The organism is Limnomicrobium aquaticum (assembly GCF_040545545.1).
Lineage (GTDB): Bacteria > Pseudomonadota > Alphaproteobacteria > Rhizobiales > Rhizobiaceae > Ensifer_A > Ensifer_A aquaticum.
This window is the reverse complement of sequence record NZ_JBEPMB010000001.1, coordinates 56,441-169,457: the sequence shown is the minus strand read 5'-3', so window position 1 is coordinate 169,457 and position 113,017 is coordinate 56,441. Positions and strand designations below refer to the sequence as shown.

Genomic DNA, 113,017 nt, shown 5'->3' with positions numbered 1-113,017 from the left:
CGCCTGCCGGCAACCATGACGACCGAATGAACGTCCAGGGAGGGGCGCGGTCGTCGCCATCGAATTCGATTGAGGAGAATCGTCATGGACTTGAGTTTTTCGCCCGAAGACCTCGCCTTTCAGGCCGAAGTCCGCGACTTCCTCAAGGCAGAGCTGTCACCGCAGCTCGCCGACAAGGTGCGCCACAACAAGACGCTGACCAAGGAAGACATGGTCGGCTGGCACGCGACGCTCAATAGGCGTGGCTGGCTGGCTCAGGACTGGCCGAAACAGTATGGCGGGGCCGACTGGACGCCGGTCCAGCAGCAGATATTCGATGACGAGGCGTCTGCCGCCTGTGCGCCGCGCATCATCCCCTTCGGCCTCAAGATGCTTGCCCCCGTGCTGATGAAATTCGGCTCGGACGCGCAGAAGGCGCATTACCTGCCGCGCATTCTCGACGGCACCGACTGGTGGTGCCAGGGATACTCCGAACCCGGCGCCGGCTCCGACCTTGCCTCGCTCAAGACCCGCGCCGTGCGCGACGGCGACCATTATGTCCTCAACGGCCAGAAGACCTGGACGACGCTCGCGCAATATGCCGACATGATCTTCTGCCTTGTCCGCACCGGAACGGAAGGCAAGCCGCAGGAAGGCATTTCCTTCATTCTGGTCGATATGAAGAGCCCCGGCATCACGGTGCGCCCGATCATCCTTCTGGAAGGCACGCATGAGGTCAACGAAGTCTTCTTCGACAATGTCCGCGTGCCGGCCGAAAACCTGATCGGCGAGGAGAACAAGGGCTGGACCTATGCCAAGTATCTCCTCACCCACGAGCGGACCAACATTGCAGGCATCGGCCCCTCCAAGGCCGCACTTGCCGAGGTGAAACGCATAGCGAAGGCCGAGACGGTGCGTGGCGTGCCGCTCTCCGACGACCCCTATTTCGCCGCCCGCGTCGCGCAGGTGGAAATGGAACTCGACGCGCTCTCCACCACGAACCTGCGCGTCCTCTCCTCTCCGGATGCCGCCGCCTCCGCCGGTTCGATCTCCTCCATGCTGAAGATCAAGGGCACGGAAATCCGCCAGGCGATCAACGACCTCGCCCGCCGCGCCATCGGGCCTTATGCCATGCCCTTTGTCTCCGAAGCGCTGGAGGAAGGCTATAACGGCGAGCCCATCGGCCCCGATTATGCCCTCGGCGTCGCGCCGGATTACTTCAACAACCGCAAGATCAGCATCTTCGGCGGCTCGAACGAAATCCAGCGCGGCATCATCTCGAAAACGGTCATGGGACTGTAAGGGGAGCAAGGCAAATGAACTTCACCCACACGGAAGAACGCCAGCTCTTCAAGGACAGCGTCGCGCGCCTCATCGCCGACACCCACACGCTGGACGCCCGCAACAAGGCAGCCCGGACCGATCTCGGCTTCAGCGCGGAGAAATGGGCGCAATTTGCTGAACTCGGCGCCATTGGCGCACTCTTCTCCGAAGACGACGGCGGCTTTGGCGGCGCGGCCTTCGACGTCACGGTTCTCTTCGAGGAACTCGGGCGCGGCCTCGTCAACGAACCCTTCCTCGCCACCGCCATCCTCGGCGGCGGGCTGATTGCCGAACTCGGCAATGCGGACCAGAAGGCCGTCATCGAAGAGGTTATTGCCGGCACGAAGCAGCTCGCATTCGCCCATGGCGAACCCAAAAGCCGCTACGACGCCAGCCATGTCGAAACCACCGCCAAGAAATCGGGCGACGGCTATGTGCTCAACGGCGCAAAGGCCGTGGTGCTGAATGGTGGTGCAGCCGATCTGCTCGTCGTCTCTGCCCGCTCCTCGGGTGCTGCCTGGGACGAAGACGGCCTCTCGCTCTTCCTCGTGCCCGGCGATGCCGCCGGCCTCTCCCGGACGTCCTACCCTTCCATCGACGGCCTCCACGCCGCCGAAATCCGTCTCGACAATGTGACGGTGGGCGCGGATGCCCTTCTGGGCGGCGAAGCCAAGGCTTGGCCGGCCATCGAGAAGGTTATCGCCCGCGCCAATCTCGCACTTGCCTCCGAGGCCATCGGCGCTATGGAAGTCGCCCGCGACATGACCATCGAATACTTGAAGACCCGCAAGCAGTTCGGCGTCGTCATCGGCAAGTTCCAGGCGCTGCAACACCGCATGGCAACCGTGCTCCTGGAAATCGAACAGGCCCGCTCGTCCGTCATCAACGCCGCCGGCCGCTTCGATGGCTCCCGCGTCGAACGCGAAATGGCCGTCTCCGCCGCCAAGACGCTTGCCGGAAAAATCGGCCGGCTGGTGGCCGAAGAAGCCATCCAGATGCATGGCGGCATCGCCATGACCTGGGAATATGCCGTCGGTCATTTCGCCAAACGGCTGGTGATGATAGACCACATGTTCGGCGACGTGGACTACCACATCGCCCGGTATGTGGCTCTGTCGAAGGAAGCAGCTTAGTGCAGGCGTTGGTACTGGAAGAAAAGGGCCGATTGAGCCTCCGGGATTATCCCGTCAGCCTCGAGTTGGGCCCGCATGACGTTCGCATCGCGATCCACACGGTCGGCATCTGCGGCTCGGACGTGCATTACTACACCCACGGCAAGATCGGCCCCTTCGTTGTGAAGGAGCCGATGATCCTGGGCCACGAGGCGGCAGGCACCGTGACCGCCGTCGGCACGGAAGTCACGCATCTCAAGATTGGCGACCGGGTCTGCATGGAGCCGGGCATTCCGGATCTGAATTCCAAGGCCATGCGGCTCGGCATGTACAATGTCGATCCCGCCGTCCGCTTCTGGGCAACGCCGCCGGTCAACGGTTGCCTGACGCCCGAAGTCGTCCATCCCGCCGCCTTCACCTTCAAGCTGCCGGACAATGTCAGCTTTGCCGAAGGCGCGATGGTCGAGCCTCTTGCCGTGGGCATTCAGGCCGCACTCAAGGCCGGCATCAAGCCGGGCGACACCGCCGTCGTCATGGGCGCCGGTCCCATCGGCATGATCACCGCGCTCTCCGCACTCGCCGGCGGCTGCTCGCGCGTCATCGTCTCCGATGTCGCCCAGCCGAAGCTCGACATCATCGGGAAATATCCGGGCGTCGAGACGGTCAATGTCCGCAACACGAAGCTTCTCGACTACGTCCGCGCGACTACGGAAGGCTGGGGCGCGGATATCGTCTTCGAAGCCTCGGGCGCGGCCCCCGCCGTCCTCGATGTCGCCAATGTCGTGGCGCCGGGCGGCACCTGCATCATGGTCGGCATGCCGGTCGATCCGGTCCCGGTCGACATCGTCGGGTTGCAGGCAAAGGAAGCAACGCTGAGGACAATCTTCCGCTACGCCAATGTCTATGACCGGGCGATTGCGCTGATCGCGTCGGGCAAGATCGATTTGAAGCCGCTGATCACGGAGACCTTCGCGTTCAGGGATTCGGTCGCCGCATTCGATCGCGCCGTGGAGGCGAGGCCGACGGACGTGAAATTGCAGATCGTGTTGTGAAACACGGATAGGAGGGAGCCAGAAGCCCCCTCACCCCGCCTCCGCTTCGCTCGGCGACCCTCTCCCCAAGGGGAGAGGCGGACCCGCGACGCTGCGGCAGTCTCCCCCTTCTCCCCAGCGGGGAGAAGATGTCCGAAGGACAGATGAGGGGCGGCCCGCAGGGCCGAACCTCACGCCCGTCCGAGCGTGACTTCGACACTCGCACCCTTCTGCCGATCCGACTCTTCCGCCGCATCCAGCAGGAACTGCAAGGCCGCACCCCGCTCGAAATCCGGGATCATCGGCCCGTTGCCGTTGATGGCATCGATGAAGACCTCATAGACCCTCTTCACCGCCGGCGTCTCGATTTCCCGCCATGTCTGCGTCGCCATGTCCTGCGAGCCGAGGCAGGCGAGGAGCTTGCTCTCATTCTGGATGTAGCGCACTTCCAGCCCGCCCCCATCGCCGTAGATGGAAAGCTTCAGGTCGTTGTGATGGCCCGAGGCAAAGCGTGTGGCGGTGATCGTGCCCATCGCGCCGTTGGCCAGCTCCAGATGGCAGACGAAACTGTCGTTCACGTCCAGATCGTACTCGCCGATCCGGTTGCCTTCCGCCTTCTCGAAAGTCTTGAGACGGCCGGAAATCGAAGTCGGGAAGCTGCCCGCGATGTAGGTCGCATAGTCGAGAATATGAATGCCGACATCGCCAAGCACGCCCTTCGAGCCATGCTTCGAGGAGAGCCGCCACAGCCATTGCGGCTCGGTGCGCCAGTCGCCCCAGGCCGCCTGCGTCAGCCAGCTTTGCAGATACTGCGCCTCGAAATGGCGGACGGGACCGATCATGCCCTTCGCCACCATCTCGGCGGCGCGCTGAAGGGCTGCCCCGTTGCGGTAGGAGAGGTTGACCATGTTGACGACGCCCGCAGCCTTCGCCGCATCCGCCATGTCTTTCGCCTTGGCATAATCGGTCGAGAGCGGCTTTTCGCACAAGACATGCTTGCCGGCCTTGAGCAGCGCCAGCGTGGTCGCGTAATGCGCCGAATCCGGCGTCACGTTGGTGGCGGCATCGAATTCGCCCCAGGCGATGGCTTCATCGAGCGTGGCGAAACGGTGCTCGATCTGGTGCTTGTCGCAGAAGGCCTCAAGCTGCACCGGCCGCGTATCGACGCCGCCAACGATTTCCACACCGTCAATTGCCTTGAAGGCCTCGGCGTGATTGTTGGCCATGCCCCCGGTGCCGAGAATGAGAAGTCTGATCGTCATGTCCGGCACTCCTTACCGCAGGCCCTGCTGGCCGGCCATGTGCAGCTTCGGGCCGCGCTCCTCGATCTTTTCCGGCGCCCTGTCGACCGGCACGTTCGGCGCATCGGTCGGCTTGGCGACACGCGCCATCGGGTTATAGGCCCACTTCACCGCATTGCGGATGACGGTCTGGACGTTCGCATCGTGATAGGTCGGATAGGTCTCGTGGCCGGGGCGGAAGTAGAAGACATTGCCCGCACCGCGCTTGTAGGTGAGGCCTGAGCGGAACACCTCCCCGCCCTGGAACCAGCTGACGAACACCGTCTCCAGCGGCTCCGGCACGCCGAAGGGCTCGCCATACATTTCCTCGTTCTCAAGCTCGAAATGATCCGGCAGACCCGCCGTGATCGGATGGTTGCGCGAGGTCACCCACAGCCGCTCGCGCTCGCCCGCCTCCCGCCAGGTGAGATTGCACGGCGCACCCATCAGCCGCTTGAACGGCTTCGAAAAATGTGCCGAATGCAGGAAGATCATGCCCATGCCAGACCAGACAGCCTCGCAGACACGCTCGACAATGGCATCGTCCACCTGCCCATGCGCCGCATGGCCCCACCAGACGAGCACATCGGTCTCCGCCAGCCGCTCCGCCGTCATGCCATGCTCGGCATCCTGCAGAACAACGGAAGAGGCTTGAATTCCCTCGTTCTTGTTCAACGCAGACGCGATGCAATTATGCATGCCGTCCGGATAGATGCCCCGGACAACTTCGCTCTTCTGCTCGTGGACGTTCTCGCCCCATACGGTGACGCGGATGGTCATGACTTCCTCCCTGAATTTGATTTGCTGGACTGTGCCAAGAGAAACGACGCGGCACAAGGAAAAATCCAAAGCGCTTTGGAACTGACGAGATCACAGTTTGTTTCAGGCAAAATTATGAGTGCCGGAAGGATTTTATCGCCGCCGCTCGGCCCGGATCAGGATTGCCCCGCCCAGCAGTGACAGCGCCGCCATGGCAAACCAGGTGAGCGCGTAGGAGAGATGAGAATTCGGGAAGCGGATGATGGTCAACCCGCCGACCGGTAGGCCGCCGGGGTTGGGCGTATCGTCTGCGTCGATGAAGAAGGGAGCGACATGGGTCAGACCCGCCGTCTTACCCATCGCCTCGACATCCCGCGAATACCAGCGCCCGCTTGACGGATCGTTGGAGCGCAGCAGCGTACCGCCGGGTTCGGTGATCCGCAACAGGCCCGTCACCTGAACCGGCCCCGTGGGATCGCCCTCGGCTCGGCTCGCAGCATCCTTGCGGTCGGTCGGCACCCAGCCGCGATTGATATAGAGGATTGCACCGCTCTCAAGCTGCAGGGGGGTCAGGACCCAATAGCCGGGACCGCGTTCGGTCGCGGCATAGACCAGTGCGCTTTTGTCATGAAGGAAGCGGCCAGACGCCGTCGCATGGCGGTATTCGTCATTGGCTGCATTCACGGCCGGCCATGCCGCCTCATCGGCAACCGGGCTCGCATCCGCATGGATGCGCGCATCGACGCGCGCAATGAGGTCAAGCTTCCAGGAACGACGTTCGACCTGCCAGACCCCAAGGCCGATGAAAGTCGCGAAAAAGAAAAGCGTGAGAAATCCGATGCCGATCAGGCGCGATATGCGAGGGGCTTTCGGAGCCGTGCTTTCGGAGATGGGCATATCGTTCATGACTTCGAACCTCCCCTCCCCGCAATGAAAATGGCAAAGGGCGGCCCGCCGATCGAGCGGGCCGCCTTCTTCAAATCAGGGAAGCTGCTTGGCGGCTTCCGGCGTCATCGTCAACGGCATCATGTAGGTGTTCAGGTTATGCATCACCCAGAGCGAGCCGGACAGCGTGATCAGCACGAGGACGACCGTGAAGAGCAGCGCCATCATGTTCCAGCCGCCTTCGGACTTGGTGTCCATGTGCAGGAAGAAGATCATGTGGACGATGATCTGCACGAGGCCGAGACCCATGACGAGAACGGCGGTGACGGTCTTGTCGTCAAGGACATTGCCCATGACCAGCCAGAACGGTATCGCCGTCAGGATGACCGAGAGCACGAAGCCGGTCATGTAGGAGCCGAAGGTGCCGTGGCTCGCGTGGTCGCCATGGTGGTGGTCGTGATGACCGTGATCGCCGTGTGCGTGGCTGTCAGCGTGAGAAGCCATATCAGAGCACTCCCATGAGATAGACGAAGGAGAAGACGCCGATCCAGATGACGTCGAGGAAGTGCCAGAACATGCTGAGCGTCATCATGCGGCGCTTGTTGGCGGCGTTGATGCCGTACCTGTTCATCTGCACCATGAGAACCGCCATCCAAACGAGACCGCAGGTGACGTGCAGACCGTGCGTGCCGACCAGAGTGAAGAAGGCCGACAGGAAGGCGCTGCGCCAGGGGCCGGCGCCTTCGCCGATCAGGTGGTGAAACTCATAAAGTTCGATACCGAGGAAGCAGGCGCCAAAGAAGAAGGTGACCATCATCCAGCTGATCATCAGCCCCTTGTTGCCCTTTTCCATCTCCAGCATGGCAAAGCCATAGGTGATGGAGGAGAAGAGCAGCATGGCGGTGTTGATCGCCACGAGCTTCAGGTCGAACAGTTCCTTGGCGTCCGGGCCACCCGCAAACGAGTGGCCGAGGACGGCGTAGGTGGCAAACAGGATCGCGAAGATGAGGCAGTCGCTCATCAGGTAGATCCAGAAGCCGAGCATGGTGCTCTGCTCGGGATGGTGCTCTTCCCTCATGTAGAAGGTGAGCTCACCGGCGGGTTGCGCATGATGCGAGGTGTTGGCGCTCATCGGTTCACTCCGCAGGAAGCATTTGGGAACGGCGGGCTTCCACAGCAGACACCTCTTCGGCCGGGATGTAGAAGTCGCGGTTGTAGTTGAAGGTGTGGGCAATGGTCACCACGGCGATCGCGACAAAAGACGCGATGGCCAGCCACCAGATATGCCAGACCATGGCAAAGCCGAAGACGATGCTCAGGCCGCCGATGATTGCACCCGTGCCGGTGTTGCGCGGCATGTGGATCGGGATGAAGCCCGAGAGCGGACGGCGGTAGCCATTGTTCTTCATAAACCACCACTGGTCGATCTCGTGAACGACCGGCGTGAACGCGAAGTTGTAGGCCGGCGGCGGCGACGAGGTCGACCATTCCAGTGTACGGCCGTTCCACGGATCGCCCGTTTCGTCACGCAGCTCGTCACGCTTCCAGATCGAATAGGCGATCTGGATGATGAACGAACCGATGCCGAGCAGGATCAGGAAGGCGCCGAAGGCGGCAATGACGAACCAGATCTGCAGGCTCGGATCCTCGAACTGGCTCATGCGGCGGGTCACGCCCATCAGGCCGAGCACGTAGAGCGGCATGAAGGCGAAGTAGAAGCCGATGAACCAGAACCAGAAGGACATCTTGCCCCAGAAGGCATTGAGCTTGAAGCCGAAGGCCTTCGGGAACCAGAAGTTGATGCCGGCAAAGACACCGAAGACCACGCCGCCGATGATCACGTTATGGAAGTGCGCGATCAGGAACAGCGAGTTATGGAGCACGAAGTCGGCCGGCGGAACGGCAAGCAGGACGCCCGTCATACCGCCGATGACGAAGGTCACCATGAAGCCGACGGTCCACAGCATCGGGACCTCATACTTGATGCGGCCATGATACATCGTGAACAGCCAGTTGAACATCTTCGCCCCTGTGGGGATCGAGATGATCATCGTGGTGATACCGAAGAAGGAGTTCACGCTCGCGCCCGAACCCATCGTGAAGAAGTGGTGCAGCCACACGATGTAGGAGAGGATGGTGATGACGCAGGTGGCGTAGACCATCGACGTGTAGCCGAAGAGGCGCTTGGCCGAGAAGGTCGAAACGACTTCCGAGAAGATGCCGAAGACCGGCAGGACCAGGATGTAAACTTCCGGGTGGCCCCAGATCCAGATCAGGTTCACGTAGAGCATGGCGCTGCCGCCATCCGTGTTCGTGAAGAAATGCGTGCCGACATAGCGGTCGAGCGTGAGCAGCGCGAGCACGGCCGTCAGAACCGGGAAGGAAGCGACGATCAGGATGTTGGTGCAGAAGGCGGTCCAGGTGAAGACCGGCATCTTCATCATCGACATGCCAGGGGCGCGCATCTTGAGGATGGTCGCGATCAGGTTCACACCCGAAAGCAATGTCCCGATACCGGCGATCTGCAGGCCCCAGATGTAATAATCCACCCCGACGTCAGGACTGTAGGCGATGTCGGAGAGCGGCGGATAGGCAAGCCAGCCGGTCTTGGCAAACTCGCCGACGAAGAGCGAGATCATGATGATGATACCGCCGGCAACCGTCATCCAGAAGGAGAAGTTGTTGAGGAAGGGGAAGGACACGTCGCGGGCGCCGATCTGCAGCGGTACCACGAAGTTCATGAGGCCCGTGACGAACGGCATCGCCACGAAGAAGATCATGATCACGCCGTGTGCCGTGAAGATCTGGTCGTAGTGATGCGGCGGGAAATATCCCTCATGCCCGTTGAAAGCAATCGCCTGCTGGAAGCGCATCATGAGCGCGTCGGCAAAGCCGCGCAGCAGCATTATGATGGCAAAGACGATATACATGATACCGATCTTCTTGTGGTCGATCGAGGTGAACCACTCGTTCCAGAGATAGCCCCAGAGACGGAAATAGGTGAGCGCGCCCAATACGGCCAGCCCGCCGATCGCAACCCCGATAAAGGTCACGACCAGAATGGGCTCGTGATAGGGAATGGCTTCGAGAGTGAGCTTCCCGAACAGCAATGATGTCCAATCCGCAGTCATCGGATTACCTCAACTTTGTTCTTGCAAATGAAACGGTTTTCAACCGGCCGCTGAAAGCGTGAGAACGCGGAGTGAAGCGGCCGGGATCATATCGTAGTGTACGGATCAGGTGGCCGGGCGGATGGCCTTTTCCTCGCGGGCGGCTGTCGTCGGCTCGGGGATGCGGCAGATCAGACCCTTGTCCATGGCCATCATCTCGCTCATGCACATCTTGCCGGGCTCGACGCACATGTCGACGATGGCGCTGTAGAGTGACGTGTCGGTCGTGGCATAGTGACGGACCGGCTCCTTGATGCTCGGCTTTTCAAGCTGCATGTAGGTCGCCTTGTCGAGCGGCTGACCGCTCCCCTTCACCTCGGCAACCCATTTGTCGAAGCCGGCCTGATCGAGGCCATGGAACTTGAAGCGCATGTGGGAGAAGCCAGCGCCGGAATAGTTGGCCGAGAAGCCTTCATATTCGCCGGGCTTGTTGATGACGGCGTGAAGCTTCGTCTCCATGCCGGCCATGGCGTAGATCTGCCCGGCAAGAGCCGGAATGTAGAAGGAGTTCATCACCGAAGCAGAGGTGATCTTGAAGCGAATCGGCGTATTGACCGGTGCGGCAAGCTCGTTGACCGAGGCAATGCCGAGTTCGGGATAGATGAAGAGCCACTTCCAGTCGAGCGCGACCACTTCGACCGTCAACGGCTTGTGATCGGCGGAAAGCGGCTGTTCTGCGGAGATGCGGTCCAGCGGACGATAGGGGTCAAGCGTATGGGTGCTGATCCAGGTGATCGAGCCCAGCGCGATGATGATGGCAAGCGGCGCCGACCAGATCACGACCTCGAGGCGGGTTGAATGATGCCATTCCGGATCATATTTGGCAGTCTTGTTCGACTGACGGTAACGCCAGGCAAAGAACAGCGTCAGGAAGATGACGGGAACCACGATGAGCAGCATCAGGATGGTCGAGACCACGATCAGGTCGCGTTGCTGCGTCGCAATATCGCCCGAAGGCGACATGACTACCATGTTGCAGGAAGCAAGAGGCAAGGCGAGTGCCGCAATGAGCCCCGCCTTTGATAACATCTTTGTTTCAGGTCGCATTTTCCGATTCCAGCTTCGTCCTCTCCCTCCCGAAACGGGCAGGTAAATGATCTGGATCAAGAAGGCCATAGGCCGATTTGCCGCAACGCAAGAAAAATTGTGGCGATTTTCGGTCTTTTGCGTTCGCGAAGACTTTAAAATACTGAATTCAAAGTACAATCACGATTTCTGTTGCAATTGCTCATGAGGCCATTTGACGCAGCAATTTTGCAGGCGCATAGTGGTGTTCAGGGCGCTGTTTCGAGCTCGAACCGATTTGGGAGAATTTGGTTCGAACAAAATCCTCGGAGCCGCGTTTTCTGCAGGAGGAGCAGCCTATGAATTCATACAGTGCATCACTAGACCAGCCTCGTTCGCACTCGCCCAGCTCGTCATCCAGCGAGCGCGATGCGCGGCGTATCAATGCGGACAGCAAGACCGATCCCGGCAGCATCGCGCTCGGCGTCATCATAGGCCGTTCGTCCGAATTTTTCGACTTTTTTGTTTACGGGATCGCCTCGGTCCTCGTTTTCCCGCAATTCTTCTTCCCCTTCACGGACCGCCTGACAGGCACCCTCCTGTCGTTCGCGGTCTTCTCTCTCGCCTTCCTCGCCCGTCCGGTGGGCACGGTGGTGTTTACTGCGATTGACCGCGCCTATGGCCGCGGCACGAAGCTGGTCGCCGCCCTCCTGATCCTCGGCGGTTCCACCGCCTCCATGGCCTTCCTGCCGGGATACAAGGACATCGGCAACTGGGCGATCGCCCTTCTCATCGTCTTCCGGCTCGGCCAGGGCTTCGCGCTCGGCGGCGCATGGGATGGTCTGGCCTCGCTTCTGGCGCTCAACGCACCGCAGAACCGCCGCGGCTGGTACGCGATGATGCCGCAGCTCGGTGCGCCGATCGGCTTCATCTTTGCCGCCGGTCTCTTCGCCTACTTCCATTCGGCCATCAGCCAGGCCGACTTCCTGGAATGGGGCTGGCGCTTCCCGTTCTTCGTGGCCTTCGCCATCAACGTCGTGGCGCTCTTTGCCCGTCTTCGGCTCGTCGCCACCACGGAATTCGGCGCGCTTCTCGACCGCGCTGAACTTGCCCCCGTCCGCACCGTCGATCTCGTGAAGAACCACGGCGTCGATCTGCTGATCGGGACGTTTACGCCGCTTGCCAGCTTTGCCATGTTCCACCTCGTCACGATCTTCTCGCTGAGCTGGGTGACGCTGACCACGGATCATGACATTTCGAGCTTCCTGCTGGTCGAACTTGTCGGCGCGATCGTCGGCACGGGCACGATCATTCTTTCCGGCGTGATCGCCGACAGGATCGGTCGTCGCGGCCTGCTCGCCGTGGCCGCCGTGCTGATCGCAATTTTCAGCATCGTGGCACCGGTTCTGCTCTCCTATGGTTCGCGCGGCCTCGATGCCTTCGTGATCATCGGCTTTGCGCTGCTCGGCCTGTCCTTCGGCCAGGCAGCCGGGGCGGTCGCCTCGCGCTTCGGCAAGGTCTACCGCTACTCGGGTGCTGCCCTGACGTCGAACATGGCATGGCTGATCGGTGCAGGCTTTGCGCCCCTCGTGGCGCTTGGCCTCGCGACCTCCTTCGGCGTCGCCTATGTCGGCATGTATCTGCTCTCGGGCGCCGTCTGCACACTCGGCGCCATCGCCTTCAGCCGCAAGCTGGAAACGATGGACGACTGAAGCATGTCTCGTGTTTCGCGATCTTGTGATCGCGATGTGCGACAAACAAAGCTATTCCCGACCCTCCAGTCCGGACATACAGGAACGGCGCCCCACGGGGCGCCGTTTCGCGTTTCAGGAGACTTCGAACTTCGCTGCCAGCGACGCCGACAATTGTGCCGCGAAACGCGCCGCTGCCACCGGCAGCGTTCGTCCCTTCAACTGCCCCATATAGAGCACACCAGCCGGCACGTCGCGGCGGTCAATCGGCCGCGAAATCAGCTCTCCCGTGCTCGTCTGCTGCGAAAGCCCGATGGGGATCTGGAAGCTCAGGATATTTTCCGCGACCGCGTGATTGCGCAGGAACTCAAAACTGTCCGACTCGATCACCGGCTCCACACGCGCTGAGGCCGTCTGCATCGCCATGTCAATAAGATGCCGCACGCCATAGGGCGCAGTCGGCAACGCAATCGGATAGGAGAGGCAATCGCTGAGGCGAAGTACCTCCTTTGCCGCCAGCGGATGGCCCTGCCCCATGACGGCATGAACCGGCTGGAACACGCGCATCAGCGTCATGAAATCAGCGAGCCGCACAGGCTCGAAGACGATCGCGATATCGGCGGTGTGATCCACCAGCGCCCGCTCCGCCGCCTCGCGGTCGCGCACATGCACGCCGAAGGTGACGTTCGGATGCTCACCCCGGTAAAGCGAGATCTCGGTCGGGAGGAAGAAGGGCAGCAATGCCTGGCTGCAGGCGATCGAGACATGACCGCGCCGGACGCCGGACAGGTCGGCGATCTGCGAGCGCACCCGCTCCATGTCCGACATCTGGTTGCGGATGTGGTGGATGAGAAGCTCGCCGGCGCTGGAGAGCCGCACCCCATGCGGCAGCCGCTCGAAGATCGGAACGCCCAGCTCCTCCTCGATCGCCAGAATGCGCCGGTTGAGCGCTGTCGACGTGATCGCCAGACTTTCCGCCGCGCCCCGAATGGAGCCGGCTTTCACCACGGCGTCGATATAGCGGAAGGTCGTCAGGTGGCGCATCGTCTTCGTTCCCTGCTGCTGCATTTTTTGCAGCGGCCTGGCCAAAACATAGCACAAGACATTTGCGGGTCCATACGAATAACGTGTCCTTGCAATTCGGCGCGACGGTCTTCCCAAGGATCAGGGCGCGCGAGAGACAAGACATTTTGAAAATTTTCGAACCGCACCGGGGAGCATTGCAATGACGAAAATCTGGACACCCAATCGCCGCCAGTTCCTGAAAAACACGGCAGGCGTCGCTGGCCTTGCTGCCGCCTCCAGCCTTCTGCCGGGCGGCGTCGCCCGCGCGGCGGGTCTCACCGTCGGCTTCATCTATGTCGGCCCGAAGGACGACTATGGCTATAACCAGTCGCATGCCGAAGGCGCTGCCGTCGTCAAGAAGATCCCCGGCGTGAAGGTCGTCGAGGAAGAGCGCGTACCGGAAACCGTCGATGTCCAGAAGACGATGGAATCGATGATCAATTTCGATGGTGCGACACTGCTCTTCCCGACCTCCTTCGGCTATTTCGACCCCCACATCCTGGCGCTCGCGCCGAAATACAAGGACGTCCGCTTCGAACATTGCGGCGGCCTCTGGACCGAGAAGAACCCGAAGAATGTCGGCTCCTATTTCGGCTATATCGGCATGGGGCAGTATCTGAACGGCATTGCCGCCGGCCACGCCACCAAGACGAAGAAGATCGGCTTTGTTGCCGCCAAGCCGATCCCGCAGGTTCTCTTGAACATCAACTCCTTCCTGCTCGGCGCGCGCTCGGTTGACCCGACCATCACCTGCCAGGTGATCTTCACCGGCGAATGGTCGCTGGCCGTGAAGGAAGCAGAAGCGACGAACGCGCTGGCCGACCAGGGCGTCGATGTCATCACCTGCCATGTCGACGGTCCGAAGGTTGTCATGGAAACCGGCGCCGGCCGCGGCATGTATCTCTGCGGCTACCACGCCAACCAGTCGAAGCTTGCACCGGAAAAGTACCTCACCGGCGCCGAATGGAACTGGGGCAAGGTCTATACCGACATGGTCAACGCCACGCTCAAGGGCGAGACGATCCCGAACTTCGTGCGCGGCGGCCTCTCGGAAGGCTTCATCAAGATGAGCCCGCTCGGCCCCGCCGTCAGCGAAGCGGCACGCAAACAGTTCGAATCGACGCAGGCAACCATCCTCAAGGGCGGCTTCTCGGTCATCAAGGGGCCGCTGAAGGACAACAAGGGCAATGTTGTCGCCAAGGACGGCGAGGCCTTTGCCGAAACCGACGTCAAGCTCGAGAGCATGAACTACCTCGTTGAAGGCGTCATCGGGTCGACTTCATGAGCGGGTTTTCGAATTCTGTCATGACTGGCTTGAAGCGTAGGAACCCGACCAGCGGCTTCATATCCTGGTCCTTCCAGGCCCCGCTATCCTTTGACGCCGCCGAGGGCTTCGGGCCCGAAGAAGGCGCAACGGAGAACACAGAGGCGCCGCTCGTCTGCCTCGACGGCTACTTCCTCAAGCTTCAGGAAGCAAAAGGCGATCAGGTGATCTGGGTGGCGAACATCTCTGATGACCGGACCTCTCCAGACAAGCCCGCGTGAACAGACCGGACCTGGCTGCGCGCTCACCGGCGCGCGGCTCCTCCCATGATCCGAAGGAACAACAGGCCATGACCACGGAAGCAGGAATTGCGAGCCCCACGACCGGGGCCATCAATGCCGAAACGGCCGAAACGCTGGGCCGGAAACTGGACGCGATCTTGCTGCCGCTCGCAGCGCTCCTCGTCGGCATGCTCATCTTCTCGATCTTCCTTCTCTTTCTCGGCAAGTCGCCGATCGAGTTTTTCCAGATCGTCTACAAGGCCGGCTTCGGCACCGGCTTTTCCTGGACGAACACACTCGCCCGCGCCGCCCCTCTCCTTCTTGCCGCCCTTTGCGTGGCGCTCCCCGCCCGCCTCGGCCTCGTCATCATCGGCGGTGAAGGCGCAATCGTTCTGGGTGGTGTGGCCGCCGGTGCGGTCGCCATGCTCGCCCCCGGCCTCCCCGGTTTTCTCGGTATCATCCTGATGGGCCTCGCCGCTGCCCTCGCCGGTGGCGCGTGGATCGGCGGTATCGGTGCACTACGGCACCTGCGCGGCGTCAACGAAACCATCTCCTCGCTGCTCATGGCCTATATCGCCATCGCGCTGATGAACCATCTCGTCGAAGGCCCGCTCCGCGATCCGGCGAGCCTCAACAAGCCCTCGACTGCACCCCTGCCCGAAGCCTGGCGCATCGGCGAGATCCCCGGCGCCGGCGTTCACTGGGGCCTCGCCGTCGGCATCGTCGGCTGCATTCTCTGCTGGCTGCTCATCGAGCGCACGACCTGGGGCTTCGCCGCCCGCATCGTTGGCGGCAATGTGAAAGCGGCGCAAATTCAGGGCCTTCCGGCAGGTCTCCTCATGATCGGCTTTACCGCGCTCGGCGGTGCGTTCGCAGGGCTCGCCGGCATGTTCGAGGTGGCCGCCGTCCATGGTTCGGCCAATGCCTCGCTCGCCGCCGGATACGGCTACACTGGCATCCTCATCGCCTTCCTCGCCCGCCACAATGGTCTCGCCATCATCCCCGCCGCCATCGTCTTTGCCGGCTTTGAAGCCTCCAGCGGCCTCATCCAGCGCCGACTCGACCTGCCGGATGCCACCATTCTCGTGCTCGAAGGCATCGTCTTCATCACCATCCTTCTGTCCGATGCGCTGCAGGACAAGGTCAGCATCGTCAAGCTCATGAAGGGAGACCGCACATGACGACCGATATCGGCCTCTGGGGCGTGCCCCTTGCCATTCTCGGCGGCGCAATCCGCGTCTCCACACCCTTCATCTTCGTCTCGGTCGGCGAAGCGCTGACGGAACGCTCCGGGCGCGTCAATCTCGGCCTCGAAGGAACCCTCGTCTTCGGCGCCATGAGCGGTTACGCCTTGGCCTATCAAACGAATTCCGCCTGGCTCGGCCTGCTCGCAGCCGCCTTCTTCGGCATGCTCTTCGGCCTCTTCCATGGCTGGATCTGCAAACTGCCCAAGGTCAACGACATTGCGCTCGGCATTGCGCTTATGATCTTCGGCTCCGGCCTCGCCTTCTTCTTCGGCAAACCCTATATCCAGCCCGTCGCCCCGCATCTGCCGGCCTTTTCGCTCGGCTGGTGGTCTGATGTGCCGCAGGTGCAGGCAGCACTGCGCGTCAACGTTCTCTTCATCGCCGGCATAGCACTGGCCATCGCCGCCTCCTGGATGCTGAAGAACACGAAAGTCGGCCTCACCATCCGCGTCGCCGGCGACAGTGCCGACGCGGCCCGTGCGCTGGGCATCGACGTCAATCGCGTCCGCCTCTGGTCGACCGCCGCCGGCGGGGCGCTGGCCGGCATCGGCGGGGCCTATCTCTCGCTCTACTATCCCGGCAGCTGGAACGAAGGCATCTCGTCAGGTCAGGGCCTGATGGCCGTCGCACTCGTCATCTTCGCCCGCTGGAGCCCGATCAACTGCGCCTATGCTTCGCTCCTCTTCGGCGGCGCGGGTGCGCTGGGACCAGCCCTCCAATCGGTCGGCGTCACGCAAGGCTACTACCTCTTCTACGCCGCACCTTACGTGCTGACCCTCGGCCTTCTCATTGCCACCAGTTCGACCACGCGGGCGATGACGTCTGCCCCCGGCGAACTCAGCATCACCAAATAACGACTGGAGACCGCAACGATGACCACCGTAAAGGCAGACCCCTATCTCTGGCCCTATAACGGCGACCTGCGCCCTGAAAACACCGCGCTGATCATCATCGACATGCAGACCGATTTCTGCGGGAAAGGCGGCTATGTCGACAAGATGGGCTATGACCTCTCGCTGACCCGCGCGCCCATCGAGCCGATCAAGAAGGTCCTCACCGCCATGCGCGAAAAGGGCTACCACATCATCCACACCCGCGAAGGCCACCGCCCGGATCTCTCCGACCTGCCGCCTAACAAGCGCTGGCGCTCGCAGCAGATCGGCGCGGGCATCGGCGATCTCGGGCCCTGCGGCCGCATCCTCGTGCGCGGCGAACCCGGCTGGGACATCATCGATGAACTCTACCCGATTGCCGGCGAGATCATCATCGACAAGCCCGGCAAAGGCTCCTTCTGCGCCACCGATCTCGAACTCATCCTGCGCACCAAGGGCATCGAAAACATCATTCTGACCGGCATCACCACCGATGTCTGCGTGTCTACCACCATGCGCGAGGCCAACGACCGCGGCTTCGAATGCCTGATCCTGGAAGACTGCTGCGGCGCGACCGATCCCGGCAACCATGCTGCCGCGATCAAGATGGTCAAGATGCAGGGCGGCGTCTTCGGCTCGGTTTCCGATGCTGAAAAACTGGTGAGCGCACTGCCATGAACCACGTTCTCGAACGCACTCCTCACCCGCCGGCACGCGCACTCTCGCTCGAAACGCTCGGCATGACCATGCGCTTCGGCAATTTCACCGCGCTGCGCGATGTCTCGATCAAGGTGCCCGCTGGCTCCTTCCATGTTCTGCTGGGGGAGAACGGCGCCGGTAAGTCGACGCTCGTCAAATGCATCATGGGCTTCAACCGGCCGACCGCTGGCCAGCTGACCATCGACGGACGCGAGGTGGAGGTTCCCAACCCCCGCGCCGCCCACGATCTCGGGCTCGGCATGGTCTACCAGCATTTCACGCTTGTGCCCTCGCTCACCGCCGCCGAAAACCTCGTCATCAGCCGCGCCGACGTGCCGGCGAAGATCAACTGGGGACAAGAGCGCGAGGCGCTGTCTGCCTTCATGGCGACAATGCCCTTCCAGGTGCCGCTCGATGTCCCGGTCGGCCGGCTGGCCGCCGGGGAGAAGCAGAAGCTCGAACTGCTGAAACAGCTCTATCTCGGACGCAAGTTCCTCATCCTCGACGAGCCCACCTCGGTACTGACGCCATCGGAGGCCGACGAACTGCTTGGTATGGTGCGCGGGCTCACCACGGCGGGCGATCTCACCTGCCTGATGATCAGCCACAAGTTCCGCGAAGTCACCGCCTTCGCCGATGAAGTCTCGGTGCTCCGCCGTGGCGAATATGCCGGCGGCGGCAAGGTCTCCGATCTCTCGACCGCCGACATGGCCGCCATGATGATCGGCGAAAAGGAACTCGTCCGCTCCGCAAAGCGCGTCGAAACCAGCGGCAATGTCATCCTTGAGGTGAAGGGCGCGAAGGCGCCCGACCGCTCCGGCTTCAAGACCATCGAGATCGGCGATCTCAAGGTCAAGGCCGGCGAAATCGTCGGGATCGCCGGCATTTCCGGCAACGGCCAGATGGAACTCATGCAGATGCTCGCCGGCCAGCGCCCGCTGGACGAAGGCGAAATCCGCGTCAAGGACACGCCATACAAGGCGAGCCGGACCGAGGCCCGCAAGTTCAACGTCCGCTACCTGCCGGAAGAGCCGCTGAAGAACGCCTGCGCGCCGAAGATGACGGTCGCCGAAAACATCTTCTTCCGCGATTTCGACGCCAAGGGCGGCAAGAACCAGTTCTGGCTCGACGGCCGCCGCATGATGGCCGAAGCAGCCCGTCTGGTCGGCGACTATAAGGTCAAGACCGCCTCGCTCGCCTCGCCCATTGCCTCGCTCTCCGGCGGCAATGTGCAGCGCGCGGTGCTCGCCCGCGAACTGACCGGCGAGGTCGATCTGCTCGTCATCGCCAATCCCTGCTTCGGCCTCGATTTTTCCGCCGTGGCCGAAATCCGCGCCCGCATCATGGCCGCCCGCAATGCCGGCACCGCCGTGCTGCTGATCAGCGAAGACCTCGACGAGATCCTTGAGCTGTCGGACCGAATCCTGGTCATGTCGGAAGGACACATCGCCTACGAGACCCCGGCGGCGAGCGCCGAAATCGGCGAGATCGGCAAATACATGGCAGGGCATCACTGATGGCGACGATCAAGGCACGACCCTTCGACTTCAACCTTGAGCCCGAGAAGACGGCACTTATCGTCATCGACATGCAGCGCGATTTCGTCGAGCCCGGCGGCTTTGGTGAAACGCTGGGTAACGACGTGACCCGCCTGCAGGCCATCATCCCGGCGACCGCCGCGCTGATTACCGGCTTCCGCAAGGCCGGGCTGACCATCGTACACACCCGCGAATGCCACCGGCCGGATCTCGCCGACTGCCCGCCCGCAAAGAAGGATCGCGGCAATCCGAAGCTGCGCATCGGCGATCCGGGCCCCATGGGCCGCATCCTCGTCTCCGGCGAGCCGGGTGCGGATATCGTGCCCGAACTCTATCCGGTTGAAGGCGAGATCGTCATCGACAAGCCCGGCAAGGGCGCATTCTACGCCACCCCTCTCGGCGACATGCTGAAGGAACGCGGCATCACCCAGCTCGTCTTTGCCGGCGTGACGACGGAAGTCTGCGTGCAGACCACCATGCGCGAGGCCAACGACCGGGGCTACGAGTGCCTGCTCGCCGAGGACGCGACCGAAAGCTATTTCCCCGAATTCAAGAAGGCCGCCATCGACATGATGACCGCGCAGGGCGCGATTGTCGGCTGGGTGGCCCCCGTTTCCAGCATCGTGGAGGCCCTGTCATGACAACTGCGATCAACATGCCCGAATTCCTTCAGGGCGGCTGGCGCGAATGCCAGTTCGAATATTTTCGCGACGGCGTGGATATTTGCCGCCTGGTGCGCGGCGAGCCGGAAATCGCGCTGCTCCGATACCAGCCCGGCGCGGAAGTACCGCAGCATCTCCACGAGGGGCTGGAAACGATCCTTGTGCTCGAAGGTTCGCAAAGCGACGAAAACGGGCTTTACGAGACCGGCACGCTGGTCACCAACCCGCAAGGAACCGTGCATTCCGTCCAGTCGCAGGAAGGCTGCGTCGTGCTGATCCAATGGGCCAAGCCCGTGAAAATCCTCGAGTGAAGCGAGAATACCCCGTGAATATCGAAAGCCTGCCCTTCACCCTCTCCTCGCTCCGTAGCGCCTACGCCGCCGGCCTCAAGCCCGAAACCGTCATCGCTGAAGTCTACCGCCGGATCCGCCTCGCCGACGATCCGGGCATCTTCATCCATCTTCCGGAAGAGGCTGAAACGGTCGCTGCCGCCGCAGCGCTCGGCCCTCATGATCCGGCCAAGCCGCTCTGGGGCGTCCCCTTCGCGGTCAAGGACAATATCGACGTCGCCGGCATGCCAACCACCTGCGCCTGCCCGGACTTTGCCTATGACGCCAAGACCGACGCCTTCGTGGTGGCACGGCTGAGGGAAGCTGGCGCCATCGTCATCGGCAAGACCAATCTTGACCAGTTCGCCACCGGCCTTGTCGGCGTGCGGACCCCCTATCCCGTACCGAAGAATTCGCTCGATCCGGAGATCGTTCCCGGCGGGTCGAGCGGCGGGTCCGGCGTCGTGGTCGCGCGGGGCATCGTCACCTTCTCGCTCGGCACGGACACGGCCGGTTCCGGCCGCGTGCCGGCAGCGCTCAATAACATTGTGGGCCTCAAGCCTTCGCTCGGGAGCCTCTCGGCCACGGGCATGGTTCCGGCCTGCCGCACGCTCGACACGATCTCGGTCTTCGCACTGACGGTCGATGACGCCTTCGCGGCCTATGCGGCGGCCAGCGTTTACGACCAAGCGGACGCCTATTCGAAACGCTTCGCGCCGATGAAGCTTGCCACGCCCGCCAAAGGTCTCAAGATCGGCGTGCCGGACGAAAAGACGCGCCTGTTCTTCGGCGACGAGGTCCAGGCCACCTCCTTCGCCGCCGCCTGCGAAACGCTGAAAACACTCGGCCACGAGATTGTCGAACTCGACTTCACGCCGCTCTATCAGGTCGCTGCCATGCTCTACGAGGGCGCATGGGTGGCGGAGCGCTATGCAGCGACTGAAAACATCATGAAGGAGCGGCCGGAGATCATGCATCCGGTCACCCGGCAGATCATCAGCGGTGCGGAAAAACTCTCAGCCGCTGATGCCTTCAAAGGCATCTACCGCCTGGCGGACCTCAAGCGGAAGGCGGAGCCGATGCTTGAGTCGGTGGATTGCCTTTGCGTTCCGACCATCCCCTGCTTCTTCACCGTAAAGGATTTGGAAGCGGACCCCATCGGCCCCAATTCCAAATTCGGGACTTACACCAATTTCGTCAACCTGCTCGACATGTCCGGCATCGCCGTTCCCGTGGCGGCCCGCAAGGACGGTCGCCCCGGAAGTGTCACGCTTCTGGGCAAGAGCGGCGCGGATGGTACCCTCGCAGGTATCGCACGCATGCTGCATGAGGGCGCCGGCGTCACACTCGGAGCGACGGGCTGGGCGCTGCCGACGGATGGCGCCGCGATTTCCGCTCCCGCTCCCGGCGCGGACGAGATGGCGATCGCGCTTGTCGGCGCGCACATGAGCGGCCTTCCACTCAACCACGAGATCGCCGGGCGCGGTGGACGCTTCCTCTTCGCCGGCCGCACCGCCCCGCAATATCGCCTTTACGCGCTGGCCGGGGGCCCGCCGAAACGGCCAGGACTGGTGCGCTCGGAAAACGGCGCCTCCATCGCGCTTGAAGTCTGGTCGGTCCCGCTTTCCCGCTTCGGTGAATTCATGCAGGGCATACCCTCCCCGCTCGGCATCGGCACGATCCGGCTGGAAGACGGGACGAGCGTCAAGGGCTTCCTCTGCGAGACCGCAGGCACCGATGGCGCCGAGGACATCACCCATCTCGGCGGCTGGCGCGCCTATCTCGATCGCCATTGATCCAGAGCAAAAAGGAGCCCGACCATGCAGGGAAGCAAGGCCGGGCAAGACTGTGACTGGAGATGCGTAGGCTGGACGTCGCCCGGCAAAGCCGGGCGACGGATCGTGTCAGGCACTCTTCCGGCGAATGCGGGAATAAACGATGTTCCGGTTCTCACCGTAGAAAACTTCCGTCTCGACCTTGTTGCGGTCGACCGCGGCATTCACGATGCCCCGCATATCCTCATCCGACCGAAGGATCAGCGGCCAGTCCATGAAAGTCTCCATGTAGCCGTCGGTGCGGATTTCGTCGCTGTAGTTGGCGAAAAGATAGGCTCCGCCAGGCTTCAGCATGTCGACGAGGCGCTGGGTCAGACGAACGGCCACCGCATAGGGCAGGTAATCGTAAAGCCCGGACGCATAGACCAGATCGAACGAGCCGAGATCGTAGTTGCGGCGCATCAGCCCGCTGACATTGCCGACCATGGGAACGATGGCCGTGCCGGGATTGGCAGCAGCAACGACATCGACACTCGACTCGTCCTGATCAAGTGCCACCCAGCGGCCAAGCTTCCCGTCTCTGAAAGACTGCGAAAGCTCCGACTCACGCAGATACCCGCAGGCAACCGCAAGAACCTCAGCCTTGTCACTGATAGCCGCAGCCGCATCCACCTCGCGAGCCAGAATTTCGCGGCGTTCGCGGGCGGCAACCGACGTGGTCGCCTGGACGGTATAGGCGAAAATCTCGGCCCCGAGTTCCGAGGCCGCACCGACGACTTCGCTCGCCGCCGGATGCTGATAGATGATGTCCAGCAGGCCTGCATCACCCGAATAACCACGGGGCTTCTCAAAAGACCATTTGGTGAATGGGTCCTGAAGAAGGAACTCCCTGACCGGATGCGCCTGCGCAATCGGGATCAGATGTTTCCAGACGGCCGACCCGGCCGAGATCCGGAGATCGTGAAGGTCGGCGGCCAGACGGGCCACTGTTTCGCTGGTATTTTCGCCGCGCTCAAAACGCTGGCGGGTCAGTTCGAGAACCAGCGCCAGCTGGGCTCTCTTCTCACGCAGCTTCACCTCATCGAGGATTTCCGCTGCACCCCGTCCGAACCGCGCGACCAGCGCTGGGGTAATCATGCTCTGTTCATCGATATGCGATTTTGTCGACTGCATACACGCAACTCCTCAATCGACCGCCCTGACTTCCACGTCCGGAAGAGTAGCGCGTTTTGGAAATTGCGAAAGTTTTTAATTAAAATTTGGTTAATTTGCGCATTTTGCGTTAGGCTGATCGCAACCGTTTGCAAGAAACGTACTTGCCGCGTTTACCTTGGATTAGCAGAAATAGCATTAAAAGGGACAGTGACAGGTATAACCGTGTCAATTCGTCCAAAAGGTGAATTATTTTCGCCTACAAGGGAAAATGGTGCCTATGGAGTTGACTGACGAAGTCGCGCGGCGCGCCGTCGCTGCCCTGCACCGGCCATGGTGGAAACCAGCCGATCCCTTTCTGTTGTCCTTATTGATGCAGAAGAACGCGGACCAGAACATCCGCACCGTGCGTCTTGGCATCCTCGCCGCAGCCTTCGTTAACGGACTCTTTTGCTTCCTCGACAGTTTGTTGCTCCCCGACGTTGCCGGCACACTGATCATGGTGCGCATCGGGGTCGGCATCCTGTTCGTGGCCCTCGTTGAGCTTGCCGCCAGAACCACACGCTCGCTGACATTCATTCATCTTGCAGCAGCAACCGGAATCATGGTTGCTGCAATCGGCTGGCTGATTCCCGCCTTACACTCGTCCGAACAGGTTACACTTTCGCAATTCATGGTTTTCGGAACCATATTCGTTCTCGGAGCCAATCTGTTCTTCAATTTCCGGTTCTGGCTTTCGGCTCTCGCATCGGCAACTGTCACGATAGCTTTCGTCTATGGACTGATGGTGTCGCTGGACATCAACCAGGTCGCACGGAGCCTGCTGTCTCTCTACTTTATCTCGATCCTCCTCCTGTCTCTCTACTTTTCCTGGCAGCTGAGCCTCGAGCGATACACGTCCTTCCTTCATTCGCTGCAGGCGCAGATCCAGGAAAAGGTCGCTATCGAAAAAGGTCAGCAGCTCGAAAAGATTGCTGAAACGGACCCGCTGACCGGGCTTCGCAATCGCCGCGCCATTAGCCAGCACTTTCTGAACATGACGCGCAACGGGCTTGCGGAGAATGAGCAGATCGGCCTGATTCTGGTCGACGTCGATTATTTCAAGCGCTTCAATGACAGCCTTGGCCATCATGCGGGTGATGAGTGCCTGATCGAACTCGCCCGCGTCTTCGCGCAGACCGCAGACGAATTCGGCGCGATTGCCGGTCGCCATGGCGGCGAGGAATTCGTCATCCTGTCCAAGGTCAATTCGCAGACAGGACTTCGCGAGCTGACAGAAATCTTCTGCAAGCGCGTCGAAGCACTGGCCATTCCCCATCCCGACCGTGGCGACGACCGGAACATTGTGACGATCAGTGCCGGCGCAACAATGACCCGCAACGATGGCAGCCTCGAATTGACGGTCCTGCTTCAGCAGGCCGACCGCGCTCTCTACTCCTCGAAGTTTGCCGGACGCGCGACATTCACGATCTACGATCCCGCGGAAACCTCGCGCGACGCATCGGGCGAAAATCTTGCCGAACTGCTCAAGCTGGCGATCGCACGCGAGCTTGTCTCCGTGGTCTACCAGCCGTTTATCGATACCCGGACCAACGAGCTGATCGGTTACGAGACGTTGATGCGTCTGCGCGACTTCGACGGCAGCCTGATCAGCCCTGCCGTCTTCATTCCAGTCGCCGAACAGACCGGCGCGATCCACCAGTTGGGGCGCTGGGCCATCGAGCAGGCCTGCCGCGACATCGCAAGGCACGGCATGGGCGACGTCGTTTCCGTCAACGTTTCCGCCATGCAGCTTAAGACACCCGGCTTCCCGCTGCAGGTCACCGAGATCATCGGGCAATTCGGCATTTCGCCGAAGAAGCTCGCGCTGGAAGTGACCGAAGGCATCGACATTGCGCTTGAAACCCAGGCGCAGAAAAACATCGAGCAGCTGCGTGCCTTCGGCGTTCAGGTCTGGCTCGACGATTTCGGCACGGGGTTCGCCGGCCTCGCCTGGCTGCGCCGATTCGATTTCGACGTGGTGAAGATCGACCGTGCCTTCCTGCATGATTGCGAGTCGGCCCGTGGCTCAAGCATGCTGCAGGACATCGTCCGGCTGCTGCGCAATCGCGGCGTTCATGTTCTTGTCGAAGGCGTGGAGACCAAGCAGCAGGTCGAACTGCTGAAACGTCTGGGCGTCAACACGATGCAGGGTTTTTATCTCGGAAGACCCCAGCCTCTCGAGGCCGTGCTTGCACATGGTTCCGCCAACAATTGCGCCTGAGCCGGATTACGGGGGCGACGGTTTTCGCCTTTCGCGCCGGCACCGATCGGAGCAGTAGCGCACCGCTTCCCAATCACGTTCCCATTTGCGGCGCCATGTGAACGGGCGTCCGCATGCCGCGCAATCTTTCTGCGGCAGATCAGCTTTGTTTGTTCGCTTCGCAACTCTCATGCCGGGACATACGCGCCGTCCAGAAAGCCGGATTAAGGCTTAAATCCGGCCCCGTCCTTTTTGCGTAATCTCAGATGTGAAGAGGAGGCCACCAGATGTATCTGGACACAAACGGACATGGGCCGGGCGACAGACCCGAGAAGGACCGCAACCCGCGACCAGAGCTGACGCTGAACCAGCAAAAGACCCTCTTCTGGATCGCAGGCCTGAACCTCGTCCTGCTTCTCGTCGCGCCGATCGGCGGCGCGACGTTGTTCGACATTGTGATCGATCTGCTTAGATAGGCTCATGCAGAGCCCCCGAAAAACGCGGCGCAGAGCGCCTTATTCCGAGACGAACCGATTCGCCGCAGACACGATCGCTTCCAGCGACGACGTCACAATATTCGTGTTGATGCCCGCGCCAAAAAGCTTCTTGCCCTTGGCCGAAACCTCCACATAGGAGATCGCAGACGCATTCGAGCCATGCTGGAGCGAGTGCTCGGAATAATCGTTCACCGTCATGTCGAAACCGAGATAGGTCGAGAGCGCGTTGACGAAGCCGTCGATCGGCCCGGTGCCCCTGCCCTCGATCCGCTTCTTCTCTCCCTTGTCGGTGATTTCGGCGGCAACGATGCGCAGGCCCGGATGGGCCGGATCGACATAGGAATGATGATCGACGAACTTGAGACGTGCGCCGGGCTGTGACACGTAGCGCTCGATAAAGTGCTCGTAGATGCGCTTCGGCTGAACTTCCACGCCCTCTTCGTCAGTGATCCGCTGGATCTCGTCGCGGTACTCGACCTGCAGGTTGCGCGGCAGGTTGATGCCGTAGTCTTCCTGCATGATATAGGCGATGCCGCCCTTGCCCGACTGCGAGTTGATGCGGATGATCGCCTCGTAGGAGCGCCCGACGTCCTGCGGGTCGATCGGCAGGTAAGGCACTTCCCATTGCGGCTTGTTGGCGACCTTGATCGCCTTCATGCCCTTGTTGATCGCATCCTGATGCGAGCCGGAGAAAGCCGTATAGACCAGCTCGCCGACATAAGGGTGGCGTTCCGGGATCTTCAGCTCATTGGAATATTCGTAGACGGCCTTGATGCGCTCGATATCCGAGCAGTCGAGCTTGGGATCGACCCCTTGCGTGAACATGTTCAGAGCCAGCGTCACGATATCGACATTGCCGGTGCGCTCGCCATTGCCGAACAGCGTGCCTTCGACGCGGTCCGCGCCGGCCATCAGGCCGAGTTCGGTCGCGGCGATCCCCGTGCCACGGTCATTATGCGGATGCAGCGAGACGATGACATTGCCGCGATCGTGAATGTTGCGGCACATCCATTCGATCTGGTCGGCATAGATGTTCGGCGTCGCCATCTCGACGGTTGCCGGCAGGTTCAGGATCAGCTTGTTGTCCGGCGTCGGCTGCATGACCTCGATGACGGCATTGGAGATTTCCAGCGCCACTTCGAGTTCAGTGCCCGTGAAGCTTTCCGGCGAATATTCGAAGCGGAAGCCGCCGCCGGCCTTCTCTGCCATGTCGCGGATCATCTTGGCCGCATCGACGGCAATCTGCTTGATGCCGGCGACATCCTTGCCGAACACCACGCGGCGCTGCAGCTCGGAGGTCGAATTATAGAAATGCACGATCGGCTTGGTGGCACCTTGCAGCGCCTCGAAAGTCCGCGTGATCAACTCGGGCCGGCACTGGACCAGCACCTGCAACGACACATCCTCCGGCACACCGCCCTCTTCCACGCACCAGCGGGCGAAGTCGAAATCGGTCTGCGAGGCGGAGGGGAAACCGATCTCGATTTCCTTGAAGCCCATGTCGAGCAGCAGCTGGAACATCCGCGCCTTGCGATCATGGCCCATTGGGTTGATGAGCGCCTGATTACCGTCGCGCAGGTCCACCGAGCACCAGATCGGCGGCGTCACGATGGTCTTGGACGGCCATGTACGGTCGGTCAGGGCGATCTGCGGATAGGGCTGATACTTCACGGCCGCATTGGGCATGCCGTCCTGGGGATGGTAGGTCTGCTTGATCATCGCTTCTTCTCGAAACTTCCAGTCGCGATCGCTCTTAGACCATGAGGCCCGCTTTGGCGATACACGAATGCGGGCGAATCGGCCCGAAATTCAGTTCATGGGGTGATTGCGAAGAAGCGATTTGAGAGCCCGAGGCGGTTTTCGGCCGCCGGGCGCTTCTTCAGAGGACCCGGCAACCGCGCGTAAGGCCGAGAAGAAGAAGCGATTTGACGGCAGCCGAACGGCTCCGCATGGCGCGATGGCCGCGGGCGATTTCGTTCGAAAATTTCTTCAAGCTGTTCGTCATGAGGCTGCGTATACGCGCTGCCCGCGAAATTGGCAAGAGGTTGATCAAATTTTCCGCTTGATGCCCTTTCCGAGGGCATAAACCGCGATCCCGGCCAGCAATCCCCAGAAGGCGCCGGAGACTCCCGCAAAGCTTTGACCCGAGGCTGTGACCATGAACGTGACGGCCGCAGCCTCGCGTGTGTCGGGGTCCTTGAAGGCTGCACTGGCCGAGGCCGAGAAGGCTCCGAAGAGCGCAAGCCCCGCCACCGCCTCGATCAGAATCGGCTGCGCCTGCGCCACGAACCATGTGATGAAACCGGTGAACAGCCCGAAGAGAACGTAGAAAATGCCGGCCATGATCGCCGACCAGTAGCGCCGGCGCGGCTCCGGATGCGCATCCGGTCCGGCGCACATGGAGGCGGTAATCGCCGCAAGACAGACGCCGTGCCCGCCAAAGGGTGCAGCAAGGATCGACAGCACACCCGTTCCCGCCAAGAGCGGCCCCGCCGGCGGCTCGAACCCGTTGACCTTGAGCACGGTGATGCCCGGTATGTTCTGCGAGGCCATGGTCACGAAGAAGAGCGGCACGGTAATCGAGATCATCGACTGCCAGCTGAAGCCCGGCGTCACCCATTCAAACGGCAGGCTCGCCGTCGGCAGCGTCGCAAAAGCGCCCGCCGGGAAGTGATAAACCGTCAGCGCCGCAAAGGCGAGAAGGGCCGCCGGCACCGCCATCAGCCGGTTCCACGCACCCGCAACCGCCCAGGCCGCGAAGATGATGAGCCCCGCCGCCGGAAACGCCGCTACAGCCTTGACCGGCGCAAAGCACAGTTCCATCAGCACGCCCGCCAGCATGGCGCTTGCCACCGCCTGCGGGATCTTCGTCACCGCATTGCCAACCGGCCGCACCAGCCCGGCCAGCACGACCAGCACATTCGCGGCCAGAAACGCCCCGACCGCCACGCCGAACCCGCCGGCAATCGCCCCGGTCCCGGCCAGCAACGCCGCCCCCGGCGTCGACCACGCGACCGACACCGGCATCCGCGTCCACACCGACAGGATGATGCCGAGAACGCCCATCGCCACAGAAAGCGCCGCCAGCCCCGAAGCCGCCTGCCCCGCCGTCGCCCCAACGGCCGTCAGCCCGTGCAGGATGACGGCAAACGAACTGGCAAAGCCGACGAACGCGGCAAGTAGCCCCATGGTGAAGGCTTGCGGGGAGAAGTCTTTGAGCATGATGCGGCCGGGTGTTGGTCTATACGAGCAGGGAGACAGACCAGAGTGGAAGGGGCTTGGCAAGGTTGAGGGGGTCGCAAACCGTTGATCGGCGGTGGAAAAAAATGCACGCCTTCGCTTGCAGAGGTGGTTGTCGCTTCCCCCTCTGGCTGCCGCCATCTCCCCCTCAAGGGGGGAGACGGAAAGGCGCGCCGTCGCCACCAATCTCGACCTCAGCAGCTGCCGAACACGACTTCCGTCGCTAACGGCACAACGGTTCAGAGACGGGAAACCGGCACGACAGTGTCTCCCTCCCCCTTGTGGGGAGGGTGGGGAGGGGTCTTCTTTTCAAGAACTCCGAAAAGTGACGGCGCAACCGCCCCTCACTCCACCCCAAGCGCCTCAGCCGTAATCCAGAAAACCGAATCCGGCGCATTCTCCGTCTCGATCCACAGGAACTCCAGATGCGGAAACTCCGCCTCGAGAATGTCTCGCCCCGAGCCGATTTCGCAGAGCAGCCCGCCACCGGGGTTCAGGTGCTTCGGCGCTTCAGCCAGGATGACGCGCACGAGATCAAGCCCGTCTTCGCCGCCCGTATGGGCCATTTCCGGCTCGGCCTGATATTCCGGCGGATAGGCCGCGAAGGTCTCGGCGTCGACGTAAGGCGGGTTGGTGATGATGAGGTCGTAGGTGCGGCCAGCCAGCGGCTCAAAGAGATCGCCGTGATGGAGCGTCACCTGATCCTCGACATCGTGCTCGTCGATATTGATCTTAGCGACTTCCAGCGCGTCTTCCGAAAGATCGACCGCGTCGACGGAAGCGAAGGGGAAGAACTTGGCGGCAAGCACCGCCAGGCAGCCAGAGCCCGTGCAGATATCGACCGCGCTTTCGACCAGCGCCGGGTCCGGCAGGAAGGACGAGCCCTCTTCGCTGCCATATTCGGTGAAGAGGATTTCGCCGATATGCGAGCGCGGCACGATCACGCGCTCATCGACATGGAAGCGTACGCCCTGAATATAAGAGCGCCCGGTGAGATAGGCGGACGGCTTGCGGCTCGTCACGCGCTCCTCGATCCGCTCGGCAAGCAGCCGGCGCTCGTCGGGCAGCAGCCGGGCATCGAGAAACGGATCGAGCACGTCGATCGGCAGATCGAGCGAGTCCAGCAGCAGGAATGCCGCATCGTCCCCTGCCGTCGTCGTGCCGTGGCCGTAGCTCAGGTCGGCGGCGTTGAACCGCGAGATCGCGTAGCGCCAATAGTCGCGCAGCGTGACAAGCTCGCGGGTGATGTCATCGAAATTCTGCATGGTCTTTGATCCAGCCGGCTTGGCGATAAGGTGTTTCAGGCTTTATGTGAGCGTGTCAAACGGGTCAACCGTGGCATAATTTTGTGAAGGACGTAATGCGAAAGCCAGCCGACAGAAAGCCGCCTACCCCACGCCGCACGCCTGAGCCTCGCGAGAGCAGCAAGCGCGTCACCGTAGCCCGCGCTCTCTCCAAGCTCGGCTTCTGTTCGCGTACGCAGGCCGAAGCGCTGGTTCTGGCCGGCCGCGTGAGCGTCGACGGCAAGAAGACGACGGATCTGGAAACCTGGGTGGACCTCGCAACATCCAGGATCGCGGTAGACGGCAAGCCGGTCGCTGCCGAGGCCTTCGTCTATTACATGCTGAACAAGCCGCGCGGGCTCGTCACCACCCGCCACGATCCGCAAGGCCGCCCAACCGTCTACGATTGCCTGAAACATCTCGATCACGCCCATCTCTCGCCCGTGGGACGGCTCGACAAGGCGAGCGAAGGCCTGCTTCTCTTCACCAACGACACGGAATTCGCGCAAGGCCTGCTCGATCCGCAAACGCATGTGCCGAAGACCTATCACGTCCGGATCGACCGCCTGGTTTCCCCTGAAAAGCTCGCCGCCTTCATCACCGGCGTCGAGCATGACGGAGATGTTCTTCAGGCACGTCGCGCGGACATCCTGCGTGAAGGCGACAAGAATGCCTGGCTTGAGATTGAACTGGACGAAGGCAAGAACCGCCAGATCCGCCGCATGCTGGAAACACTCGATATCGAGGTGCTGCGGCTTGTCCGCGTCGCCATTGGCGATCTTCCGCTTGGCGAACTGCCCAAGGGCGAGAGCCGCGCACTGACCGCTGATGAGCTTCAGAAATTGCGCGACGCCGTCGCCGCGAAACGAAAAAGGCCCCGCGCCGGTTAAAGCGCGAGGCCTTTGATCCTTCAGATCAACCCGATCAGCCGATTTCGGACTGGCTGGTGATGATCTTCGAAACCAGACCGTAACTCTGGGCGTCTTCAGCCGAAAGCCAGTAGTCGCGGTCGGTATCCTTGGCGATCTTTTCGACCGGCTGGCCCGTGGCAGCGGAGAAGATCTTGTTCAGGCGCTCGTTCATCTTGATGATTTCGCGTGCCTGGATTTCGATATCCGACGCCATGCCGCGCGTGCCGCCCGACGGTTGGTGCAGCAGGAAGCGCGTATTCGGCAGGCAAAGCCGCTGTTCCTTCGGCACGGAAACGTAGATCAGAGCGCCGGCCGAGGCGACCCAGCCCGTGCCGATGATCCAGACCTTCGGCTTGATGAACTTGATCATGTCGTGGATGGAGTCACCCGATTCGACATGGCCGCCCGGCGAATTGACGAAAATCTTGATGTCTTCGTCGCTGGCTGCGGCAAGAGCCACGAGCTGCGCGCAAACGCGCTGCGCGAGTTCCTGCGTAATGCCGCCATAGATGAAAATGGACCGCGACTTGAATAGATTCGCCTCCGCGTCCTTGCCAAGCGGCTTTTCTGTCTTCTTGTCGTCGTCATCTTCTTCAAGGCGCATGCGCGGATACTCCAGAATCTTTCTTCATCGATAGCCTCTGAGATAAGGCGTTCGCGGCAAGAAAACAATGCAACAATTAAAAGGCCTTTAAGACGGCCCCCCTTGTCCCCATCGGGAAAGGAAGAAACCGCCGGCATTGTTACGCAATTGTAATCGGGCTGACCTCGAAAGGCCGCGATTGCGATCCTATGTCTTGCTCCGACCCCTCATGCCCGCAAAGGACCCGACCCATGTCGCCCGAAGAACGTCAGCTTCTCAACGAACTTTTCGCCCGCGTGGGCCAGGCCGCCTCGACGCCGCGTGACCCGGACGCCGAGACGATGATCCGTGACGAACTCGCCCGCCATCCTTACGCCGCCTATTACCTTGCCCAGGCCGTGATCCTGCAGGAAAAGGGGCTGGAAGCCTCCGCCGCCCGTATCGGCCAGCTGGAGCAGCAGGTGAAGGATCTCCAGCAGGGCGCGACCGCGCAGCAGGGGCAACAGGGCCAGCAGGGCGGTTTCCTCTCCGGTCTTTCCTCGCTCTTTGGCGGCAATGGACAGGGCCAGGGTGCACAGCAACCTCAACCTGGCCCTTGGGGCCGTTCCGGTCCGCAGGCTCCGGCCTATGATGGCGGCTATACGCGCGGCGCACCGCAGCCGGGCCCGTGGTCGCAACCGGCCCAGCCGCCCTATGCCGCCCCCCAACAGCCCTCGCGCGGCGGCGGCTTTCTTGCCGGGGCGATGACCACGGCGGCCGGCGTTGCGGGCGGCATGCTCATGGCCGACGCCGTGCGCTCTCTCTTCGCGCCGCATTTCGGCAATGGCGGCCTGTTTGGCGCCGGCGGTGTCGCAGGCGCCCCGGTGGTCGAGGAAACTGTCGTCAACAATTTCTTCGGCAACGGCAATCAGACCGATCCGTCGAATAATTGGCAGAACGGCAACGACAGCGAACAGTCGGCGCTGGCCGACATGAGCAACGCCACGCAGAACACCGATGGTGGCAATGACGACGACTACGATACGTCGAGCTACGACGACGGCGGTTTCGACGACAGCAACTATGCCTGATCGCTGGAACAGCTCCGAGCCGAAAGTGGAAACCGGCTTCGCGTCCGGAATTGCGTAAAAGCAAAAAGATAATGAGGGCGGTCAATCCGCCCTCACCTCAACCTCGTCCGCGATAGGTCGGCACGCCCTGGTCCGGCAGCCAGACACCCTTCGGCGGCTCACCCGTCTGCCAGAACACATCGATCGGAATCCCGCCGCGCGGATACCAGTAGGCACCGATGCGCAGCCATTCCGGATCGAGAAGGTCGATGATGCGTCGGGCGATATAGACCGAGCAATCCTCGTGAAATGCCCCGTGATTGCGGAAAGCGAAGAGGAAGAGCTTCAGCGACTTCGATTCCACAAGCCATTTGCCCGGAACGTAATCGATCACGATATGCGCGAAATCCGGCTGGCCCGTCATCGGGCAGAGCGAGGTGAACTCGGGCGCGGTAAACCGCACCACATATTTCGTTCCCTCGTTGCCGTTCGGCACACGCTCCAGAACCGCCGTTTCCGGCGTGGTCGGCGCGTCGACATGCGCGCCCAGCTGCGTCAGGCCCGAAACGTCAGTCTTGCTCATCATCTTGTCCTTTTCTGTCACGCCCGCTTTTTGAGCGACCTGTGCGCGGCGATATTCACGCGCACGCCATGCGGCGTCTCGCCCTCGGGCTCCACATGAATAGCAATGCTCGCGCCGGAAATCACCTCATGCAGCGCATTCTCGATCCGGTCGCAGATATCATGCGCCTCGCCCACCGGCATGCTCTCCGGCACGACAAGATGAAAGTCGATGAAGACAGCAGGTCCGGCACGGCGGTTGCGCAGATCGTGCACGCCGAGCGACCCGGCCGCATTCTCCGCAATCGCCTTCTTGATCGCCGCATCCTCTTCCTCTGTCACGGCACGGTCGAGCAAGCCATTGACCGATTGAGATATGACCTTCCAGCCTTCGAAGAGAATGTTGATCGCCACACCGATCGCCATCAGCGGATCGAGGATCGTATAGCCAGTGAGCGTTGCCGCAATCAGGCCAACGATGACCCCGCCCGAGGTCACCACGTCGGAGAGCACATGCCGCCCGTCCGCCTTCAGCGCCGGCGAATGATGCTGCGTGCCGACCTTGATCAGCAACCATGCCCAGACCGCGTTGATGATCGCCGCCACGCCGTTGATGACGAGGCCGAGGATCGGCGCGTCCATCGGTTCTGGCTTCGTAAGATGCCCCGCCGCTTCCCAGACGATCAGGATCGCAGCAACGATGATCAGCATGCCCTCGGCGACGGCCGAGAGATATTCCGCCTTGTGATGGCCGAACTGATGGTCTTCGTCGGCAGGCTTCTGCGCATAGCTGATGACGCCATAGGCAAGGCCTGCCGCAATGACGTTCACGGTCGATTCCAGGGCGTCGGACAAGAGCGCCACCGAGCCCGTCACATACCAGGCAAGCGCCTTCAGCCCCATGACAAAAAGGGAGAGCGGAATGCCCCAGAACGCGATGCGGCGGATCAACTTGGATGTTTCGGCATCCATGGCTTCGCCCTTTCAATGATGTGTTGAGTTGACGGCGACATATCTGGCGAAGCTCGAAAGAGCAAGGACTAAAATGCCGCAATACAGAAATTACCCTTTATTCTCTGTGACTTAGCATAGGCTATACTTTCACAGCACAAGCTATACTTGAGTGCTGTGACATTGATTTGATACATGTCAACGAGCCTGCAATTCCGCCGGGTAGACTGCCCGCCAAGCGATGAAACCGAAGCCGGGAGTACGCCGATGGCCGAGCTGGACACGATCCGCAAGGAACTTGAAACGCTGCTGAAAGAGGTAAAGCACCTGCAGACGAAGGCGGCGAAACCCGCCGTCGAAAAGCCGGCTGCCGCAGCGGAGGCCGCGCCTGGGGACGCCGAAACCGAGGAGACGCCCGACGCCATCGCCGAACTGCAGACTTATCTCGCGACCAAGGCCGGCGAGGCCGAGGAAGCGCTTGAAGAACACCCCCTCGTCGTGGCCGCCGCGGCCTTCGTTCTGGGCCTCGTGGCCGGCGCCATTGCCTTCAGATAGGATTTCCCATCATGCGTATAGACAATCTCATCCAGTCGCTGAAAGTGTTGATCCGCGTCGATTCCGTCATTGCGGATCTGACGTTTAGGGCGCGCATGTCGCAGATCGCCTTTCTCACCGTCGCCCTCGTCGTCGGCGCCTTCGGCCTCATCATGCTGGGCGTTGCCGGCTATGAATTCCTGAAGGTTCTGTGGGGGCCAGTTCTCGCAGCGCTCGCCATCGCCGGCGCCAGCTTCGTGCTGACCCTTTTGCTCGTGCTGATCGCCAACACGCGCAAGCCGGGGAAGGAATTGCAGCTTGCCCAGGAACTCCACGCCACGGCACTCGACGCGCTCATCACCGAAGCGAAATCGGCCACCGGCGACATCACGCTCGCCGGCAATCTCCTGCGCGGCCGCTTCGACACGTCACTCATCGGCCTCATCGGCCCGCTCGCCACGCTTCTGCTGCGCGCCCTGAAGCGCAAGAACGACAAGGCGGCGGGAACCTGATGAGGCTCCCGCTCTCCACTTCTTGCCTCAGCTCGGATTTTCCAGGCTGAAATGCCGGGCGTGACCGTCATAGCTGAACAGTTCGGCATAACGGCCCCAGGAGATGACGGCCCCCATGGTTTCCTTGGCCATGTCCTCCGACAGATAGTCCTCCAGCTCCTCGCAGAAGCGCGTGTAAGGCGCCATATGTGTCGGCCGCTCATCCAGCACGCGCTTGATGAGCGCTGCCAGCGGCACGTAGCTCACCAGATGTTCGGCGAAGAGCCGCTTGCGCGTATCGACATCGCTGTGAACGAAGTGCTTTCCGACCTCGGTCAAGCGCACGTCCCCGGCTTCAAGCTCCGCAAAGCGGAGCAATTGCAGCGTTTCGGCGATGGGGAAAAGCTCGTCCACCTCCATCTGCAACTCACCAGCAATATCCGGCAGATCGGCCTCGCCGTTATACGGTTCCGCCATCAGCGCTTCCATCAGACCGGACAGAAGGTTGGTCGAAATGCGCGGCAGCGCCATGCCGATCCCCGTGCCGGGGAAGCCTTCGGCCACGCGCCTTTCGACCTTCCCGACCGGCTCCCGCTGCGTCATACGCGCATAGATGTCATCGACCAGCGCCCGGAATTCCGGGTCCAGACGATTGCGCGGATGCATCAGCTCGACCTTGATCTCGGCGGCCACCCGGCCCGGATTGGACGAGAAGATCATGATGCGGTCGCACATCAGAACCGCTTCTTCGATATTATGCGTCACCATCAGGATCGACTTGGCCGGAAGCCGGCCCTCGATCCAGAGGTCGATGATATCGGTGCGCAGCGTTTCAGCCGTGAGTACATCCAGCGCCGAAAAGGGCTCATCCATCAGCATGAGGCGCGGATGCACGACCAGCGCACGGGCAAAGCCGACGCGCTGGCGCATGCCGCCGGACAGTTCCTTCGGATAGGCATTCTCGAACCCGTCGAGGCCGATCAAGTCGATGGCCTGCAGCGCACGCTGCCGGCGCTCTGCCGCTGCCACACCCTGCGCCTCCAGCCCGATTTCCACATTCTCAAGAACGGTCAGCCAGGGAAACAGCGCGAAGCTCTGAAACACCATGGAGAGACCCTCGCACGGCCCCTTAACTGGCTTCCCGCACCACTGCACCTTGCCGGCGGACGCCTGCAGCAGGCCCGAAATGATGCGCAGAAGCGTCGACTTGCCCGAGCCGGAGCGGCCGAGCAGGCCCACGATCTCACCCTCGCGAATCTGCACGGAAACATCGTCGAGAACGACGAGATCCGGATTGTCGCCCTTGTGATAGACCTGACGCATGCCCTGGACATCGACGAGGACAGGGTGTTCAGCGAGATTGAATTCAACGTTGGACATAGCGCCCTCCTTTTTAGTTCATACGGAGCCGGCTACCCGCGAATGCATAGAGCGGGCGCCAGAGCAGGCGGTTGAAGAGAATGACATAGGCCGACATCACGGCGATGCCGAGCACGATGCGAGGATAGTCAGCGGCGGTCGTCGCATTGGCGATGTAGGAGCCGAGCCCCACCGCCGTCAGCTTCGTGTCGCCCCAGTTGGCAACCTCGGCCACGATGGACGCGTTCCAGGAGCCGCCGCTCGCGGTAATCGCCCCCGTGACGTAATAGGGGAAGATGCCGGGCAGGATGACCTTCCGCCACCAGCTCCAGCCACGAATGTGGAAGATGGAGCTCGCCTCGCGCATGTCGTTCGGAAACGCGCTGGCGCCTGCAATCACGTTGAACAGAATGTACCATTGCGTACCGAAGACCATGAGCGGCGACAGCCAGATATTGGCGTTCAGCTTGAAGTGTACGATCAGGACAACCGCGAAGGGGAAGACGATATTGGCCGGAAACGCCGCCAGAAACTGCGCCAGCGGCTGCACCCGCTCCGCCACCTTCGGCCGAAGTCCGATCCACACCCCGATCGGCACCCAGACCACGGTCGCCAGCGCCATCAGCACGACGACGCGGATCATGGTGAGGAAACCGAGCCAGACAACATTCAGCATCTCCGGCCCCGTCAGCTCCGTCGCCACGAAGGACCAGATCAGCCAGAGCGCATAGAGCGCGGCTGCCGCAACGGCGACCACCCAGAGCCTGTCAACCCAGACGCTCCGCCAGACCGTCATGGCCGCGCGGGGTGCCGCCACCGGAAAAGCCATCCGCTGCCGCGGAAGCGCCGAAACGAAACGCGTGATCGGCAGGAAAATCCGCCGGAACATGCGCGCGCGGCGCACCATGTCGAGCAGCCAGGAGCGCGGCGCATCGCCGCCTGCCGAAAGCTCGACGCGGAACTTGTCGCTCCAGGCCACCAGCGGCCGGAACAGCAGCTGATCGTAGACCAGGATGATCGCCAGCATGACGCCGACTGCCCAGCCGATCGCGGCAAAGTTCTTGTCCTGAATGGCGAGCGCCGTGTAGGAGCCGATGCCCGGCAGCGTGATCGTCGTGTTGCCGACCGAGATGGCTTCCGAGGCCACCACGAAGAACCAGCCGCCCGACATGGACATCATCGTGTTCCACACCAGTCCCGGCATGGAGAACGGAACTTCGAGCCGCCAGAATTTCTGCCAGCCCGTGAGCCGGAACGAACGCGAGGCCTCCTCCAGGTCGGCCGGGACCGTCTGCAGCGACTGGTAGAAGCTGAAGGTCATGTTCCAGGCCTGGCTGGTGAAGATCGCGAAGATCGAGGCCAGTTCGACACCGATCACCTGCCCCGGAAACAGTGCCATGAAGCCGACGACAGTGAAGGACAGAAAGCCCAGCACCGGCACGGATTGCAGGATATCGAGAACGGGGATCAGCACGAGCCCGGCCCGCCGGCTCTTGGCCGCCAGCGTCCCGTAGATGAAGGTGAAGACCAGCGAGGCGACAATGGCCGCCAGCATGCGCAGCACGGTGCGCAGCGCATATTCGGGCAGATTCGCCGTGTCGAGCGAGATCGGCGTCGACGACAGCGCGTCAATCGGCGCGAAGGTCTCGTGACCGCCGCGAATGAAGAGAACGAAGGTTGCAAACAGCAGGCCGAAGGCGGCGGCATCCCAGACATTGGGTATGCGCGACGTCTTGCGACCGGCCTCGAGAGCCGGATGATGCAAGGTCATGGTCAATGATCCGAATATTGATGCGACGTCACAGGATCCCGGAGGATCCCGGCGATAAGGACCCGCGCGCTGCGGGTCAGCGACTTATTCGGTCGACAGACTCTTCATGGTATCTGGCGGGCTGAAGGATGCGGAAAACAAGCGTCATGGCGCTCACCCTTGCCTTGAGGCCGCTGCGTCTGCGCAGGCTGCCTGGTCGCGGATATGTCTTGGCTATTCAAAACGATGAGGCGCTCCGGCGTTGCCCGCCTTGGCAGGCCGGAAGCAGGGCTATATTGCGCCGCACTTCGTCATAGTCAACCCATTCAATAGATGAACGAATTAATTTTTCGTAATGCGACAACTTTATGAAATTGCTTGGTTTTTGTACTTCCGGTGAGATAAACGGAGCGAGAATGACAATTGCCGGAGCGTAAGCGGGCAACAACGGTCCCGTTCTCAGGAGGGGCGGTCGCCTTTCAGGCAATCCCCCAGGAAGGCAGTGACCGCCTCGATGGCCGGCTGCCCTCTCTGATCTTCATGCCAGCCGAGCCAGACATGGCGGTCGAAGAAGAGCTTTTCGGGATGCGCGTCGACAAGGCCAAAGCGGCGCCCCAGGATTTCCGGCGCCGCCACCACACCTGCGCCCGCCGCCACCGCGGCGAGCTGAATGGCGAGATCGTTGCTGCGCAGGGCAATGGCAAACGACGGCCCCGCAAGAGATTTCATCCAGGCCTCGTGTGGAAGCAATTCATCGCCATGGTCGAAGAGAACATAGCGATAGGCCGCAAATCCAATCTCCGACACATAGTCCGGGCTCGCAAGGCAGCGATAGCGCAAGGTGCCGACCTGACGGCGGATCAAGGTCGGATCGGTCGGCGCCGAGAGCCTGACCGAGATGTCCGCTTCTCGCCTCGTGATAGAAACCGTCTGTACATCGCCCCTGAGCGTGATTTCAAGCGCGGGGTGGGCCTTGAGAAAATCTCCAAGGCGGGGCGCAATCAGTTCGGCAGCAATCAGCGCCGGCGCGCTGATGGAGAGCGGCCCGGCAATGTCGGGCCTGACGCTCGATGCCGTGCGCTCCAGCGCGTAGACCTCCTCCTGCATACGCCGGGCATGTGCCGCGATACGAAGTCCGGCCTGAGTCAGCAGCGTACGCTTTTGACGGCGGTCGACAAGCTTGGCGCCCAACGCCTCCTCCAGCGAGGCAATTCGCCGTGCGACCGTGACATGATCGACGCCCAGCCGCTTGGCGGCCGCAGCCAGCGATCCCCTCTCCTCCAGGAGGAGAAGAAACTTCAGGTCATCCCAGTTCAGCATGTTCAATTATTCACATTGAAAGAGAGAATAATGGGAATTTCGCACATTAGGGCCCGGAGGTACAGTGTGCCTGTCATTCAAACCAACCCCGGAGACACACAATGCATACTGCAGTTTCCAAGCACGGCCGCATCAGAAAGCTGCCGCACCATGCAACCCACATCGTTTCGCCGATGATCCTCTCCCTCATGATGTCGGGACTTGTGTCGGCCGCAGCGACCTACAGCGCCGTCGGCTTTGCGCCGGATCTTGGTGCCCGCACCCTCGGCGCATGGATGATCACCTATCCGATCGCTTTCCCGGCGGCCATCGTTGCCGTACCGATCGTCCGCCGCATCGTCTCGCTGATCGTCGAGGCCCCGCCGTCGAATCGGTAAAACCGAACGCAAAATGGCGACGCCTGTGCGGGCGCCGCCATTGCAATTGAAAAGCACCAACTGTTGCGGATCAGGCCGCCTTCACCTTCGCCCGCTTGGCCAGATGCGCCACGACATTCTCGATCATCCGCATCCCGGCATCCTGCCCCAGCGTCATGATCGATTCCGGATGGAACTGCACCGCAGCGACCGGCTCCTTGGCATGCTCGATACCCATGATCGTGCCGTCCTCGCTCTCGGCCGTGATGATGAAATCACGATCGAGCGTGGCGGGGTCGGCGAAGATCGAGTGGTAGCGGCCGACGGTCACTTCCTTGGCAAGGCCGGAGAAGACCGTGCCGGCTTCCAGCACACGCACACGCGAGGGCTTGCCATGCATGGGGATCGCCAGCTGCCGCAGCTCCCCGCCATAGGCTTGCGCCAGTGCCTGAAGACCGAGGCAGACGCCGAAGATCGGGAGCTTGCGCGCACGCGCCTTCTTGATGGTCGTCTCGCAGTCGAAATCCTTCGGGCTACCCGGTCCGGGCGACAGCACCAGCAGGTCCGGATTGACAGAGTCGAACACCTCATCCGCAACCGGCGAACGCACGGTGGTCACCGTCGCCCCCGTCTGGCGGAAATAGTTGGCCAGCGTGTGGACGAAGCTATCTTCGTGATCGACCAGCAGGATCTTCACGCCGACGCCCACCTTGGCGACGTCGCGGCCGGCCTTGCCGGTATTGCCGGCCTTTGCATCGCGAATGGCTGCAATCATGGCGGATGCCTTCAGTTCGGTTTCGGCTTCTTCCTCTTCCGGATTGGAATCGTTCAGCAGCGTCGCCCCTGCCCTCACTTCCGCAATCCCGTCCTTGATCCGCACTGTGCGCAGCGTCAGACCGGTATTCATGTCGCCATTGAAGCCAACCATGCCGATCGCGCCGCCATACCAGGCACGCGGGCTCTTCTCATGCGCCTCGATGAAGCGCATCGCCCAGAGCTTCGGCGCACCGGTCACCGTCACGGCCCAGGCGTGCGAGAGGAAGCCGTCAAAGGCGTCCATATCTTCGCGCAGACGTCCCTCAATGTGATCCACCGTGTGGATGAGGCGCGAATACATCTCGATCTGCCGGCGACCGATGACCTTCACCGAACCCGGCTCGCAGACGCGGCTCTTGTCGTTGCGGTCCACGTCCGAGCACATGGTGAGTTCGGACTCGTCCTTTTTAGAATTCAAGAGCTTCAGGATCTGCTCAGAGTCGGCAATCGCATCCTCGCCGCGCTTGATCGTGCCCGAGATCGGGCAGGTCTCGATGCGCCGGCCCGTCACGCGCACGAACATTTCCGGCGATGCCCCGACAAGATATTCCTGGTTTCCGAGATTGATGAAGAAGGAATAGGGCGACGGATTGATTTCCTTCAGCCGCCGCGAAATCTGCGAGGGCTTGCTATCGCAGCGCTCCATGAACTTCTGCCCCGGCACCACCTCGAACAGGTCGCCACGACGGAAGCTTTCCTTGGCCTTCGTCACCAGCTTGGCATATTCGCCCGGATGATGATCGCCGCGCGCCGGGATCGTGTCAGTCGGCCGGAAGGGCTCCGCCGGAATGTCCCACGGTTTGCCCTTGGTCGTTTCGCCATCCTTCTCGAAATCGTAGCGATCTACCCAGGCCTTGGCGGAATAGTTGTCCACGACGAGGATTTCATCGGGCAGATAGAGCACCATGTCGCGCTGGTCGGCGGGACGTTCCAGCTTCAGGTCGATGGCGTCGAACTGGAAGGCGAGATCGTAGCCGAAAGCGCCGTAGAGCCCGAGGCTTGCATCCTCTTCCGAATGGAAGAGATCGGTGATGGCGCGCAGCGCCGTGAACACCGTCGGCATCTTGGAGCGCTCTTCTTCCATGAAGATGCGGCTCGGCTTCTGGATGGTGAAATCGAGACGACGGGCGGCCCTGGCATCGATCTTGATGTCGGCGATGGTGGCCAGACGTTCGGCGATCATCTCCAGGATCACTTCGCCGCGGCCGTTATAGGCCTCGACCCACATGGTGCGGCCGTTGCAGGAAATCCCGACTGGCGGATCGGCCACTGCCGTGTCCCAGCGGGTGTAGCGGCCCGGATATTCGTAGTTCGACGACAGAACCGCCCCGCGCCGCTCGTCCAACTTGTCGATATAGCTGGAGATGGCATTCTCGTAAGGCACTTCGCGACGCTTGCGCGAGATCGTGACCCCGCCCTTCGTCACATACTGTTCGGAACCGTCATCCAGAACACGCGTATTCATGTCGTCCTCTTCTCCCGTTCGGCCCCAATTCCAAACGGCACATACAAAAATAGCCGCCTGGAATTTTCCGGGGCGGCTTCAGCGTTTGCTTGACACAACAACTGGCAATGGCCGCCTTTCAGCGAGCCCACCACCAGTTTGCAATCGTCAGCGCGTTTTTCATGCGCGGATTGTTACAGCGGCGCGGCGCGACTGGCAAGGCCGATTTTCCCGGCCGGAACCACAAGGGTAGATCGGCGTTAACGTCGGCAAGCTTCATCTCCATCCACGTAGGAGGTACGATGGTGCAAGGACGTTTCATTCTGCTGGCCGCCCTCCTGTGCGCCTTTGCAGCCACTGCGGCGGAACCCGCCGCAAAAGCCCCTGTGCCGGAGGACAGGGTTCCTGTTCCAGAAATGCGTCCGGACACGCCGCCCGCAACGCCACCCATTCCGGAAGAAAAACCGAAGTTTCCGGCGGATGAAGCACAACCCGGCGCCTCCGGCGGCAGGCCCGAAGAAGCGAAACCCGCCAACAAGCCTGCCGAGAAAGAGAACACACCCAAGGAAGAACCGAAGCCGTCCGCACCGGCAGATGGTAAATCGTCAGAGCCGGCAAAGGAGCCTACGCCCAAGGATCAGGCAGCGCCCGTTCCCGAGAACAAGGAGACCCCTGCCCCCACGGAAACGAAGGCAGAGCCCCCGGAGAAGGATGAGCCCGAGGCCTATGCCGCATGTATGGCCGATCTCAAAGAGGCTGGCGTGGAATTCTCGGAAGCCAAGCCCATCGATGACGGCAATGGCTGCGGCGTGGACAAGCCGCTCACCGTGCGCACCGTTTTACCGGGCATCAAACTGGCACCCGAAGCCACGATGCGCTGCCAGACCGCGCTTGCACTTTCCCGGTGGGCTAAAACCTCCGTGCTGCCGGCAGCCGAGATCGCCTATGGTCCGAACGCACCGCAGATCATCGCCTTCAATCAGGCAACGAGTTACGCCTGCCGCAACCGCAATAATGCCGAAAGCGGCAAGATTTCAGAGCACGCCCACGGCAATGCCATCGACATCGCCGGCTTCACCTTTTCGAACGGCACGACCTTCGTGATCGAGCCGCGCGAAAAGGATTCCACGCTCGTCGGCGCCTTCGAGCGCGCGGTCACGGCGTCAGCCTGCCTCTTCTTTACGACCGTGCTGGGTCCGGGAAGCGATGCTGCGCATGAGACCCATCTCCATCTCGACGTGATCCGGCGCAAGGGCGACTATCGATACTGCTGGTGAGCAATACCGAATGGTTCGCAGGAGACGACACCGTCTCATTAGATATCCCTAACTTTAGGGATATCGATTGCAGAGCCACTCTCCGCCCCCGGATGGTTAACAGATTCCTTAGAATTTTAGTGACATCTTGCGCAACATGGAATTGCACACGCAGTCGTCGTGACACGCAACTGCCTTTGCGGGGGCGCTGGTTTGGAACGACCGCAAATGGGGGAATTGACGCGGTGAACATAACTATTTCCAGAAGCCTCGTTGTTTTTGCGGCCGCCTTGACCGCGGCCTTTCTCGCGGTCATCGCCACCATGGGCTACACGCTGCATAAAGTCAGGGTTGAAGGCCCGACCTATCTGGAGATCGTGGATGCAAAGGACCTGATTGCCGATATCCTGCCGCCGCCCATGTTTGTGGTCGAAGCCTATCTCCACGCGACCGAGGCAGCCGTCCACCCGGATATGCTGGAACGGAATCTGGGCCGGATTGCTGGGCTGCAGAAGGATTTTGAAACCCGCTACGCCTTCTGGGCCGCCGCCTCCATCCCGCCGCACCTCCGCAAACTGGTGACGGAAGATATAAGCAGCACCAGCGCGACCTTCTGGACGGTCATGAACGATCAGGCGGTCCCGGCTCTCAAGCGGCGTAACAACGCCGAAATTGCCACTGCATTCGACCATCTTCGCGATGCCTTCGAGGCTCAGAAACAGGCCGTGGATCGGCTGGTCAAAGCTTCTGCTGCCTATCTGGAACAGCAGGAGAAGATCGCACACGGCGAGACCGTTCTTTACACCGCGATCGCTGCGGCAGTGGCAGTCCTTGCGCTCTTCGTTCTCTGGCTGGGACTGCTGGTCTTCAAGTGGCGCAGCATCACGCCGGTTCTGTCGCTTTCGACCTATGTCGGCCGCCTTGCGGCCGGCGACAATGCGCATGCGGTACCCTTCGCAGAAAGGTCGGATGAAATCGGCACCATGGCCTCGGCCATCGAGATCCTCCGAAAATCGGCCATTGAAAAGGTCGCGCTGGCGGACGAGGCGGCGCTCCGGCGCCAGCTCACCGACCGCGAACGCGCGGACCATGCCGCAGAACAGGCGAAGTATGCCGCCGATCTGAAGAATGTTGTTTCCGAACTCGGCAACGGTTTGAAAAGGCTTGCGCGGTTCAACATCGAGGCCACGCTCGACACACCTTTCAAGGCCGAATTCGAAACGCTGCGGCACGATTTCAACGCCTCGCTTGCCGCCTTCCAAAGCGTGATGGAAAATATCCTTGAGAAATCGCGCGAAATCGAAGGCAGTGCCCGCACGCTCGGCTCCTCGGCCGACCAGCTGGCGCGACGAACCGAACAGCAGGCCGCAGCGCTCGAAGAGACAGCCGCAGCCATCGAACAAATTACCGCCAATGTCCGTAATGCGTCCGAACGCACGGCTGCAACACACGCCCGCACAAACGACGCAAAGAGCAACGTAACATCCTCCACCGCGGTCGTGCAGAATGCCATCGTCGCCATGGCCAGGATCGAGGAAGCCTCCGGCCAGATTTCACAGATCACCAGTGTGATCGACGAGATCGCATTCCAGACGAACCTTCTGGCGTTGAATGCCGGCGTCGAGGCGGCACGCGCGGGCGAGGCCGGCAAGGGCTTCGCCGTGGTTGCCCAGGAGGTCCGCGAACTCGCCCAGCGCTCGGCGCGCGCCGCACGCGAGATCGCTGAACTGATCGACCGCTCCAATCGGGAGGTAGCGGGCGGGGTCGATCTGGTGCGGCAGACGGGCGACGCGCTGGTCAGCATCGAGACTCATATCAGCGACATCGCGGTGGATATCGATGCCATCGCCATCGCCTCCCGGGAGCAGTCCGTGGGACTTGCCGAGATCAACACCGCAATCAACCAGATGGATCATATCACGCAGCAGAATGCCGCCATGGTCGAGGAAACGACTGCAGCGACCCATGGACTTGCTGGTGAGGTGGACCGGCTGGTCGAACTGGTCGGCCAGTTCGTTCTGAACAAGCGACCAGAACAGGTTCAACGGAATTCGACGTCAGGACGACCAACATCCGCGGCCGCATGAACAGGAGGTTCAGGGCTTCTTGTGACGAACGGCCAGAAACGACTTCGTCATCAGCATGAACGTCTCCCCCTCGATCTCGGCGTCGGGAAACAGATGCGCCATCTGCCGCCTGTCGAGCATGTCGGCATCTTCCGTGTAGGTCATGGCTTCATCGAGATCGACCGTCTTCGGGTAGAAGCCGGTGCGCATCGCCATGTGAACGCGATAGACCACCGGACGCGGCAGCCAGTGCAGAAAGGCAAAGCGCGAATGCGGATCGACCGGGAACCAGAAATTGGGTGTCTGGATCAAATGGCTTGGCGCCAGCCGACGCGCCTCGCGGGCAAAGGCGACCTTGTTCGCCCAGAGCCCGACATGCTCTATGACCGAATTGGAAAAGACCACATCGAAGGCGTTATCCTCGAATTCCGGCATGGCGCAGGCATTGCCAGCGCGTGCAACGACGGGAAGGTCGCCCGTGTCCTCCTGCCTGACCTCGGGAAGGTTCACGCAGGTGACTGTCAGATGGGCAAAGTCAAGCTCGTCGCGCCACACCCGCCAGAAGCCTGTCGTGCCGCCCATGTCGAGAAGCCGGCAATGTCCCTTCGCCGCGACATGATCAGCGACGATCTCGTTCAGGCGCGCGATCCGGCGCTTTCGGAATACATTATTCTGCGAAACAGGAGAGATATTGAACACGCGCATCCTCGGAGATTTTGCAGAGCGGATTTTCCGGATCGACGCGGCCCAGGTGCCGGCAGATCATTTCCTAAGCCGAACATATCAGTTCATTCGTTTACAAAAGATGTGCCATCAGACTTAAGATATATCTAAAATAAACGGCCGCGGGCAGCCATTTGCGAAATGGCTGCCCGCGATCTCCTGTCGTTTCAGAACCCGATAGCGAAGACCGGCGTGATCAGAACTCTTCCCAATCCGAAGCCGCGGCCGTCGCTGCCCCACCGGTCGCAAAGGAGCGTGCGACCTTGGTGGCGAGCTGGCGGGCCGGTGAAACCGCCGGGCGAGACATGGGTGTTGCGGCCTGCGGTGCACGCGCGGGTGCAGCGCGGCGACCGACCTGTGCGGAACCGCGGGTGCGAAACTGCTGGAGCAGAGAAGCCAGTGCTTCGGCCTCGGTCGCCAGCGTCGCGCTCTGGGCGTTCGATTCCTCGACCATGGCCGCATTCTGCTGCGTCCCCTGGTCCATCGTGTTGACGGCGGCGTTGACCTCCTTGAGGCCTGTTGCCTGCTCGCGGGCCGCATCGACGATCGCGTTGACGTTGCGGTTGATGTCTTGCACCTGAACGACGATGTCGGCCAGCGCCGAACCCGTACGGCCAACCAGCGCCACGCCCTGCTTGACCTGATCGCTCGACTTGGTGATGAGCGACTTGATCTCCTTGGCGGCATTGGCGGAACGCTGCGCCAGTTCGCGCACTTCCGTGGCGACGACAGCGAAGCCTTTGCCGGCATCGCCGGCACGTGCGGCTTCAACGCCGGCATTCAGTGCCAGAAGGTTGGTCTGGAAGGCGATCTCGTCGATCACGCCAATAATATTGGCGATCTGGCCGGAAGAATTTTCGATGGCGCTCATCGCCTCGATGGCTTCCTTGACGACCTCACCGGAGCGCTCCGCATTCTCGCGGGTCTTGGCCACCAGCTGCCCTGCCTCTTCGGCACGGCGGGAGGAATCGGCAACCGTCGTGGTGATTTCCTCAAGCGCTGCTGCGGTTTCTTCGATGGATGCGGCCTGCTGCTCGGTGCGCTTCGAAAGAGAATCCGCCGCAGAACGCACTTCCTCGGCGCTCGAGGAAATATTGTTCGCGTTGGCGCCGATCGAGTTGATCGCGGCCTCAAGCTGCTTGACGGAGTCGTTGAAGTCGTGGCGCAGGCGCTCAAGGTTCTGCGGGAAGGGCGTATCGATCTGCTGGTCGAGATTGCCGGCGGCAAGCTCCTTCAGCCCGTCGCCCAGTGTGTTCACGGCATTCACACGGTCGGTGACGTCAGTCGCGAACTTCACGACCTTCATGACCTTGCCCTTTTCGTCCAGGATCGGGTTGTAGGAGGCCTGCAGATACACGGGCTTGCCGTTCTTCCCGTAGCGCACGAACTCATCGGCGCGGAACTTTCCCTCGCGCATATCGCGCCAGAAGTCCTGATAGGCCTGGCTTGCCGCGTATTCCTTGTCGACGAACATGCTGTGATGCTTGCCGACGATTTCGTTCAGCGAATAGCCCATCGACTTTTCGAAATTGCCGTTGGCGGTGATGATGTTTCCGTCGGGCGTAAAGCTGATGACAGCCTGCACGCGCGAGATCGCTTCCATCTGGTTGCGATAGTCGTTGTTGAGCAGACGCTCCTTGGCATTCGACCACTCGACGACGAAGCCTTCCGACTTGCCGCCGTTCATCAGCGGAGTCACGAGCAGGTCGAAAGCATGTCCGCCGACGCGGATCGTCGCGTTATGCGGCTTCGTCAGCTTGGCGAGCATGTCGCGCTGGTAGCTGGGATTTTTGTGGAAAACGTCGATATTGCTGCCCAGCAGCGTCTCCATCGAAAACCGCGGCAATTCCGCCTTCAGTTCGCTTTCCACTTCGGAAAGCAGGCTCTTCACAGCCGTGTTCATATAGGTGATGCGCAGGTCCGCGTCCGCGATCATGACGTTCGCGCGCAACGTATCGATCGCGCGCATCTTTGCGCTCGACAAACCAGATTTCAGTCCAAACATCGGTGGCCCCTCATACCCCAACGGCAACCTGCCGTGATTGATGAAGATTCTTGCACGCATTTATTAACGACTTCTGAAGTGTTTCATCCGAGCGACACTCCGCGAGGCCAAAAAATTGCGTTGTTACGAGAACTAGTGAGAATTGGATCAGCGCAGTTTTCGAAAACCTAGCAATGGACCCGAATTTATATGTAAATAAGAAGAGACTTACTCACGCAAAAGGAATAAACCTGAACCATAATGCTACACAAGGTAGTGCGGCATACCATTCTGGCACCGTTGCGTGGAGCCTGTCGGTGAACTATCTAAATGTTCACCCGCAGGCGGCAGCTGGCCTTCCAAAACCTGCGACATACAAGGGCGAGGTTCATGCTGGATTCGGTCATCACGTTTTTCGAGACGATTTTCCTCAGCCTCGGGCGAGTGATCGGCCGGATCGCTGCAGCGATTGCCTGGCCCTTCCTGCGCATCGCCAACTGGTTTCGCGACCGCCACTGGATGGTGCAGGCACCCGTTGCGCTCGCATTTCTGCTGCTGGTTGGCCTTTACGGCTACTTCATATGGCAAACGCAGGTCTGGACGAACTTCAACACGAGCTTCGTGGACGTCCATAAATATTCCACGCGGGAAGCTCCGGCCGGCGCGGCGCTGACGGCAAAGGCGGACGGTTCGCCTCAGACCTGCCAGCCTTCGGCCATTGCGGAGACGGCGATCGAACTCACCGATTTCAACGTCAACCAGAATGCGTGGATCTCCTCGATGATCCTCTACAAGCTGGGCTTCTTCGGCGTCGACTGGGATCATACGCCATTCCTTGACAACAAGGCCAATTTCCAGCGCGGCGTGAACGAGGCCGTCCGTCGGGCAACCGTCGAACTTGTCGATACGCTCGGCCGCATGCGCGGTACATCCGGCATCAACAACAATCTGCAGAGCGCGCGCTCCAACATGCAATATGGCGAAGACAAGTGGTACTGGAGCACGTCTCCCTTCGGTCCGCTGACGCCTACGCCGAGCGTCTACCGCGCCGCGATCAAGGACCTCACGAACTTCAACAAGGAACTTTCCGTCTGCACGACAACGTTTGACGCGCGTGCTGACAATCTTCGGGAGTTCCTCGATCGGGTTGCAAGCTCTCTCGGCTCGACCTCCGATATCCTGCGCGAGCGCTCGGAAAATTACGGCGGCGGCTGGTTCGACACGCGTGCCGACGACCGCTTCTGGTTCGCCTTCGGGCAACTCTATGGCTACAACGCCATCCTTGCGGGCACCCGCGCCGACTTTGCCAATGTCATCAAGGAGCGCAATCTGGGCCCGCTCTGGGATAGGCTGCAGGGGCAGTTCAAGTCCGCGCTCAAGATCCAGCCCGCGATCATTTCCAACGGCGCGGAAGACGGCTGGATCATGCCGACCCACCTCGCCACGATGGGATTCTACGTGCTGCGGGTGCGCTCGAACATCCAGGAAATCCGGGACGTGCTGGACCGCTAATGGATAACGGCTGGATCAGGCAGGCTGCGCGGCATCCGGGATCATGTGACAGATGCCGATAATGTCGCCCTCACCGTTTTGCTTGGCGCGGTAGCGTCCGACCACGCGGACATAGCGAAATTCGCCTTGACCGCCTTCCGCCACGCGCATGACGAACTGGTAGGAGCCCTTCTCACGCGCCGCCGTTTCGACGAGTTCGAGTGCAAGCGTCTCGTCTTCCGGGTGAATGGCTCGGGCAGCAAGAGCGAAGTCGATCGGGCCATCCACGTCCGGCAGACCGAAAATGCGACGCACTTCTGCACAGCAGAATGTATGACCGCTTTCCAGATCCGACCTCCATATGCCGATTCGGACATGGGCCTGCACCAGACGCAGCGCATCCGCGTCGCTCATTTCGAGATAAGCCGGCAAGGAACCCAGCGACCGGCCGCCCGTCAATTGATAATAGAGATTCACGTTTCGATGCCCCATCGGAAGAGTTGAATATCTGGCCCGCAGCCCCTGCAGGCCGGAAATGGCGGCGCTAGTCCGTTGCCTTGACGTCCGCCGGGGCCTCGCCCCTTTCAGAAACGGAAACCTGCCGCAGCGGACTGAAGCGCTCGAAAGCAACGCCGATCATCCCACATGAACCGTCCTCCAGAGGCTTGTATTCGCCAATCGATACGAAGTCCTTATTGGGACCGTCGCCGACCTGGAGGGGGTAATGTGCAACCATGAGCCCCTTGCTTTCCAGCGCGGGAAACAGCTTCTCGCGGGCAAGATCGCGCCCCTCCTCGCTGAACCTGCCCTGGTAGGTGATCTGCCCGTCGACTTCGACCACGTCGACGATATCCGCAATCGCGCGGAAATTTCCGAAAATATGGAAATCCTTGCCATCGAAGCGCCAACAGTCGAAGAGCAGCCATTCCGAAAAGCAGGCCACGATCTCGCGATCGGACATCCCGACAAGCGGCGCGTCATGCATCAGCTGCCGGAACGCGTCTTGATAATCTTCTTGCATCGATAGGCCCCCGCCTCGTTTCGACAGGCCGCAACCTTTGTGATTGCCTGCCCGCCACCCCCCACAACCGAAACAGATATCCGCCTTGTTCGGAACGCTTCATCAGTATGTAGGGATATACCCGCAACGTAAATGGGCCAATAGTCAAAGCAATGTGATTTATTCAGCCGCCACGAGAGGCGCCGGCTGTTGCACGTCGATTGCACTGGGGAAGCACGCGCCGGAGCAGATGACAGCCCCGGCGCAGCCGCGTTTACTGCGGGTTCTTCAGATAGGCGATCAGGTCGGCAATATCCTGCGGCGTCTTGAGGCCCGCAAACGCCATCTTCGTTCCCGGCACGAGATCCTTCGGGTTCGGCAGATAGGCCGTCAGCTCTTCCTCGGTCCAGGTCTTGCCGGCACCGAAGGTCTTCATGCCGTCCGAATACTTGAAGTCGGCCACGGAGGCGACCGGACGACCCACAACGCCCTGCAGGCTGGGGCCGACCTTGGCCTTTGCATCCGTCGCGTTGTGACAGACCATGCAATTCTTCTTGAAAACCTGCGCCCCTTTGGCCGCGTCGCCATCGGCGAGCGCTACACCCGCACTGGCGGAGACTGCCGCAGCAGCAATCAGCATGCGAAGATACATATTCATTCCTTTCCCACCTCGATTGCGCTCTGCCCGCCACGCCGGACGGACCCCGAGCAGTGCTCTCCTAAGACACAAGGCGGGTCACCGCCTTGACCGACATCAAGTCTCCTGCATTTTGTCATCCCAATGAAGGCGGCAGAATGACACATATTTCTCATTGCCGCCGACCTCGATCTGCGCGCCTTCCTTGATCACCTTCCCCGCCTCGTCCAGCCGGACGACCATGGTCGCCTTGCGCCCGCAATGGCAGATGGTGCGCACCTCGCGCAACTCATCCGCAATGGTCAGCAGTTCCTGCGAGCCGGGAAACAGCTTGCCGCGGAAATCGGTCCTCAAGCCATAGGCCATGACCGGGATGTTGAGGCGATCGACGACGCGCGCCAGCTGCCAGACCTGCTCGGGCGTCAGGAACTGCGCCTCGTCCACGAAGATGCAGGCGATCGGTCCTTCCTTCATAAGGTCCTCGACCAGCACCTTCAGGTCGTCCGCCGCGTGGAAGGGAATGGCATCCGCGGTCAGCCCGATGCGGGACGAGACCTTGCCCCTGCCCGCGCGATCATCGAAGGCGGCGATCAGGATCACGGTGCGCATGCCGCGTTCCTGATAGTTATACGAGGCCTGAAGCAGCATGGTGGACTTGCCCGCATTCATCGTCGAATAGCTGAAATAGAACTTGGCCATGCGGTCGCCCTCTCGAATCCCGTGAACTTGCGCACTGTGCCTTAAATTCAGCGACGGCACGTTGCGCCGACTTTTCCATGGCCCCGACCACCTTCCGAAGCCAATTGGCAAGCGCCGGAAATCACAGATTTTTTCACCAGTGATGTCTTTGCGACATTTATATTGGCATTTGCGAAGGCGGACGCTTGCGGCGCAAGACGAGCCCGAATAGGCCCTTGAACTCGGCGGAATTTGATGCTTCGCTGACACCGAGGATGATTGATAAAGCTCATCCAAAAGAGGGAGAACTCCGTAATGACGCGTTCCATTTTGAAGTCCACGGCCGCCTTCGTGTTCGTCTTTGCCGCTGCAGCCGGTGCTGCCAAGGCAGCCGAACCGGCAAGCTGCGGCAATATCAACGTCGCCCAGGTGAGCTGGACCGACATCCAGGCAACGACCGGCGCTGTCGAGACGGTTCTGACCGCCCTCGGCTACAAGGTCGAAGTCAAGGAGCTTGACCTGCCGATCATCTACACCGGCATGGCCAACAAGCAGCTCGACTTCTTCGTCGGCAACTGGATGCCCTCTTCCACGCAGATCGTGAAGCCTTTCACGGATGCCAAGACGGTGGACACCGTGCGCGCCAACCTCGAAGGCGCCAAGTACACGCTTTCGACCAATGAATTTGGCGCCGCTCTCGGCATCAAGGATTTCGCCGACATTGCCAAGCACAAGAAGGAACTTGACGGCAAGATCTACGGCATCGAGCCGGGCAACGACGGCAACAAGAACGTCCTCGACCTGATCAAGGACAACAAGTTCGACCTGAAGGACTTCAAGCTGGTCGAATCCTCCGAACAGGGCATGCTGGCGCAGGTCGCCAAGCTCGACAAGGCCAAGAAGCCGGTCGTCTTCCTCGGCTGGGCACCGCACCCGATGAACGTCAAGTACAAGATGACCTACCTGACCGGCGGCGACGACTCGTTCGGCCCGAACTTCGGCGGCGCAACCGTCTACACGATGTCGCGCGCCGGCTATGTCAGCGAATGCCCGAATGTCGGCAAGTTCCTCAACAACCTCGTCTTCAACCTCGACATGGAAGACGAGATGATGGAATCCATCATGGACAAGGGCATGCAGGGCAAGGACGCGGCCAAGGCCTGGCTCAAGGCGCATCCGGATGCCGTGAAGCCCTGGCTCGCCGGTGTGACAACGAAGGACGGCGGCGACGCCGACGCGGCCGTGAAGAAGGCTCTCGGCCTCTGATCGTTCCCGCGCAGATCAAAGGGCGGCCCTCGGGTCGCCCTTTTTTGTTTGCGCATAAGGATTCACTGGCCCCGCTCTTCAAGTTGCGACACATTTGCGTAAACTGGATATATTGGGCCGCAGGCCGACAAGACGGTTGTCCGGCGAACGATGATAAACAAACGTCAAGAAGAGAGCGAAAAGCTCCGGCCGCATACCAGCCAACCGAAAACCAAAAAAGGGGAACCTAATGGACTGGCTCCATAGCTGGCTACTGGATGAGAACAACAAGATCATGATCGGCCGGGGGGCCAAGGTCGTGGTCGACTGGTTGACGACGAATCTCAGCAGCTTCTTCGATGCGATCGCGGCGGTTCTGCAAAGCTCGATCGACGCCATTCTTTGGCTGCTTCTGGGGAGGTTCGTTGAAGATACGGCGATTGCACCCTATTATCCCTTCATCACCATCGCCGCCTTCTGTCTGATTGCCTGGGCCGTGCGCCGCAAGTTCGGCGTCGTGGTGCTGACCGCCGTCGGCATGCTGCTGATCTACAACCAGCGCTACTGGACCGAGGCGATGGAAACGCTGGCCCTGGTTCTCGCGGCAACAGGCGTGTCTATGATCGTCGGCGTTCCACTTGGCATTCTCGCGGCCCGCCGCCCCTGGTTCTACGCAATCCTGCGACCCATCCTCGACCTGATGCAGACGATCCCCACCTTCGTCTACCTGATCCCGGCCTTGATCCTTTTCGGTCTCGGTGCAGTTTCGGGCCTCGTCGCAACGGTGATCTTCGCGATCCCGGCGCCGATCCGCCTCACCCGGTTGGGCATCATCTCGACGCCCCCTGCCCTCATCGAGGCCGCGCAAGCCTTCGGTGCCAATCCGATGCAGATCCTCACCAAGGTGGAACTGCCTTTCGCGCTGCCGCAGATCATGGCGGGCATTACCCAGACCATCATGCTGTCGCTCTCCATGGTGGTCATTGCCTCGATGGTGGGTGCCGAAGGTCTCGGCACGCTGGTGCAGCGCGCACTCGGCCAGATGAACGTTCCCATGGGCTTTGACTCAGGCATGTGCATCGTCATCCTCGCGATCGTTCTCGACCGCATCTTCAAGTTCTTCGACGAAGGAGAAACGGCATGACCGCAGTCAGCTTCGAGAATGTCAGCATCATCTTCGGTGACAATCCGAACCGCGCGCTCCAGATGGTCGATCAGGGCCACACGCGCGACGAGATCGGCAAGGAAACCGGCCTCGTGCTCGGTGTGGCAAACGCCACATTGACGATCAACGAGGGCGAGATCCTTGTCCTCATGGGCCTCTCAGGCTCCGGCAAATCGACGCTTCTGCGGGCAGTCAACGGCCTTGCCCCGGTGGTGCGCGGCGAAGTCGCCGTCAAGACCGATGGCGGCTCGCTGAACCCCTACAAGACGTCGAGAAGTGCGCTGCGGAATTTCCGCATGCATACCGTCTCGATGGTCTTCCAGCAGTTCGGCCTCCTGCCCTGGCGCTCGGTGGCCGAAAATGTCGGCTTCGGCCTGGAACTTGCCGGCGAGCCGGAATCCGTCCGCAAGGCCAAGGTCGCCGAACAGCTTCAGCTCGTAAACCTGACGCAATGGGCAGACCGCAAGGTGAATGAACTGTCGGGCGGCATGCAGCAGCGCGTAGGCCTTGCCCGCGCCTTCGCCACCGGCGCGCCGATCCTGCTCATGGACGAGCCTTTCTCGGCGCTCGATCCGCTGATCCGCACGCGTCTTCAGGATGAACTCCTGGAATTCCAGCGCAAGCTCAAGAAGACCATCATCTTCGTCAGCCATGACCTTGACGAGGCCTTCCGCATCGGCAACCGCATCGCCATCATGGAAGGCGGGCGCATCGTCCAGTGCGGTACGCCACAGGATATCGTCAAGAACCCGGTCAACCAGTATGTTGCCGACTTCGTTCAGCACATGAACCCGATCATGATGTTGTCCGCCGGCGACGTCATGAAGCCGGGCGCCTCCGAAAACGGCACCGTCGTCGGCACAGTTCAGGCAGATACGCCGTTGAGCCTCGTTCTCGATGCCATGGCGAAGACGCCGGGCGTGACCGGTGTTGTCGAGAATGGCGCAGTGATCGGCACGATCTCTGCCCAGGACATTCTTGAAGGCCTGACCCGGCACCGCCGCCGCGACGATTGAGACCTTGAGCGGCCGGGCGGCTGATAAAAGCCCGGCCGCGGCCTCCTTGAGCCGCGTGTCTTCAAAAATTGATCCGGGTTTCCGGATCGTGTACCGGGCGGCATCCATCTGTCTCGCCTCGGCTCGAGCTGAAACATTCCGCATCCTCATCGACTGTTGTAGGTAGATAGTACCTGTAACATTGAGCCGTGTGCCCGACCCGGGTCTGCGGCAAGGAACGAACGGAATGACGAAAGACGACAAGCCGAAGGTGCTGCGAGACACCGATGATCAGGCTCGCCAACAGGCGCGCGATCTTATTGTCACGGCACGCTTCGCGGCCATCGCAGTCATCGATCCCGAAACGGGGTATCCGAATTCCAGCCGCGTACTGACGGCAACCGACTGCGCCAGCCGGCCGGTCATCCTCGTCTCACGCCTTGCGGCCCACACGAAAGCGTTGCTGGCCAATCCGCGCTGCTCGCTGCTGTTCGGCGAACCCGGCAAAGGCGACCCGCTGGCCTGGCCGCGCATCAGCCTTCAATGTGATGCGTTGCCGGTAGTGGCGGATGACCCAGAGCGTGCGCATCTTCGAACACGCTTTCTCAGACGACACCCGAAAGCTGCGCTTTACGTGGATTTCCCGGACTTTCTGTTCCTGCGACTGTGCCCTGTCTCAGCCAGCCTCAACGGCGGCTTCGGCCGAGCCTATGCGCTCGCTGGTGAGGATTTTAATCTGCCCGCAGGTCTCTCTCCCCTGTCTTTGACACAAGAGGTTGAACGCGCGTCGAAAGCGGAATCAAGCAAACTGATTCCCGACGGTTACAGGCTCGCCGCGATTGAACCCGATTGCATCATTGTCGAGCAGCGCGGTGCCTTGCGCCGCATCGAATTGGCCAACTAATTGACATAAAACAACAATTCACCAAACTTTAGAAGATTCTGAGATATTGCTATAGCGATATATATCGATATGCAAACCAAATTGTTTGGTTTATAGTCGCTTAAGGCGGGTTCTATGTCCGCCCTCGCCATGGTGAAGCCTAGACACTTCCGGAAGTATACTTTGATGAATTTGGACAATCTGTACTCGAACGCCGGCGCCGCAGCCCTGATGATGTCAGCATTGGCCAATCAAAAGCGAATATTGATCCTGTGCAACCTGGTTCAAGGTGAAATAGCCGTTGGTGCACTGGCCGAGAAGGTTGGGCTCAGCCAGTCGGCGCTCTCGCAACACCTGTCGAAGCTCAAGGCCCTGAACCTCGTAAAGACTCGCCGCTCCGCACAGACGATCTATTATTCAAGCCCGAACCCGCAGGTTCGGACCCTCCTGAATACGCTCGACGCTCTCTATATGGTCGAGTCGAAGGGCAGCATCTGATCTGCGAAAATTCGCCTGGCGGCGACCCGCTCTCATGAGCGGGAAGGTCCCAGGATGCCCACTGCGCGTCCCGTTGCTTATGGCGTGATCAGCCAAGTCGGAAAAATATAAAAACGAACAGCTCTGCGGATAAGCCGCCTGAGCGAGACGATGTGCGTTCATCATGTACGCTCAGGCGATTATCATTGCCGCCGGTCACGTTTCTCCGCTGCTCGGTCCATGTTGCCCTTGACCATGCAGCCTTTCGGAATGCAATTCCTGAAACGTCGGAAAGAGCACCAGTGGAGATGGGCGCTTCCAGTCATCGATTATCAATTGCTAAACTTGCGCGAGCCTGTCGGAAGAGAACACGGCACGCGGGCGTGATCGACCATCAAAAAAGATCATGAACCCCGTTTTTTCGCCGTCTTGACGGGACAATCCGCACTGTTAACTTGACCGAATGATAAAGAATGAGGTTTCGCGTCGCCGAAACCCTTAAGTCCCTTCAGGAGACCTGGCAAATGTCCAACCGCACCACCGCAAAACCGAATGACCTGAGCGCCTTCTGGATGCCGTTCACGGCCAATCGCCAGTTCAAGAAGGAGCCTCGTCTGTTTGTGGGTGCAAAGGACATGCATTACACGACCCATGACGGGCGCACCGTTCTCGACGGCACCGCCGGTCTCTGGTGCGTGAATGCCGGCCACTGCCGTCCGAAGATCACCGAGGCCATCGCCAGCCAAGCAGGCGAACTCGATTACGCTCCGGCCTTCCAGCTCGGCCACCCGAAGGCTTTTGAACTCGCCTCGCGCCTTGTCGATATCGCCCCTGAAGGCATGGAGCATGTCCTCTACACCAACTCGGGCTCCGAATCGGTAGAGACGGCGCTGAAGGTGGCGCTTGCCTATCACCGCGCAAAGGGCGACGGATCGCGCACCCGCCTCATCGGCCGCGAGCGTGGCTATCATGGCGTCAACTTCGGCGGCATCTCGGTCGGCGGCATCGTCTCCAACCGCAAGATGTTCGGCACGCTGCTGACCGGCGTCGATCATATGCCGCACACCCACCAGCCTGCCAAGAACGCGTTTTCGCGCGGCATTCCGGAACATGGTGGCGTTGATATCGCCACCGAACTGGAACGCATTGTCACCCTGCACGACGCCTCGACCATCGCCGCCGTCATCGTCGAGCCGGTCGCCGGCTCCACCGGCGTTCTCATCCCGCCGAAGGGCTATCTCGCCAAGCTCCGCGAGATCTGCACCAAGCACGGCATCCTGCTGATTTTCGATGAAGTGATCACCGGCTTCGGCCGCCTCGGCGCGCCCTTCGCCGCCCAATTCTTCGACGTGAAGCCGGACATCATCACCACAGCGAAGGGCCTGACCAATGGCGTCATCCCGATGGGCGCCGTCTTCGTCACGAAGGACATCCACGATGCCTTCATGACCGGCCCGGAACATCTCATCGAGTTCTTCCACGGCTACACCTATTCCGGCAACCCGATCGCATCTGCCGCAGCACTTGCCACGCTGGACACCTACAAGGAAGAAGGCCTGCTGACCCGCGCCGCCGAGCTCGGCCCCTATTGGGAAAATGCGCTCCACTCGCTGAAGGATTGCCCCAACGTTATCGACATCCGCAATGTCGGTCTCATCGGCGCCATCGAACTCGCCCCCATTGCCGGCGAACCGACCAAGCGCGCCTTCACCGCTTTCCTCAAGGCTTACGAGAAGGGCCTGCTGATCCGCACGACCGGCGACATCATCGCTCTCTCACCGCCTCTGATCATCACCAAGGCGCAGATCGACGAACTGTTCGACAAGCTGCGCGACGTTCTGATGAACAACATCTGACGGCAGCGCAGCACCGTTAAAATTGTTTAAACGATTGACCAGACAGCCCCTCACCGGGGCTGTCTTTCGTTAGAGCAATTCCAGCGAAAGTGGAAACCGGTTTCGCGTCCGGAATTGCGGAAAAACGAGGAGATAGAGCGTTTCAGCGCTTCTTATGAAACGCTGAAACGCTCTAAGTCAGCTGTCCCGGAACCGGCCAGAACGGCCGTATAGGAACAAGTTTACCAATTATCTTCGGCCGAATTTAAACACTCTGCGCTATCTCAGGTTTAATCTAGACGCGGAGTTTGAATATGTTGCGCGGATTTTTAAGAGATAGAGCAGGCAATTTCGGGATTATGACCGCGCTTTTGATCGTCCCGATCATTGGCGTAGCCGGCCTTGCAGTCGATTTTACAAATGCACTCACCGTCAAGGCGAAACTTCAGGGTGCCGGCGACGCGGCAGCGCTCGCGGCCATTGCGGGTTCTTCCCCCGGAATGCGGGCTGCGTTTGCGATGCAAGGCGACGGCACGATCCCGATTGCCCAGGAGGACGCCAAAGCCTTCTTCCGCGGCCAGTTGCAGCACGTCACGGGCTACAGGATCGATTCAATCGACGCCAGCATCGTGAAATCCGGCAAGAACATCACCTCGGTGGTGAACTACAAGGCCACGGTTCCGACCTATCTCGCGCAGATTTTGGGCCAGCCCATTGTGACGGTCGCGGGCCACGCGACTGCAAGCTACGAAGCAGCAACATATCGCAACTTCTATCTCCTGCTCGACAACACGCCGTCGATGGGGATCGCCGCGACCCAGACGGACATCAACAATATGATCCGCCTCACGACGACCCAATCCGAACCCAACGGATGCGCATTCGCCTGCCACATAAGCCAAACGATGCCCGATGGTAGCGTGCGCGAAGATCAGAACGATAACTACCACATCGCAAAAAACAATCACGTGACAACGCGCATTGACGTGGTCGCTACAGCCACGGCAAGATTGCTGCAGGAAGCGACGAAAAATCGTGGAAACAACACGAGCCTGTATCGCATGGGCGTCTATACCTTCGGCAAGTCGGCCGAGAACATGCAGCTTCAGGAAGTCGTCGCGCCGACAACCGACCTTGACACAGCCGCCGCAACCGCCAAGGCAAATGTCAACCTGATGACGATCCCAGGACAAGGTTTCTACGGCGACCGGATCACCAACTTCGATACCGCCTTCACACAATTAACGGCCAAGCTGGGGCGCCCTGGCACCGGCACCGACCCCAGCTCGCCGCAGAAGATCATCTACCTCGTCTCGGATGGCGTTGGCGACAGCGACAAGTCGGCAACATGCACCAAGCCGCTCTTCTATGACCAGACATGGGGGCCGCGCTGCCAGGAACCCATCGACACCACCGTCTGCGATACGCTGAAAAGGCAAGGCTTCACCATTGCAGTCCTCTACACCACCTATTTGCCGCTGAAAAATGATTGGTACGATCAGTGGATCTCTCCCTTCCAGAGCGAGATCGGCCAGCGCATGAAGGCCTGCTCGTCGCCGGGCCTCTACTTCGAAGCCACGACGCAGGGCATCGACGACGCCATGACAGCGCTATTCAACAAGATCGTCGCCATGCCGCGCCTGATCAATTGAGGATCCGACCGGCTCAACGCAAGAAATTAGGGAGGGCGGCTCAGGCCGCCCTCCTTGCTTTCAGCCTCGCCCGCAAAATCGACGGATTGCCCGAAAACCATTTCTCCCGACATGATACCGTCGGCAATGGCCGCTATAAGCGCCTTGCCACTCGGGCCAAATCACCCCATCATGCAATGAATGAATATTGCTGTCGCGAGATTGTTAGATGACCGAATTGAATTCGCCCGCTAAACATCGCCCCGACATGCACCAGCACCTCCTGCAACTGATGGGCCAATGGCAGGATGCCATTCAGGCCTTTGACGAGGCCGTGGCAAACAAGCTCGGGCTCATCACCGCCGAACACCGTTGCCTGAAGGCATTGATGGACGGGGCAAAAACCGCCGGACAGCTTGCGGTCGCCTCCGGCCTGACGCCGGCCGCCGCGACCTCCATGATCGACAGGCTCGAGAAGCGCGGTTTCCTTGAGCGGCAGCGTGACGGGACGGACCGGCGCAAGGTTCTCGTCGCCATGACCAAACCCGCCAGCGACACGCTGGCGCGCTTCTACAAGCCCTTGTCGACGGAGCGAACCGCCATGCTGGCCCGCTTCTCGCCGGCCGATCTTTCCGTCATCGAAAAGTTCGTTGAAGGGGCATTGGCGCTTCAGCAGGCCCATGTAGAGCGGACCGAGAACGAGCCGCTGTCCTCCTGATCGGTCATTTTTGAGGGCAATCCGTTATTCTGCTGAACCTTTCGCCCTCCTCCCGCGTATTCAATGCAAAGGAGATCACGATGAACACTGACAGCCGCTCGCTCAAGCCAATTCTCATCCACGCGGTTGCCATCCTCGCCGTCATCGCCGTTGGCGCGGGCATCGGAACGACCATCGGGCCCGACGACTGGTACTGGACGTTGAACAAGCCCTCGTTCAATCCCCCGTCATGGCTCTTCGCACCGGTGTGGACAATTCTCTATGTCTTCATCGCCATCGCCTTCGCCCGCACGTTCCTGCGTGACCCCAAGGGACCGGCCATGCAGGTCTGGATCGTGCAGATGTTGCTCAACTGGAGCTGGACGCCGCTCTGGTTCGGTCTGCACATGATGTGGGTCGCCTTCGCTGTGATCGTGGCGCTCTGGCTTTCCATCGTCGCCTTCATCTGGCTCACGCGCCGAGCAGATCCCGTGTCCTCAATCCTCTTCGTGCCCTATCTCGCCTGGGTCTCCTTCGCCGCCATCCTCAATGGTACCGTCGCGGCAATGAACAGCTGATCGCCTGATTGCACCCTGTGCATTTGCCCGCGAGTCTGCTTAAGTTGCGCCAACGGCAATCGGACAAGGGTGCAGGCATGAGCGAACTGGAACGGCGGATCGATCAGGGAACGGGCCGCGAGCCGGCCGACATCGTCCTCAAGAATGGTCGCTTCTTCGATCTGGTGACCGGCGAACTCGTCGCATCCGACATTGCCATCTGCGGCGACACGGTTGTCGGGACGAGCGGGAGCTATTCAGGCAAACGCGAGATCGATATCTCCGGCAAGATTGTCGTGCCGGGCTTCATCGACACGCATCTGCACATCGAATCCTCCCTCGTAACCCCGCACGAATTCGACCGTTGCGTCCTACCTTATGGTGTCACGACGGTGATCTGCGATCCGCACGAGATCGCCAACGTGCTGGGCACCGAGGGCATCGAATTCTTTCTCGCCTCCGCGCTCGAAACCATCATGGACATCCGCGTGCAGCTCTCCTCCTGCGTGCCGGCCACCCATCTGGAAACCGCCGGCGCCGACCTGCCGATCGAAAAGCTGCTTCCCTATCGCAATCACCCGAAGGTCATCGGGCTTGCCGAATTCATGAACTTCCCCGGCGTCGTCTACAAGGACCCGGTCTGCATGGCCAAGCTTGAAGCGTTTCAGGGGAGCCATATCGACGGCCACGCCCCGCTTCTCTCCGGAAACGACCTGAACGGTTATCTCTCCGCCGGCATCCGCACCGACCATGAATGCACGAGTGCGGCCGAGGCGATGGAGAAGATTCGCAAGGGCATGCATATCCTGGTCCGCGAAGGCTCCGTCTCGAAGGACCTGCACGCGCTGATGCCGATCCTGACCGAGCGGCTCTCACCCTTCCTGGCGCTCTGCACCGACGACCGCAATCCCCTCGACATCGCCGAACAGGGCCATCTCGACTATCTGATCCGCACGGCGATTGCGCACGGCGTCGACCCGCTGGCGATCTATCGTGCCGCCTCCATTTCCGCCGCGCGCGCCTTCGGCCTGCGCGACCGCGGCCTCGTGGCCCCCGGCTGGCGCGCCGATCTCGTCATCATCGACAGCCTGGAGAACTGCAAGGCCGAGACTGTCTTCGCGGCCGGTCGCGAGGTAACGCACAGCCTGTTCGGGACCCGCAAGCCCGTCGCGCCCGTCGGCCTCGCCAGCGTGAAGGCCCGCACGGTCAAGGCGGCCGATTTTGGCGTTCCGGCAACCGAGGGCGAGACCTCCGTCATCGGCGTCCTGCCGGGCAAGATCATTACGGAACATCGCCGCTTCCGCCTGCCCGTCGATGGTAACCAGACGACCGTCGATTTCGAGCGCGACATCCTGAAGGTCGCGGTCATCGAACGCCACGGCAAGAACGGCAACCACGCCAACGGCTTCGTTCAGGGCTTCGGCCTGAAGAGGGGCGCAATTGCTTCCACAGTCGGCCATGACAGCCACAATATCTGCGTGGTTGGCGCAAATGACGAGGACATGGCGATTGCCGCCAATCGTCTCTCGGACATCAATGGCGGCTTCGTGGTTGTTCAGGATGGCAAGGTGACCGGGGAGATCGCCCTGCCTGTCGCAGGCCTGATGAGCCTTGAGCCATATGAAGCGGTACGCGACACGCTGCACCATCTGCGCCAAGCCGCTTTCGCGCTAGGTGCAACGCTGGAAGAGCCATTTCTGCAGCTTGCCTTCCTGCCGCTGCCGGTGATCCCTCACCTGAAGATTTCCGATCGCGGTCTTGTCGATGTCGACAAGTTCATGCTGATCGGATGAAATCGTCCGTGATCTTCGCCTCGCCGGCAACGAGCGAACGCCAGATGTCGATCTTGCCGGCCAGTAGCTCCGGTGTGAACGGCTTCGGCAGATAATCGTCCATGTCAGCGTCAAGACAGGCGTTGCGGTCATGCTCGAGCGTGCGGGCGGTGATGGCGATGATGGGCGTGCGGCTCAGCGCCTGCGCCGACTCCGCAGCGCGGATCGCAGCCGTCGCCTCGTAGCCGTTCATGCGCGGCATCAGAATGTCCATGAAGACGATTTCCGGCTTGTAGAGGTTCCAGAATTGGACCGCCTCCTCGCCGTCGCGCGCGATCCGGAAGTTGAGACCGAGGGATTTGAGGATCTGCTCGCAGGCCAGCGCGCTCACCTCGTTATCTTCCGCCACCAGAACGTCGATCGTATCGATCTTGCCCGCGCCTTCGCCGATCGTAACTTGCGCCTGCGCCTGCATCGCTGCCACGCTGGTGGCGGCTGGCTTGCCCCGGCGCCGACGGGCGGCCATGACATCGCAAAGCGCGCCGAGGAGCAGTGAGCTTCGGACCGGCCGCTGCAATTGCGCCTCCACCGCGATCTCTGCTACCCCTTGGAGGCTGTCCGACAGAACCGGCGTCATCAGCACGACGGAAATTTCCGAGAACCGTGGATCGTCGCGCATACGTTCGATCAGCTTTCGCGCGCCCCGCCGCTCCAGCGTGCTGCTGAGCACGAGTATGTCGATGGATAGTCCGACACTCTCTGCCGCTTCGAGAATGTCAAACGCGTCGCCGATGGTCTCAACGCCCGTGGCGTCGAACCGCCATCCCGCCAGCAGGGTCTCGATAGACCGCCGGGAGACGGCAATCTCATCCACCACGAGAACCCGGCTGCCGACGGTCGGCAGGATCTCATCGTCTTCATTGCGACTGTCGGCGCATTCGAATGGCACTTCGACCCGAAACGTACTGCCGATGCCGACCTCGCTGTCGAGTTCGATCGTGCCCCCGAAGAGCTTGACGAGCCCGATACTGGTCGGAAGGCCGATGCCCAGGCCTTCGGTATGCCCCGCACGTGTCGATTGGGAACGGGAGGCGGTCTCGAAAATCGCCAGCTGACGATCCGGCGAAATTCCGCACCCCGTATCCTCCACCTCAATCGTCAGCATTCGCTTGCCGCCATGGCGCGGGCCAGCGGAAAGCCTGATTTCCACATGGCCGCGATCAGTAAAGCGAATGGCATTGGAGATCAGGTTGAAGACGATCTGCCGGAAGCGCAGCGGATCGCCAAAGACACGCTTTGGAATATCAATCGTCGGGGAGACAACAATCGCGAGGCTTTTCTCCTCGGCCTTTGCTGCAAGAATCGTCGCGGTATCGTCCACCGATTCCAGAGGATTGAAATGAATGGGATGCAGTTCGAGATGACCGGAATCGAGCCTGGAGAAATCGAGAATGTCATTGATGAGCGTCATCAGCGACTTCGCCGATTTGGTAATCGCGTTCACATAGGTCTTTTGCCGCGTATCGAGTTCGGATCGCGACAAGAGCTCCGCCATGCTCAGCACACCGTTCATTGGTGTCCGAAACTCGTGGCTGACAGTGGCCAGAAAATCGGACTTCGCCCGGTCGGCCTTGGCCGCGCGGCGCAAGAGGCGCTCCAGGTCCTCCTGCCGCCGGCGAAGCTCGGTCACATCGGTCAGAAGTGCGATGGCGCCGCCATCATCCACCGGTCTGATTTCCAGCCTGATCCAGCGTTTGTCTGCAACACAGAAGCTGACGTCGCGCGCAAGCCCCTTTGAAGCATGCTCTCGCAGATCCTCCAGGAAGGCCACCGGGTCGGGCCCGAAATCACCGCGTTCAGCACAATGCGCGAAGACGCTTTCCCAACCGCCGCCGACCTCGATCATGCCCGGCGGCAAGTCCAGCAGTCGGTCTATCGTGCTGTTTGCCATCCGAATCTGGCCGGTTGGGGAAATCATGAGCAGGCCCTGTGACATCGTCACCAGCGCCTTGTCCATCAACTCGCCTGTCTCCGCCAGTTTGGCGCGCGCCTCATCGAGAACGCGGTCCTGCCGCCGCACCTCGGTGATGTCGTTGAATGTCAGAACCACCCGCCCGCCGGCAATCGGATGGCACTGGACAAGATAGGTGTCGCCGTTTGCCGTCACGAACTCCCGGATCGGCAGCTCGCCCGCCTTCAGAAAGGCGCTCCATTTTTCCTGTGCTGCCTCAAGCTGTTCGGAGGTGAGCTGAAAATGGCCATTGCTGACGCTATGCGTCATCATGTCAAAAAAGCTTCTGCCGATCAGTCCAGCCAGCTCCGTATGCGCCCATTTGCGCAAGACATTTTCGTTGACGAGCTCGACGATCAGATCGTCCTGCCGGATGACGATCACCCCGGTGTCGATGCTGTTCATGATGTCGGAGAGCTGCTGCCAGGCTGCCTCTGCCTGATTGCGGGCCTGCTCGAGCTCCAGTTCCCGTTCTCTAAGCGGCGTCATGTCGAGAAGCGAACCAACCACATAGCGCTTGCCATCCGGGAGCATTGCCCGGCTGATGCGCGACTGGATATGGGCGCCCTGATCCGCCCGGTGCCGCATGACGGTCTCGCGAACCGAGACCTCGCCGGTTGCCAGCACCCTGTCATTTTCCTCGATATAGCTTTCGGCCTCGTCGCCGAACACCGTTCGCTCATCGGCGCCGCATGCCGGAAGCTGACGGCTTTCGAGAAGTTCGCGCTCGACCGCGTTGGCGTAGATCATGATGTGGCTTTCGTCGCGCACGAAAACCGGGACCGGCAGCGCATCGAGAATCGACTTGTAGAGACTGACCTCGTCCCTCTGCTTGATCAGCAGCGCTTCGCGCTCCTGGCTGTCCGTGATGTCGAGACGCAGCCCGACGACATAGCCGTTCTCAAGGCGGCGATTGATGGCCCTGATCCAGCGGCCGGTTCCAAGCCGGCTGACATTCTCGTAAAGGGTCTGGCGATAGGCGCCCAGCCGCTCTTCCACCCAGCGCTCGCAAGCCCGCCGGTCCGTCGTATCGACCATCGGGTCAAGCCCACGCTCGATCCCGCGCGTCAGGATATCCGAGATCGTCTCGCCCTTCCTGATCGACCCCATATAGGGCAGATAGAGCTGCACCATCCTTTCGTTGACGAAGGCGACGCGATCCTGCGGATCGACGATCAGTATCCCCGCATCGATATGGGAGAGTGCATTTTTCAGAACCGACAGAAAGGCAGGCTCCGGATCCTCCACCCGCTGCGCCGGCGCAACGTTGCTCGCACCGCCCGTTTCGGTGGTTTCCCACCACAGCGCCGGCGGCACGGCGACGACAGGCGGCGCCGGTTCCAGATGCTCGTAGAGGAAGATGGCACCTGTCTCGCTGACAAACTGCTCGATCTTCAGGCGCTGAGGGCGCTCAGCCAGGCCCACGGAAATCAGGATGTCGGCCTCGGAGCCGAAGACGATGGCCTTGCGCTCCAACTCGTCGCGAAGGCCAGCCTCCGCCGCATCCGGCAGGTCGGCATCGGTCAGGCCGATGAAATCCTGTGGCGGAAGATGGTGGATCCCGGCGAAAGCGGCGCTGACGGCGACATAGCGCAGTTCGGAGTCCTTGATGCAGGCAGGAACACGGGTGCGCGCCAGTCTCTGGCACGCCATAGCGAGCAGGTCCACGCCTTGCTGCACTTCGCCTTCTCCCGAATCCTATTGCACTTTCATTGCCTTAATTAGGCACACGGAGCGTTAAAGAATTGGTTAACCATCGGCTGTCAGCTTTAACCAATGTTGCCAATCGAGCGTCCATTGCTGCAATGCACCCTGATCAACCCGCACACTCTTGACATTTCGGCCCAATCGTAAGAGAAGCATGCAGCTTTCCCCTTCCGGCCGCCGCGTGAGCTGGCCGTTGCAATCGCCGACCATGGCAAGGACCTGTCGGAGCAACAGAAGGAAAAGCGCGTTGCATTGATGCCGGGTTCCACGCCGGCGGCGCTGAAAGCAAATCAACTTAACCCACAAGTTCCCAATTCACGCGGGGTTCTTGACGCGAACGACACCCGGAGCCCGATCATGGTGCCCCGGATAATCGGCGTTTGCGTCCCCGAAAGGCTGAATAACCTTGACTAAATTTTCCGACCTCGGTCTCTCTGCCGGCACATTGCGCACACTGGAAGGCATGGAATTCACCACGCCGACCCCGATCCAGGTGAAGGCAATCCCGCTGGTGCTGGAGCGCCGCGATATCATCGGCCTCGCCCAGACCGGCACCGGCAAGACGGCCGCGTTCGGCCTGCCGATCATCGAGCATCTGCTGACCGAAAACCAGCGCCCGGAACCCAAGGCCGTGCGTACACTGATCCTGGCTCCGACCCGCGAGCTGGTGAACCAGATTGCCGGCAACCTGCGTTCCTTCATCAAGGACACCAAGCTGCGCATCGCGCTCGTCGTCGGCGGCGCATCGATCCACAAGCAGGCCCAGCTTCTGGCCCGCGGAACCGACATTCTTGTCGCCACCCCCGGCCGCCTTCTCGACCTGTGCAAGCGCAACGACGTCAACCTGACAGCCGTGCGCTACCTCGTCCTTGACGAGGCCGACCAGATGCTCGACCTCGGCTTTATCCACGACCTGCGCCGCATTTCGAAAATGGTTCCCAAGCGCCGCCAGACGCTGCTCTTCTCGGCCACCATGCCGAAGCAGATCGAGGAATTGGCTCAGGAATACCTGACCGACCCGATCCGCGTCGAAGCATCCACGCCCGGCAAGACCGCCGACAAGATCGAGCAGTTCGTCCATCACGTCACCGGCAAGGACCAGAAGACGCAGCTGCTTCGCCAGTCGCTGACAGACAATCCGGACGGCCGCGCCATGGTCTTCCTCAAGACCAAGCACAGCGCCGAGAAGCTTTCGAAGCATCTGGAAAACATCGGCTTTGCAGCCGCCTCCATCCATGGCAACAAGAGCCAGAGCCAGCGCGAGCGTGCGCTGAAGGCTTTCAAGGATGGCGAAATGCGCGTTCTGGTCGCGACTGACGTTGCGGCCCGCGGCATCGACATTCCCGGCGTCACGCATGTCTACAACTATGACCTGCCGACCGTCGCCGAAGCCTATGTTCACCGCATCGGTCGCACGGCCCGCGCCGGCAAGGAAGGCATTGCCATTGCATTCTGCGCACCGGACGAAATCAAGATGCTCCGCGACATAGAGAAGCTGACCAAGGTCGCGCTCACCGTTGCCAGCGGCGAGCCGCCGGCCGATACACGCGGCGCCGGCAATCAGCCGTCGCGCGGCGCTGCCCGCCCGGCCCGCAAGCCGCACCGCAAGGGCCAGGGCCGTCCACAGCAGGGTGGCGAAGGCGCGGAAGTCCGCGGCGAGCAGACCGCACGTCCGGCCCGCCGCCCGCATTCCGAGGCTCAGGCTGGCGAACGCAAGCAGGGCAATAACGGTCACCATCAGGCCGGCCGTCCGAACGGCGATCGCAACCGCAGCGACCGCCCCGGCGGCCAGAAGCGCGGCAACCGCGGCGGAAAGCCCGGTGGCTACACGCGCGCAGCCCAGGGCTGATAACCCCCTGCAGGACATGGCGGCGTGAACCCGCTGGTCCCGAAATGCAAAGGCCCCGGCGAACCGCTCCGCCGGGGCCTCATTTGTTTTGGCCGCTGTCTTTCCGGTCTTAGAACTCCTGCCAGTCACCCCTTGTATCAACTGCCGCATTCCCCGAAAACGCGGAGGCAATCTTGCGACCCATCGCCTTGACCGGTGAGACGGCAGGGCGATCAGCCGGGGCAACATTCCGGACCGGCGCAGGTGCCACCATACCGCCCTCGGCCAACTTGAACTGCGCCAGCAGCCGGTTGAGCGAGACGACCTCGGTGGCGAGGCTGTGGCTCGCAGCAGTGGATTCTTCCACCATCGCCGCGTTCTTCTGTGTATCCTGATCCATCTGGTTCACAGCCGTGTTGATCTGCGCGAGGCCCGAGGCCTGCTCCTGCGCCGATTCCACGATCGCCAGAACGTGCCGGTTGATCTCCTGAACTTCAGTGACGATCGTTTCCAGCGCCCGTCCCGTCTCCCCGACCAGCTTCACGCCCTGCTCGACCTGCGTGTTTGAGGTCGTGATCAGTGCCTTGATCTCCTTGGCTGCAGTCGCCGAGCGCTGCGCCAGTTCCCGCACTTCCTGTGCCACAACCGCAAAGCCCTTGCCGGCATCACCGGCGCGCGCAGCTTCCACGCCGGCGTTCAGAGCCAACAGGTTCGTCTGGAAGGCGATCTCATCGATGACGCCGATGATGTTGGAGATTTCGTTGGCCGACTTCGAGATCATCTCCATCGCAAGAACGGCCTGGCTGACGACCTGACCCGACTGCTCGGCACCAGCCTTGGCACGGCTGACAAGCTGTCCAGCCTCCTGCGCCCGGCGGGTGCTGTCGCGAACGGTCGTCGTAATTTCTTCGAGCGCCGCGGCCGTCTCTTCAACCGCTGCAGCCTGCTGCTCGGTGCGCTTGGCCAGATCGTCGGCGGCTGCCTTGATCTCGCTCGACCCGGCATCGATGCCGCGGGCATTTTCCGAGACGGAACGAAGCGCTGCCTGAAGCTTGTCGGCAGAGTTATTGAAGTCGCTGCGCACGCCATCAAGCGTGGCAACGAAGGGTTCGCGGATGCGGTAGGAGACATCCCCATCCGAAAGCTTGGCCAGTGCCGCCGCCAGATTGTCGACGGCGAACTGAACGTCGGCCGCTTCCCTGGCCTTCTGCTTCTCGCGCTCGATGCGTTCCTTCTCGCTCATCGAGCGATTGGCTTCCGTTTCCTGTTCCAGACGAATGCGTTCGATGGCACTCTCCTGGAAGACAAGCACGGCCTGCGCCATGGAACCCACCTCGTCCTTGCGGTCCAACCCGTCGATCTTCGAAGCCGTATCGCCGGATGCCAGCGCGGCCATACGCTCACGCAGACGGGAAATCGGACCGGTAATGCCGCGGGTCGCGACATAGAGCGACAGAACGATGCCCAGGATAAACGCGAAACCGACCGCCCCGAGGCTTGTCATGATCGTCCTGTCCGTAATGTCGGACAGATCGTCGCTCTTCTTCAGCAGCGCCGCCTGGCGAGAATCGTTATATGCGCGGAGATCGGCCCGCCATTTGTCAACGGCGGGGTCGATGCCGGCCAGCACTTTTGCAGCTTCGTCCTTCTTACCGTCCAGATCTGTCTGCACAGCCTTGTCGATCACGTCGAACAGCACCTGCGCACGCGTCTTGAAATCGTTGACCGCAACAGCAGCTTCCGGCGTCAAGGCGACAACCTTGTCGAGCCGCGTCACGATATCCTTTTTGCTAGAATCGTAGAAGGCTTTGACACCGGCATAGCCCGGATCCGAGTTATCGTAGGCTACCAGCTGATAGGCGCTGTAGGGCACGCTGACCATCGCGGTTGCAGCCCGCACCATCTGGATGGCAGCCACGCTATCAGTGGTCAGAAAGTCGGAATATGTATTATCCGCGTTCTTGTAGAAATAGGCCATGCTGCCGGTCGCCCCCAGGCCGACAACGCACAGGGGCACGACAATGGACAGGATTTTCGCCTTGATAGATATGTTCGCCAGAACTGACATCTGCTCTCTCGCCAGTGGATCCTGCCTTCTCGTGCGGAAGGCATGACGGACTCGGAATGAGGACATTGCACGGCGACACCCAAGTCATTCGGGCCTTGTTCGGGGGAGGATCCGGCCCAACTGAGATCGGATCCCTCGCACGCTAGAAAGAAATTCCAAACCAAAAGTTAATTCCGGAACCACAGATTAGTGATTCCTAATTAAACATTAGATTGCACCTATATGTTCACTACGCAGGAGAAAATTGACAGATCACAAGAAATGGAAAAATCCCGGCAGACATGGCTGCCGGGTTCGATCCGTTCGAAGCGCTATCAGTTGCAGGTGAGGGCGACAGACCTATCCTAAAGGTCGACGATCAGCCGTTCCCGGAGATAACCTGACAGGAGAAGGACTTGGCCTTGAGCGCGCGGCACGCGTTCTCCGCAGTTTCGCGGCTGCTGAAGCCGATGAAACGCGCGCGGTAGACACCGCCGGCGTTTTGCGCAAAATTCATCACGCCATTGAGGCTCGGTCCGGCCTTGCCGCGCGCCTTTTCCAGCAACCCGCGCGCATCGTCCTCGCTCTTGGCCGTCGCAATCTGGACTTGCCAGAGCGTATCGGGGTCACTCGACATATTGTCGGGATCGGGCTGTTCGTTCGCCAGTGCCGCCTCTGTCTCTGCCGCGACATCTTCATCCGCATCATCCACGGGTTTCACCGGTGCCTTGGCCGACTGCGCGGGCTTGGCAAGAGCATCGTAGCGGGAACCCGGCAGAGGCACCGAACCGAGCGAGGCGACGACGGCCTCCTCACGCTTGGGCTCGCGCTGGGGCTCGCGCTCCGGCTCCGCCGCAACCGCCACAGGCGGCGCAACGCGGGTCGCGACGAGCGCGGGAGCACTCTCGCGGACGGGCGCATTGTCTCGACGGGCAAGCGCGATCGGCACGGACATGTTCAGAAGAGCAGCCATCTTGGCATCGCGCGCGCCGGCCGTCCGTCCGCCCATCACGACACCGATCACGCGTCTGCCGCCATCATTCACCGCGGTGACGATGTTGAAGCCGGAAGCATTCGTGTAGCCGGTTTTGATGCCATCCATGCCGCGATAGCGATACATCAGCCGGTTATGGCCATGGATCGTCCGCCCGCGGAAAGAGAAGGCACGCGTCGAGAAGAGACGATATTCACTCGGATAATCCCGGATCAGGGACACACCCAATCGGGCCATGTCACGCGCCGTCGTCACCTGACGCGAGTCCGGAAGCCCGGAACCGTTGCGGAACGTCGTCCGCGTCATGCCGAGCTGCCGCGCCTTACGCGTCAGCATGGACCCGCAATCGCCGCGTCCGGCGAGATAATCGCACATCGTCTCGGCCGCATCATTGGCCGACAGCACGATCATGCCGAGCACGGCCTCACGAACCGTGAGCGACTGCCCTGCCCTGACGCCGAGCTTCAGCGGAATGACGTGAGCTGCGCGCGACGTCATCGGAATGCGGGTGTCCCAGCCGATACGGCCGGCACGCAGCGCCTCGAACGTCATATAGAGCGTCATCATCTTGGTCAGAGATGCCGGGTGGTTGAGCGTGTCGGCATTTTCCGACGCCAGCACCTTGCCCGTGTTGGCGTCGAGCACGAAATGCGCATAGCCGGCCTCAGCAGGCTGCGCTGCAAACAGCGCAGATGCCAGCATCAATGTCCCAAGAACAGCCAGCCGCAATGCAGTCAGACGGCGCATGCAAGGTCTCCTGCAATATCGTTTATCTGGCTGATTCTAATGGTGTTGCATGGCAACAGAGAAGTTAAAATTTTAACGATCTGATTTCATCGTTAATGAAATATGAATTCCCGACTCAGCGATCCCGCCGGAATGCGAAAGCGCATTCAGCGTAAGAACCGCCGTGATCCAGGAATGCGCGCGATCGCGAGGAGCGACACGGTCGTGACCGCGATGACCGCCGCCGCAAGCCCCAGGCGCTCGGGCACGTTCATGCCGTTGATGGACAGAAACTTCAGATCCCCCTGCGAGACAAGCAGGATGAAGAAGGCATGCAGGCAATACATGCCAAGCGCATATCGACCGAGCGGGGCGAGCCTATCGGCAAGCTTTAGCGGAAAATACCTGAGAAGCAGCAGGAACACGGCTCCCGAATAGATCGCGGTGCCAAACAGAACATCGAACGAGCCCGACTTCAGATGTCCCGCGTCTGCGGAACGGATAACGATCAGAAGCGACTCGCCGAATTGCAGCCCGAACCCGAAAAGGGCGATCAGACCCAGCAACAGACAAGACGACCGCCTGATGGCCCCTGCCGTCGCCACGAAGGAACCGAACCACATGAAAAGCAGCCCGAAAAACGGGGTATCGCGGGCGTCGAAGGATTCCGGACTATCCATCATCCGGGAGAGATAAGGCAAAAGCCCGCTTTCGATATTGTAAGGACCGATTGCAAGACCGATCAGGAAAGCAGCCGCCGCCACGGCAAAGACAAGAGAAGGCGTCAGCCATGCTCTCAGCCAGGCAAAAATCGCCACCGTGACCAAGAGCCAGGGTATGTACCAGAGATGAAAGGCCAAGCCGCCTGTAAAGACGATCTGCAAGGCTTCCTGCCAGGGACTGACAAGCGGGGCGCTGTCGCCACGAAGCCCTGAAACGAATATATCGAAAAGGTAGTACAACAGCTCCCAGAAGACGAAAACTGGCAGGAGACGCCGGACGTAGCGGGATACGATCTGCCATGGGCTTCGGGAGGAATTTGCAAGCAGATAGCCTGTCATCATGAAGAACATCGGCACGGCGAAACGTGTGGCACCGTTCACGACGCCCAGCCATCCGAAAATCCTTCCCGCATCCACGCTTGAGACATGCAGAAGCACGACAGCGCAAAATCCAACGAACCGAGCCGCATCGATCCGGGTATTTCTATCGACGGTAGCGGTGTTTTCCATGACGCCCTTTACCAAGGACCGAGACTGGCATCCAAGAGACTAAGATGCGGATTTAGGCTTCAACCCTTGCGCGTCGTCAAGTAGACCCCCACAGCCGCGACCGCCGCGCCGACGATCATCGGCACGGTCAGCACCTCGCCGAATAGAACCCAGGCCTGAAGCGCGACCGCTGCCGGCACGAGATAGTTCAGGGAGGCCGCCTGCGACACCTGCCCCTTGCGCAGCAGATAGAGAAGCAGCGCGATCGCGCCCGCCGAAAGCGCCAGCACCGACCATGCCATCGTCGCCCAGACGGCAAGCGAATTGTCGAAATGTGGCGCCTCGACAAGGAAGGCAAGCGGCGTCAGCACCACGAATGCGCCGACATATTGCAGCAATGCGATGGTCCGCAGATCGCCGCTATGGAGATGCTGCTTCTGATAGATCGACCCGTAGGTCACTGCCGCCATCCCCGCGACATTGACAAGGACTGGAAGCAAAGGAACCGCACTTGCATCCGTCGCCATCAGCTTGGGCGTAATCGCGATGACAATACCCAGGAAACCGAGCGCGAGCCCGAGCTTCTGCTTGCCCGAAAGCCTCTCCCCCACCAGAAACGGCGCGGCGACCGCCGTCATCAATGGCTGCAGAGCAGAGATCAGGCCGGAAATCCCGGCCGGCACGCCGTGAGCAATGCTCCACCAGACGCCGCTGAGATAGATGCCATGCAGGAAGACGCCGCTGACGGCCGCATGCAGGGTCGCGGCGCGGCTTTCCAGCCATTTGGCACCGCTGACGCGGCAGATCCCGTAAAACAGCACGACCGCCAGCGCGAAGCGGATAACCAGGAACAGAAGCGGGCTGGCGTGAAACGCGCCGAACTTTGCCACGATCCAACCGGTCGACCAGAGGGCCACGAAAACAACGGGTATAAGACGATCGATCATGACGAGCCGGGGAATTTGGGGATGGACCGGCGCACCCGGCAGGTCGTTTCATAGGCCGATTGCGGCACGCGGTCCAGTCCGGACTTTTGACGTCTGCCCAAATTTTGAACACTGCACGCAGGCCTTTTCCGGGCACGCCCTTGATCGCGCCTGTTTTTTGAGCAGCGCGCATGCATGCGAGTAGCCCATCTTCATGGAACTTTATTGAAAATCAGTCATTTATGAGAAATCCAGATATTTCGCTTCGAACTGTGCATGGTTCTTGCATTATCGGAATTGTTGTATTCATATGAATAAAAAACGGGGGAACACGGCATTGGCATTTGATGAAATGTTGAATGCAGGCGCAGATCCGAGGCCACCATACCGCTCTTATCATGAATGGTATGCGGCACAGGATCCGGCAAACCTGATTGCAAAATCGCGCGACGCAGAAAACATATTCCGGAAGACTGGCATCACCTTCAACGTCTATGGTCACGAGGACCAGTCGGAAAAGCTCATCCCCTTCGACATCATTCCCCGCATCATTTCCGCCCGTGAATGGCGAAAACTGGCTCAGGGCATCGAACAGCGCGTGATCGCGCTCAACGCCTTCTTGGACGACATCTATCACAAGCAGGAAATCATCAAGGCTGGCCGCGTTCCCCGCGCGCTGATCGAGAAGAACCCCACCTTCCTGCCTGAAATGATCGGCATGCGCCCGCCAGGCGGCGTCTACACCCACATCGTCGGCACCGACATCGTGCGCACCGGCGAGGATCAGTTCTACGTTCTGGAAGACAATGCCCGCACGCCGTCCGGCGTCTCCTACATGCTGGAGAACCGGGAAACGATGATGCAGATGTTCCCGGAACTCTTCTATGCGAACAAGGTTAGGCCGGTCGAGGATTACCCCTATCAGCTCCGCCAGAGCCTTCAGGAACTCGCCCCTCCCGGTTGCAAGGGCAAGCCGCGCGTCGCGGTTCTAACACCCGGCATCTACAATTCGGCCTATTACGAACACTCGTTCCTCGCCGACCAGATGGGCGTCGAGCTTGTGGAAGGCTCGGACCTTCGCGTCATCGACGGCAAGGTCTGCATGCGCACCACCCTCGGATATCAGGCGATCGACGTGCTCTATCGCCGCGTCGATGACGACTTCCTCGACCCGCTGACCTTCCGTCCGGACAGCGCGCTCGGCATTCCCGGCATCATGGATGTCTACCGCGCCGGCAATATCACCATTGCCAACGCGCCCGGAACCGGGATTTGCGACGACAAGGCGATCTATTCCTATATGCCGGAAATCGTCGAATTCTACACCGGCCGCAAGGCGATGCTCGAAAACGTGCCGACATGGCGCTGTTCGGAAGAAGACAGCCTGAAATACGTGCTCGAGCACATTGACGAACTGGTGGTGAAGGAAGTTCACGGCTCGGGCGGTTACGGCATGCTCGTCGGCCCGACCGCCACCAAAAAGGAAAGGCTGGAATTCGCCGAGAAGCTGAAGGCCAAACCCGCCAATTACATTGCACAACCCACCCTGTCGCTTTCGACGGTGCCGATCCTCGTGAAGAACGGCGTGGCACCCCGCCACGTCGATCTTCGTCCCTATGTCCTTGTTTCGAAGACCGTCAAGATCATCCCCGGAGGGCTGACCCGCGTGGCGCTGAAGGAAGGCTCGCTGGTCGTCAATTCCAGCCAGGGCGGTGGCACCAAGGACACCTGGGTTCTGGAGGACTGAGAGAATGCTCGGACGGACTGCAAACGGACTCACCTGGATGTTCCGTTACATCGAGCGCGCCGAAAACATCGCGCGCCTTATCGACGCTGGGCTTCGGATGACGCTGACCCGCTCCGGCGGAACGGGCGGTGACTGGGACGGTGTTCTCCAGAGCGCCGGCATGCAGCAGGCGTTCCTGGAAGAATACGAGGCCGTCACGGATAGCGACGCCATCGACTTCATGCTCAGAAGCCTGAACAACCCCTCAAGCGTCCTTTCCTGCATTGAAGCGGCTCGCAACAATGCCCGCATGGTGCGCACCGCTCTGACGCGCGAAACCTGGGAAGCGACGAACGAGTTCTGGATCGACCTCAAGCAGTTGCTCGCCCGCAAGGTGCGCCCGCAGGACATGCCGGGCGTCATCGAAACGATCAAGCGCCGCGCCGGCCTCGTGCGCGGGGCCTTTCACGGCACGATGCTCCGGAACGAGATCTACAATTTCTCACGCATCGGCACCTTCATCGAGCGCGCCGACAACACGGCCCGCATCCTCGACGTGAAATACTATGTGCTGCTGCCATCGGTCTCCCATGTCGGCTCATCGCTCGACAATATCCAGTGGGAATCCATCCTGCGTTCCGTCTCGGCGCATCGCGCCTATGGCTGGGTCTATGATGCGGTCTACAATCCGGCGAATATCGCCGACTTCCTGATCCTCAACGGCCAGATGCCGCGCTCGCTGCACTATTGCTACGACAAGATCGTCAGCAACCTGTCCTATCTGGAACGCGAGTACAAACAGCGTCTCGACGCCCATGACACGGCGGATGCAACGCTGCGGCTGCTCGAAAAGGGCTCGATCAAGGATGTGATGGATCAGGGTCTGCATGAATTCCTTGAGGATTTCATCGGCCACAACAACCGGCTCGGAATGCAGATTTCCGAAGGTTATCGCTTCTATTGAGCCCGAATGGACCGCACCATGCGATTGAAGATCAGCCACACGACCGAATATACCTATGACGAACCGGTGCAGTATTCGCTGCAACGCCTGCGCCTCACGCCGAAATCCGGCCCGACGCAGACCGTCATCTCCTGGAAGACCTCCGTGGAGGGCGCGAAGCTTGAAGTCGGCTATGACGACCAGTTTCAGAACTTCACCGAACTGGTCTCCCTGAACGGCGAGCAGCATTCAATCCGCATTGTCGCCGAGGGCGAGGTCGAAACAATCGACAAGGCCGGCGTGCTGGGACCTCACACCGCTTATGCACCTCTGTGGCTCTATCGCCGTGACACGCCGCTGACCAAGCCTGGCAAGCTCATCCGCGAACTTGTCAAATCGCTGGATGCGGCCGATGACCTGCCGAAGCTGCACCAGCTGATGAGCCGCATCAAGGCGCGCATCGTCTACACGCCCGGCACGACGGATGCCGCGACCACCGCCGAACAGGCGATGGACCTGAAGACCGGCGTGTGTCAGGACCACGCCCATGTCTTCATTGCAGCGGCACGCCAGATGGGCTTCCCCGCTCGCTACGTCTCCGGCTACCTGCACATGCCCGGCAACCCGGAACAGACCGCAAGCCACGCCTGGGCCGAAGCCCATGTCGACGGTCTCGGCTGGGTGGGTTTCGACGCCGCCAACGACATCTGCCCCAACGAAGACTACGTTCGCGTCGCCATCGGCCTCGATTACAAGGACGCCTGCCCCATATCGGGCATGATCCATGGCGTTTCATCGGAAACGATGAAGGTCGCAGTCGTGGTTGAAGGACCGGAGCAGTCGCAAAGCCAGAGCCAGAGCTGAGGGTAAAAGCTCGCCTGAAAACGAAAAAAGGCCAAGCGATGCTTGACCTTCCTCTGTGTCCGCGCGGCACCAGTTCATCCGTGGCTCGCCTCTCGCTGACAAGGGATGTTTACCCGAGATATTTGACGGCAATATGACATGGACGAATCCCGGCCCCTGCCGATAAGGTCACGCAAAACCGGGAGGCTTCAGGATGCGGACGCTGGAACAGGCGATCAATGCGGCGACACCTGTCGAGGGTGAGCGTTTCGACGGAGACGACCTTCAGGAATTCCACATCGGTGAAGTCGAGTTTCGCGCCTGCCGCTTCATCAACTGCAATTTCGACTATGCGAGCTTCCGCGCAGCCCGCTTCATCGGCTGCAGCTTCGACCATTCGTCCTTCAAGGAAGCAACGTTCAAGGATTGCGTCTTCGCCGAGAGCGAGACGGGCAGCGAATGGCGCTACTGCGACCTCTCCAAGGCTGAATTCGAAAAGTCCAACCTCTCACTCAACAAGTTCGTGGGCTGCGAGGGCTATATGCTCTCCTTTACCGATTGCGCAGCGCCCGGCCTCAAGGCCGATATCGAGGCGCAAAGGAAGGTCCGCAGCCAGGTGATCCCCGGCGGACTGCGCTTCATCCGCTGCAAGATGCAATATGCCGAATTTGCGCCCGGCGATCTTCAGGACAGCATTTTCGAAAGCTGCGACCTGCGAGACGCCTCGCTTGCCGGCGCAAAGCTGAACCACGCCAGCTTCCGCGGCTCCAGCCTCGCCAATATCGACTTCGCCGGCGCGGTGCTGGACCACGCCAACCTCTCGCACGCGAGCTTCGACGAGCTGGATTTCCAGTCCATGGCCTCATTCCGGGCGCTCACGGTTACGCGCGACCAGCATGAGGCAATCGTCACATCCTTCGGTCTGCTGACGGTCGGCTGATCAGCCCTTCAAACGCGAGGCGATGCGTTCCGGCAGTGCCCGGTCAACCACGAGCCGTCTGATATCGGCAATGGCGAGATAACGGCCTCCAACGCCCGGCTTGCCGAGAACCTGAAGCAGGACCGGCCACTCCCCATCCATCAGCTTTCGGTCGATGGCGCGACGGTTGCCGGCAGCCCGTTCCCAGTTCGCCTCCATGAATCGCTTGATCTCGGCGTCGTCCAGGCCCAGTTCGGTCGCCCCCGCGCTATCCGTCTTCATCGAGCCGAAGCCTGCAAGCCGCTCCAGCTGCGCCTCGTTTGCCTCGCCGTCAACGCCGATCACCCGCGAACCCACCCCGCGCTTGTCAAGCGGCCCGCCGCGAAGACCCGAGAGATGAACGCCCTGCTGCCCGTTACGCCAGATTTGCGCCGGCGAAAGTCCGTTGGCTGCCAGCGCAATCAGCGCGACCAGAAGGAAAGGCAGCGGTTTGCCGCCGTCGCTCGCTCTGGAGATTTCGCAGATCGTATCGGACAGACGTCCGATCGGCTGAAAATCGTCGTTCACCAGCCCTTGCGCCACGAGGGCACGCAGGAATGGACAGGGATTTCCGGACGATACGGGTCTTGCAATATTCATATCCAGCCCTCCAGGCTCGTAATGTCCGTAATCGCCACCGCAGAACCGTCATTGTCAACCGGGAAAGCCGACCATTTCTGGGACAATGGCCTGCCACAAAAAGGCTCGGACAGGCTTGCATCGTCATGAATACCGGCCACTGCACGAGCAAAGCAGGCCCTGCCCTGCGCCAACGCCCAAGACGAACCCGGACAGGACGCCCGCCATGATTTTCGGACAAAGCCTCTTCGACGCGGTGCTCGAGCGTCTCGCCGAAGAGCGGGAAGAGGAAGCAGACCTCACGGACGCGGGAGACGTGCCTGCCGGCATTCGCGGCCTCGGTGCCGGCTTCGTCGGAAGACCCATCGGCATTCCGCTGCCCGATGGCGAGAGCCGGCTCCACGATGCCTATTTCGATTTCGAGGACCGATCGCCCTCAGCGGGTGAGCCTCAAACCGAACCGCCCTTCGAGCGGCTGGAGGCACGCACCTTCTCCCGCCTCACCCCGCAGGATGTGGCCGAAGACCTGAAACTTTCGGAAGCCCGATCCGCCGAAGCGCTGCACAGCCTGCGCCGCGCCTTCGCCCGCCAGAACCATCCCGACATGGTGGACGAACAATGGCGCGAACAGGCAACACTGCGCATGAAGATCGCCAACCTGCTGATCGACGAAGCGCTGAAACGCCTGCCGTCCACAAGTCGCTGAGGAAATTATTCCTCGTTTTCTTTCGCCCGCGCCGCGTCCGCCTCCGCCTGCGCGGCCGCCTTGGCATCGGCATTGGCTCGATGCTCGGGATAGCGCCAGAACAGTTCCCAGGCCGCAAACAGCCCCACCCCGCCGGCAATTGTCCCCCAGAAGGGCGAACCTTTCGTCAATTCCAGCACCGACCACGCGGCCAATATGCCCACGATCAGCAGCCGAACCCAGAGCGGGCGATAGATCGGATGTTCCGGATCGATATTCAGCATCGGCTTCTTCACGACGACATGACCTCCCTGAGTTAAAACTGCGCCGCCGAAACGCTGTCGAAATCGGCGGCAACGCGCGTGTCGCGCAGCGGACGCACGGCTGCGGTGATTTCGCCGTAAAGCGGATGCGCCTTGTAGGCATCGAGATCGGCCACGGTCTCGAACTCCGCATAGACAACGAGATCGACGTCGTTGGCGTACAAATCGCGCTTCAGGTTGATCCCAACCTCGAAAAGCTTCGCATCCGGTATCTCGCCGAGGCGCAGGAGACGCGAGCGCGCGTTTGCAAGATTTGCTTCCGAAACCGTAAAGAACACGATGTGCCGGATCACTCAAATCTCCACTTCTCAAAACGATGCCCCGCCATAGAACAAGCCATGAGTGCGCACAAGCAACTTGACCGAGATCGGCGGGCTCGGCCATTCGAAAGGGACAGGCGCAGCAACGGTTCCCGCCTTGCATTCCTCAAAATATTGTTATATATAATAACTAGTTTTGGGAGGAACACATGCCAGTGATATCCATGCCGGGCATTCGCCCCGTCAATTTCGGCACGCTCGACGTCTCGGTTTCGACGGGCAAGGACGGCGTTACCTATATCCGTCCGGTCGCGCCGATCGGCGATGTCCCCGTCTCAACCATTGCCATGCTGGAATATTGGGCGGAACATGCACCGGACCGTCTATTCCTCGCCGATCGCCTGCCCAACGGTGAATGGCGTCGCGTGACCTATTGCGAAGCACGCGATCTCAGCCGCTCGATCGCGCAATACCTGATCGACCACGAACTCTCCGCAGATCGCCCGGTCGTGATCCTCTCCGGCAATTCGGTCAACCACGGCCTCGTGGCGCTCGGCTGCATGAGCGCGGGCGTGCCCTACGCCCCCATCGCGCCGGCCTATTCGACCAAGTCGAAGGATTTCGACAAGCTGCATCACGTCTTCGACCTGATCACACCCGGCATGGTCTTTGCCGAACATATCGAGCTCTACGAAGACGCTATCCGCGCCGTCGTGCTGGAAAGCATCCCCGTCTTCGGCACCGGCGACCTTTCCACCGTGCCCGGCGCGCATAATCTCAACGAGATTCTCACGCAGCCGGCGACGGAAGCCGTCGATATCGCCATTTCGAATCTCGGCCCCGAGACGATCGCGAAGTTCCTCTTCACCTCCGGCTCCACCGGCAAGCCGAAGGCAGTCATCAACACGCAAGGCATGATCTCGGCCAATCAGATCATGATCCGCGACACGCTCGCCTTCCTCAAGGACGAGCCGCCGGTTCTCGTCGACTGGCTGCCCTGGAACCACACTGCCGGCGGCAACCACAATTTCGGCATCGCCCTCTTCAATGGCGGCTCGCTCTATATCGACGATGGCGCACCGACGCCGATCGGCATCCACAAGACTGTCCACAACCTGCTCGACATCGCCCCCACGCTCTATTTCAACGTGCCCAAAGGCTATGAAATGCTGGTCGAACACCTGCGGTCGAACGAGACGTTGCGCAAGCGCTTCTTCTCCCGCGTCAAGGTTCTGCAATATGCCGGCGCCAGCCTCGCCGACCATGTCTTCAAGGCGCTGGAAGACCTCGCCATGGAAACGGTCGGCGAGAAGATCATGATCATCACCGGCTATGGTTCGACCGAGACGGGTCCGTTCCTTTCCACAACTGTCTGGCCCGTCGGCCGTCCCGGCGAGATCGGCCTGCCAGCGGCCGGATCCGAGATGAAGCTGGTGCCGAATGGCGAGAAGATGGAAGTCCGCGTCAAGGGTGCCTCGATCACGCCCGGATACTGGCGCCAGGCGGACAAGACGGCCGAAGCCTTCGATGAGGAAGGCTATTACCTGATGCAGGATGCCCTGCGCTATCACGACCTGAACGACATCACGAAGGGCCTGCTCTTCGACGGCCGCGTGACGGAAGACTTCAAACTCGACACAGGCACCTGGGTCAATATGGCAAGCGTGCGCGGTGCCACCATACGCGGCCTCGCCCCCTTGGTGCGCGACCTCGTGCTCACCGGGCTAGATCTGCCGCATATCGGCGGCCTGCTCTTCCTCGACTACGACGCCTGCCGCCGCGAATTTCCGGAACTGGCAACTGTCGAGGACACAGCAGCGATTGCGAAGCACCCGGCCCTTGTTGCCCGCATCCAGGCCGGCCTCAACGATCTTGCCCGTCACTCGACGGGCTCCTCCACCATGGTCGCCCGCGCCATCATTCTGGAAACGCCGCCCTCGCCCGATGCCAACGAGATCACCGACAAGGGCTCGCTCAACCAGCGCGCCGTCATGGCCGCGCGCGCCGCGCATTGCGAAGCACTCTATGCGGCCGAGATTCCGGCACATGTCCTGGTGGCCAACAGGAAGGGTTAAGGAGACAGGTTTCGGCTTCGTCGCCCCCTCATCTGCCTGCCGGCATCTTCTCCCCGCTGGGGAGAAGAGGAAGAGCCGCAGCGTCGCGACGCCCTCCTCTCCCCTCGGGGAGAGGGTCGCCGAGCGATAGCGGAGGCGGGGTGAGGGACGGCCGCGAATTCAACCCTCAATTTTACATAGCGTCACGCTTCAGAGGAGAAACCCCATGGACATCAACAGAATCTCGGTCACGATCACCGGTGGCGCATCAGGCCTCGGCGCGGGCGTCGCGAAGCTCCTCGCCTCCAAAGGCGCAAAGGTCGGCATTCTGGACCTGAATGCTGACCTCGGCGAAGCGCTGGCGAGCGAAATCGGCGCGACCTTCGCACGCTGCGACGTCTCGGATGAGGCAAGCGCCATCGCCGCCCTCGACGCCCTTGAAGCAAAGAACGGCACGGCCCGCGTCCTCGTCAACTGCGCCGGCATCGGCACGGCGAGCCGCATCGTCGGACGCGACGGTCCGCATTCGCTCGCCGCCTTCGAACGCGTCATCCGCATCAACCTCATCGGCACGTTCAACATGATGCGCCTTGCCGCCCACCGCATGCAGGCGCTTGAGCCGCTGGCCGACGGCGAGCGCGGCGTGATCATCTCCACTGCCTCGGTCGCCGCCTTCGAAGGCCAGATTGGCCAGGCTGCCTATGCTGCCTCCAAGGGCGGCATCGTGGCGATGACGCTGCCCGCGGCGCGAGAGTTCTCCAAGATCGGCATCCGCGTCAACACCATCGCGCCGGGTCTCTTCAAGACCCCGCTGATGAATGAACTACCGGATGAGATCCAGGCGAGCCTCGGCGCCTCGATCCCCTTCCCGTCGCGCCTCGGCTCTGCGGAAGACTTCGCGAGGCTTGCCGCCTCGATGATCGAGATGAGCTATCTCAACGGCGAAACCGTGCGCCTTGATGGCGCACTGCGGATGCAGCCGAAGTGAGAGTGATCGCTATTCCGTCAGCCGGTTAACGAGGCGGATCAGCTCGTCGCGGGCCTCTGGTCCGCCGAGCTTCGCGATCATGCGATCTTCATGGGCCTGCCAGGTGGCCAGCATGTTCTCGGCAAACTGTTCTCCGAGCGGCGTGAGATAAAGCGCCTGGACGCGGCGATCCGTCTCCGACTTCCGCCTCTCGACCAGATCGCGGCCCTCGAGCCCATCGACAATGGCGACGAAATTGGCGCGCTGAATGCCCAGCGCTTCCGCCACCTCGCTCTGCTTGAGGCCGGGGTTGTGCTTGATGAGGAGAACGACGGAGAAATCGGCAGGGCGCAGGCCCTCGGCGGCGAAGGATTCGCCGAAATCCTGGAAGACTGCGAGCTGCGCGCGACGCAGCCTATAGCCTACCGCTTCGCTCAGGACTGAATAATTGATAATGGCATGCCTCCCGTTCCCCGAAGGTTTTGGCCCCGAAGGTTTGGCAAAGATTACATGTTTCTGCACCAATTGCAAAAATTCGCCATAGCGCACCTTGCCCAAGCTTCGCTACAGTTATACTGTATAACTAATTTGGAAGACAACGGCTAAATGCCGATCGCGCATGGGGAGGACGAGACCGATGACCGACAGCAAGCAGAATATCCGGATCAGCCTGGAAGGCAATCTCGCCTGGCTCACCTTCTGCCGCCCCGAAAAGCGCAACGCCATCAACGACCGCACGCTCGCCGAACTGCGCGCCTTCTTCTCCGCCCCGCCGCAGGGCGTTCGCTGCGTCATCATCAGCGGCGAAGGCGGGCACTATTCCGCCGGTCTCGACCTTTCGGAAGCCGTCGAGCGGAACTCGGTGGACGTGTTCCGTCATTCGCGCAGCTGGCATGAAGTCATGGACCTGATGCAGTTCGGCGGCCTGCCGATCGTGTCGGCCATGCAGGGTGCCGTCATGGGCGGCGGTCTGGAAATCGCCGCCGCGACCCATGTCCGCATCGCCGAGCCCTCGGTCAAGTTCCAGCTACCGGAAGGCAAGCGCGGCATCTATGTCGGCGGCGGCGCGACCGCGCGCATCTCGCGCATCGTCGGCCCCGACCGCATGACCGAAATGATGCTGACCGGCCGCATCTATTCCGGCGAAGAGGGCCAGCGGATCGGCCTTGCCCACTATCTCGTCGGCGAAGGCGAAGCGCTCGCCAAGGCGAAGGAACTGGCCGAAAACATCGCGACCAACTCCACGCTCATCAACCAGATGGTCATTCAGGGCATCGCCCGCATCAACGACATGAGCCGCGCCGACGGCCTCTATGTCGAGAGCCTCACGGCCGCTATGACCCAGACCGGCCCCGACGCCCGCGAAGGCCTCAAGGCCTTCCTCGAAAAGCGCAAGCCCAACTTCTCCTGACGACAACGGCCTTCCTTACCCCTTACACAGATCGGGGCATCCAAGAAACCCGTGGGCGCAATCGCATTTCGAGTTGAAGCGCCCGCACGAACACGCTAAGAAGCCGCATCGGATCGGCGAAAGCCGTAGGCAAGCACCCGTAGCTCAGCTGGATAGAGTGTTGGATTCCGATTCCAAAGGTCACAGGTTCGAATCCTGTCGGGTGCGCCATTTTGCTCTATTAATGGTTAGATTGCGAACGCGGAACACCGCCAGTCGCTGCACGGATGCAGCCGGTGTGGCGCGGCGCGACCTTTTGGACAAATCAGCGCCAGCTTCTGGACACCAAAACATAAAATTTGGATGACCGAAATACGATCATCGCCGCGACAGACCCCTGTTCAAACCAAACTGAGACTGTATCGCGCGACCTGTGTTTGACCCTACCTTTGAGACCTTCTCTGCGACGGCCTCGTCAATCATCACATCGATAGCAACACCGTTTGAGGTCGAACGATCACGCACCTTTACGTTCGACCCATTCCCATTGATGATGTTGATGACGGGAGAGGCCGAGGCGACGGCAGTTTGACCGACCGAAGGCCACATCGGCGCGGCGGGAACATTGCTGTTTGCAACCGACGCGACGTATCCACCCGAAGCATAGCCGGCGCGCGCCTGACGGTGCATGGCATCAAGAGGGCCAAGGCCAATCTTATCTACAGCGAGTTTTGAGAAAACAAACTCGCCACCGTGGACATAGCCCGCAATCGACTTCTCATCGATATTCCCGGTAAATCCTCCGACATCGAAGCCGCGCGCCAAGAAGCTGCCAAGCGTCGTATTTGCAGCCCACAGAGGAGATGTCGGAGAAACGCCGCCGAGTGACTTTCCAATTGATCCCAGGATGTCTTGCCACCAATTGTTTCCGGTGCCTGCCCCGCCGTTGGAAAGGATATTGCCAAGCTGGCTACCCATCTGTGCAACACCGTTTCCGAACTGACTTAGACCATTGGTGGCCGCCCCAAGCCCAGAGCCAAGGCGACCTGTTGCATCGGACGCGCCGGACATGCTGCGTCCAAGAGCCTCCGAAGAGCCGTCCGCGATCTTGAACGAACTCGACATCTTCGAGACATCGGCATTGAAGCGGTTCACATACTCATTGCCAGATGTGCCAAGCATGTCGCGGCCCTGACCACTGCCGCCAACCGAGCCGGGACCACCGAACCACGCTTGCGCCGCGCCGCTCGGCCCATACTTGTTAACATAGCCGCCAAAATACTTGTCAAAAACAGCGTCCTGGGCGGAAGGTGAACCGAGGAACTGACTTGGCGTCATCGCCTTGCCGAGCGCGTTTTTAGTCCAAGACGGGATATTTGAGCCCATAACCTGATACGCGCCATAGGCCCGGTCACCGCTCGCTGTGACCGGGCCTAGTGCACCATAATTGCCGCCGCTCGACTCGATATTTTTGATTGCCTGCCGGTAGACGGCCTGCATGTTGTCGTTGGCGACCCCACTGGTAAGACTTTTAGTCAAGTCGTTTATCAGCCCACCGCCCTGCATCGCGCCATTGATGACGACACTGGCGGCGGTGACATTCATCGCGCTGATAGATGATGGCGTCACCGGGGAAACCGCTGCCCCGCCCATCAACTGGCCGATCACGCCGCCAGCATCAGACAACGTGCCGTAGTTCGTGCCAAGAAGAGCATTTTTCAGGGGGTTCGTAAGACCCAGTTCGATGATAGATTTTTGAATGTCGGCGATGACTGAATTGGCTGCACCGACCCAATCGCCTGTGCGGATGGCTTCGCCAATCGCGTCTATCGCGCTCTCGCCGGTAGACTGAACAGTATTCCAGGCGTCTTGAAGGCGGTTGAGCTGTGTCGTCTGATCCGCCTCAATTTGAGCGTTCTCCCGCATGGTTTGCGCCAACTGTCCGTTAGCGGTAATGCCTTCATCACGGATGCGCTTCTCCGCCTGGGCAAGAGCAAGCGCGCGCGCCCTAACGGCAGCGCTCTGACCTACAAGCGCGATTTCAAGACGAAGCTGCTGGATATTATCCGTCTGATTTCTCAGGATATTGGTCCCCTTGATCGCCTCTTGAAGCCGACCATACTCCGCCGCCGCCTGCTTAATGCGTGTGATCTCCTCTCCGGAGACCGTCGTTCCGGCCTTGTCCGCTGCTGTTTTCGCCTCGGTGAGAAGACGCAATTCCATGCGTTGCGTTTCAATTGATGAAGTTGTCTGCCCGATGAGCCCCAATTCCAGACGAGCGCTTGTCAGCGTGTCATCAATGGACCGCACACGATCGCGCTTCGCCTCGGCAAGCTGCTTTTCAGCAGAAATCAACGCCTGCTGACCCGCAAGCTCGATGCGGTTTGCCCGATCCGTGGAGCTTTCGGACGGGTTGAACTGCGCGGCAGCGGTCGCCCGTGCGGCTGCAGCCTTCTCCTGGGGGCTCTTCGCATCCGTCGTCAGCCGGTAAGCGTCAATCTGTTGAGCCTGCAACTCTGTCTTCGACGGTGTAAGATCGGCAAGCCGCTGTTGCTGCTTTCCGGCGTCAAACACCCCGAGCGGGTCGAGGCGCGACCCCTGAAGGGCAATCTGCGCCATGATATCGACGGTCTTCTTCGCCTCACCATTCAGCTTGTACAGGTCTTCGGCAAGCTTGATGAACTCGTTGCCAACCTTCGAGAAACCCGGATTGGCATCATCGATGCGCTTGATCGATTCAACGAAACCATCGACATCGGCGCTGCCGTTCTTGATGCTGTCCTCAAGATCGGAGAAAGCCTTGCCGAACTGTTCGGCAAATCCCGGAATAGCATTGTACTGCTTGCCCACGCCGAATTCGAAGAACTTGGCGTTGAGGGTGTCAAAGGCCTTCTGCTGTTGCTTCTGCGTCTCGACAAGGCCGGCGCTCGCATTCGTTTGCGCAATGATCTTCTGCGCATCCGTGTACGTCTTCGCCTCATTCGTCGCGACACCCCACGCTGCCGCAAGCTCCTTGACCAAGCTCGCCTGCGCTTCGATGACCTCACTGGCCGTTTTGCCCTCCGATGAGGATGTCGTGAAAAACTGGATAGCTGCGGCGGTGGCAGCCGTGAGCCCAACGGTGACGAGTGAGACCGGGTTAAGCAGACCCGTAATACCCCCGAGTGCCGCCGCGCCCGCTTCTTTGATGCTCATACCGGCAAAGCCACCCGCAAGCTGCGAGCCCTGCTGAAGGCCGACCATCAGCGGGTTCATCCCCATGGCCGACGTCATCGCAATATCCTGGAACTGGAACATTGCATTCGTAGCAGCGGAATTCGAGTTTGCAGGAACAACGCTGGGCTTTGCAACGGTGCCATCTGCCGCCGCCTTCTTCGCCACATTGTTCCGGTCCATGTTGGCGACAGGCGCGCTAAGCGTATTGGCAACCGATCCGGCAGCGACGCTGATGGATGCAAGCGTCTTACGGGCGTTTTCAGCCTCTCTAGACAGCGAACCTGCCGCCGTCGCATCGCGCGTCATTGATGCAGCGTGGCGCGAAAAGGCCTCAGCTCCTTGATTGGCCTCAGTTCCTAACGCGCCGACTTCCTTGCGCAAGTCGCTGGTTGCAGCCCGCGCTGCACTGGTCTGTGCCTTAAAAACCAGTTCAAATTCCATTTTACCTGCCAATGATCCGCCCTTTCCCTATTCTTCCGAAGCGAGGTCAACGGCCTCGGCAAAGCTGATGTTTTTCGCACGCTCGATTTCGCGGGCGCGCTGGTAGAGCTGGTGGCGGGCCGGGTCGATGGTATAGCCATTCGGTATAACGATTGACTGGGGTTTTCCTGCAAAGGGATCACCGCTGACATCGACCGCGCCAAAGGACACGACTTTCGGCTGACGTTCGAGGTAGCTCAAAAACCAGTCGCGGCTTGTCGTCTTCGGCCCATCGGCAAAGCTAATGGTGTCCGAACTGTCCAACGATGCGGCAAAATCAACGACCTCATCCCTGAACACCGGCAAAACCCGGCCGTCTTCGATAAGCCGTTCAATGCGCATAGCAGCGCGTTCGCGTCGGAGCGCTTCGAATTCCCGACGCTCCCCCGACGAAAAGCCCGCAAACTCGACGCTCTGCTGAAGATCGAAGGTTCCACCGGCCACGTGAGAAAACTGGACTGGTTTCAGACCGGGAACGGCAGGTGACGCACCCCCAAGAAAACCAAGGTGCTGCAGATAAACAGAACCCGGCTTCGGATTAGCTGTGCTGTTGGGTAGGAAAAGGGAGACCGAAACCTTCTTGTATCGGCCCTCCTTCACCATATCGGCAAACTCGGCAACGGTTTCCCTCGTCGTCGCCATGAGCTTGTCGCCCTCGACATAGAGCTTATCGACCCAGCCATAGGCGGGTGTGTCGGTTTTTGGGTGACCGATCACCACGGGCGCGGGATAGTTGACAGGATCGTAGGTGCTGGCAATTTCCTTCAACTCCCGAGTCGTGATTTTGGCAGGCTCGCCATTCATCGGCGTGAACGTCCCAGCCCGGAAAATCTCAATTGGTCCGTATGACTGACCGGCCATATTTTCAATTCCCAACGACGTTCTGGAAGAGGAAGCCCGATGAAATTCCTGTCAGGACCGGCGCGCGCTCATAGGTGACGCCGTAGAGCCACGAACGAATATCGCCATCCCAACGCGGCTGCTCGACAAGGGGATATCCCTTCAGGGTGTAGGTGTAGCCGAAAGACGGCTGCTCTGCGGCGGGGTCCTGCACGGGAACATAGGCCAGAACAGCCGAGTTCCCCCACGCTTCATGAAACGGCGCATCCTTGGCCGTGTCGTCGACATAAGTGGCTTTACCAACGGCCAGCTCGTCCAGACCGAAGAGGCCGGCAAGCATCTTCGTCGTGATCGAGTCCGCCGTTGTGTACTTGAACCGCTCCACGATCTTCGGATGGTTCTTCAGCGCCTTGAAGCCCTTGGTCTGGACCACCATACGATTGGGCTCAACGCCGCAGGTGGTGCGCACCTGGTCTTTTGCGGCATCGATATCGCCGATCGGATCACTGAGCGGAGACTCCCAGCAATCGGAACCGGTCAACAGGAGCTTGTTGTTGGTCGGATAGCTTGCAGGATTGGTTGCTAGCGCCGCCTGTTCGATTTCGGTTGTCAGCGAAAGCGTATTCATGACCGTATTGACGGCCCGCTTGCCCAGATCGATCCCCGGAACGGCCTCAGCTTCTTCCATATGTTCACGCGGAACCACGCCGTCCAGCGTGAACTGCGAAAGCGCATAGGGTTTTCCCTCATAGCCGAACTGTATGCGCATGACGTTCGCGCCCGGCGCGCGACGCGAATTGTAGTTGAAGAAACTTTCCCGGCCGAATTCGATGACCTTGCCGCCGCGCTGCAAGACATCGACAACCGGAAACAGGATGTGGCCGACGCGCTGGGCGTGCTGATAGCCCTGTGCGATCCCGGTCAGGATGGGATCGATTACGCGTGCGGATGCATTGTTCAGAATAGTCATGTTTTCCTCTAAGGTTGAAAGCTGGTTTTAAAGGCCGCTGGCGCGGTTTTCGGGCGCGGCGGGCTGTCCGGTGCCGGATTTTCCGGCGATCCCCGTTAGACCCGCGTTAGACTTGGCGTGTGGGCGTGTCCGACCGACTTCCAAAGGCCGGCGCGAACCAACTTTGACGAAACTCTCCAGAATTCGGGTAGTGAGCGAGACGCTGAGGTTCAGTTCCTTAGCCGCCGCCTCGATGGTGATTTCACCGTCCAGAACTTCGTTCAAAACCCTCTCGCGGTTCTGGACCTCTTCGGCAGAGAGTTTGTTGTGGCTGCGGTGGTGACGATCCCAGCGCAGAAAATTGCGGTTGCGGATACCGAGCGCGCCGTTGAGAACCCTGCGCACATGCCGCTGACTGACCTTCATGACCAGCGCGATTTCCGCTTGTGTCATGCCCGCGTTGTAGGCCTTCAGATATTCATCGTCGCGGTTATCCCGGCCGTTGGCGCGCGGAATGTAGATCAAGCCGGTGCCCACCTCTCGCACGAGATCGACGGCCAGATCGTAGCCGAGCACCTGCGCCAGGACGTGCGTTTCAGACATGCCTTCGGGTTTCGGAAAGGGTATTTCCAAGCCGCCAAGCTCCGTTTGAAGCGTCTTCAGGATATCATCACCAAAGGCATCCACGACAATTTCCGTGAATTGCCCCTTGGTTGAAATTGCATTCTGTGTTTTTGCCATCGCCAGCCGTTCCGCTCTCCAACGCCGCAATGACCGGACATTATGTCCTGTTTAAAAACCGGTCATACGGACCGAAGGTCCGGTCATGACGCCTGTTTGGGTCCTTGTGGGCGTCATCGGCACGAGTGCATGGCGGCGTGAGATGTTTGAACGGGCTCTCACGCCGTTGCCGTTCCAGCCGGAAGCTACATCTTCCGCCGCAATGGAGCGGCTTCCGGCTCGCGGCTGGCTATAGCGATGGCCAGCCGCCCCCCCCTTATCCTCCGAGAGAACGATATCTGGCAGAAGCCCAAAATTGGCTTCTGGCAAACGGCAAAAATTGCCACTTGGCAGATCGCAAAAATTTCGTTCTTCCAAAGCACAAAATCAGAAGCCAATTTTGGGCTTCTGATCCGACCCCTTGCACAATGGGCAAATCAGCGTTAGAAAATTGGCACGGGCGTAGAAACCCAATCAGCGGTGGTCAGTGCCACCAAGGACGGTGCGATAGATGGCGATCAGAAGGCAAAAATTGCCATCTGATTTTTCCAAGTCAATCCGCGCCTGAACGGCGCTTTTTTTATGTCCGGTTTCCGGGCATCGGTCGCGTATCCTGCAGACGCATTTTTTCGTTTGCACCGTTGCGACCGGGAGGGCGTGGCGTATGTCCAGGGCGAAAGCCTAAAGGCCCCGCTGCCGTCCGCTGACGGTTTCTAACTCCCGGTCTCTGCCGCGATGGTCGCGGCAGGCAACTAGCGCCTTAGAAAGCGCTCAGCGGAGACCGACATGCCGAAGAACGTCACCTATGAATTCGAGAACCTTTCCGACATCCTCGAAACGCTTCACAACACGACAGCATCCCTGAAGGGATTTTCCAATCTGCTGGATATCGCCTTGCATAATGGTGGCGGCGATCTTCAGGGTGATGCGTTCGGGATATGCAATATTCTGGACAACCTGATTTTCGATCTGGAGGAAATCGCTTCTGCGACACGTCTTGAATTTGATCGCGTCAAAGCCTCCGATCTGCGTCTACGCCCGCTCGAATATGCGGCAACTCGGTTCAAACTGCCCGTCGAGGACGTGGCAGATATCATCCTCATGGTCACGAACATTGATGTTGCAGCCCTTCAAAGGTCGAAGGACACAGCCCGCAAGTCCACCACGACGGTTGAAACCACGGAGATCGTCACCACCACCACCGTCGAAGATGTAGACATCGGGAGCATCGCCCAATCACTCAACCTGAAACAGGCAACCGTCGAGCGGGTGATACAGGAACTCGTTTCCGCGCATCCGAACTTGAGCATTCAAGCGCCCAAGTCTATGGCAGGTTGAGGTAGAGACATGGGCGATGACTACAGCCTTGACCTGACTGTTCATGTGCCCGCATCCGAATGGGCCTTCAATCAACGACGGCTTGCCTACCTCGAAACCCTGTTGCTTCGCATCGTGCGCGAACGCCACAAGATTCAGGAATGGTATGACGCGGGAGAACTGGCGGCGCTGCGGCTCCCCGGCCTCCCGCCGTCACGGGCTGGCATCACGCGAAAGGCGACCCTTGGCAACTGGCGGCGGGCCATCGCCAAATCCGGCACCGGCAGGCGCTACACCTATCACGTCGCCAGTCTGCCAGCTCGGACGTTTGACGCCATCATCGCGCGCATTCTCGATCTACCCGCAATGGTTGCGGAAACCGATAGGCTGTTTGATCTGCCGTCACCACCTTCCCCGCCTGCATCCGTACCGGAGAACACCGCGCCGGTATGGGTGCTTCCATTGATGCGACTCATGAAGGGAGAAGCCCAAGGCAATTTGGGCCGGGCATGGCAGGCGCTGCCCGATCACCTCCCGCGCGGCATGGCTCTGCCGACCGTTAAGGAAGCCGCCGAAATCCTCATCAATCTGGGGCTGGCGTGACCCGAAATATCAAGTGGCAATAATTGCCACTTGATCCCAGCGCCCCGATCAGAACGAAATTATTGCGTTCTGATCGGGGCTTTTTTACGTCCCACCTTGTCGCGCCTGCCCTGCTGAAGGCCACCCGCTTACCTGTTGAAATGATGTGCTATTTTTAAGGTGGGACGTTTTTAGCCAAGGTGGGACGTTTCGTCTCACCTTGATCTCTATCCGCTCGCCTGCCGAAAGCTGATTTCGGCCTGATTTCGCGGACTGCACATCATCCCTGCCAACGCCTCTAACGAATTTTCTTTCGACGGATCAATACGTTGCATTTTGCGCACCGGGTGCAAGAGGAATGCAATCAGAATGAGCGACTTTGTCCAGAAGATTGCGCGATTTTAGGCGCATTTTGACAGGCTTTTTGCATTTTGTCCGAGACATCGAAAACACTTCGAACGTCGATTTTTATTTTCGTCTCAACAACTTATGCGGAATAGCTAGTTTTTGTGCCGTGTCCAGAAGGTAACACCCCCCTACAGCCGGCATCGATCTGGCGGACCTTGGTCCTGTTGTCGATCGGCGATTGTCTTTTCAAATACCGTGCAAATCACCGAGCCGGGTCGATGAAAATGTAGGGGGGTGTTACCTTCTGGACAGCGACGATCAAAGCCGTTGAGCCCCGCGAAGCCTTATGAATCAACAGCTTGAGGACAGCCAAGCGCTAACGATGGTCGGGCAGAAAATGAAACAAACCCCGCCAAAGTGCAGAAAAATCGCGCAATCTTCTGGACAGATTCGCGCATTCTTCCTGCATTGTTCTGCCATCTCCGCTGACAGTCGCGCATTCTCGCAACGTTCTGAAAAATATGAGATTAAGAGCCCGAGTGTACGCAAGATCGAAGGCGTTCCGCCTCTTGTAGGCAGTCAAAGCGCTGCATCACGGGCCGCGCCGGACAAAATGAAGGTGGGACGAAACGTCCCACCTTAACAAAAATCGTCCCACCTTGCTCATAGCTCTGATTCTTAAGTGTTTTTCTTAACTTCTCCCACGTGGGACACGCTCTCAAGGTGGGACGTGGAAAAGCGCGAACATAGGCTGGGCAGACTCTCCAGTGACTTGCAAAGCAGTGCGTCAACCGCATAAATTGCGGCCTCTAGTGAAGAGGTGGGTATTCAATGAAAGTCAGAAATATAGCGGGGCTGTCCGCCCTGTGCCTGCTGGCAGCATGCCAGACATCATACACACAGATGACCTGGGAGCCGATTATCGCCAGTCCACCGCTGCCGGTAGAAATGGCGCTTGCTCGTTGTCAGATGGCTTCATCTTCCGTTGATCAGGGATACTTTGCCATGGGATCGGCGGAGTACGTAATGGGGGCTGGGATCGGAAACGCGATTGCAAATGATATGCGTCGAAACGACTTCGTCATCCAGTGCATGACGATGAGCGGATGGCGCGGTGTGCGACCAGGTGCGGGACCGGCACCGCATCCAACCAGGCCCTACAAGCTCGGCGGCAAGTTCCCGCCCACGCCGAAGCCTATGTGACAATTTATTGGCCTGCTCCGGGAGGCCTTTTTGCGTGCTTCGTTGACGCATTGTTCAGCTGTGGATTGCGGTGGATAACACTAAGGTCTGCAACTGTCTCTTGTAAGGCTTGCATATTTGTTCCACATTTGTTCACGTATTTTTTACGAGTTCATGAGGAAGTTATGCATAGACGTACCCTTCTAACCATTATGCTGGCCACCGCCGCCCCGGCCGGAGCCGCTGCAATTCCACGGTTGCACAGGGCACTCGACGAACTCGAGGCCGCAGTACATGGTGCGTTAGGGGATGTTCGACTTGACGTGGCAGTTCAGGAAGACGACCGACTGCCTTTGCTTATAAAAGTCCGGCGCGCTTGAGGTCAATTCGCAGGATGGCCAGAAGGTCATCTTGCAAATCTTGTGGCAATTTCTCAAAGCCGCTCAGCATCGTCGCCGATTTTCCCTTAACTGGACGTTCCTTTTCGAACATGGCTCCTCTGCCGGCGACAATCCAATTGGCATTCACATCTAGTGCTGTGACGTAAGCCGCAATCACATCCGAATCAGGAACCCGATCACCGCGTTCATAATTGGCAAGTGATCCCTTCGATATCCCCAAGCGCTGGCAAAAATCCTCTCTTGCCGGGTCTCCGAGGTGTGCCCGGATATCCCTAAGTCTTTGTCCTAAAGCGCTTTTTATTGTTTCCGGTTTTGCCAATACAGCTCCGCCATAAGCTACGATTGGGATTTACAAAATCCCAATCGTAGCTTATCAATGAAAGTGCGAACCGCGATTGCGCTTCGCACTTGTTCTCAAATGTCACCAAAAAAACGGGTGTTGCAGCACCCGTTTTTCAGCGGAGTAATCCCAATGAGTAAACAGCAACCGGTCATGGACTGGCAGGCCATCAAGGCCGAAGTCCACCGCCGCAGCATGACGCTGACCGAACTCGCGGTTCGTTGTGGTTTTCACAAATCCTTGCTGCGGAAACTGAACACCACGACGCACTATGAGGGGCAGGCTGCGCTTGCTGCCTTCATCGAACAGAAGCCCGAAAAGCTCTGGCCGAACCGTTACCCAAGAAGAAGCTCCGGCATCCTTGATACCGCGAAATACCCGCCGTTAGAAAGTCAAAAATCTAACGCGTCCACTGACATGCAGGTGGCTGCATGAGCGCTGTTTTGTCAGCTGGCCGGCCGGGTCATAACAAGCTGGAGAGCGAAATCAGCCTTTCGGTGGAAGGCGGTGCGGTATGACGGCCTCCATCCGCCGCCTTGCTGCTGAAATACTGGTGCGGGCCGCTATTCGAATTCAGGTTCCAAAGCCGACAGGTGGATACCGATTTGACGCTGTAATGCTCGTGCCTGGTCAACTGTCAGATCAAACCAGCACGCCGGTTGTTCGTCCGTCTTCTGCTCGATCACTAAAAATAGTCTTTCCGGGCGCGTCACGGCCTCAATCCGAACATCCGACAGGCCTCCGGCCCAGAACTTCTCTTTCGGCATGTCAGTCTCCCTCAAGTGAGCATCCGGTCAATCCGGTAGCGCAACCATAGACCGATTCAGGCCTTACGGTTCAACCCTTTGCCGCGTCGATCCGGTTTTGCGTCCGGCGCGGTCTCGCGGAGCCGCCCCACGCCCCCCTCGGGCGGCTCCGCAACGAACTTCCAGACTGTTTACAGGTTCCATGATGCCTAAGACGCAAAAAGCCACCATTTCCGTTCCCGCCAAGACTGACGTGCAGAGTGCACCGCTTGCGTGGATCGACGTTCCCGAAAATCGTGCCCGTTCCTTCGATCCCGACGAGGCCGCAGGTCTCGCATCGGTCATTGCCTCGGCCGGCCTTCTGCACCCCATCCGCGTTCGTGCTGTCGGCAACCGCTATAGCCTGGTTGCAGGCCGCAAGCGCCTTGAAGCCTGCCGCCTGCTAGGCTGGAATGCGATCCCGGTCACGATTTCCAACGCGACAACCAACGATGAGGCCCGTCTCGAAGAGGTTCTGGAGAACCTTGCTGGCTTTGATCTGAACAAGCTCGACCGCTGCCAGCATCTTTACGAGCTGAAGCAGGTCTATGAGCGCCTGCATCCAGAGGCGAAGCGCGGCGGTGACCGTAAGTCGGAAATCAAAACGCAAAAATTGCGTCTTGATACCGAAAGCGAAGAGGCTTTCGGATTTACCGCCGCAACCGCCGAGAAAATCGGTATGTCCCGCCGCGCTATCGAGCTGGCCGTGAAAATCTGGACAGACCTTTCCCCCGCCTCACGTCATCGCTGCCAAGGAACGTGGTTGGCCGACCATCAAGCCGGCCTGAAGCAGCTGGCGGAGCAAACGCCTGCCGATCAGGCGAAGGTTCTGGACCTGCTTTTCGCCACGCCACCGCGCGCGACGAACGTTCCCGACGCATTGACCATTCTTTCTAACGGCCGCGTCCTCACGCATGTCGAAAGGAAGGTCGCAGCGGTCAATGACACGCTGAGTAAGCTGCCCGCCCAGGTCGCCGCAACGGTGGCGTCAGCCCATGTTGATGCCCGCTTGGCCGAGTTGCAGAAGAGCATCGCCACCTTGAGCAAGTTCTTCGGCGGGCTGAAGGACGATGAGCTTGATACCGTCGTTTCCGAACATGAAGAGCGGATTATCGCCTCTCTCAAGCGCCGGGGTCGCATCTGACCATGAGCAAGCGCCGCGATCCTTACACACTGGACCTGTTGAGAGACTACCAACCCCCGGAAGTCGCGCCGGCATTCGAGCCGGAGGTGTCGAAGGGCGGAACGCTGGACGTGAAGATAGCACGCGTCCTCTCCGAGGCGATGGCGCGTAGCCGAAAGTCCCGGTCGCAGATCGCGGCCGACATGTCCGACTACCTCGGACAGAACGTCACGGAAAACATGCTCGATTGCTACGCGTCTGCAGCGCGGCGCGATCACAAGATCACGCTGGAACGATTCATTGCATTGCTGGACGCAACAGACTGCTACGAGTTGCTCGGTTTCGTCTGCGGGTTTTCCGGTTTCGTTGCCGTACCCGAGAGGTATGCAGAAGTCATCCAGCTTTGGCAGACAGAAGAGCGCCTTGCAGAGCTTGAGCGCAAGCGGGCGACCCTGCGCGGCCGCGTCGGGGGGCTCCTGAAATGACCTACCTGTCCGCTGCTGAGATCGCAGAAGCCGGCGAGCGCCTCAAAATTGAGGCTATGCCGTGGAGTAAGCGCCGTGTTCAAGACCGCATAGATCGGGAAGGCTGGCTTGCCAGTCCGTTAGCCAGAAAGCGTTCCGGCAAACAAGGCGGCGGCGGCTTCGAATACCATATTTCGCTCCTGCCCAACGAGCTGCAATCGGCGATCCATGCCGAGGCGACCCGTGAGCTTGTGGTGGTCAGCCAGCAGGCGAAGAAAACGCAGGAAATCGTTCGCCGGGAGAAGCTATCGACGGCGAACCTGACGGCGCGGCAGCGCGACGTGATGAATGCCCGCTCTGCGATCCTGTCGGCCATCGACATGTATCAGGTTTCTAACGGGCTTTCGCAGCGTCAGGCCATTCAGGCTTTCGTTGCCGCGCCGGAAGCGCTCGATGTTTTCTCTTCAGTCATTGCCGTGGCAAATGACCGTGCATCCGGCAAAACGACTGTTGGTCGGGCGACGATTTACGAGTGGTTCAAGCTGCGCGATACGGTTGGCGTGGGCGCGCTTGCTCCGCTGCCGACCAAGGAAAAGCAGGATGTCCCGTCGTGGTTCTGGCAGTTCCTGCGCTTCTACGCTCAGCCGCAAAAGCCATGCCTGACTGACGCCCTTGAGAAATTCAAGGGTGCTCTACCGGCGCATATCATGCCCCCGAACTACGATCAGGTGCGCCGCCTTATGGCTCGCCTCGGCAATGTGGAGAAGCATCGCGGTCGTGAAGGCTCGCTTACGCTGAAAAGCCGGATGGCCTACACCCTGCGATCGACCGACGAACTGTTGCCAGGATGCATTTACACGGCAGACGGCAAGACGTTCGACGCTGAGATTGCGCACCCGATCCACGGCCAGCCTTTCCGGCCGGAAATCACCAGCATCGTCGATGTGGCAACGCGCCGGTGCGTCGGCTTCTCCTTCGGTCTCGCTGAAAACACGATCGGTGTTGTCGATGCTCTCCGGTTCGCCTGCGAACACCATGGCATTCCCGCGATTTTCTACGTGGACCGTGGCCCCGGCTTCAAGAACGACGTTCTCGACAACCAGCTCACCGGCGTGACGGAACGGCTTGGCATCACGAAACTGCACTCCCTGCCTCAGAACTCGCAGGCGCGAGGCATCATCGAGCGGTTTAACGGCTCGGTTTGGAACTCGCTGGCGAAGGAATACGAAACCTATATCGGCGAGGAAATGGACCGGCAGGCGCGCCAGCGGTCATTCAAGGCGACGCGGAAGGATATCAAGCTCACCGGGACATCGAACCGGCTGCCGTCTTGGCAGGAATTTATGACGGCCTGTGTCAATGCCATCGCTTCCTATAACGCGAAGCCGCACTCGTCGCTGCCGGGCAAGATGTCGCCCAACCAGTATTGGGAATATCACGTTTCGACCGGCTTCGAGATCGTCCCGGTTCTGGAGCACGAAAAGAACGACCTGTTCCGCCCCTATGTCCGGCGCAAGGTCTCCCGCGCGATGGTCGAATGGCTGACCAACACGTATTTCCATATGGAACTGGAAGAGTTCCACGGCGAATACGTTCTTGTCGGCTACGACATCCACGACGCCAGCAAGGTTTGGGTCCGCGAGATCGATCGCCGCTCCGGTGAGGAGCAGATGGGCCGTCTGATCTGTGTTGCCGTCTTTGCAGGCAACGAAGAGCGTTACATTCCGCTCACGATGGAACGCGCCGCGCTCGAAAAGCGCGCCAATGCCCGTGCCCGCCGTCTCAACGATCATTTGGCCGAGGTCGAGGCCGAACTGTCAGTCGGTCGCTTCCTGGAAGCGTCCGCCCAGCCTGTCATGTCGCCGATCGACATCATGCCCGAGCCGACGCCGGCCGCGCCGATGCTTGTCGTCGATAATGATCAGGAGAATTTCAGACCGGCTTCCGGAGCCGTCGAGCCGCCCCGCAGGCGGACCTTTGCCAGTGATGTCGAACTGGCAGTGTGGGCGCTCGAAAATCCGGACCAGCTCACCAGTAACCACGTTCGCGTCTTGCGCGGGTGCCTTGAGCGCCCCGCCGCAATTGAACTCTTCAGACTGTCAGGCATCGACCTTGATGCGCTTCGAAACCTCATCAGGGCCGCTGCCTGACAGCAACACACACAAGGAAAATACGCATGAAAAATACCTTTGTCGAGACCAGCAACGTGAAGCGCTTCCTCACCGCCCTTTCTGCCCTTGAGCAGCGCGGCGCGCAGGAAGCTTGCCTAGCCGTTGTGGACGGCCTGCCGGGCCTTGGAAAGACGACGACGCTGAAGCAATGGGTTGCGCAGAATGGTGCGGTGTATCTGCGCGCGAAAAAGGAATGGTCGCCGTCTTGGTTCATGAACGAGCTGCTGGAAGAGTTGCGTGTCAACCAGCCCCCGCATTCGTTCCAGAAGAAGTTTCAGAAGGTGGTTCAGGAGCTGGCGTTGCGCAATGCCGGTGCTCAGATGGCGCGGCGCAATTTCGCGCTCGTGGTCGATGAGGCTGACCATATCAGCAAGAAGGAAACCATCCTCGAAACCGTCCGCGATATCTCGGACATCATCGAGCTTCCGGTCATTCTCGTCGGCATGGGCAAGGTCAACGACCATCTGACCCGGTTCCCCCAGGTCGCGTCACGCGTTAGCCAGAAGGTGCGTTTCGAGAAGGCCACGATTGATGATGTGCGCCTGCTGATCGAAAAGCGCTGCGAGGTCAAGGTTGCTCCGGATCTCGCCACGTTCGTTCTGAAGGTGTCGCAGGGCTTCAACCGCGAGGTTCTTGAGGCCATCGCGAATATCGAGCGCTTCGGCCTGCGCATGGACGCCGCCGATATCGGTGACCAGGGCGTGACCTTGGCTGACATGGCGGGCCAACCGATCGTCAACGATCGCCACACCAATCAGCCGATCTTCGTTCCGGAGCAATACTGATGGGCGAGGCGGTTCAGCAGGGCTATCTGCCCACGACAATCATGACCAGCCTGAAAGATGGCGCTTGCCAGACGATCGACGAACTCGTGGTGGGCCTTGAGCTGACACGGCGGCAGGTTTCTGACGGCGCGGCAAAGCTCATCTTTCGTGGCCTCCTGGAGCGGGTCGAAACCGGCTGCTACCAGCTCACGGCGGCCGGACTGGACGCGGCCAGAGCCGGAGAAGTCATCAAGCCGGGGCCTTGGCGTCCCGACACAGTGACGATCCGCAAGCCGTTGCCGGACACGTTCCGGCAGCGCCTTTGGACTGCCATGCGCATGTCCAACACCTTCACGATCGGCGAAGTAGCCATGATCGCCGCACGCGAGGGTGATCAAAACCCCGAGAATAATGCGGCGTGGTACCTGCGTCATCTACGCTCGGCCGGTTATGTGGCGGAACTTCCGGTTCGCCAGCAGGGCACACGGCTGACCTCTAACGGCTTCAAGCGCTACCGACTGTTGATGGATACCGGCTCTAACGCGCCGGTCTATCGCCCGAAAAACCGGACGCTCTTCGATTTCAACACCGGGGAGGCCGTCCCATGCGTCAAGCCAACCTGATGGCGCTCGCCGATCCCGCATGGATCGACGTGCTGCGTGCCGAGGCCGCGAAAGATGGTCGCTCCAAGCAGGCAATTGCGGACGAACTCGGCATTTCCAGAACGGCTGTCTCGCTTCTCTGTGCCGGGAAATACACGGCCAGGATGGACAAGGTGTCTGCGAAGATCGCGCCGAAGGTCATGGCGCTCTACTCGCAACAGGTCTGGTGCCCGCACTTACGGGCTCCGATCGGGCAGAGCGTGTGCACGGAACATCATTCCGCGCCGATGACGATGAGCGACCCCGACCGGCTCAAGCAATGGGCTGCCTGCCGGGGTTGCTCGCAAAACCCCGAAAACCAGAAAACCGGAGAATGCGATGCTGTCTGACGCCATCAAGCAGATGCGTGAGCGGTTGCGCGATACCGCAAGCGTAGAGGACCCGAAGGGTGTTCTTCTAACGCTGCGCGCGTTCGAACTGGAAGCCCGGAACATGGAAGAGCGGATTTTCTGCCTCACCGGCCGGCCTCACGTCGCGCTTGATGGCGAGCTGATGTCGTCTCCCTCCATTTCACCCGATCCCCTCAAGAAAGACCACGCCAATGGTTAGAACATCGACCTATCTCAGGATGCTCCGCGTCAAGTTTGATGCGCATAAGGAGCTTGGCTTCAGCATCATGCCCCACGACCTCACGGACATCTGTGAGTTCCTGAAGATCTGTGAAGATCAGTGCACGGAAATGGAAGCTCGGTTGGCTGGAATGCCTCTGCCCGCCGGCGGCGACACGAATCCCAAAAGCAACATCGTTTCGCTCGCCCAATTTGTCGCTCGTCGCAGCGGCGAACTCTTCCCCAATCCCACCGACAACACCTGAAACCGAGGAAACTGAAACATGGATACCGTTACCAACGAAGTGCCGCAGAACGCCGAAATCATCGAAATGGGCGGGAAGCAATTCATGATCAACGCCAAGGGCGACCACATCGCCCTCGCCAATGTCAAAGCGGCGGACAAGTTGCAGGATGAAACCGTTCGCAAGATCATCGGCTATGCGGTTGAGCTAAACGCCCAGATCAACCGCTTCCGCAGCCACACCATGCTTGACCTCGGTGCCTTCGACGCCCTGTTGGCACAGGAATATGGCACCAAGATTGGCGGGAAAAAGGGAAACCGCACCTATCAGACTTTTGACGGCCTGATGAAGGTCGAGGTGAAGGTTGCCGATCAAATCGACTTCGGTCCCGAATTGCAGATCGCCAAGAGCCTGCTCGACGAATGCATGACCGAATGGACCGCGGATAGCCGGCCGGAAATTCAGTCGATCATCACGCGGGCCTTCAACACGGATAGGGAGGGGCAGATCAACCGCTCCGAACTGTTCATGCTGCTTCGTCTCGACATCGAGGACGAACGCTGGCTGCGGGCCATGGATGCGATCCGCAATTCGATCCGGGTGACCGGCTCGAAAGAGTACGTCCGCTTTTACCGCCGCGCTTCGATCAACGATCAGTTTCAGGCGATTACGATCGATCTGGCAAAGGCAGGTGCGTGATGAGCAACCTCACCAATATCATCACCACGATTGAACAACGCTCTGCCGTTATCGAAGCTGCCTACAAGGCCTCTGGAAAGCTCATCTACGACCGCGTGAAAGACCGGGAAGATAGCTATCGCATCCTCATGGAAGATTTGGCGCGCGAATATCGCGCCAACCACAAATCTGGGAACACCCACGTCCTGACGATGTCGGGTATCCGGGTGAGCTGCACGAGCGGCATTTCCGGTCTCGTCCATGCTTGGCTTGGCAAGGCCCGCGTCCAGGTGCAGCGGGAAATGGCAGGTGCAGCATGAGGGGTGGGCTTGAAGCGGGCTATGCTGCCGAAATGAACATTCGTGCCGGGCAGCTCGTCCAGCACAATGTCACCGGCCGCTTTGGCCGCGTGCACTCAGATGCTGATGAGGACGCGCGTTTCGTGCGCGTCCTGTTTCAGGGCGATCGCCGCACCTCGCGGTGCCGGCCTGAAGAGCTGGAGCCGACCCATGGATGATCGGTCCAGCGATCACGCCTACAGCAAGGGCTATGCCCTGCGGACCCCGCGCGGGACCATCCTGCCGCATACCTTCCGCCGCACGCCGGCGGAAGCAGTCGCCACGATTTTCGGCGATGACGAAGGCCTTTGGGACTCGGCGCGTCTCGAAGGCATGAGCTGCGACCTCGTCTATGCGCGGGTGTTTATTCCTCGCTTTTTCCCTTCGGTCGCGCCGAAGTCGGAAGAAACGGCGGGTGCCCAATGAGGGAACTTCAGCTCACAGACGAAAAGAAGTCCGGCTCATCGGCCATGGCCGGCCCTATGGAAGCCACTCAGGCGCTTGCCTGCATCATCCTTTGGAACTCCGGCCATTTCGACACGCTCGATATCTCCAACCTTATCCACGTGCGCGAGGACGCTGTCTATCGGACGCTCCACGCCGCGCGCGCCGTTCAAAAGGAAGGTGTGCAGTGAAATTCAATGGAAAATCAGTAGTCGTCGAATGGCCAACCCTGACGACGGGTGGGTACGACGTACACTTCCCCTTTGATGTCGTTTGGAACGGATACCGGCGTGCTGCACGCATTGCACTCAAGCGTGTCAATGTTGAAATCACGTTTCTTCAGCTGAAGAAGGGACTTCTTTCCCTGTTGAAAGCAGCGTGCGCAAAGGTAGGGGCTAGCACCCTCGGATTTGATGCCGTCCTTCAGGACGTAAGCGAACGAGTGAGGGGAGATTTCCTTCATGATGTAATTGGCGGCCTCCGCGCGAAAGCGATCCAATTCCGCGCGTTCCTGATCGAACGCAAGCTTCTCCTGCTTCAGCTCGATGAGCATATCCAAGAGCTTCAGTTGCGTTTGCTTCAGGAGCAGCATGCCCTCCAGTGCCTCGGAGAGTTCCTGGTTGACCCCGGCCAAGTCAGTGCCCGCGCCAGATTTGTCGCCCTTAATAGCTTCCTTGACCGCCTTATAGGTCTTGGCAATTCCGTCGATGGTTGCGGTGGTGCCCTGCAAGAGCGCGATACCTTCAGCAATGTTCATATTTGCCCCCTAACGATTCGTCGGGATCATCATAACCCGATGACCAAGGGCTTTGCCGGGGACATTAAGTCCGATTGCGAGGGCGCGCGATGAACGCCACCGCCATCATCAACATCGCCAAGAGCCAGCTCGAACTTGAAGAGGAGGTCTATCGCGCCCTCCTGGTCCGCGTCACGGGTGTCGCATCCCTTCGGGAAATGACTGAAAAGCAGCATCTCGCGGTCATCAAGGAAATGGAGCGGCTGGGGTTCAAGAAGACGGCCGGGGCGAAGAAGGCACTGCCGGCTTCGACGAAACCATACATCCGCATGGTTCACGCGCTTTGGAAGTCCTGCCATCGCAAGGGCGTCATACAGGATGGCTCTCGCAAGGCCTTGCGGTCCTTCGTTAAGGAACGCGCTGGCGTTGACGATCCGGACTTCATGACCTTCGCCCAGGCCGACCCGATCATCAGCGCCCTGAAAGCCATGGAGGCCCGTGGCAAATGACCCGCCGCAACCGCCAGTCTCACCGCACGATCGTGCGCTTGCCTCTCGAAGCCTTGACCATACTCGCGCCGTCGATCACACCACTGCATCGTGCCATGATCAGCGACGGGTTCGCCCTTCAGGGCTCTTCGTCGATACATCGTTCGCCACACGGCACCATGACGGCGCGTCTTGTCTACCGTCCATCGCCCCGTGCGAGCACGGTTCAAAGCATCGTGATCACCGTTCGAAACATCGTTCTCGACAGCCAGGCGCTGCCGGAGCCAGAAACCGTGCGGGCATTCTGAAGCATGGTCTCTAACGTTTCCATCGCTGCATTGCCCTTGAGCCTTCAGGAGATGGCCGACACCCTCGGTGTTGCCATCGTCCTGAAGCTCATTTCGGCCTATGGCGGCACGGAAATCGCCTTCCCGAAAAATCCCGATGAAAGCCATCCGATCTTGCTCGCTCTTGGCAACGAGGACGGAAAGGCGCTATGTGACTATCTCGCGGGCCAATTGATTTATGTCCCGCATATGCGTCCTCGGAAGTCCGCACGCGCCGACGTGCTGGCGCTTCAGAGCGAGGGCAAGGAGCGCCGGGAGATCGCCCGCGCGCTCGGAATTTCGCAGCGGCATGTTCGCCGCGTTGCGAACCGGACTGAAAATCCTGATCAAATAAAGCTGTTCGACGACTGACCGGACCAGTTGTCCGGAAGATCAGCCAACCGAGCTAGCATAGGTTGCCCCAAACAACGGGGTGACACATGACTTTTGCACAATGGCTGATTTCGCGTCTGCGCACGCATGGCGCTTACATGGGCAAGATGGACGATGCGGAGGGGCGCGCCGTCATCGAAGCGCTTCAGCGTTTCCAGCAGGCGAAGGGCCTGCCAGTCACAGGAAAGGCCGATCAGGCGACGGTTGACGCATTGCGCGCCGATCCCAAGTCCGACAGCAACATCGTCACGATCCTTCCGCAGAAGGTGCCGGCCGAACCGATCTGGATGCGCGAGGCGCGCCGGTTCATGGGTCTGAAGGAAGTCGCAGGGTCCGCTTCGAACCCGACGATTATCGGTTGGGCCAAGCGTCTCGGCGGCTGGGTTGCCGGCTTCTACACCAACGACGACATTCCGTGGTGTGGCCTTTTCGTCAGCAACGTCCTTGCTACGACCCTGCCCAAGGAGTTCCTGCCCACCAACCCTCTCGGCGCGCTCAACTGGCGTACGTTCGGCAGCGAGGTATCTCCCGCGCCCGGTGCGATCCTTGTGTTTGCCCGTGAGGGCGGCGGTCACGTCGGCTTCTATGTCGGCGAGGACCAGACGCATTTCCACGTGCTGGGCGGCAACCAGTCCAACATGGTTTCGATCACGCGCGTGGACAAGAGCCGTCTCGTGACCGGCGGTGTCCGCTGGCCGAAAACCGGCGAAGCGCCTGTCGGTGGTCGTGTCCTGCTTTCGCCGTCCGGCGCACCTGTCTCCAAGAGCGAGGTTTGAGGCCCATGAAGCCGACCTATAGCACCACGAAAGCGCATCTTTCCGCCTCCGCCGTCATGGCATGGGTGGTTATCTTGGCCCTGACGGCCGGAGCGATCTACGGCAAAGAGCAGGCCGTGACGTTCGGCTTGATGGCCGTGCCGACCATGGCCAGCATGCTCTGCGCCATGCTCGGGCTGCATCGCCACTATGGCTCGAAGGATTTCGCCGTTGCCCAGGCGCGCGGCGATGATCCGACGTTGGCGTTGCCGCCGACCACCGATTCCGACGTTTCCGATCAGCCGCCCCCGCCAGTCCCGCCGGCGGCTCCGCGTTCCAGTGGCGGGTTCGTTGCTCGATGATCCCCGAAACTATGACGAAGGCGATCATTGCTCTCCTTATTTTCGCAACGCTGGTCCTCGGAACGGCGTTCTTCGCGTACCGGGCTATCGACAAAGTCGGCGACATAATCGAGGCCGCGCGAAAGCAGGAACGGGAAAGCCGCGATTACTTCTGGACGGGGCAAGTCGAGAAATCCAACGCCCTTGCCGCGCAGGCCGAGGCGGACCAGGCCAAGGATGCCCTGCGCCTCAATTCGGAAGCGGCAAACACAATTGCCGATCTCCGCGCCCAACTCTCCACCCTGAAGGCTCAGAATGCGAAACTTCCTAACGGCAGTGCTATTGGTCTCGACCGTGCTCGCGTCCGGTTGCTCCCGGACTGACGAAAACCCGCCCGTCGTTCGAACGGTTGCGGTCAAATCTACCCTTCCGCCCGAAGCCCGCGAACCGTGCCCGGCGAACTCGCCGAAGCCGGATCGCGATATGCCGCGTGCGGAAGTCTTCGACCATTGGGCCGCCGATCGGACGGCCCGAAACGTTTGTGAGGCGCGCCGCGAGGCCGCTGTCGCAGCCGTCGATGCAGCATCCCCGCAGGAAAGGCAGAACACGAAGTGACTGGCCCCGAAACCATCTTCGGTCTGAAGGTCGCCACCCTGATTTCGTCAGGGCTGGCGGCTGTCATCACCGTTATTCTCGACTGGCGAAGCCATGATTGGCTAACGGCTGTCGGGTCCATCATCGCAGGCGTCTTCGTCGCGACCGTAGCAACTGACCTGACGCTTGATGTGCTTGGGGTCTCCGAGAACCCCGGTTCCTGGGGATACGCAATTGCCGCGACCTACGGGATCGCCGGCCGCAATCTCATCCTGTGGATCAAGACGGCATCGAGCAACCCGCCGCGCCTCGTCCGCGATCTGCTCGGTCTTGGTAAGGGGAACGCTAAAGATGGCGAATGATATGGACGTTCGCCGCAAGGCCCGCTCGGATTACGTCTATCGCCGCATGACGCAAGCGACGATCGCGATGACGCTCGGCATTTCCCAGGCCACTTTCGGACGCTGGAAAAAGGCTTCTAAGGAAAACGGTGACGATTGGGATATAGCCCGCTCGGCCTCGCTGATGGCCGGTGAAGGCATCGAAACTGTCGTGTCGTCGGTGGTCGAAGACTTCATGATCATGGCGCAGTCGTTGCTTGATGAGATCAAGAACGGCGAGCTGGGGCTTGACCAGAAGGTGAAACACCTGGTCGCACTGGCGGATGCCATGACCAAGATGACGGCCAGCGCCGGCAAGCTCGCTCCGAAGATCTCGGAATTGGGTGTTGCCCAGGATGTCATGCAGTATCTCGTCGAGTTCGTGCGTGAGAACTTCCCGCAGCATATCGCGGCGATCCTCGAAATCATCGAGCCCTTCGGCGAACAACTGGCACGTCGTTACGGATCATGAAGCGCCCCAATCTGAAGGCCAATGTCAGCGCGAAGGACTTCAAGGACAATCTCGCCAAGATGGCGGAAGATTTGTCCAGGTGGGTTGAGCTATCTGTTTCGGCGTTTCCAGCCGATCCGAAGGCCAGGGCAGAACGGCTGCGAAAGCTCGATGATCCGGAGACTGGTTTCCAGTTCTTCATGGAAACCTATCTGCCCCACTATGTTCGCGGTGAACACAGCCTTTTCCACCGGGAGATTTTCAGGCGCTGCCCGGAAATCCTCGCCAGTGCCAAGGGTGTCCGCGACCTTTTCGTTGCGCCCCGCGGCTCGTCAAAGTCCACGCATCTTTCGCTCGGCTTTGCGCTCTTCTGCACTGTGAAGGCTCTCAAGCGATATATTCTGGAAGTGACCGATGTCTACGAGCAGTCGGCGCTCCTGGTTGAGGCCATCAAGGCCGAGCTGACGACGAATCCGCGCATCTCGTATGACTTCCCGGATGTCTTCGGTGCGGGCCGTGTCTGGCGCGAAGGCGAGATCGTCACCCGCAATAATATCCGGATCGAGGGCCTGGGCGCAGCCAAGAAGATTCGCGGCCGGCGTCATGGTCCTTATCGTCCTGACCTCATGTTCTTCGACGATCTGGAAAATGACGAGGCCGTGCGTTCGCCCGAGCAGCGCAAGAAGCTTGAGAACTGGATCAACCGCGCGGCGCTGAAGGTTGGCCCGCCCGATGGCTCGATGGATGTCATCTGGGTCGGCACCGTCCTGCACTATGATGCTGTCCTGGTCCGCGCGTCGAAGTCGCCAGTCTGGAGAACGACAGAGTTTCAGGCAATCGTCAAATGGCCGGATCGCATGGACCTTTGGGACGCCTTTGAAGAGGTTTACCGGAACGACGGCGAAGATGCTGCTCGCGCCTTCTATGCGGCCAAGAAGATCGAGATGGACGCGGGCGCGGTGGTTAACTGGCCGGCCGTCCAGCCGCTCATCTTCCTCATGCTGGAGCGCGCCGGCGATCATGACAGCTTTGCATGCGAGTATCAGAACAAGCCGATTTCCGAGGCGAGCCCCTTCAAGGAACTGACGTTCTGGACGCTGCGCATTCCGGACCTCATACATTTCGGGGCCATCGATCCGTCGTTAGGAAAGAAGGGGCATGGCCGCGATCCATCGGCGATCCTTATCGGTGGGTTCAATCGCCTGCATGGCACGATGGATGTCCTTGAGGCATCCATCCGCCGACGTCTGCCAGACATCATCATTTCCGACACCATTGCCTTGCAGCGCCAATATCGCTGCCTTCTCTGGTTTGTCGAAAACATCCAGTTTCAGGAGTTCTTGCGAACGACGCTTATGGCGACGGCTGCAAAGCAGGGAGTGGGGATTTCCGCCATTCCCGTGACGCCCAGCGCTGACAAGAACTTGCGTATCGAGCGCCTTCAGCCGCCGATCGCGGCGGGCTTGATCCGTCTCAACCCCACCCAACAAACCCTGATCGACCAGCTTCAGCAATGGCCCGATGCCGACCACGACGACGGGCCGGACTGTCTCGACATGCTCTGGCAACACGCACTGTTTTACGCGGGCGGCGGCTCGGCAGGTCAGGGCAACCAAATCATGACCGCGTCGTATTCTGACGATGGCGGCTCGGCAGGCTATGGAGACTATCGCCTATGACCGCGACCACGGACACAAAGACCGAAGAGCCGCGCAAGAACATGCCGGCGTCTGCCGCGACGCTGATCGCGGATGCCAAGAACGACATCACGATCCCGTATTACAGCGGCGCGCTGCTGCACCAGGACGATACGCTTATCCAGCGCGGCGGCGGCAAGGGTCTGAAGATCTATGATGAGATTGAGCGCGACACGCATGCTTTCGCTATGCTGCAGAAGCGCAAGAAGACCCTGCTTGCCCGTGAGTGGCAGATCAAGGCGGCGTCTGATAGCCCGCGCGATATCGCGGCCGCAGACTTCTGCCGGGAGGCGCTGAAGGCGCTTCCCTTCGACAGCATCTGCGAAGGGCTGCTCGACGCGACGCTGAAGGGCTATGCGGTCTCGGAAATCGTGTGGCAGCGATCCGGCAATCGCATCGTCCCGGAAAAGATCGTCAGCCATGACCAGCGCCGTTTTGCCTTCGACGAAACTTGGCGCCCTCGGCTGCTGACCTGGACGAATATGCGCGACGGGATCGAGCTGCCCGAGCGGAAGTTCATTGTCCACCGCTTCGGCGTCAAGGGAAACAACCCTTATGGCCTTGGTCTCGGAACCAGGCTCTTCTGGCCTGTCCTCTTTAAGCGCGAGGGCATCACCTTCTGGCTGCACTTCCTCGAAAAGTTTGCAAGCCCGACTGTTATGGGCATGACGCCTTACGGAACGCTGAATGATGAGCAGGTCAAGCTTCTCAATACGCTTCGCCAGTTGCGTAGCAGCTCGGCGATCACAGTTCCGATCGGCACCGACATCAAGTTCCTTGAGGCGGCGCGCGGCGGGACGGTGCATTACCAGGACTTCTTGGCCTATTGGGACAAGCAGATTTCCATCACCGTGACCGGCGAAACGCTAACGACCGATATCGGAAATGTTGGCTCAAGGGCTGCTGCCCAGACGCATGAGGAAATGCTTGCGCTTCTGGTAGACAGTGACGCTGACCTGTTGTCAGACACCTTGAAGGCGCAGCTGCTGACATGGCTCGTGGACTACAACTATCCGGGTGCCGGCGTTCCGGATATTTGGCGGGTGCGCGCCAAGAACGAAAAGGCTGAGGCCGAAGTCGGTGAGGCGAAGGCCAAGGCGGCGACGGCCGTCAATGATGCGCTCCTGGGCGTACTTGCCACGGCCGGGCAGATTGACGACGATGACTTCGCCCGCGAATACATCACGTCGTTCGGCCTGACGGATCATCTTTCCAACACCGCCATTGATCGACTGGTTGAGGCTCGCTTTGCCTTCATGGATGGCGGGAAGCGCGGGCGCGATCTCCGCCAGATGGCGGACAACAATCCGGTCTTTGCCGCTCTCTTCTCCGAGCCACGTAAAAAAAAACTCCGGCTTAATGAACATGTCTGCTTCGCCACGCGAGATCCTCGCGCGGTCGGACTTGCAGATCAGCTCGAAGAGGCGACGGGAAATCACTTCGATCGGCGCATCGACGCGGTTAAGCATGCGCTCGATGAGGCCGCCGATCTCCCGGCCGCAGCCCGTGCCATTCTGGAACTCGGCGCGAAGTGGTCGCCGATCGCGCTCGGCAATGTCATCGGTGATGCGCTCCAGCTCGCCGGCCTTCAGGGTCGGGAAGCCGTGTTTCTCGATTCTGAACCGGGAGCGAGTTTCGCCCAGGTAGATGCGTTCAATCAGCCCTTCAAAGAGCAGATCGATTTCTTCAGCCAGAAGCGCGGAAAGCCGACGAACGCGTGGACCGACGCCATGCGTGGCGTTCATGACCGGCGCTTTGTTGTCGCCGGCGCGACCGATCTCGACATGCTGTCGGATTTCCAGACGGTCATTGCCAAGGCGATCGAAGACGGTACCACGTTGGACCGGTTCCGCCAGGACTTCGATCAGATCGTTGCCAGATATGGTTGGAGCTACAAGGGCGAGCGCGGCTGGCGGACTCGAGTCATTTTCGAGACAAACATTCGCACCTCTTATATGGCAGGCCGGCTGAAGCAGATGCTTGACCCGGATGTGGTCAAGCTTCGTCCGTTCTGGGAATATCGGGAAGGCGAGACGCGCACGCCCATGACGCCGCGCCCGCTGCACCTAGCATGGCACGGCAAGGTCCTCCGCTATGATGATCCCTGGTGGATCAGCCATTACCCTCCGAACGACTGGCTTTGCTCTTGTGGTGTCCGGACGCTGTCGTTAGCCGATCTTCAGCGGCTTGGTAAGGACGGCCCCGACGAGGCGCCAGATGATGGGACGCGACCCTTCGTTGATCCTGTCACGGGCAAACTTATAGAGATCCCCGCCGGCGTCGGGTATGGCTGGGATTACATGCCGGGTGCGCAATGGGAAGCTGGCCTTGTGCCGTCCGCACTTATGCAAGAGGGGGCACCATCCTTCGGCAATCCTCGCCATGCCGTCGAAATAGACACTCCGGAACCGATCGACGACCTGGTCAAGAATGCGAAGCTGTTCAAGTCCACGCCCATGCAGGAAGGTTTGAAGCCGGAAGAT

The 113,017-nt window shown here is 60.3% G+C and carries 111 protein-coding genes and 1 tRNA gene (1 of these 112 only partly in view); 70 read left to right on the top strand and 42 right to left on the bottom strand.

Going from position 1 to position 113,017, the window contains the following annotated elements:
* Positions 1-84 precede the first annotated feature (84 nt).
* The 3 genes from ABID16_RS00835 to ABID16_RS00825 are packed head-to-tail and all read left to right on the top strand — an operon-like array spanning position 85 to position 3,466.
* A complete protein-coding gene (locus tag ABID16_RS00835) occupies positions 85-1,281 on the top strand; it encodes an acyl-CoA dehydrogenase family protein (protein WP_354554232.1) in 1,197 nt (398 codons plus the stop codon).
* 14 nt (positions 1,282-1,295) lie between these two features.
* Complete coding sequence (locus tag ABID16_RS00830) at positions 1,296-2,435, top strand: acyl-CoA dehydrogenase family protein (RefSeq protein WP_354554230.1); 1,140 nt, start codon at positions 1,296-1,298, stop codon at positions 2,433-2,435.
* Positions 2,435-3,466, top strand: coding sequence for an NAD(P)-dependent alcohol dehydrogenase (locus ABID16_RS00825; RefSeq protein WP_354554228.1), 1,032 nt, complete (start codon positions 2,435-2,437; stop codon positions 3,464-3,466). Before ABID16_RS00830 ends, ABID16_RS00825 begins: the two co-directional genes overlap by 1 nt.
* Positions 3,467-3,636: 170 nt before the next feature.
* On the opposite strand, the gene ABID16_RS00820 is transcribed toward ABID16_RS00825, so the two are convergent.
* The 7 genes from ABID16_RS00820 to cyoA form a co-directional block, all read right to left on the bottom strand.
* Positions 3,637-4,701 (bottom strand): Gfo/Idh/MocA family protein, encoded by a 1,065-nt coding sequence (locus tag ABID16_RS00820; protein ID WP_354555868.1) that lies wholly within the window; start codon positions 4,699-4,701, stop codon positions 3,637-3,639.
* An 18-nt stretch (positions 4,702-4,719) separates the two neighbouring features.
* The gene (locus ABID16_RS00815; protein ID WP_354554225.1) at positions 4,720-5,505 is read right to left on the bottom strand and encodes a ThuA domain-containing protein; all 786 of its coding nucleotides are present in this window, start codon (positions 5,503-5,505) and stop codon (positions 4,720-4,722) included.
* A 132-nt stretch (positions 5,506-5,637) separates the two neighbouring features.
* Positions 5,638-6,390: an SURF1 family protein gene (locus ABID16_RS00810; RefSeq protein ID WP_354554223.1), complete on the bottom strand. Its 753-nt coding sequence runs from the start codon at positions 6,388-6,390 to the stop codon at positions 5,638-5,640.
* 75 nt (positions 6,391-6,465) lie between these two features.
* Positions 6,466-6,873: a cytochrome o ubiquinol oxidase subunit IV gene (gene cyoD / locus ABID16_RS00805; protein WP_354554220.1), complete on the bottom strand. Its 408-nt coding sequence runs from the start codon at positions 6,871-6,873 to the stop codon at positions 6,466-6,468.
* Between the two features lies 1 nt (position 6,874).
* The gene (gene cyoC, locus ABID16_RS00800; protein ID WP_354554218.1) at positions 6,875-7,501 is read right to left on the bottom strand and encodes a cytochrome o ubiquinol oxidase subunit III; all 627 of its coding nucleotides are present in this window, start codon (positions 7,499-7,501) and stop codon (positions 6,875-6,877) included.
* A gap of 4 nt (positions 7,502-7,505) precedes the next feature.
* Positions 7,506-9,500, bottom strand: coding sequence for a cytochrome o ubiquinol oxidase subunit I (cyoB, locus tag ABID16_RS00795; protein ID WP_354554215.1), 1,995 nt, complete (start codon positions 9,498-9,500; stop codon positions 7,506-7,508).
* A gap of 105 nt (positions 9,501-9,605) precedes the next feature.
* The gene (gene cyoA / locus ABID16_RS00790; RefSeq protein ID WP_354554213.1) at positions 9,606-10,586 is read right to left on the bottom strand and encodes a ubiquinol oxidase subunit II; all 981 of its coding nucleotides are present in this window, start codon (positions 10,584-10,586) and stop codon (positions 9,606-9,608) included.
* A 317-nt stretch (positions 10,587-10,903) separates the two neighbouring features.
* Here cyoA and ABID16_RS00785 point away from each other — a divergent pair, with 317 nt between their 5' ends.
* On the top strand, positions 10,904-12,256 hold the full coding sequence (locus ABID16_RS00785) for an MFS transporter (RefSeq protein WP_354554211.1): 1,353 nt from the start codon (positions 10,904-10,906) through the stop codon (positions 12,254-12,256).
* Between the two features lie 114 nt (positions 12,257-12,370).
* Here ABID16_RS00785 and ABID16_RS00780 read toward each other — a convergent pair whose 3' ends face one another.
* A complete protein-coding gene (locus ABID16_RS00780; RefSeq protein WP_354554208.1) occupies positions 12,371-13,303 on the bottom strand; it encodes a LysR family transcriptional regulator in 933 nt (310 codons plus the stop codon).
* Between the two features lie 157 nt (positions 13,304-13,460).
* Here ABID16_RS00780 and ABID16_RS00775 point away from each other — a divergent pair, with 157 nt between their 5' ends.
* The 9 genes from ABID16_RS00775 to atzF all read left to right on the top strand — a co-directional run bounded on the left by ABID16_RS00775 (position 13,461) and on the right by atzF (position 21,988).
* Positions 13,461-14,585 carry a BMP family ABC transporter substrate-binding protein gene (locus ABID16_RS00775; protein ID WP_354554205.1) on the top strand — a complete coding sequence of 375 codons (1,125 nt, stop codon included), beginning with the start codon at positions 13,461-13,463 and terminating at the stop codon, positions 14,583-14,585.
* Between the two features lie 20 nt (positions 14,586-14,605).
* Complete coding sequence (locus ABID16_RS00770) at positions 14,606-14,845, top strand: hypothetical protein (protein WP_354554203.1); 240 nt, start codon at positions 14,606-14,608, stop codon at positions 14,843-14,845.
* Between the two features lie 68 nt (positions 14,846-14,913).
* On the top strand, positions 14,914-16,026 hold the full coding sequence (locus ABID16_RS00765; RefSeq protein ID WP_354555867.1) for an ABC transporter permease: 1,113 nt from the start codon (positions 14,914-14,916) through the stop codon (positions 16,024-16,026).
* Positions 16,023-16,946: an ABC transporter permease gene (locus ABID16_RS00760; RefSeq protein WP_354554200.1), complete on the top strand. Its 924-nt coding sequence runs from the start codon at positions 16,023-16,025 to the stop codon at positions 16,944-16,946. Before ABID16_RS00765 ends, ABID16_RS00760 begins: the two co-directional genes overlap by 4 nt.
* Before the next feature lie 18 nt (positions 16,947-16,964).
* Positions 16,965-17,642, top strand: coding sequence for a biuret amidohydrolase (gene biuH, locus ABID16_RS00755; RefSeq protein ID WP_354554198.1), 678 nt, complete (start codon positions 16,965-16,967; stop codon positions 17,640-17,642).
* The gene (locus tag ABID16_RS00750; protein WP_354554196.1) at positions 17,639-19,180 is read left to right on the top strand and encodes an ABC transporter ATP-binding protein; all 1,542 of its coding nucleotides are present in this window, start codon (positions 17,639-17,641) and stop codon (positions 19,178-19,180) included. Before biuH ends, ABID16_RS00750 begins: the two co-directional genes overlap by 4 nt.
* Positions 19,180-19,842, top strand: a complete 663-nt coding sequence (locus ABID16_RS00745) for a cysteine hydrolase family protein (protein ID WP_354554193.1) — start codon at positions 19,180-19,182, stop codon at positions 19,840-19,842. Before ABID16_RS00750 ends, ABID16_RS00745 begins: the two co-directional genes overlap by 1 nt.
* The gene (locus ABID16_RS00740) at positions 19,839-20,174 is read left to right on the top strand and encodes a cupin domain-containing protein (protein WP_354554190.1); all 336 of its coding nucleotides are present in this window, start codon (positions 19,839-19,841) and stop codon (positions 20,172-20,174) included. The genes ABID16_RS00745 and ABID16_RS00740 overlap by 4 nt, the downstream gene beginning before the upstream one ends.
* 14 nt (positions 20,175-20,188) lie before the next feature.
* Positions 20,189-21,988, top strand: a complete 1,800-nt coding sequence (gene atzF, locus ABID16_RS00735; protein ID WP_354554188.1) for an allophanate hydrolase — start codon at positions 20,189-20,191, stop codon at positions 21,986-21,988.
* A 108-nt stretch (positions 21,989-22,096) separates the two neighbouring features.
* Here atzF and ABID16_RS00730 read toward each other — a convergent pair whose 3' ends face one another.
* Positions 22,097-23,140, bottom strand: coding sequence for a class I SAM-dependent methyltransferase (locus ABID16_RS00730; RefSeq protein ID WP_354554185.1), 1,044 nt, complete (start codon positions 23,138-23,140; stop codon positions 22,097-22,099).
* Between the two features lie 259 nt (positions 23,141-23,399).
* On the opposite strand from ABID16_RS00730, the gene ABID16_RS00725 reads away from it, so the two are divergent.
* Entirely contained in the window at positions 23,400-25,382 is a 1,983-nt protein-coding gene (locus ABID16_RS00725) for a putative bifunctional diguanylate cyclase/phosphodiesterase (protein WP_354554183.1), read from the top strand.
* A gap of 6 nt (positions 25,383-25,388) precedes the next feature.
* Here the strand turns inward: ABID16_RS00725 and ABID16_RS00720 are convergent, their stop codons facing one another.
* Positions 25,389-25,553 carry a DUF2256 domain-containing protein gene (locus ABID16_RS00720; RefSeq protein WP_354554180.1) on the bottom strand — a complete coding sequence of 55 codons (165 nt, stop codon included), beginning with the start codon at positions 25,551-25,553 and terminating at the stop codon, positions 25,389-25,391.
* A 95-nt stretch (positions 25,554-25,648) separates the two neighbouring features.
* Here ABID16_RS00720 and ABID16_RS00715 point away from each other — a divergent pair, with 95 nt between their 5' ends.
* Positions 25,649-25,837, top strand: coding sequence for a hypothetical protein (locus ABID16_RS00715; protein WP_354554178.1), 189 nt, complete (start codon positions 25,649-25,651; stop codon positions 25,835-25,837).
* A 39-nt stretch (positions 25,838-25,876) separates the two neighbouring features.
* Here the strand turns inward: ABID16_RS00715 and leuA are convergent, their stop codons facing one another.
* From leuA to prmB, 3 genes are all read right to left on the bottom strand, one after another.
* A complete protein-coding gene (gene leuA / locus ABID16_RS00710) occupies positions 25,877-27,577 on the bottom strand; it encodes a 2-isopropylmalate synthase (protein ID WP_354554175.1) in 1,701 nt (566 codons plus the stop codon).
* 330 nt (positions 27,578-27,907) lie between these two features.
* The gene (locus ABID16_RS00705; RefSeq protein WP_354554172.1) at positions 27,908-29,080 is read right to left on the bottom strand and encodes a benzoate/H(+) symporter BenE family transporter; all 1,173 of its coding nucleotides are present in this window, start codon (positions 29,078-29,080) and stop codon (positions 27,908-27,910) included.
* A gap of 362 nt (positions 29,081-29,442) precedes the next feature.
* Positions 29,443-30,363, bottom strand: coding sequence for a 50S ribosomal protein L3 N(5)-glutamine methyltransferase (prmB, locus tag ABID16_RS00700; protein ID WP_354554170.1), 921 nt, complete (start codon positions 30,361-30,363; stop codon positions 29,443-29,445).
* Between the two features lie 95 nt (positions 30,364-30,458).
* Between prmB and ABID16_RS00695 the strand changes: the two genes are divergently transcribed.
* Complete coding sequence (locus tag ABID16_RS00695) at positions 30,459-31,271, top strand: pseudouridine synthase (RefSeq protein ID WP_354554167.1); 813 nt, start codon at positions 30,459-30,461, stop codon at positions 31,269-31,271.
* 34 nt (positions 31,272-31,305) lie between these two features.
* Here ABID16_RS00695 and ABID16_RS00690 read toward each other — a convergent pair whose 3' ends face one another.
* Positions 31,306-31,896: an ATP-dependent Clp protease proteolytic subunit gene (locus tag ABID16_RS00690; protein WP_354554164.1), complete on the bottom strand. Its 591-nt coding sequence runs from the start codon at positions 31,894-31,896 to the stop codon at positions 31,306-31,308.
* 230 nt (positions 31,897-32,126) lie between these two features.
* Between ABID16_RS00690 and ABID16_RS00685 the strand changes: the two genes are divergently transcribed.
* Positions 32,127-32,945 (top strand): DUF2076 domain-containing protein, encoded by an 819-nt coding sequence (locus tag ABID16_RS00685; RefSeq protein WP_354554162.1) that lies wholly within the window; start codon positions 32,127-32,129, stop codon positions 32,943-32,945.
* A 97-nt stretch (positions 32,946-33,042) separates the two neighbouring features.
* Here the strand turns inward: ABID16_RS00685 and queF are convergent, their stop codons facing one another.
* Together queF and ABID16_RS00675 are read right to left on the bottom strand one after the other, a co-directional pair.
* Positions 33,043-33,507 (bottom strand): preQ(1) synthase, encoded by a 465-nt coding sequence (gene queF / locus ABID16_RS00680; RefSeq protein ID WP_354554159.1) that lies wholly within the window; start codon positions 33,505-33,507, stop codon positions 33,043-33,045.
* A gap of 17 nt (positions 33,508-33,524) precedes the next feature.
* On the bottom strand, positions 33,525-34,457 hold the full coding sequence (locus ABID16_RS00675; protein WP_354554157.1) for a cation diffusion facilitator family transporter: 933 nt from the start codon (positions 34,455-34,457) through the stop codon (positions 33,525-33,527).
* 246 nt (positions 34,458-34,703) lie between these two features.
* On the opposite strand from ABID16_RS00675, the gene ABID16_RS00670 reads away from it, so the two are divergent.
* Both ABID16_RS00670 and ABID16_RS00665 read left to right on the top strand, forming a co-directional pair.
* Complete coding sequence (locus ABID16_RS00670) at positions 34,704-34,991, top strand: hypothetical protein (RefSeq protein ID WP_354554155.1); 288 nt, start codon at positions 34,704-34,706, stop codon at positions 34,989-34,991.
* Positions 34,992-35,002: 11 nt separating this feature from the next.
* The gene (locus ABID16_RS00665; RefSeq protein WP_354554153.1) at positions 35,003-35,482 is read left to right on the top strand and encodes a hypothetical protein; all 480 of its coding nucleotides are present in this window, start codon (positions 35,003-35,005) and stop codon (positions 35,480-35,482) included.
* Between the two features lie 27 nt (positions 35,483-35,509).
* Here the strand turns inward: ABID16_RS00665 and ABID16_RS00660 are convergent, their stop codons facing one another.
* The 3 genes from ABID16_RS00660 to ABID16_RS00650 form a co-directional block, all read right to left on the bottom strand.
* Positions 35,510-36,841 carry an ABC transporter ATP-binding protein gene (locus tag ABID16_RS00660; RefSeq protein WP_354554150.1) on the bottom strand — a complete coding sequence of 444 codons (1,332 nt, stop codon included), beginning with the start codon at positions 36,839-36,841 and terminating at the stop codon, positions 35,510-35,512.
* A 13-nt stretch (positions 36,842-36,854) separates the two neighbouring features.
* A complete protein-coding gene (locus ABID16_RS00655; protein WP_354554148.1) occupies positions 36,855-38,591 on the bottom strand; it encodes an ABC transporter permease in 1,737 nt (578 codons plus the stop codon).
* 438 nt (positions 38,592-39,029) lie between these two features.
* On the bottom strand, positions 39,030-39,890 hold the full coding sequence (locus tag ABID16_RS00650; RefSeq protein WP_354554145.1) for a LysR family transcriptional regulator: 861 nt from the start codon (positions 39,888-39,890) through the stop codon (positions 39,030-39,032).
* A gap of 101 nt (positions 39,891-39,991) precedes the next feature.
* Here ABID16_RS00650 and ABID16_RS00645 point away from each other — a divergent pair, with 101 nt between their 5' ends.
* Entirely contained in the window at positions 39,992-40,267 is a 276-nt protein-coding gene (locus ABID16_RS00645) for a DUF2798 domain-containing protein (protein ID WP_354554143.1), read from the top strand.
* A 70-nt stretch (positions 40,268-40,337) separates the two neighbouring features.
* Here ABID16_RS00645 and ABID16_RS00640 read toward each other — a convergent pair whose 3' ends face one another.
* Positions 40,338-42,527, bottom strand: a complete 2,190-nt coding sequence (locus tag ABID16_RS00640) for an anthranilate synthase (protein WP_354554140.1) — start codon at positions 42,525-42,527, stop codon at positions 40,338-40,340.
* Between the two features lie 281 nt (positions 42,528-42,808).
* Between ABID16_RS00640 and ABID16_RS00635 the strand changes: the two genes are divergently transcribed.
* Positions 42,809-43,783 carry an extensin-like domain-containing protein gene (locus tag ABID16_RS00635; protein WP_354554138.1) on the top strand — a complete coding sequence of 325 codons (975 nt, stop codon included), beginning with the start codon at positions 42,809-42,811 and terminating at the stop codon, positions 43,781-43,783.
* A 224-nt stretch (positions 43,784-44,007) separates the two neighbouring features.
* On the top strand, positions 44,008-45,849 hold the full coding sequence (locus tag ABID16_RS00630) for a methyl-accepting chemotaxis protein (RefSeq protein ID WP_354554136.1): 1,842 nt from the start codon (positions 44,008-44,010) through the stop codon (positions 45,847-45,849).
* A 9-nt stretch (positions 45,850-45,858) separates the two neighbouring features.
* Here ABID16_RS00630 and ABID16_RS00625 read toward each other — a convergent pair whose 3' ends face one another.
* Positions 45,859-46,527, bottom strand: a complete 669-nt coding sequence (locus ABID16_RS00625; RefSeq protein WP_354554134.1) for a methyltransferase domain-containing protein — start codon at positions 46,525-46,527, stop codon at positions 45,859-45,861.
* Positions 46,528-46,747: 220 nt separating this feature from the next.
* Positions 46,748-48,520, bottom strand: a complete 1,773-nt coding sequence (locus ABID16_RS00620) for a methyl-accepting chemotaxis protein (RefSeq protein WP_354554132.1) — start codon at positions 48,518-48,520, stop codon at positions 46,748-46,750.
* A 405-nt stretch (positions 48,521-48,925) separates the two neighbouring features.
* On the opposite strand from ABID16_RS00620, the gene ABID16_RS00615 reads away from it, so the two are divergent.
* Positions 48,926-50,047, top strand: coding sequence for a DUF2333 family protein (locus ABID16_RS00615; protein WP_354554129.1), 1,122 nt, complete (start codon positions 48,926-48,928; stop codon positions 50,045-50,047).
* Between the two features lie 15 nt (positions 50,048-50,062).
* Here the strand turns inward: ABID16_RS00615 and ABID16_RS00610 are convergent, their stop codons facing one another.
* From ABID16_RS00610 to ABID16_RS00595, 4 genes are all read right to left on the bottom strand, one after another.
* Positions 50,063-50,503: a PAS domain-containing protein gene (locus ABID16_RS00610; protein ID WP_354554127.1), complete on the bottom strand. Its 441-nt coding sequence runs from the start codon at positions 50,501-50,503 to the stop codon at positions 50,063-50,065.
* Between the two features lie 67 nt (positions 50,504-50,570).
* Entirely contained in the window at positions 50,571-51,047 is a 477-nt protein-coding gene (locus tag ABID16_RS00605; protein ID WP_354554125.1) for a hypothetical protein, read from the bottom strand.
* A 253-nt stretch (positions 51,048-51,300) separates the two neighbouring features.
* Positions 51,301-51,684: a c-type cytochrome gene (locus tag ABID16_RS00600; protein WP_354554122.1), complete on the bottom strand. Its 384-nt coding sequence runs from the start codon at positions 51,682-51,684 to the stop codon at positions 51,301-51,303.
* 96 nt (positions 51,685-51,780) lie between these two features.
* Complete coding sequence (locus ABID16_RS00595; RefSeq protein ID WP_354554120.1) at positions 51,781-52,362, bottom strand: thymidine kinase; 582 nt, start codon at positions 52,360-52,362, stop codon at positions 51,781-51,783.
* A gap of 294 nt (positions 52,363-52,656) precedes the next feature.
* On the opposite strand from ABID16_RS00595, the gene choX reads away from it, so the two are divergent.
* The 10 genes from choX to ade all read left to right on the top strand — a co-directional run bounded on the left by choX (position 52,657) and on the right by ade (position 63,619).
* A complete protein-coding gene (gene choX / locus ABID16_RS00590; RefSeq protein ID WP_354554117.1) occupies positions 52,657-53,607 on the top strand; it encodes a choline ABC transporter substrate-binding protein in 951 nt (316 codons plus the stop codon).
* A 229-nt stretch (positions 53,608-53,836) separates the two neighbouring features.
* Positions 53,837-54,730 carry a choline ABC transporter permease subunit gene (choW, locus tag ABID16_RS00585; RefSeq protein ID WP_354554115.1) on the top strand — a complete coding sequence of 298 codons (894 nt, stop codon included), beginning with the start codon at positions 53,837-53,839 and terminating at the stop codon, positions 54,728-54,730.
* Positions 54,727-55,767 carry a choline ABC transporter ATP-binding protein gene (gene choV, locus ABID16_RS00580; RefSeq protein ID WP_354554113.1) on the top strand — a complete coding sequence of 347 codons (1,041 nt, stop codon included), beginning with the start codon at positions 54,727-54,729 and terminating at the stop codon, positions 55,765-55,767. Before choW ends, choV begins: the two co-directional genes overlap by 4 nt.
* 226 nt (positions 55,768-55,993) lie before the next feature.
* Positions 55,994-56,650 carry a HugZ family pyridoxamine 5'-phosphate oxidase gene (locus ABID16_RS00575; RefSeq protein ID WP_354554111.1) on the top strand — a complete coding sequence of 219 codons (657 nt, stop codon included), beginning with the start codon at positions 55,994-55,996 and terminating at the stop codon, positions 56,648-56,650.
* A 165-nt stretch (positions 56,651-56,815) separates the two neighbouring features.
* Positions 56,816-57,127, top strand: coding sequence for an ArsR/SmtB family transcription factor (locus ABID16_RS00570; RefSeq protein ID WP_354554109.1), 312 nt, complete (start codon positions 56,816-56,818; stop codon positions 57,125-57,127).
* 503 nt (positions 57,128-57,630) lie between these two features.
* Positions 57,631-58,962: an omega-aminotransferase AptA gene (aptA, locus tag ABID16_RS00565; protein WP_354554106.1), complete on the top strand. Its 1,332-nt coding sequence runs from the start codon at positions 57,631-57,633 to the stop codon at positions 58,960-58,962.
* 293 nt (positions 58,963-59,255) lie between these two features.
* Positions 59,256-60,593, top strand: coding sequence for a pilus assembly protein (locus ABID16_RS00560; RefSeq protein WP_354554104.1), 1,338 nt, complete (start codon positions 59,256-59,258; stop codon positions 60,591-60,593).
* Positions 60,594-60,801: 208 nt separating this feature from the next.
* Entirely contained in the window at positions 60,802-61,290 is a 489-nt protein-coding gene (locus tag ABID16_RS00555) for a MarR family winged helix-turn-helix transcriptional regulator (protein ID WP_354554102.1), read from the top strand.
* An 80-nt stretch (positions 61,291-61,370) separates the two neighbouring features.
* Positions 61,371-61,847, top strand: coding sequence for a TspO/MBR family protein (locus tag ABID16_RS00550; protein WP_354554100.1), 477 nt, complete (start codon positions 61,371-61,373; stop codon positions 61,845-61,847).
* Between the two features lie 77 nt (positions 61,848-61,924).
* Positions 61,925-63,619 carry an adenine deaminase gene (gene ade, locus ABID16_RS00545; RefSeq protein WP_354554098.1) on the top strand — a complete coding sequence of 565 codons (1,695 nt, stop codon included), beginning with the start codon at positions 61,925-61,927 and terminating at the stop codon, positions 63,617-63,619.
* Here ade and ABID16_RS00540 read toward each other — a convergent pair.
* Positions 63,603-67,289 carry a PAS-domain containing protein gene (locus ABID16_RS00540; RefSeq protein WP_354554095.1) on the bottom strand — a complete coding sequence of 1,229 codons (3,687 nt, stop codon included), beginning with the start codon at positions 67,287-67,289 and terminating at the stop codon, positions 63,603-63,605. The two genes, ade and ABID16_RS00540, sit on opposite strands and share 17 nt — an antisense overlap.
* Positions 67,290-67,722: 433 nt before the next feature.
* On the opposite strand from ABID16_RS00540, the gene ABID16_RS00535 reads away from it, so the two are divergent.
* On the top strand, positions 67,723-69,165 hold the full coding sequence (locus tag ABID16_RS00535) for a DEAD/DEAH box helicase (RefSeq protein ID WP_354554093.1): 1,443 nt from the start codon (positions 67,723-67,725) through the stop codon (positions 69,163-69,165).
* 109 nt (positions 69,166-69,274) lie between these two features.
* Here ABID16_RS00535 and ABID16_RS00530 read toward each other — a convergent pair whose 3' ends face one another.
* The 4 genes from ABID16_RS00530 to ABID16_RS00515 all read right to left on the bottom strand — a co-directional run bounded on the left by ABID16_RS00530 (position 69,275) and on the right by ABID16_RS00515 (position 75,069).
* Positions 69,275-71,212 carry a methyl-accepting chemotaxis protein gene (locus tag ABID16_RS00530; RefSeq protein WP_354554091.1) on the bottom strand — a complete coding sequence of 646 codons (1,938 nt, stop codon included), beginning with the start codon at positions 71,210-71,212 and terminating at the stop codon, positions 69,275-69,277.
* Positions 71,213-71,570: 358 nt separating this feature from the next.
* The gene (locus ABID16_RS00525; protein WP_435532374.1) at positions 71,571-72,887 is read right to left on the bottom strand and encodes a serine hydrolase; all 1,317 of its coding nucleotides are present in this window, start codon (positions 72,885-72,887) and stop codon (positions 71,571-71,573) included.
* Positions 72,888-73,078: 191 nt separating this feature from the next.
* On the bottom strand, positions 73,079-74,143 hold the full coding sequence (locus ABID16_RS00520; protein ID WP_354554087.1) for an acyltransferase: 1,065 nt from the start codon (positions 74,141-74,143) through the stop codon (positions 73,079-73,081).
* A 59-nt stretch (positions 74,144-74,202) separates the two neighbouring features.
* Positions 74,203-75,069, bottom strand: a complete 867-nt coding sequence (locus ABID16_RS00515; protein WP_354554084.1) for a DMT family transporter — start codon at positions 75,067-75,069, stop codon at positions 74,203-74,205.
* 316 nt (positions 75,070-75,385) lie between these two features.
* Here ABID16_RS00515 and ABID16_RS00510 point away from each other — a divergent pair, with 316 nt between their 5' ends.
* From ABID16_RS00510 to ABID16_RS00495, 4 genes are all read left to right on the top strand, one after another.
* Entirely contained in the window at positions 75,386-76,795 is a 1,410-nt protein-coding gene (locus ABID16_RS00510; RefSeq protein WP_354554082.1) for a circularly permuted type 2 ATP-grasp protein, read from the top strand.
* Between the two features lie 4 nt (positions 76,796-76,799).
* Positions 76,800-77,738, top strand: coding sequence for an alpha-E domain-containing protein (locus ABID16_RS00505; protein WP_354554080.1), 939 nt, complete (start codon positions 76,800-76,802; stop codon positions 77,736-77,738).
* Between the two features lie 18 nt (positions 77,739-77,756).
* Complete coding sequence (locus ABID16_RS00500) at positions 77,757-78,581, top strand: transglutaminase family protein (RefSeq protein ID WP_354554078.1); 825 nt, start codon at positions 77,757-77,759, stop codon at positions 78,579-78,581.
* A 193-nt stretch (positions 78,582-78,774) separates the two neighbouring features.
* A complete protein-coding gene (locus ABID16_RS00495) occupies positions 78,775-79,500 on the top strand; it encodes a pentapeptide repeat-containing protein (RefSeq protein WP_354554076.1) in 726 nt (241 codons plus the stop codon).
* Here the strand turns inward: ABID16_RS00495 and ABID16_RS00490 are convergent, their stop codons facing one another.
* Positions 79,501-80,118 (bottom strand): hypothetical protein, encoded by a 618-nt coding sequence (locus ABID16_RS00490; protein ID WP_354554074.1) that lies wholly within the window; start codon positions 80,116-80,118, stop codon positions 79,501-79,503.
* A 205-nt stretch (positions 80,119-80,323) separates the two neighbouring features.
* Here ABID16_RS00490 and ABID16_RS00485 point away from each other — a divergent pair, with 205 nt between their 5' ends.
* Positions 80,324-80,803 carry a hypothetical protein gene (locus ABID16_RS00485; protein ID WP_354554072.1) on the top strand — a complete coding sequence of 160 codons (480 nt, stop codon included), beginning with the start codon at positions 80,324-80,326 and terminating at the stop codon, positions 80,801-80,803.
* Between the two features lie 5 nt (positions 80,804-80,808).
* Here the strand turns inward: ABID16_RS00485 and ABID16_RS00480 are convergent, their stop codons facing one another.
* Together ABID16_RS00480 and ABID16_RS00475 are read right to left on the bottom strand one after the other, a co-directional pair.
* A complete protein-coding gene (locus ABID16_RS00480) occupies positions 80,809-81,078 on the bottom strand; it encodes a hypothetical protein (RefSeq protein WP_354554070.1) in 270 nt (89 codons plus the stop codon).
* A gap of 20 nt (positions 81,079-81,098) precedes the next feature.
* Positions 81,099-81,398: a Dabb family protein gene (locus tag ABID16_RS00475; RefSeq protein WP_354554068.1), complete on the bottom strand. Its 300-nt coding sequence runs from the start codon at positions 81,396-81,398 to the stop codon at positions 81,099-81,101.
* Positions 81,399-81,574: 176 nt separating this feature from the next.
* On the opposite strand from ABID16_RS00475, the gene ABID16_RS00470 reads away from it, so the two are divergent.
* Positions 81,575-83,440 carry a feruloyl-CoA synthase gene (locus tag ABID16_RS00470; RefSeq protein WP_354554066.1) on the top strand — a complete coding sequence of 622 codons (1,866 nt, stop codon included), beginning with the start codon at positions 81,575-81,577 and terminating at the stop codon, positions 83,438-83,440.
* A 205-nt stretch (positions 83,441-83,645) separates the two neighbouring features.
* Positions 83,646-84,407: an SDR family NAD(P)-dependent oxidoreductase gene (locus ABID16_RS00465; protein WP_354554064.1), complete on the top strand. Its 762-nt coding sequence runs from the start codon at positions 83,646-83,648 to the stop codon at positions 84,405-84,407.
* A gap of 9 nt (positions 84,408-84,416) precedes the next feature.
* Here the strand turns inward: ABID16_RS00465 and ABID16_RS00460 are convergent, their stop codons facing one another.
* Positions 84,417-84,908, bottom strand: coding sequence for a MarR family winged helix-turn-helix transcriptional regulator (locus ABID16_RS00460; protein ID WP_354554062.1), 492 nt, complete (start codon positions 84,906-84,908; stop codon positions 84,417-84,419).
* Positions 84,909-85,023: 115 nt separating this feature from the next.
* On the opposite strand from ABID16_RS00460, the gene ABID16_RS00455 reads away from it, so the two are divergent.
* On the top strand, positions 85,024-85,797 hold the full coding sequence (locus tag ABID16_RS00455) for a crotonase/enoyl-CoA hydratase family protein (protein ID WP_354554059.1): 774 nt from the start codon (positions 85,024-85,026) through the stop codon (positions 85,795-85,797).
* A gap of 133 nt (positions 85,798-85,930) precedes the next feature.
* Positions 85,931-86,007: transfer RNA gene (locus ABID16_RS00450), tRNA-Arg, on the top strand.
* A 147-nt stretch (positions 86,008-86,154) separates the two neighbouring features.
* Here the strand turns inward: ABID16_RS00450 and ABID16_RS00445 are convergent.
* The 4 genes from ABID16_RS00445 to ABID16_RS00430 are packed head-to-tail and all read right to left on the bottom strand — an operon-like array spanning position 86,155 to position 92,002.
* Entirely contained in the window at positions 86,155-89,433 is a 3,279-nt protein-coding gene (locus tag ABID16_RS00445) for a phage tail length tape measure family protein (protein ID WP_354554057.1), read from the bottom strand.
* A 27-nt stretch (positions 89,434-89,460) separates the two neighbouring features.
* On the bottom strand, positions 89,461-90,333 hold the full coding sequence (locus tag ABID16_RS00440) for a hypothetical protein (protein WP_354554055.1): 873 nt from the start codon (positions 90,331-90,333) through the stop codon (positions 89,461-89,463).
* Between the two features lie 4 nt (positions 90,334-90,337).
* Positions 90,338-91,282: a major capsid protein gene (locus ABID16_RS00435; protein WP_354554053.1), complete on the bottom strand. Its 945-nt coding sequence runs from the start codon at positions 91,280-91,282 to the stop codon at positions 90,338-90,340.
* Between the two features lie 27 nt (positions 91,283-91,309).
* Complete coding sequence (locus ABID16_RS00430) at positions 91,310-92,002, bottom strand: hypothetical protein (RefSeq protein ID WP_354554051.1); 693 nt, start codon at positions 92,000-92,002, stop codon at positions 91,310-91,312.
* 765 nt (positions 92,003-92,767) lie between these two features.
* Between ABID16_RS00430 and ABID16_RS00425 the strand changes: the two genes are divergently transcribed.
* The 3 genes from ABID16_RS00425 (at position 92,768) to ABID16_RS00415 (ending at position 95,431) form a co-directional block, all read left to right on the top strand.
* Positions 92,768-93,319, top strand: a complete 552-nt coding sequence (locus ABID16_RS00425) for a hypothetical protein (RefSeq protein ID WP_354554049.1) — start codon at positions 92,768-92,770, stop codon at positions 93,317-93,319.
* Between the two features lie 9 nt (positions 93,320-93,328).
* A complete protein-coding gene (locus tag ABID16_RS00420; RefSeq protein WP_354554047.1) occupies positions 93,329-93,901 on the top strand; it encodes a DNA-binding protein in 573 nt (190 codons plus the stop codon).
* Between the two features lie 1,158 nt (positions 93,902-95,059).
* Positions 95,060-95,431, top strand: coding sequence for a hypothetical protein (locus tag ABID16_RS00415; protein ID WP_354554045.1), 372 nt, complete (start codon positions 95,060-95,062; stop codon positions 95,429-95,431).
* Positions 95,432-95,767: 336 nt separating this feature from the next.
* Here the strand turns inward: ABID16_RS00415 and ABID16_RS00410 are convergent, their stop codons facing one another.
* Entirely contained in the window at positions 95,768-96,130 is a 363-nt protein-coding gene (locus ABID16_RS00410; protein WP_354554042.1) for a helix-turn-helix domain-containing protein, read from the bottom strand.
* A gap of 153 nt (positions 96,131-96,283) precedes the next feature.
* On the opposite strand from ABID16_RS00410, the gene ABID16_RS00405 reads away from it, so the two are divergent.
* Positions 96,284-96,586: a helix-turn-helix domain-containing protein gene (locus ABID16_RS00405; RefSeq protein ID WP_354554040.1), complete on the top strand. Its 303-nt coding sequence runs from the start codon at positions 96,284-96,286 to the stop codon at positions 96,584-96,586.
* A 128-nt stretch (positions 96,587-96,714) separates the two neighbouring features.
* Here ABID16_RS00405 and ABID16_RS00400 read toward each other — a convergent pair whose 3' ends face one another.
* Positions 96,715-96,918, bottom strand: a complete 204-nt coding sequence (locus ABID16_RS00400) for a hypothetical protein (protein ID WP_354554038.1) — start codon at positions 96,916-96,918, stop codon at positions 96,715-96,717.
* Positions 96,919-97,099: 181 nt separating this feature from the next.
* On the opposite strand from ABID16_RS00400, the gene ABID16_RS00395 reads away from it, so the two are divergent.
* Genes ABID16_RS00395 through ABID16_RS00335 form a run of 13 tightly spaced genes read left to right on the top strand, consistent with a single transcriptional unit; the run spans position 97,100 to position 104,564 of the window.
* On the top strand, positions 97,100-98,080 hold the full coding sequence (locus tag ABID16_RS00395; protein WP_354554036.1) for a ParB/RepB/Spo0J family partition protein: 981 nt from the start codon (positions 97,100-97,102) through the stop codon (positions 98,078-98,080).
* 2 nt (positions 98,081-98,082) lie between these two features.
* Positions 98,083-98,544: a hypothetical protein gene (locus ABID16_RS00390; protein ID WP_354554034.1), complete on the top strand. Its 462-nt coding sequence runs from the start codon at positions 98,083-98,085 to the stop codon at positions 98,542-98,544.
* Entirely contained in the window at positions 98,541-100,673 is a 2,133-nt protein-coding gene (locus tag ABID16_RS00385; RefSeq protein WP_354554032.1) for a Mu transposase C-terminal domain-containing protein, read from the top strand. Before ABID16_RS00390 ends, ABID16_RS00385 begins: the two co-directional genes overlap by 4 nt.
* A 26-nt stretch (positions 100,674-100,699) precedes the next feature.
* On the top strand, positions 100,700-101,479 hold the full coding sequence (locus ABID16_RS00380) for an AAA family ATPase (RefSeq protein WP_354554029.1): 780 nt from the start codon (positions 100,700-100,702) through the stop codon (positions 101,477-101,479).
* Positions 101,479-102,081, top strand: a complete 603-nt coding sequence (locus ABID16_RS00375) for a hypothetical protein (protein ID WP_354554027.1) — start codon at positions 101,479-101,481, stop codon at positions 102,079-102,081. The genes ABID16_RS00380 and ABID16_RS00375 overlap by 1 nt, the downstream gene beginning before the upstream one ends.
* Entirely contained in the window at positions 102,063-102,449 is a 387-nt protein-coding gene (locus ABID16_RS00370; protein WP_354554024.1) for a helix-turn-helix domain-containing protein, read from the top strand. The genes ABID16_RS00375 and ABID16_RS00370 overlap by 19 nt, the downstream gene beginning before the upstream one ends.
* Complete coding sequence (locus ABID16_RS00365; protein WP_354554022.1) at positions 102,439-102,669, top strand: hypothetical protein; 231 nt, start codon at positions 102,439-102,441, stop codon at positions 102,667-102,669. Before ABID16_RS00370 ends, ABID16_RS00365 begins: the two co-directional genes overlap by 11 nt.
* A complete protein-coding gene (locus ABID16_RS00360; RefSeq protein ID WP_354554020.1) occupies positions 102,662-102,934 on the top strand; it encodes a hypothetical protein in 273 nt (90 codons plus the stop codon). The genes ABID16_RS00365 and ABID16_RS00360 overlap by 8 nt, the downstream gene beginning before the upstream one ends.
* Positions 102,935-102,952: 18 nt before the next feature.
* Complete coding sequence (locus ABID16_RS00355) at positions 102,953-103,612, top strand: DUF3164 family protein (RefSeq protein WP_354554018.1); 660 nt, start codon at positions 102,953-102,955, stop codon at positions 103,610-103,612.
* Positions 103,612-103,911 carry a hypothetical protein gene (locus ABID16_RS00350; protein WP_354554016.1) on the top strand — a complete coding sequence of 100 codons (300 nt, stop codon included), beginning with the start codon at positions 103,612-103,614 and terminating at the stop codon, positions 103,909-103,911. The genes ABID16_RS00355 and ABID16_RS00350 overlap by 1 nt, the downstream gene beginning before the upstream one ends.
* Positions 103,908-104,108, top strand: coding sequence for a hypothetical protein (locus tag ABID16_RS00345; protein ID WP_354554014.1), 201 nt, complete (start codon positions 103,908-103,910; stop codon positions 104,106-104,108). Before ABID16_RS00350 ends, ABID16_RS00345 begins: the two co-directional genes overlap by 4 nt.
* Positions 104,101-104,355 carry a hypothetical protein gene (locus tag ABID16_RS00340; protein WP_354554012.1) on the top strand — a complete coding sequence of 85 codons (255 nt, stop codon included), beginning with the start codon at positions 104,101-104,103 and terminating at the stop codon, positions 104,353-104,355. Before ABID16_RS00345 ends, ABID16_RS00340 begins: the two co-directional genes overlap by 8 nt.
* Positions 104,352-104,564 (top strand): hypothetical protein, encoded by a 213-nt coding sequence (locus ABID16_RS00335; protein WP_354554010.1) that lies wholly within the window; start codon positions 104,352-104,354, stop codon positions 104,562-104,564. The genes ABID16_RS00340 and ABID16_RS00335 overlap by 4 nt, the downstream gene beginning before the upstream one ends.
* Before the next feature lie 14 nt (positions 104,565-104,578).
* Here the strand turns inward: ABID16_RS00335 and ABID16_RS00330 are convergent, their stop codons facing one another.
* A complete protein-coding gene (locus ABID16_RS00330; protein WP_354554008.1) occupies positions 104,579-105,130 on the bottom strand; it encodes a hypothetical protein in 552 nt (183 codons plus the stop codon).
* Between the two features lie 89 nt (positions 105,131-105,219).
* On the opposite strand from ABID16_RS00330, the gene ABID16_RS00325 reads away from it, so the two are divergent.
* The 10 genes from ABID16_RS00325 to ABID16_RS00280 form a co-directional block, all read left to right on the top strand.
* Entirely contained in the window at positions 105,220-105,618 is a 399-nt protein-coding gene (locus tag ABID16_RS00325) for a phage protein GemA/Gp16 family protein (RefSeq protein ID WP_354554005.1), read from the top strand.
* Positions 105,615-105,905, top strand: coding sequence for a hypothetical protein (locus ABID16_RS00320; RefSeq protein ID WP_354554002.1), 291 nt, complete (start codon positions 105,615-105,617; stop codon positions 105,903-105,905). The genes ABID16_RS00325 and ABID16_RS00320 overlap by 4 nt, the downstream gene beginning before the upstream one ends.
* Before the next feature lie 3 nt (positions 105,906-105,908).
* Complete coding sequence (locus ABID16_RS00315) at positions 105,909-106,295, top strand: helix-turn-helix domain-containing protein (protein WP_354554000.1); 387 nt, start codon at positions 105,909-105,911, stop codon at positions 106,293-106,295.
* 68 nt (positions 106,296-106,363) lie between these two features.
* Positions 106,364-107,092, top strand: coding sequence for a TIGR02594 family protein (locus tag ABID16_RS00310; RefSeq protein ID WP_354553996.1), 729 nt, complete (start codon positions 106,364-106,366; stop codon positions 107,090-107,092).
* Positions 107,093-107,097: 5 nt separating this feature from the next.
* Positions 107,098-107,433: an NAD(P)+ transhydrogenase beta chain gene (locus ABID16_RS00305; protein ID WP_354553992.1), complete on the top strand. Its 336-nt coding sequence runs from the start codon at positions 107,098-107,100 to the stop codon at positions 107,431-107,433.
* A gap of 11 nt (positions 107,434-107,444) precedes the next feature.
* Entirely contained in the window at positions 107,445-107,795 is a 351-nt protein-coding gene (locus ABID16_RS00300) for a hypothetical protein (RefSeq protein WP_354553989.1), read from the top strand.
* A 228-nt stretch (positions 107,796-108,023) separates the two neighbouring features.
* The gene (locus ABID16_RS00295; protein WP_354553985.1) at positions 108,024-108,368 is read left to right on the top strand and encodes a hypothetical protein; all 345 of its coding nucleotides are present in this window, start codon (positions 108,024-108,026) and stop codon (positions 108,366-108,368) included.
* The gene (locus ABID16_RS00290; protein ID WP_354553981.1) at positions 108,358-108,858 is read left to right on the top strand and encodes a DUF1804 family protein; all 501 of its coding nucleotides are present in this window, start codon (positions 108,358-108,360) and stop codon (positions 108,856-108,858) included. Before ABID16_RS00295 ends, ABID16_RS00290 begins: the two co-directional genes overlap by 11 nt.
* On the top strand, positions 108,855-110,516 hold the full coding sequence (terL, locus tag ABID16_RS00285) for a phage terminase large subunit (RefSeq protein WP_354553978.1): 1,662 nt from the start codon (positions 108,855-108,857) through the stop codon (positions 110,514-110,516). Before ABID16_RS00290 ends, terL begins: the two co-directional genes overlap by 4 nt.
* On the top strand, positions 110,513-113,017 hold the 5' portion of the coding sequence (locus tag ABID16_RS00280; protein WP_354553975.1) for a phage portal protein family protein. Its footprint extends 435 nt past the window's final position; only the first 2,505 of its 2,940 coding nucleotides appear in the window; the start codon lies at positions 110,513-110,515; the stop codon falls past the right edge of the window. Before terL ends, ABID16_RS00280 begins: the two co-directional genes overlap by 4 nt.

Excerpts from the sequence above, each read along its gene's own strand:
- ABID16_RS00575 (WP_354554111.1), top strand. The coding sequence starts at position 55,994 with ATGACGAAAGACGACAAGCCGAAGGTGCTGCGAGACACCGATGATCAG.
- ABID16_RS00745 (WP_354554193.1), top strand. The coding sequence starts at position 19,180 with ATGGCGACGATCAAGGCACGACCCTTCGACTTCAACCTTGAGCCCGAG.
- ABID16_RS00470 (WP_354554066.1), top strand. The coding sequence starts at position 81,575 with ATGCCAGTGATATCCATGCCGGGCATTCGCCCCGTCAATTTCGGCACG.
- ABID16_RS00360 (WP_354554020.1), top strand. The coding sequence starts at position 102,662 with ATGGTTAGAACATCGACCTATCTCAGGATGCTCCGCGTCAAGTTTGAT.
- ABID16_RS00835 (WP_354554232.1), top strand. The coding sequence starts at position 85 with ATGGACTTGAGTTTTTCGCCCGAAGACCTCGCCTTTCAGGCCGAAGTC.
- ABID16_RS00730 (WP_354554185.1), bottom strand. The coding sequence starts at position 23,140 with ATGCAGTCGACAAAATCGCATATCGATGAACAGAGCATGATTACCCCA.
- ABID16_RS00440 (WP_354554055.1), bottom strand. The coding sequence starts at position 90,333 with ATGGCCGGTCAGTCATACGGACCAATTGAGATTTTCCGGGCTGGGACG.
- cyoD (WP_354554220.1), bottom strand. The coding sequence starts at position 6,873 with ATGGCTTCTCACGCTGACAGCCACGCACACGGCGATCACGGTCATCAC.
- ABID16_RS00780 (WP_354554208.1), bottom strand. The coding sequence starts at position 13,303 with ATGCAGCAGCAGGGAACGAAGACGATGCGCCACCTGACGACCTTCCGC.
- ABID16_RS00445 (WP_354554057.1), bottom strand. The coding sequence starts at position 89,433 with ATGGAATTTGAACTGGTTTTTAAGGCACAGACCAGTGCAGCGCGGGCT.
- ABID16_RS00560 (WP_354554104.1), top strand. The coding sequence starts at position 59,256 with ATGTTGCGCGGATTTTTAAGAGATAGAGCAGGCAATTTCGGGATTATG.
- ABID16_RS00325 (WP_354554005.1), top strand. The coding sequence starts at position 105,220 with ATGAACGCCACCGCCATCATCAACATCGCCAAGAGCCAGCTCGAACTT.
- ABID16_RS00525 (WP_435532374.1), bottom strand. The coding sequence starts at position 72,887 with ATGCTGGCATCTGCGCTGTTTGCAGCGCAGCCTGCTGAGGCCGGCTAT.
- prmB (WP_354554170.1), bottom strand. The coding sequence starts at position 30,363 with ATGCAGAATTTCGATGACATCACCCGCGAGCTTGTCACGCTGCGCGAC.
- ABID16_RS00385 (WP_354554032.1), top strand. The coding sequence starts at position 98,541 with ATGACCTACCTGTCCGCTGCTGAGATCGCAGAAGCCGGCGAGCGCCTC.
- choX (WP_354554117.1), top strand. The coding sequence starts at position 52,657 with ATGACGCGTTCCATTTTGAAGTCCACGGCCGCCTTCGTGTTCGTCTTT.
- ABID16_RS00665 (WP_354554153.1), top strand. The coding sequence starts at position 35,003 with ATGCGTATAGACAATCTCATCCAGTCGCTGAAAGTGTTGATCCGCGTC.
- ABID16_RS00640 (WP_354554140.1), bottom strand. The coding sequence starts at position 42,527 with ATGAATACGCGTGTTCTGGATGACGGTTCCGAACAGTATGTGACGAAG.
- ABID16_RS00355 (WP_354554018.1), top strand. The coding sequence starts at position 102,953 with ATGGATACCGTTACCAACGAAGTGCCGCAGAACGCCGAAATCATCGAA.
- ABID16_RS00645 (WP_354554143.1), top strand. The coding sequence starts at position 39,992 with ATGCATACTGCAGTTTCCAAGCACGGCCGCATCAGAAAGCTGCCGCAC.
- aptA (WP_354554106.1), top strand. The coding sequence starts at position 57,631 with ATGTCCAACCGCACCACCGCAAAACCGAATGACCTGAGCGCCTTCTGG.
- ABID16_RS00425 (WP_354554049.1), top strand. The coding sequence starts at position 92,768 with ATGCCGAAGAACGTCACCTATGAATTCGAGAACCTTTCCGACATCCTC.
- ABID16_RS00400 (WP_354554038.1), bottom strand. The coding sequence starts at position 96,918 with ATGCCGAAAGAGAAGTTCTGGGCCGGAGGCCTGTCGGATGTTCGGATT.
- ABID16_RS00685 (WP_354554162.1), top strand. The coding sequence starts at position 32,127 with ATGTCGCCCGAAGAACGTCAGCTTCTCAACGAACTTTTCGCCCGCGTG.
- ABID16_RS00455 (WP_354554059.1), top strand. The coding sequence starts at position 85,024 with ATGACCGACAGCAAGCAGAATATCCGGATCAGCCTGGAAGGCAATCTC.
- ABID16_RS00690 (WP_354554164.1), bottom strand. The coding sequence starts at position 31,896 with ATGCGCCTTGAAGAAGATGACGACGACAAGAAGACAGAAAAGCCGCTT.
- ABID16_RS00485 (WP_354554072.1), top strand. The coding sequence starts at position 80,324 with ATGATTTTCGGACAAAGCCTCTTCGACGCGGTGCTCGAGCGTCTCGCC.
- ABID16_RS00435 (WP_354554053.1), bottom strand. The coding sequence starts at position 91,282 with ATGACTATTCTGAACAATGCATCCGCACGCGTAATCGATCCCATCCTG.
- ABID16_RS00530 (WP_354554091.1), bottom strand. The coding sequence starts at position 71,212 with ATGTCAGTTCTGGCGAACATATCTATCAAGGCGAAAATCCTGTCCATT.
- ABID16_RS00350 (WP_354554016.1), top strand. The coding sequence starts at position 103,612 with ATGAGCAACCTCACCAATATCATCACCACGATTGAACAACGCTCTGCC.
- ABID16_RS00310 (WP_354553996.1), top strand. The coding sequence starts at position 106,364 with ATGACTTTTGCACAATGGCTGATTTCGCGTCTGCGCACGCATGGCGCT.
- ABID16_RS00600 (WP_354554122.1), bottom strand. The coding sequence starts at position 51,684 with ATGAATATGTATCTTCGCATGCTGATTGCTGCTGCGGCAGTCTCCGCC.
- ABID16_RS00675 (WP_354554157.1), bottom strand. The coding sequence starts at position 34,457 with ATGGATGCCGAAACATCCAAGTTGATCCGCCGCATCGCGTTCTGGGGC.
- ABID16_RS00830 (WP_354554230.1), top strand. The coding sequence starts at position 1,296 with ATGAACTTCACCCACACGGAAGAACGCCAGCTCTTCAAGGACAGCGTC.
- ABID16_RS00520 (WP_354554087.1), bottom strand. The coding sequence starts at position 74,143 with ATGGAAAACACCGCTACCGTCGATAGAAATACCCGGATCGATGCGGCT.
- ABID16_RS00415 (WP_354554045.1), top strand. The coding sequence starts at position 95,060 with ATGAAAGTCAGAAATATAGCGGGGCTGTCCGCCCTGTGCCTGCTGGCA.
- ABID16_RS00810 (WP_354554223.1), bottom strand. The coding sequence starts at position 6,390 with ATGAACGATATGCCCATCTCCGAAAGCACGGCTCCGAAAGCCCCTCGC.
- ABID16_RS00770 (WP_354554203.1), top strand. The coding sequence starts at position 14,606 with ATGACTGGCTTGAAGCGTAGGAACCCGACCAGCGGCTTCATATCCTGG.
- ABID16_RS00550 (WP_354554100.1), top strand. The coding sequence starts at position 61,371 with ATGAACACTGACAGCCGCTCGCTCAAGCCAATTCTCATCCACGCGGTT.
- cyoC (WP_354554218.1), bottom strand. The coding sequence starts at position 7,501 with ATGAGCGCCAACACCTCGCATCATGCGCAACCCGCCGGTGAGCTCACC.
- ABID16_RS00420 (WP_354554047.1), top strand. The coding sequence starts at position 93,329 with ATGGGCGATGACTACAGCCTTGACCTGACTGTTCATGTGCCCGCATCC.
- ABID16_RS00390 (WP_354554034.1), top strand. The coding sequence starts at position 98,083 with ATGAGCAAGCGCCGCGATCCTTACACACTGGACCTGTTGAGAGACTAC.
- ABID16_RS00615 (WP_354554129.1), top strand. The coding sequence starts at position 48,926 with ATGCTGGATTCGGTCATCACGTTTTTCGAGACGATTTTCCTCAGCCTC.
- ABID16_RS00760 (WP_354554200.1), top strand. The coding sequence starts at position 16,023 with ATGACGACCGATATCGGCCTCTGGGGCGTGCCCCTTGCCATTCTCGGC.
- choW (WP_354554115.1), top strand. The coding sequence starts at position 53,837 with ATGGACTGGCTCCATAGCTGGCTACTGGATGAGAACAACAAGATCATG.
- ABID16_RS00500 (WP_354554078.1), top strand. The coding sequence starts at position 77,757 with ATGCGATTGAAGATCAGCCACACGACCGAATATACCTATGACGAACCG.
- ABID16_RS00595 (WP_354554120.1), bottom strand. The coding sequence starts at position 52,362 with ATGGCCAAGTTCTATTTCAGCTATTCGACGATGAATGCGGGCAAGTCC.
- ABID16_RS00465 (WP_354554064.1), top strand. The coding sequence starts at position 83,646 with ATGGACATCAACAGAATCTCGGTCACGATCACCGGTGGCGCATCAGGC.
- ABID16_RS00300 (WP_354553989.1), top strand. The coding sequence starts at position 107,445 with ATGACGAAGGCGATCATTGCTCTCCTTATTTTCGCAACGCTGGTCCTC.
- ABID16_RS00660 (WP_354554150.1), bottom strand. The coding sequence starts at position 36,841 with ATGTCCAACGTTGAATTCAATCTCGCTGAACACCCTGTCCTCGTCGAT.
- ABID16_RS00380 (WP_354554029.1), top strand. The coding sequence starts at position 100,700 with ATGAAAAATACCTTTGTCGAGACCAGCAACGTGAAGCGCTTCCTCACC.
- ABID16_RS00635 (WP_354554138.1), top strand. The coding sequence starts at position 42,809 with ATGGTGCAAGGACGTTTCATTCTGCTGGCCGCCCTCCTGTGCGCCTTT.
- ABID16_RS00695 (WP_354554167.1), top strand. The coding sequence starts at position 30,459 with ATGCGAAAGCCAGCCGACAGAAAGCCGCCTACCCCACGCCGCACGCCT.
- terL (WP_354553978.1), top strand. The coding sequence starts at position 108,855 with ATGAAGCGCCCCAATCTGAAGGCCAATGTCAGCGCGAAGGACTTCAAG.
- ABID16_RS00335 (WP_354554010.1), top strand. The coding sequence starts at position 104,352 with ATGAGGGAACTTCAGCTCACAGACGAAAAGAAGTCCGGCTCATCGGCC.
- leuA (WP_354554175.1), bottom strand. The coding sequence starts at position 27,577 with ATGATCAAGCAGACCTACCATCCCCAGGACGGCATGCCCAATGCGGCC.
- ABID16_RS00320 (WP_354554002.1), top strand. The coding sequence starts at position 105,615 with ATGACCCGCCGCAACCGCCAGTCTCACCGCACGATCGTGCGCTTGCCT.
- biuH (WP_354554198.1), top strand. The coding sequence starts at position 16,965 with ATGACCACCGTAAAGGCAGACCCCTATCTCTGGCCCTATAACGGCGAC.
- ABID16_RS00765 (WP_354555867.1), top strand. The coding sequence starts at position 14,914 with ATGACCACGGAAGCAGGAATTGCGAGCCCCACGACCGGGGCCATCAAT.
- ABID16_RS00290 (WP_354553981.1), top strand. The coding sequence starts at position 108,358 with ATGGCGAATGATATGGACGTTCGCCGCAAGGCCCGCTCGGATTACGTC.
- cyoA (WP_354554213.1), bottom strand. The coding sequence starts at position 10,586 with ATGCGACCTGAAACAAAGATGTTATCAAAGGCGGGGCTCATTGCGGCA.
- ABID16_RS00405 (WP_354554040.1), top strand. The coding sequence starts at position 96,284 with ATGAGTAAACAGCAACCGGTCATGGACTGGCAGGCCATCAAGGCCGAA.
- cyoB (WP_354554215.1), bottom strand. The coding sequence starts at position 9,500 with ATGACTGCGGATTGGACATCATTGCTGTTCGGGAAGCTCACTCTCGAA.
- ABID16_RS00655 (WP_354554148.1), bottom strand. The coding sequence starts at position 38,591 with ATGACCTTGCATCATCCGGCTCTCGAGGCCGGTCGCAAGACGTCGCGC.
- ABID16_RS00725 (WP_354554183.1), top strand. The coding sequence starts at position 23,400 with ATGGAGTTGACTGACGAAGTCGCGCGGCGCGCCGTCGCTGCCCTGCAC.
- ABID16_RS00430 (WP_354554051.1), bottom strand. The coding sequence starts at position 92,002 with ATGGCAAAAACACAGAATGCAATTTCAACCAAGGGGCAATTCACGGAA.
- ABID16_RS00785 (WP_354554211.1), top strand. The coding sequence starts at position 10,904 with ATGAATTCATACAGTGCATCACTAGACCAGCCTCGTTCGCACTCGCCC.
- ABID16_RS00750 (WP_354554196.1), top strand. The coding sequence starts at position 17,639 with ATGAACCACGTTCTCGAACGCACTCCTCACCCGCCGGCACGCGCACTC.
- ABID16_RS00670 (WP_354554155.1), top strand. The coding sequence starts at position 34,704 with ATGGCCGAGCTGGACACGATCCGCAAGGAACTTGAAACGCTGCTGAAA.
- ABID16_RS00370 (WP_354554024.1), top strand. The coding sequence starts at position 102,063 with ATGCGTCAAGCCAACCTGATGGCGCTCGCCGATCCCGCATGGATCGAC.
- ABID16_RS00365 (WP_354554022.1), top strand. The coding sequence starts at position 102,439 with ATGCTGTCTGACGCCATCAAGCAGATGCGTGAGCGGTTGCGCGATACC.
- ABID16_RS00515 (WP_354554084.1), bottom strand. The coding sequence starts at position 75,069 with ATGATCGATCGTCTTATACCCGTTGTTTTCGTGGCCCTCTGGTCGACC.
- ABID16_RS00345 (WP_354554014.1), top strand. The coding sequence starts at position 103,908 with ATGAGGGGTGGGCTTGAAGCGGGCTATGCTGCCGAAATGAACATTCGT.
- ABID16_RS00720 (WP_354554180.1), bottom strand. The coding sequence starts at position 25,553 with ATGAGAGTTGCGAAGCGAACAAACAAAGCTGATCTGCCGCAGAAAGAT.
- ABID16_RS00375 (WP_354554027.1), top strand. The coding sequence starts at position 101,479 with ATGGGCGAGGCGGTTCAGCAGGGCTATCTGCCCACGACAATCATGACC.
- ABID16_RS00715 (WP_354554178.1), top strand. The coding sequence starts at position 25,649 with ATGTATCTGGACACAAACGGACATGGGCCGGGCGACAGACCCGAGAAG.
- ABID16_RS00605 (WP_354554125.1), bottom strand. The coding sequence starts at position 51,047 with ATGCAAGAAGATTATCAAGACGCGTTCCGGCAGCTGATGCATGACGCG.
- ABID16_RS00495 (WP_354554076.1), top strand. The coding sequence starts at position 78,775 with ATGCGGACGCTGGAACAGGCGATCAATGCGGCGACACCTGTCGAGGGT.
- ABID16_RS00570 (WP_354554109.1), top strand. The coding sequence starts at position 56,816 with ATGAATTTGGACAATCTGTACTCGAACGCCGGCGCCGCAGCCCTGATG.
- ABID16_RS00740 (WP_354554190.1), top strand. The coding sequence starts at position 19,839 with ATGACAACTGCGATCAACATGCCCGAATTCCTTCAGGGCGGCTGGCGC.
- ABID16_RS00330 (WP_354554008.1), bottom strand. The coding sequence starts at position 105,130 with ATGAACATTGCTGAAGGTATCGCGCTCTTGCAGGGCACCACCGCAACC.
- ade (WP_354554098.1), top strand. The coding sequence starts at position 61,925 with ATGAGCGAACTGGAACGGCGGATCGATCAGGGAACGGGCCGCGAGCCG.
- ABID16_RS00705 (WP_354554172.1), bottom strand. The coding sequence starts at position 29,080 with ATGCTCAAAGACTTCTCCCCGCAAGCCTTCACCATGGGGCTACTTGCC.
- queF (WP_354554159.1), bottom strand. The coding sequence starts at position 33,507 with ATGAGCAAGACTGACGTTTCGGGCCTGACGCAGCTGGGCGCGCATGTC.
- ABID16_RS00555 (WP_354554102.1), top strand. The coding sequence starts at position 60,802 with ATGACCGAATTGAATTCGCCCGCTAAACATCGCCCCGACATGCACCAG.
- ABID16_RS00490 (WP_354554074.1), bottom strand. The coding sequence starts at position 80,118 with ATGAATATTGCAAGACCCGTATCGTCCGGAAATCCCTGTCCATTCCTG.
- ABID16_RS00505 (WP_354554080.1), top strand. The coding sequence starts at position 76,800 with ATGCTCGGACGGACTGCAAACGGACTCACCTGGATGTTCCGTTACATC.
- ABID16_RS00775 (WP_354554205.1), top strand. The coding sequence starts at position 13,461 with ATGACGAAAATCTGGACACCCAATCGCCGCCAGTTCCTGAAAAACACG.
- ABID16_RS00340 (WP_354554012.1), top strand. The coding sequence starts at position 104,101 with ATGGATGATCGGTCCAGCGATCACGCCTACAGCAAGGGCTATGCCCTG.
- ABID16_RS00305 (WP_354553992.1), top strand. The coding sequence starts at position 107,098 with ATGAAGCCGACCTATAGCACCACGAAAGCGCATCTTTCCGCCTCCGCC.
- ABID16_RS00815 (WP_354554225.1), bottom strand. The coding sequence starts at position 5,505 with ATGACCATCCGCGTCACCGTATGGGGCGAGAACGTCCACGAGCAGAAG.
- ABID16_RS00315 (WP_354554000.1), top strand. The coding sequence starts at position 105,909 with ATGGTCTCTAACGTTTCCATCGCTGCATTGCCCTTGAGCCTTCAGGAG.
- ABID16_RS00650 (WP_354554145.1), bottom strand. The coding sequence starts at position 39,890 with ATGCTGAACTGGGATGACCTGAAGTTTCTTCTCCTCCTGGAGGAGAGG.
- ABID16_RS00620 (WP_354554132.1), bottom strand. The coding sequence starts at position 48,520 with ATGCGCGCGATCGATACGTTGCGCGCGAACGTCATGATCGCGGACGCG.
- ABID16_RS00395 (WP_354554036.1), top strand. The coding sequence starts at position 97,100 with ATGATGCCTAAGACGCAAAAAGCCACCATTTCCGTTCCCGCCAAGACT.
- choV (WP_354554113.1), top strand. The coding sequence starts at position 54,727 with ATGACCGCAGTCAGCTTCGAGAATGTCAGCATCATCTTCGGTGACAAT.